Here is a 115,343-nt window from a genome sequence, read left to right on the forward strand (position 1 = left end):
GCTCGCGCAGTTCGGGCGGTAGCACGGCGGTGATCTTGCTCAGCGCCTGGCTGGCTGATTGGCTCAATCGGGTATCGCCATGACCAGCCGCCACCCACCGCGAGCCCAGCACGATGGCCTCGATCTCCTCAGTGGTGAACATCAGCGGCGGCAGCGTGAAGCCGGGATGCAGGATATAGCCCAGGCCCGGCTCGCCACGGATATCGGCTCCCTGCGCTTGTAGCGTGACGATATCGCGATAGAGGGTGCGGATGGAAATGCCCAGCTCCGCCGCGAGGTCCGGCCCCGTGACGGGCTGGGTGCGGTTGCGCAACAATTGCAGCAGATCGAGCAGGCGGGCGGTGCGGGACATGCGCCACGATAGCAGCGCTGGTCAGCAATAGAAAAGGCGGCCGCAGCCGCCCTTTCAATTCATGGCTATAAGTCGGGCTTAGCCGAGGCCAAGCCGGCGCTGCCACCAGCCGCCTTTTTTCTTCTTGTCGGGCTCAGCGGCTTCTTCTGCGGTCTCTGCCTTTGCCGGGCTGGAGGATACGACGACCCCCTCCGGCGGCAGTTCCTTGCGGGCGCGCTTCGGCTTTTCAGCTTCGACAACCGGAGCCGCGGCTTCGACCGCAACGGGGGCAGGCGCCTTAACCGGAGCCGGTGCCTCGGCGACTGGGGCCGTCACCGTTTCGGCGGCAGCAGCATCGCTGGCTTCAGCCTTGGCCTTGCGCGGAGCCCGCTTGCGCTTGGGCTTTTCGTCCTCGGCGGTAACGGCTTCCGTCGCTACGGCCTCGACCGGAGCGGTCTCCGCTGGGGCAGACTCGGCCGTCTCTTCAACCTTCTTGCGGCGCGAACGTTTTGGCTTTTCGGCGACTACCGGCTCAGCGGCGGCTTCGGGCGCATCTGCCACGATGGCGTCCTGGGCCAGCAGCACTTCGGCGACAGTCTCAGCCTGATCGGGGGCAAGACCGGTTTCGCCAGCCGGCGAGGGGGCCCGCTCAGCGCCATCCAGCTCATCGCGACGATTGCGACGGCCACCACGACGACCGCGACGGCGGCGCTTGCGCTCGCCCTCGGCTGCGGCGTCGGCCGCATCATCGGGCCGCGCGGAGTTTTCGTCCTCGTCGCCTTCTTCCTCGGACTCATCGCCCTCGGCTTCGGCCGGCGTGGCCTGGACTGACTGCGGCGGACGCTGCTGGGCCGGACGCGGGCCACCATTGTCATCACCACGTTCGCCACCACGACGGCGGCGGCGACGGCGACGGCGCGACGGCTCGCCGCCCTCTTCATCACCAGTCTCGGGCGTTGAAGTGACGTTGGAAGCAACGGGAGTATCGTCCTGCTCTTCCTCGTCTTCCTCCACATAGTCATCGTCTGCGCTGTCATCGATGACGGCGCTGTCGACGCGGACATGTTCGCTCACACGCTTGACGGTGTGGGAGATGACGCGGTCTTCGCCCTTTTCGATGGCGAACTGGTTGCCGGTCATCTTGCCATCGGCGGTGATGGTGATGGACAGCGTGTATTTGTCTTCGAGCGCAGTCAGGGTGTCGCGCTTGAAGTTGAGGATATAGAGCGCGACTTCCATCGGGATGCGCACGTTGATCGACTGGCCGGCGCGGCGCAGCACATGATCTTCGACATGGCGCATGACCATAAGGGCCAGTGACTCGACGGACCGCACCAGACCCGTGCCATCGCAGATCGGGCACTTGTGGGTCGAGCTTTCCACGACGCCAAAGCGAATGCGCTGGCGGCTCATTTCCATCAGGCCGAAATGCGAAATGCGGCCAACCTGGATGCGGGCGCGATCGTCCTTGAGGGCGTCCTTGAGGCGGCGCTCGACGGCGCGGTTGGAGCGGTTCTCGACCATATCGATGAAATCGATGACGATCAGGCCGGCGAGGTCACGCAGGCGCAACTGGCGCGCCACTTCATCGGACGCTTCCAGATTGGTCTGGAGCGCGGTGTCCTCGATATTGTGCTCCTTGGTGGAGCGGCCCGAGTTCACGTCGATCGACACCAGCGCTTCGGTCGGGTTGATGACGATATAGCCGCCCGAGGGCAGGGTGACCGTCGGCGAGAACATCGAGTCGAGCTGGGTTTCGATGCCGTACTTGGAGAACAGCGGCTGATCATCCTTGTAGAGCTGCACGTTCTTGGCGTGGCTCGGCATGATCATGCGCATGAAGTCCTTGGCTTCCTGGTAGGCGTCGTCGCCCGCCACGAAGACTTCGTCGATCTCCTTGTTGTAGAGATCGCGGATGGTCCGCTTGATCAGCGAGCCTTCCTCATAGACCAGGCACGGCGCCTGGCTCTTGAGGGTGAGCGAACGCACATTTTCCCAGAGGCGCATCAGGTATTCGAAATCGCGCTTCACTTCCGCCTTGGTGCGCGAGGCACCGGCGGTGCGCAGGATCACGCCCATGCCTTGCGGCACTTCCAGATCGCTGGTGATTTCCTTGAGGCGCTTGCGATCGGCCACATTGGTGATCTTGCGCGAAATGCCGCCGCCACGGGCGGTATTGGGCATGAGCACGGAATAGCGACCGGCGAGCGACAGATAAGTGGTCAGAGCCGCGCCCTTGTTGCCGCGCTCTTCCTTGACCACCTGCACCAGCATGACCTGGCGGCGCTTGATCACTTCCTGAATCTTGTAGTGACGGCGGTTCTGGCTCTGGCGGCGCCGCTCGGGAACTTCCTCCAGGGCATCGGCGCCACCAATTGATTCGACGGGCTCTGAATTGGCCGGCGCCTGCTCGATATGGCTGGCCCCTTCCATGTCCTGCGTGTCGGTTTCGGCGTCGGGCTCGGTTACGCCAGTCGGCAGCGAGATGTGCTCGTCTTCATCGTGGTGCTCGTCCTCGGCCTCTTCATCGCGCAGCAGGGCTTCGCGGTCGGCAACCGGGATCTGGTAATAGTCGGGGTGGATTTCGGAAAAGGCGAGGAAACCGTGGCGATTGCCGCCATATTCGACAAAAGCAGCCTGCAGCGACGGCTCTACGCGCGTGACCTTGGCGAGGTAGATATTGCCGCGCAACTGGCGGCGTTGGGCAGACTCGAAATCGAATTCTTCGAGCCGGTTACCCGCTGTGACGACAATCCGAGTCTCTTCCGGGTGGATGGCATCCACCAGCATTCTCTTGGTAGCCATAGAAATTTGCTCCGCGCGCTCGCGCGCCGACAAACGGATTCCGGGAGGCGGAGATCCGTGCAGTGGCGCTGTGCGAGGCGAATGGTTTGAGGGGGATGGCGCGCGAAACCATAACGGTGGGCGCGCCGGTATTAAGGGTCAAGGCCGGAAAATGCAGCGTGGCAAAACGGCAATCGGTATTCTCGATCGCGTCGCGTTTTGTCCGCCTGCGGGCCATATGACCTCTTCCAATTGGGCTGCAATTGCCTCTCACGCAGTGGCAGCCGTCCGGTTCACGAGGAACCGAAATTCTTGTTAGAGACGCAGGATTGCCGCTTCTGAACCGGATGGAGGGTTACTCTTCGACCCCGTCATCCGCCCACTTCCTGCCCCGATAAAGTGGCCTTCGCCGCTTAAATTGGTTTGGCAAGAAGCTTGCGCCTCATCCACTAGCGTGTAGGGGTGTTGCAACAGATTGGCAACAGGAAAGTCAAAATCGACTATCCTGTGCGGTTTCTACTGCCGGCGAATTGCGGGCTCATTAATTCTTGGCGTAACTGCGCCAACGCCGCAGATTCGCCGAATATCGATGCGACTGCGTCGCGTCTTACAGATAGGGATCGCGCGGCCCGTGTTCAACTTTCCTCGATTGACGGCGCTTGCCGTGATGGTGGCGCTGGTTCTGTCCGGCCCCGTCCGGGCCCAGGACGCCACCGTGCCCACGACCCTCCCCACCGTCATGGACGTGCGCGTATCGGCGACGCCCGAGCGGGCGCGGCTGGTGATCGACCTCGGCACCCAGACGCAGTTTTCGCTGACCTCGCTCAGCGGCCCGGACCGGCTGGCCATCGACGTGCGGGCAGGGGCGATCACGCTCACCGCTCCTGAAGGCACGCCATCGGGCACCGGCATCGTTTCGGGCTATGCGGTGCAGCAGATCGGCGCCGATCGGGTGCGCACCACGCTGACGCTGTCGTCGCCGGCGCAGGTGCAGCAGGCCTATGTGCTCGATCCGTTCGAGGACCAGCCCGCGCGGCTGGTGGTGGACATCATCCCGGCCACCCTCGAGCAGTTCGCCACAAATGTGAAGAACGACCTGACGGCGGCCTCCGGCATGGTTGCGCCCAAGGTTGCCGATGCCCCCACGCCCGCAGGCGGCTCGGAACTGCCGATTGCTACCAAGCCCTTGGTGGTCATCGATCCCGGCCATGGCGGCATCGACAGCGGGGCGGAAACCGCATCGGGCATCAAGGAAAAAGCCATCGTACTGGCCTTTGGCCTGCGGTTGCAGCAATTGCTGGTCGCGTCGGGCCGGTTCGATGTGGCGCTGACCCGCGAAGACGATAGCTACCTCAAGCTGGAGGACCGCGTGGCGCTGGCGCGGACGAACAAGGCCGACCTGTTCGTCTCGATTCATGCCGACAGCTTCCAGCAGCCCGAAATTCGCGGCGCCAGCGTCTATGTGCGCGACGAGAACGCCACCGACGTGCTCGACAAGGTGCTGGCCGATGGCGAGAACCGCTCGGACGTGGTCGCCGGCTACACCATGCCGCAAACTGCGCCGGAGGTTGTGGATATCCTGGTCGAGCTGATGCGGCGCGAAATGCGGGTGCAGTCCTATACGGCGGCGCAATCGATCGTGCACCAGTTGGAGCCCAGCGTCGAACTGCGTCGCTTCCCGGTGCGGCAGGCCGATTTCCTGGTGCTGCAGGCGCCGGACGTACCCTCGGTGCTGATCGAGCTGGGCTTTCTGTCCAATGCGCAAGACATGTCCAACCTGCTGGAATCAGGCTGGCAGGACCGCACCGCGGATGCAGTGGCACGCGGGATTTCGCTCTATTTCGACAGCCTCAAGCCGCAAGAGTGATTGTGGCAATAAAGTCACCGGCAGCGCCAAGGGACTTCATCCACGGCGCTGTGATCCACTTTTGCCTCCCGCTCTGCTATGATTCTCGTGATTTCGACACGGTGTTTGCGGCCGCTGCCGAGACGAATTCAGATGCTGCGCCAGCCGCGTGTGGGCACGCGGGAGAGATTGTCTAATGCTTCGTATTGTCGGCTGGCTGTTTGGCTTCGCAACGTTCATGGCCCTGGCCGCCTTGTGCGTCAGCGGCGTTTATCTTGCGACCGTGGCCGCCCAATTGCCCGATTATACCGTGCTCAAGGACTACCAGCCGCCCGTGACGACACGCGTCCACGCCGCCGATGGTACGCTGCTGGCCGAATATGCCCGCGAACGCCGGCTGTTCCAGCCCATTGAAACCGTGCCGCCGCTGCTGATCCACGCTTTCCTTTCTGCCGAGGACAAGGATTTCTACAGCCATGGCGGCATCGCGGTGGATGGCATTATTCGAGCGGTACGTGACAACGTGCTGGCCCGGGTGGACGGCAACGCGGCCGTGCAGGGCGGCGGCTCGACTATTACCCAGCAGGTCGCCAAGAACTTCCTGCTGTCGAGCGAGCAGACCTGGGATCGCAAGATCCAGGAAGCCATTCTGGCCGTCCGCATCGAATCCACGTTCTCCAAGGACAAGATTCTCGAGCTTTACCTGAACGAGATTTTCCTTGGCCTGAACTCCTATGGCGTGGCCGCAGCAGCGCTGAATTACTTCGACAAGGCGCTGTACCAATTGGACCTGGCGGAAGTCGCCTATATCGCCGCGCTACCCAAGGGGCCGAACAATTATCATCCGTTCCGTCGGCCCCAGGCTGCCATCGAGCGCCGCAATTGGGTGATCGATCGCATGGTGGAAAATGGCTATGCGACCGTCGCCGAGGCGGAACAAGCCAAGAGCGAGCCGCTCAATGTGGTGCCGCGTGCGTCCGGCAGTCAGAACTATTCGGCCGAATATTTCACCGAAGAAGTGCGCCGGGAACTGGCCAAGCTTTATGGCGAAGACCAGCTTTATGGCGGGGGCCTGTCGGTGCGTACCACGCTGGAGCCCAAGCTGCAGGAATACGCCCGCCAGGCGTTGCAGGACCAGTTGATCGCCTTCGACCACACCAAAGGCTTCCGCGAGCCGGTGGCCAGCATTGAGATCGGCGACGATTGGGGGCTGGATGTTGCCAAGATCAAGCCGCTGAGCGATGTGCCGGAGTGGCAATTGGCGGTCGTGCTTGAAATGAACGGCAACGAGGCCAAGATTGGCCTGCGCCCAGGCGACGATGTCGACGGCAAGAGCCTGTCGGATCGCACCGTGGGCACGCTGAATGGCGGCGACGTCAAATGGGTCTCCAAGTCGCTGTCGCAAATCCTCAAGGTCGGCGACGTGGTCTATGTCTCGCCGATCGAGGGCAGGGTTGGTAGCTACACGCTCCAGCAAGTGCCCGAGATCGAGGGAGCGCTGGTCGCCATGGACCCGCGCACCGGGCGCGTGTTGGCCATGGTGGGGGGCTTCTCCTTCGCCGAATCCGAGTTCAACCGCGCCACCCAGGCGCTGCGCCAGCCCGGCTCTTCGTTCAAGCCGATCGTCTATTCGGCGGCGCTCGACAATGGCTATACGCCCGCCTCGGTGGTGCTCGACGCACCGGTGGAAATCCGCAATAGCGACGGCAGCATCTGGCGGCCGGAAAACTATGCGCAGCAATTCTACGGTCCGCAGACCCTCCGGCGCGGCATCGAACTAAGCCGTAACGTCATGACCGTGCGGCTGGCCAAGGATATCGGCATGCCGCTGGTGGCCAAATACGCCAAGATGTTCGGCGTCTACGACAGCATGCAGCCGGTGCTCGCCATGGCGCTGGGCGCCGGTGAAACCACTGATATGCGCATGACCGCTGCCTATTCGACGATCGCCAATGGCGGGCGCAAGATCGTGCCGACGCTGATCGATCGCATCCAGGATCGCTATGGCGTGACGGTCTACAAGCACGACCAGCGCGTCTGCACCGGCTGCACCGCTACCAGTTGGGAAGGGCAGGGCGAGCCCACCATCACCGACACGCGCGAGCAGGTGCTCGACCCCATGACCGCCTACCAGATAACCTCGATGATGGAAGGCGTGGTGCAGCGCGGCACCGGCACCGGCGCGAAGTCGCTGAACCGCCCCGTCGCCGGCAAGACCGGCACCACCAATGACTACAAGGACGCCTGGTTCGTTGGCTTCACGCCCGAATTGGCCGTGGGCGTCTATATTGGTTACGACACGCCGCGTTCGATGGGCAGTTCCATCACCGGCGGCACCTATCCGGTGCGGGTGTTCACCGAATTCGTCGGCAACGCCCTCAAGGGCCAGCCAGCCACGCCCTTCAATGTGCCGCCCGGCATGACCGAGGACTGGATCAATTCCGCCTCGGGCGTGCAGGCGGTGGATGGCGACCATGCCGTGCTGGAGGCGTTCAAGCCGGGTACGGGGCCGAACCTGGCGACCTCGGTGATCGGCGTCGACGGCGGTGGCTACCTGGCGTCAACAAGCCCAGACGGCACCTTCCAGGACGGCGCATACTCTGACGGGTCTTACCCCGTGAGCAGTCCCGGCCCCCGCAGCAACAGCTATTCCGTCGGCAACAGCTATCCCGCCAATGGCGGACGTCCGGTGGACGCGGCCGACATGGTCAATGGCCGCGGCGGCTTCTAGGGCATGGCCGAATTCGTTCGCTATCCCGATCCGCGGCTGACGGTCAAGGCGGTCCCTCGCCCGATGGACGCCGCCTTGCGCGCCACGGCCGAGCGCCTGGTCGCAGCCGCCAGCGATGTGCAGGCCTATGGCCTGGCGGCCGCCCATATCGGAGAAATCGAGCCACTGGTGGTCATCAGCGTGGCTGCGGACACGGCACAGCGCGACTATCGGGTGCTGTTCAATCCGGAGATTGTCGGCACTGCCAATGCGGGGCAGGCAGGTCCCGAAGGCTCGGTATCGATGCCCGGCATCGAAGCGCCGATCGAGCGGCCGATCTGGGTGGATGTCGCCTATGACACCGTTGACGGTGGGCGCGTTGTCACGCGGTTCGAAGGCTTTGTGGCCCGCTGTGCGCTGCACGAAATCGAGCAGATGAACGGCATTTTCTTCCTTGGCCGGCTCTCGCGGCTCAAGCGTGATACCGCGATCCGCAAGTTCCAGAAGCTCGGCCGCACCCAGTAGGCACGGCCAAGCCGTGTGCCACTATGGAGCCGGCATGGTCGGCGGCGCAAAGACAAGGAACGGGCTCTTTGGCGCCGTGCCGGGTGGCACATATTCTGGCGCCGGATCGCCCGGTTCGCCGAGCGAGACGATATACTGGTGCAGCGACCGCATTTCGGACTCGTCCAGCGCGTGCACGTTGAACCAGGGCATAGGCGGGCGCGCTTCGAACGTCGTCAAAAATTTCACAAAGTCATCTTCGCTGTATTTGGCAGCGATGATGCGCAAATTGGGGGCAAAAGTGGTGCCCCAAGGCCCTTGGTAGCCCACCGGGTTGCCTTTAAGCGCAGTGGCTGGATCGATTACGCCGCCAGTTTCGCCATAACCGACAGTGTGGCAATCGTGGCAGCCACCGATCACCGCAACCCGGGCCCCCTTGGCAACCGAGACTACACTGTCGTCAGCGAAAGCAAGACTTGCGGTCAGCCCAAGAACAGCAACAACAATAGTGCGTAACATTTCCCTCTCCGTCCTCAACTCGGTGACTTCAAAGTGTCCCGCTGGCGAGGATCTGGCAATACGCATTCCGATCCACCCAAAGGTTGATACCGCCACTCTCCTCGTCTACATGAGGGCCAGCACGAAGGACCTATTGCTATGCGGATGGAAATCGAAAAGACCGTGGCCGAAATCCAGCAGGTGTTGACCCTGCTGAGGAGGCATCTTTGACTGGGATACAGCCCAGCTACGCCTCGACGCGCTGAACGCGCAGACTGAATCACCGGACTTCTGGAACGATGCCGAGAAGGCCCGCGCCGCCATGCGCGAGCGCGACGAACTCGATATGGCCGTCAAGGCTGTGCGCAGCTTCGAGACCGGCATCGACGACAATCTCGAACTGATTGAACTGGGCGAGGCAGACGGCGACGCCGAAATCGTCAAGGCCGCCGAGGACGCGCTGTTTGAACTGCGCGACCAGGCGCGCAGCCAGCAGATCGAAACGCTGCTCTCGGGCGAAGTCGACGCCAATGACTGCTATGTCGAAATCCATTCCGGCGCCGGCGGCACTGAAAGCCAGGACTGGGCCAATATGCTGCTGCGCATGTATACGCGCTGGGCGGAACGGCGGAAGATGAAGGTCGAAGTGCTCGAAATGCATGACGGCGAAGAAGCCGGCATCAAATCGGCCACCATCAAGGTTTCGGGCCACAACGCCTATGGCTGGCTCAAGACCGAAAGCGGCGTGCATCGCCTGGTTCGCATCAGCCCTTACGATTCGGCCGCACGGCGTCACACCAGCTTCTCCAGCTGCTGGGTCTATCCGGTGGTCGACGATTCCATCGACATCGAAATCCGTGATGCCGACCTCAAGGTCGATACCTATCGCGCCTCCGGCGCCGGCGGGCAGCACGTCAACACGACCGACTCCGCCATCCGCATTACCCACGTGCCCTCGGGCATCATCGTGGCGTGCCAGCAGGAGCGCAGCCAGCACAAGAACCGTGCCACGGCCATGGCCATGCTGAAATCGCGCCTCTACGAGGCCGAATTGCAGAAGCGCGAAGAGGCGGCCAATGCCCAGGCGGCCAGCAAGACCGATATCGGCTGGGGTCACCAGATCCGCTCCTACGTGTTGCAGCCCTACCAGATGGTCAAAGACCTGCGCACCGGCATCGAAAGCAGCCAGCCGGCCGCGGTGCTGGACGGCGATGTCGACCAGTTCATGCAGGCGGCGCTCGCCCAGCGCGTTGGCGTGGCGACGGACGTGGTCAGCGAGTAACTGGCCTATGCTGGTTGAGGCTACCGACGACCATTTCGCGGCGCTCATCACGGGCGCCGCGCCACCTGGTTTTCAGGTCCCCGATGGCGGCGTCGAAGCGCTGGCGGTCCTGCACATGTTGCAGGGCCTGGCCCAGAGGGTGCGGCAGGAAATCAGCCCGGCCAGTTGGCTGATCGTTGCCGATGGCGAAATCGTCGGTCTTTGCTCGATCACCAAGGCCTTCCCAACGCCCGGAACTGTAGAGATCGGCTACGGGCTGGCCCAGACGCGTCGCGGGCGTGGGCACGCGGCGGCGGCTGTCGCCGAACTGTTGGATTGGGCGCGATCCGAGAAGCGCATCGCCGCGGTTGCCGCCGACACCGCCGTGGACAACCTGCCGTCGCAGCGTGTTCTTGAGAGAAACGGCTTCATTCGCGTGGGCGGACGGATCGACGCCGAAGACGGGCCACTGATCTGCTGGCGACGAGAGGTCGCTTAACCCAGCAAAGCCGACAGGCGCTTGCCGGCCTTGAGGAAATTGGCCGGATCGATCGCAGCGTCGTTGCGGCGCACTTCGAAGTGCAGGTGCGGGCCCGTCGAGCGGCCGGTGGAGCCGACCTTGGCGATTGGCGTACCGGTGTGGACGACCTGGCCAACTTCGGACAGGAACCCCGACAGGTGCCCATAGCGCGTCACCAGTCCATTGGCGTGAGTGACTTCCACCGCGTTGCCATAGCCGGACATGGTGCCGACAAAGGTCACGGTGCCGTCGGCGGCGGCGGAGACGATCGAGCCGCTGGGGGCAGCGAAATCCAGCCCGGCATGGAAGGCACGGCCGCCGCTGAACGGGTCGGTCCGGTTGCCGAAGCTCGAACTCTGGCGGTACTGGCCGGTCAGGGGCATATGCACCGGGGCCGAGGCAATGCTGTCACGCGCCGCTTTGTAGCGCACCAGCGCGGACATGACCGCATTGGCATCCTCCACCATCGGGGAGTCGGGCTCGCCAGCCTGGGGCGGCAGCAGCGGGCCGCCCACGCCTTCATCGTCATCGGGCAATGCTACGTTGATGCCGATGCCCGACAGTTCGGAGACGATGCCTTGCGTGCGCTGGGTGGCGGCGTCGGCGATGGCGGTCATGGCGGTCTGGGTTTCACCCATCATCCGGTCCAGCGCTTTCGCGGTGGCGTCGATATCGGGATTGCCGCTCGGCGCAACCGGACCGGCATCGGCCAGATCGCCACTCGGCTTCTCGGCGGGCAGTGTGGCCGTATCGATGCCGAGCTCACCGGCCTTGTCGACCAGCACCTGCACCAGTTGGTGCTGTTCGGTCAGCACTTCCTGCTGCTGCGACAGCTCCTGCAATTGCAGGTTGATATCGCCGGTCTGGGCAAAACTGCGCGAATGCAGCCGGTCCACCTCGACCCGCAATTGCGCGACGCGGTCCTCATAGGCCTCGACGACCTGTTCGGTCTGACCGTTGTAGAGCCGCGAAATATCGGGGGCGAGCAGGAATGCCGTTGCCGTCAGCGCATTGCCGGTCAGCAGGACCGCGAACATGCTGTAAAACAGGGCAGGGCGGATGCCGGCGGACTTGGGCGGCTTGGCGGGGGCGGCGCCGCGGGCAAAACTGGGATGATGACGCACGCAACACACTCCGCGAGACCACAACTATGGTCAGCAAAGTATGAGCAAGTGTGGTTAACAAAGCGCCAATCCTAAGCCTTTTTGCCTTTCGTGGCAGGTTTTGGCGCATCCATAGCGTCCAGCGCCTCGAGCATCTTCTGGGCGTGTCCTATGATGCGCGTGGCGCGGATCGTACGGGCAATGCGGCCATCGGCATCGATGATGAACGAGGTGCGGATCAAGCCCATGAATTCGCGACCATAGAGCTTCTTGAGCTGCCAGAGCCCAAAGGCTTCGATGGCCAGACGATCCGGGTCCGCGGCGAGAGGAACGACGAGCCCGTATTTGGCGCGAAACTTGCGATGCGACTCCAGGTCATTGGGCGAAATGCCGACCAGCAGTGCGCCCCGCTGAGCAAACTGCGCACTGAGCGCCGAGAATTCCTGGTTCTCGTTTACGCAACCGCCAGAATCGTCTTCGGGATAGAAATATAGGACCAGTCTATGGCCACGATGACCTGAGAGTGTGAAACTAGTCCCGTCGTCCAATGGGAGGCTGAAATCGGGAGCGAAGTCACCTTCCTGTGCGATACTCATGCAATTGTCCCCTCACAAACAGCACCCGCGTGAAATCGGGGTGTCGGTGCCATATTCCAGCCGGTATCATTGGGCAAGAGACCGCGCTGTGCGGTTGATTCTCGGGTTGCCAGGAGATGCCGGCCATCGCCCGATCTGGAAGCAAGTGAGCGCGTCAACCACTCCCGCAGCAACGCAGACTCCACCTTCTGCGCAGCGCAAGCGGCCGCCAGCGCGCCATGCCGCCAAAATACTGGTCTGGGCGCTTGGCATTCCAGCCACCCTCCTGATCCTGATTTACATAACACTGCTGTTCACCCCCATCAGGCTACCCTTTGGCAGCGATGCCGCGCAAGCCGTCGCCCAATCGGCAATGCCCCCCACCAGCAAGCTTCAACTGGGCGAAATGGCACTGGCCCTGGAAGGTGGCGTTTGGCCGGTGATCCACTTCTCGCCCGTGGTGCTGACCGACACCAAGACCGGCGCCAGGGTGGAAATGGCGGCGCTGGAAATCGGGTTTTCACCGGTGCGCGCGCTGTTCGGCCAGCCCGGCGCCACCGTTACCATCGTCAAGCCACACATTCAGATCGTGCAGGACCTGTTCGGGCCGCGCGTCACCAGTTTCGAGATGGTCGACGATCCCAAGGGCGGGCCGCCGACGGTGCGGGTGATGGAGGGGCAGGACACCTTCCCCTCGGTTGGCATCTCCTCGACCGGCATCGATTTGCGCGGCCAGGGCGGGGAAGCCTCCTCGATGGCCCTGCGCTCGGACAATGACTGGCTGATCTATAACCTCGAGTCCAGCGAGCAGGGCATTAGCGAAATCGTCGCCCAGGCCGCCCAGGGCCGCTTTTCCAAGCTGGTGATCCGTGACGGCACCGTTGACATGAACGATGCGGTCTACGGGCTGTTCCGGCGCTTCGAGAAGATCAATCTCGAAATCGCGCCATCGGTCGACGGGCGCAGCACCGGCGGTACTTTCTCCGCCACGCTGGGCGGCAAGACCATGGCCGGCAGCTTGTCGCGCACCGTGGACGATGCCGGCGGGGCGCGCCTTGAGGCCGATATCACCAATATCGATTTTGCCTCCTTCCTGCCCTTCATCGATGATGCGCAGAGCATGGCGGCCATCCGCGGCGCCGGGGCACTCTCCATCGACGTGACGTTCGCGCCCAAGACCGGCAAGCTGGTGGATGGCGCCTTCAAGGTGGACATGACCGGGCTCGACCTGCGCCTGCAGGACAGCTATTTCCCGATCGCCACCTCGATCATGGACATCTCCTGGTCACCAACTGAGGGGCAGTTCAAGCTGGCCGATGCGGCCCTGCAGATCGGACAGAGCTCGGCCCGTATTTCCGGCATCTTCGCCATGGGGCTTGACCCCAATTTCGGCCCGACCATTGGCATGTCGATTACCATGCACGACGTCGTCATCCATCCCAATGACATGGCCGCACCTGCCAAGCCCTTCGACACGGTAGAGTTTTCCGGCTGGTCGGCGCCGCTGTACGGCGCCCTCGGCATCGACCGCTTGCTGGCCACCAAGGGAGCAGGCCACGTCGAAAGCACCGGCCGCATCGACATGTTGCAGGCTGGGCTGGGCCTCGACATGACCATTGCGGGCGGAGGCGTCAGCGCCGATGACCTCAAGCGCTTGTGGCCTTATCTGATGGGGGGAGAAAGCCGCGACTGGTTCGTCGCCAACGTCAACGATGGCACGGTCAAGGATGCGACCCTGAAGTTCAAGTTTCCGGTTGGCACCATGGCGATGGGCGGCGAGGAAAAGCCGATCCCAAAAGACTCCATGACGATCGACCTGGTCGGCACCGGCGTCATGGTCAAGCCGACGGCTGAAATGGCGCCGATCGCCATCGATGGCGATACCAAGCTGCAGGTGCGCGACAGTGACGTGACCATTTCAGCCGGCGGTGGCGCCGTCGATACCGGGAACGGTATCCTGGCCGTGACCAATCCGGCCCTTGTCATGGACAATTCAGACGCTGCCCAAAGCATCGCTGAGATTTCGGGCGACCTGAGTGGCCCGATCCCCGCGCTGCTGGCTCTGGCGAAAAGCCAACAGGCGGACGCCGTCGCGAACCTTAAGGTGCCGCTCGATCTGGCCTCACTCACCGGCTCGGTTGCGGTCGGGCTGGTCGCCACCGTCAAGCTGCCCAATGCCAAGAGCGGCCGGAAACTGGGCTTTGACTATGTGCTCAATGGCGCGGTGAAGGATTTCGCCAGCAGCCAGCCGATCCAGGACCACAAGATCGGCGATGGGCAACTCTCGTTCAGCGCCTCGCAGGATGGCTATCGCGTCGCGGGGACGGCCAATATCGACGGCATGGCTGCCGATGTGGAAATCGCCGGGACGCCCGCTACGACACCCGTTTTCCGGCTCGGCTCGACTATCGACGCCAAGGACTTGGCGGCAATGGGGTTCGACGCCTCAGAATTCCTGAGCGGAAAACTGCGCTTCGTCGCCGAGCCCAAGGCCGACGGGTCGATCCAGATGGCAATCGACCTCAAGGACGCCGGGCTGACGATCAAGGACATCGGCATTACCAAGGCCGCCGGAGTGGCGGGGAGCCTCGTCGCGACGATCCGGCAGAAGGACAAGCTCACCGAGCTCAGCGACATCGACCTCGCCTTCGGCACGGTGCATCTGGCTGGCGGGCTGAAATTCGATGCCGATAAAGGTTTGCAATCGGCCGAGTTCACTCAGTTCGGCCTCAGTGAAGGCGACAGCGCCCAGCTCAAGCTGGCGCCGGTCGATGGCGGTTATGCAATCAATCTGACTGGCACACAGCTCGACCTCAAGCCGATGCTGAAACGCTTTTTCGGCTTGGGTGAAGGCTCCGGCGGTGTGCAGACGCAGTTCAAGCAGACGCTGGCGCTCAACATCCATCTGGATCGCGCCCTGGGGTACTACGCCACCACGGCCTTCAATCTGGCACTCGACATGACTTTGCACGGCACCGACATGCGCAGGGCCAACATGACCGCACAGTTTGGCGACAACAACGCCGTGTCGGTGACCACTAATCCGGCGCCGGACGGGCGAACGCTCACCGTAGCCTTCAGCGACGCCGGCACTATCCTGCGCCTGCTCGGCGTCTATTCCCAACTGGCCGGTGGTGATGGCAGCCTGGTGCTGACCACCAATACCGAGCAGAAGGCCGAGGTCGGGCAGTTACAGTTACGCAATTTTTCCATTGTCGACGAGGCCAATGTCGCAGAAATCCTCGGCAATCACGCCGACTCCCGCGCTGTCATTGCCAAGCAGAACCGGCTAGATTTTGACGGCGGCGTCGTCACCTTCGTGCGCCGTTCCGACCGCGTCGAAGTCACCGACGCCATCCTCAGCGGCGCGACCGTCGGCGGCACCATGCGCGGCTTCGTCTATACCGATAAACGCCAATACGACCTGACCGGCACCTACGTGCCGCTGTTCGGGCTCAACAGCGCCTTCCAGAAAATTCCCCTGTTCGGCCCCTTGCTCGGCGGGCGGAACGGCGAAGGCCTGTTTGGCGTGACCTTTGCGGTGAAGGGCCCGCTCGACAAACCCGAATTCAAGATCAACCCGCTATCGGCACTGGTGCCGGGCGCGTTCCGCGAGCTGTTCGAGTTCCGGGCCAAGGAACAACCCCGGGTTGAATAGCCGAAGCTGAAAAAGGCGCGGGGATGAATCACCGCGCCTTCTGCATCGGCCAGACTGGTCGAGACTAGGACTAAACCGGCTTGATCAGCGCGTGGCGCTTCTTGCCGATGGAGAGTTTGACCACGCCTTCGGGCAGTAGCGCGTTATCGCCTAGACTGAGCTTGTCGTCGTCGATCAGGGCGTCGTTAACGCGGACGGCGCCGGATTGGACGTGGCGGCGGGCTTCGCCGTTCGATCCTGCCAAGCCTGCCAGCACCAGCGCGGCGAGGATGCCGATGCCATTGCTCAGGTCGGCATGGCTGAGCGTCGCGGTTGGCAGCGACAGGTCCAGCGATCCGGTTTCGAAGGTGGCTGCCGCTGTGGATGCGGCTTGAATGGCAGCGTCTCGGCCATGCACGATTGCCGTGACCTCGGTCGCCAGCACCTTTTTGGCCTCGTTCAACTCCGAGCCACCCAGGGCCGCTAGCCTGGCGATTTCGGACAATGGCAGGCGTGTAAAGACCTTGAGGAACCGCTCCACATCGGCGTCCTCGGTGTTGCGGAAATATTGCCAGAAATCATAGGGGCTGAAGAGATCGCCATTGAGCCAGACGGCGCCGGAGGCTGACTTGCCCATCTTCTCGCCGCTTGATTTGGTCAGCAGCGGCGTGGTCAGCGCGTAGAGCTGCGGGCCACCCATGCGGTGGCTCAGATCGACGCCGTTGATGATATTGCCCCACTGGTCGGAGCCGCCCATCTGCAGCACCGTGCCATAGCGGCGGTTGAGCTCGACGAAGTCGTAGCCCTGCATGATCATGTAGTTGAATTCGAGAAAGCTTAGAGACTGGTCGCGGTCCAGCCGCAGCTTGACCGAGTCGAAGCCCAGCATGCGATTGACCGAGAAGTGCCGGCCCACGTCGCGCAGGAATTCGACATAGTTGAGCTTGAGCAGCCAATCGGCATTGTTGACCATGATGGCCGGGTTGGAGCCGCCATAGTTCAGGATGTTGGCGTAAACCTTCTGGATGGAGTCGATATTGGTCTGGATCTGCTCGACGGTCAGGAGCTTGCGCTGGTCATCGCGGAACGAGGGATCGCCCACCATCGAGGTGCCACCGCCCATCAGGCTGATCGCCTTGTGGCCGGTTTCCTGCAGCCAGTAGAGCATGGTCACGGTGATCAGGTTGCCGATGTGGATCGACGTCGCCGTCGCGTCATAGCCGACATAGCCGGTGATCGGCCCGGCCAGCGCCTTGGCGTCGAGCCCCTCCGGATCGGAAATCTGGTGGATGAAGCCGCGCTCATCGAGCACGCGGAGAAAGTCGGATTTGTACTTGGTCATAGGGTGCGATCCCGTACTGAATTTATCTCCGGTGTCATTCCCGCGCAGGCGGGAATCCATTCTTCCAGACCGAATCTAAGATCGTCGGAATGGTTTCCCGCTTGCGCGGGAATGACGCCGTGGGTTGCTTACGATGATCGCGGTTTGCGCCCTCGAACTAGCGCCCGCCGCCGGCGGCGATCTCTGCCCGGCGGCGGTCGAGATATTCGGCCGAGCGGTCGGTGAGATCGTCGATCTTGCCCTCAAAGAAGTGGTTGGCTCCCTCAACGACTTGCTGCTCGATATTGATGCCCTTTTGCAGCTTGAGCTTGTCGACCAGCTTTTGCACCGCCGATGGCGGGGCCACGCGGTCCTTGTCGCCATGGATGATCAGGCCCGAGGACGGGCAGGGGGCGAGGAAGGAGAAATCGTAGAGGTTTTCAGGCGGCGCGACGGAAATGAAGCCTTCGACTTCCGGCCGGCGCATCAGAAGCTGCATGCCGATCCAGGCACCGAACGAGAAGCCGGCGATCCAGCAGCCGCGGCTTTCGCGGTTGATGGTCTGCAGCCAATCGAGCGCCGAGGCGGCGTCGCTGAGCTCACCGATGCCATGGTCGAACAGCCCCTGGCTGCGTCCAACACCGCGTGAATTGAAGCGCAGCACGGCAAAGCCGCGCTCGGCGAACATGTAAAAGAGGTTGTAAACGATCTGGTTGTTCATCGTCCCGCCGAATTGCGGGTGGGGATGAAGCACGATGGCGATCGGAGCGTTGGGCTCCTTGCCGGGCTGGTAACGGCCTTCCAGACGCCCCTCGGGGCCATTGAAAATCACTTCTGGCATGGGTCTACTTTTCCGGCCATTGCGGCTCTGTTGATATGGCTCGCCGACCCTTTGCGGGAAGCGCTGCGGCTTGACTAAGCGCGCCTCGCTGCCTAATACAGGCATCGAAAAACCAGTTTAGAATTATTCGAAACTCGTGTTTTGGCCGCCATCTGGCGGGGAAGTGCGCCCCTTGTAATGAAAGAGGGCGTCAAATTTCAAGAAGTGTTTGGACTCAAGGGCACAACACCGCCCCAGCCCAGGCATGGAAGCTATGAACGGCGCGCATGCGCCACGGGCCCGTGATGACCAGACCGGCGATCTATCTCGATCATAGTGCCGCGTCTCCGCTGCTGCCGGAGGCCCGCGATGCGCTGGTCGCCGCGCTGGATATGGTGGGCAATCCGGCGTCGGTGCATGGGCACGGCCGGGCGTTGCGCAATGTTATCGAGACCGCGCGCGGGCAAATTGCCAGGCTGGCCGGGGCTGAGCGCAAGCAGGTGGTGTTCACCGGCTCGGCGACTGAGGCGATTACGCAGGCGATTGTCGGCGGGGCCAAGACATTCGGCAGCCATGCTGTAGTGGTCAGCGCCGGTGAGCATACGGCGGTTTTGAAGGCTGCAGAAGCGACGGGACTGCCGGTGCTGGTCGTTGGCCTTTTGGCCGATGGACGGATCGATCTGAACCAGCTTGCTGGATTTCTTGCTGATGCGGACGCGACGAACCAAACGTTTTTGGTGGCCTTGCATTGGGTGAACAATGAAACCGGGGTCGTTCAGCCGATCGAACGGATCAATGCGCTGGTCGGACCGACCCGGCATACTCTGTTCATTGATGCGGCCCAGGCGTTCGGCAAGCTCCCCCTCGAATTTGCCGCCTCGGCACCCGATATGATGGCGGTGGGCGGCCACAAGATTGGCGCGCCGGCAGGTGTCGGTGCGCTGCTGGTCAAGGCGCATGCCGATACGGTTCGGCTGATCCCCGGTGGGGGCCAGGAACAGGGCCGGCGCGGCGGCACGGAAGCGGCGGCCTTGATCGCGGCCTTCGGCGCGGCAGCGGAGAGTTTTGCCGGGCACTATGGCTCGGCGGATGTGAACGCGTTGACAGGCGAGCTCGAAGCCAGCCTTCGGGCGCTGGCGCCGGATGCGGTGATCTTCGGCGAAAATGTCGAGCGGATCGGCAATGTGGTCGATTTTGCGGTACCGGGCGTCAAGAGCACGGTGGCCATGATGGGGCTGGATCTGGACGGGATTTCGGTGTCGTCGGGCTCGGCCTGCTCGTCGGGCAAGGTCGGCGCCAGCCATGTGCTGGCGGCGATGAACGTGCCGAGCGAACTGGCCGAATGCGCGCTGCGCATCAGCCTGGGGTGGAATTCCACCCGCGACGATATTGCCGCGTTTTTGCGTGGCTATGAAACGATCCTCAACCGGCAGCGTGGCCGGCAGGGGAAAGCGGCCTGAGGGCCAAGTATTGACGGCTCGCGGCGCCCTTGAAGCGCCGAGGGGCAATTAGGAGAAGCCAGATGGCTGACTACGACATCCCGACGCTCAAGGAAAACATCGACCGGGAGACCGTCAATTCGGTCCTGGCGCTCGACGTCGACAAGTACAAATACGGCTTCTCGTCCGACATTGAATCCGACATGGCCCCCAAGGGCCTGAGCGAAGACATCGTGCGCTTCATTTCGGCAAAGAAAAATGAGCCCCAGTGGATGCTCGATTGGCGGCTGGAAGCCTATAATCGCTGGCTGACCATGGAAGAGCCGACCTGGGCCAAGGTTCATTACCCGCAGCTCGATTTCCAGGACATGTATTTCTACGCCGCGCCCAAATCGACGCCGGCGCCGACTAGTCTCGATGAAGTCGATCCGGCGCTGCTGGCCATGTACGACAAGCTGGGCATTCCGCTGAAGGAACGCGAAATCCTGGCCGGTGTCGAACGCCCCAATGTGGCGGTCGACGCGGTGATGGATTCGGTTTCGGTCGTGACCACGTTCCGCGAGGAACTGGCCAAGGTCGGCATCATTTTCTGCTCGATCTCCGAAGCCATTCGCGAGCATGGCGAGCTGGTGCAGAAGTACCTGGCATCGGTGGTGCCGGTCTCGGACAACTACTATGCGACGCTCAACAGCGCCGTCTTCACCGATGGCTCGTTCGTCTACATCCCCAAGGGCGTTCGCTGCCCGATGGAACTGTCGACGTATTTCCGCATCAACGAAAAGAAGACCGGCCAGTTCGAGCGTACGCTCATCATCGCCGAGGCAGACAGCTATGTGAGCTATCTGGAAGGCTGCACCGCGCCGATGCGCGACGAGAGCCAGCTGCACGCCGCCGTGGTCGAACTGGTGGCGCTGGAAAATGCCGAGATCAAGTACTCGACGGTGCAGAATTGGTACCCGGGCGACAAGGACGGCAAGGGTGGCATCTACAATTTCGTCACCAAGCGTGGCGACTGCCGTGGCGACAATTCCAAGATTTCCTGGACCCAGGTCGAAACCGGCTCGGCCATCACCTGGAAATATCCCAGCTGCATCCTGCGCGGCGACAACTCGCGCGGTGAGTTCTATTCGATCGCCATCTCGAACGGCTACCAGCAGGTCGATAGCGGCACCAAGATGATCCATCTGGGCAAGAACACGTCCAGCCGCATCATCGCCAAGGGCATCGCCGCCGGCTTCTCGGACAACACCTATCGCGGCCAGGTATCGGCCCATGCCAAGGCCAAGGGGGCGCGCAACTTCACGCAGTGCGACAGCCTACTTATTGGCGACAAGTGCGGGGCCCATACCGTGCCCTATATCGAAAGCCGCAACGCGACCGCGGTGTTCGAGCATGAGGCGACCACGTCCAAGATTTCGGACGACCAGATGTTCTATTGCCAGCAGCGCGGCCTGTCTGACGAGGAAGCGGTGGCGCTGATCGTCAACGGCTTCGTCCGCGACGTGCTGCAGCACCTGCCGATGGAATTCATGGTGGAGACGCAGAAGCTGATCTCGATCAGCCTCGAAGGCAGCGTCGGCTAATGAGCAAGCCTCATGGGCTATCGGCAGGGATACTGAGGACGAGGCGCCAATATTGGTTCGCGTTGTTTCGCCCTGTGCCGATGACGGCCCACGATCGACAATTGCAGGAGCCTCAGTTGCCGGCGATACTCGCCATGCTTCCTCGTTCAGGAGTCGACCTTGCACCGCGGTTCATAGGCTTAACGCGGGTACAAGCCATTCGTCCTGTTGCGCCAATGGGCGTCGTGGTGGCGCTGGCCGCGGTCATCGGTCTTGCGATAGCACTAGCGCTCTTCATCGGTGACGGAATCCAGAATTTGATTGCGGCCGCCGCTGTTCTGGTGGGCGTCGCTATAATGCTTGCGCTCCTGTGCCGCGGTCGGCTTGATCCAAACTACTACGTCGAAGACTACGATGAAGCCCGTGATGCGGAACGCCGCGCAAGTGGCAAGCAGCCGTGGTTGGACTGGGCCCCCAACCAGTCGGGCCTCGGCCGGGTGCAGACGGCTAACTCGAAGGCAAAAGACAATGGCTGACCAGCAGACCCAAGCACCGGTCATCTCGCTTGGCGACCTTACGCTCGATAACTGGGAGCGGGGCACGCTCTACAAGTCGGCGGATGTTTCGTTCGGCAAGCTGCTGGGCCTCAAGGGGCTAGGCATCAGCTATAATGAGGTGCCGGCCGGCAAATCGAGCTGTCCGTTCCACAACCACCACGTCGAGGACGAGTTGTTCGTCATCCTTGAGGGCGAAGCGACTTATCGGTTTGGCGCGCAGTCCTTTGCGGTCAAGGGCGGCGATGTGCTTGGCGCCCCGGCTGGCGGCCAGGATACGGCGCACCAGATCATCAATACCGGCAGCGTGACCCTGCGGTATCTAGGCGTCTCGACGATGGCAGCAACCGAGGTCTGCGAATACCCGGACTCGGGGAAGTTCCTTGTGACCAGCCGCCCGGCGGCCGGACAACCGGCCCAGCATATCTATGATGCCAATGACAAAAAGCTGCGGCAAATGGGTCGCGATGGCATTGGGCACCTCGACTACTGGGATGGCGAACCGGGCGCGTGAGGCGCCCCATCCCCCAAATTCGGCGCTCGGCGCCAACACTTATCGGAGACTATCTATGACCACCCCAATCCTTGAAATCCGCAACCTGCATGCGCGCATCGAAGACCGCGAAATCCTCAAGGGCGTGAACCTGATCATCCCGCCCGGCCAGGTGCATGCCGTGATGGGCCGTAACGGCTCGGGCAAGTCGACGCTGAGCTATGTGCTGGCCGGTAAGGAAGACTATGAGATCACCGAGGGCGAAGTGCTGCTCGACGGGCAAGACCTGCTGGCAATGGAGCCCGACGAGCGCGCTGCCGCCGGCCTGTTCCTGGCGTTCCAGTACCCTATCGAAATCCCCGGCGTCGCCACCATGACCTTCCTCAAGGCGGCGATGAATGCGCAGCGCAAGAAGCGCGGTGAACCAGAAATGCTGACGCCCGACTTCATGCGCGCGGTCAAGCAGGCCGGCGTCGATCTCAACGTCGACAATGACATGCTGAAGCGTCCGCTCAATGTTGGTTTTTCGGGCGGCGAGAAGAAGCGCGCCGAAGTGCTGCAGATGGCGCTGTTGCAGCCGAAAATGTGTATTCTCGACGAGACCGATAGCGGGCTCGACATCGACGCGCTGCAGGTCGTTGCCAAGGGCGTCAACGCGCTGCGTTCGGCTAATCGCTCGATGCTGGTGATCACGCACTATCAGCGCCTGCTGAACCATATCGTGCCCGACGTGGTGCATGTGTTCTCGGATGGTCGGATCGTCGAGAGCGGCGACAAGGACCTGGCATTGCAGCTCGAAGCCAAGGGCTATGCCGACTTCGACAACGCGGCGGCCTGATCCATGAAGCAGACCATGCCCGTCCGCCTGAGCGCGGCAGAAAACACGTTGATCGAACAGCTGACCGGCCTTGGCGCCACGGTGGAAGCCGAGCGCATGACCATGGCCGGCCTGCCGACCCGACGCGTCGAGAGCTATCACTATACCGACCTCAAGATGCTGCTGAAGGCGGTTCCGCCTTTGGCGCAGGCCGCCAATGAAGCCAGCGCCCCGGCGCTGCGCGTGGCTGGCGCACACCAGATCATGATCGCCAATGGACGCGTGCAGGAGAGTGGCACGGCACCGGCTGGCGTCATCATCGGCAAGGCAGACGGCGCGGCGCTGACCAGCCGTGACGATGTGCTGGTGCATCTCAATGGCGCGCTGGCCAAGGAAACGCTGACCCTGACGCTCGACGGCACGGTCGATCCCGTGGTGCAGATCGATCGGCGCACCGAAGGCGCGGCTGCCCATTCGGCCAGTTCGGCGCGAATTTTCGTGGCAGACAATGCCTCGGCGGTCGTGCTGGAGACCTATTCCGGCTCCGACGCGGCCCATGTCGCCAATCACGCGAGCTACGTCACCATCGGCAAGAACGCGGTGCTCACGCATATCACCCTCGATCTGAGCAGCAAGTCCGCGACGCACTTCGCCACCAATGAGTACACGCTCGCCGAAGGCGCCAAGCTGCGCACGCTGACCATCCACGCCGGGGCAGGGCTCGCCCGCTCGCAGGTGTTCGCCCGGTTTGCCGGGGAGGGGGCACATGCCGACTTCACCGGGCTGAACCTGGTGGATAACGGCCAGCATCTCGATATCGCCATAGATATCAACCACGCCGTGCCCAATACGACCAGCCAGGAGCTGTACAAGCAGATCGCGCGTGGCCGCTCCAAGGCGGTGTTCCAGGGGCGCATCATGGTGTCCCGCGACGCGCAGAAGACCGATGCCAAGATGATGATGCAGGGTCTGATGCTGTCGGACGAGGCGGAAATCCTCTCCAAGCCGGAGCTTGAGATTTATGCCGACGACGTGGTCTGCGGCCACGGTTCGACCTGCGGTCAGCTCGACGAAGACTCGATGTTCTACCTGATGAGCCGTGGCATTCCAAAGGCGGAAGCCGAGACCATGCTGGTGCGCGGGTTCCTCGAGGAACTCGTTGACCCGATCGCGGACGAAGCCCTGGCCGAAGCGCTGCATGGCGTGATCGATGGGTGGCTGCTCGGGAAGTGATTTGCGGCCTCTTCACCTCTCCCTTTGGGGGAGAGGTCGGCGCGTAGCGCCGGGTGAGGGGGCCTTGGACGGGTCAGGTGCGAGGGGAAGGCCCCTCACCCGACCGACGACGGTCGACATCTCCCCCAAAGGGAGAGGTGAAGAAGCAGCGGCGCTTGCCGCAGGAACTAACTTATGACCTTCGACCTCGAAAAAGTCCGTGCCGATTTCCCGATCCTGGCCGAGCAGATTCACGGCCATCGGCTGGTCTATCTCGATAGCGGCGCATCGGCGCAGAAGCCGGTGCAGGTGTTGGACCGGATGGATTATGCCTTCCGGCACGAATACGCCAACGTCCACCGCGGCTTGCATACGCTCGCCAACCGGGCGACGGAGGCCTATGAGGGCGGCCGCGAGGCGGTGCGCAAGTTCATCAATGCCGCACGACCCGAAGAGATCATCTTCACCCGCTCGGCGACCGAGGCGATCAACCTGGTTGCGTCGTCGTTTGCCGGTCCGCGCATCGGCGAGGGTGACGAGATCGTCACCACGATCATGGAGCATCACTCCAACATCGTGCCCTGGCACTTCCATCGCGAGCGCAAGGGCGCGGTGATCCGCTGGGTCGATGTGACCGACGACGGCAGCCTGGATATGGCCTCGTTCGAGGCGGCGTTGACCGATCGCACGAAGATCGTCGCGGTGACGCATATGTCCAACGTGCTGGGCACGGTCAATCCGGTCAAGGCTATCATCGAAATCGCGCATGCGCGCGGCATTCCCGTGCTGGTCGATGGATCGCAAGGCGCCGTTCACACCAAGGTGGACGTGCAGGACCTCGGCGCCGATTTCTACATCATGACTGGCCACAAGCTTTATGGGCCGACCGGCATCGGCGTGCTCTATGGCAAATATGACCTGCTGGCGGAAATGCAGCCCTATCAGGGTGGCGGCGAGATGATCGATACGGTGACGCTCGACAGTGTGACCTATAACGAGCCCCCGCACCGCTTCGAGGCTGGCACACCGCCAATCGTGCAGGCGATCGGGCTGGGCGCGGCGCTGAAATACATGGATGAGCTGGGGCGCGAGGCGATTGCCGCCCACGAGGCCGAGGTCGCCGACTATGCTCATGAGCGGCTCAGCCGCATCAATTCGCTGCGCCTGATCGGCACGGCGCCGGGCAAGGGTGGCATTTTTTCGTTCGAAATCAAGGGCGCTCATGCCCATGACGTTTCCACTATTCTCGACCGCTACGGCATTGCCGTGCGGGCGGGGACCCACTGCGCCCAGCCACTGCTCAAACGTTTCGGTGTCACCTCTACCTGCCGCGCCTCCTTCGCCCTATATAACGGCAAGGACGACGTGGACGCGCTGGTGGACGGCATCGAACGCGCCCAGAAATTTTTCGCGTAAGCGAGGACTGAAATGACCGACGAATTCGAGATCGACGAATCCAAGATCGCTCCTGCACCGGCACTCCCGGAGCCGCCGCGAATCGTGCCGAACCATACCGGTTCGCTCCCTGAAGCCGATGTGGAGCGCATCACCAGCGACCTGATCGGCGCGCTCAAGACCGTCTATGACCCGGAAATCCCGGTCGATATCTATGAGCTGGGCCTGATCTACAAGGTCGACCTGGACGACGACCGGAACCTTGTCATCGACATGACGCTGACCGCGCCGGGTTGCCCGGTGGCCGGCGAAATGCCCGGCTGGGTGGAAAACGCCGCCCGCGCCGTCGAAGGTATCCAGGACGTGACGGTCAATATGGTGTTCGATCCCCCCTGGGATGCCAGCCGCATGAGCGAAGAAGCCCAGGTCGCGCTGAACTGGTGGTAATTTCCGTCGCGACGCGCTATATATCGTGAATTGACGATAGACGAGGTTTCCCGATGGCTTTCAAGATCATGTCGCTGACCGATGCCGCTGCCGAACGCATCACCGAGATCATCGAAGATTCGGAAAAGCCCGTGATCGGTCTGCGCGTGGGTATCAAGAATGCCGGTTGCGCGGGCGTGTCCTACACCATGGACTACGTCGCCGAGCCGGTGAAGGGCGACGACCACGTCACCGACAAGGGCGTGGACGTCTGGGTCGATCCCAAGGCGACCATGTACCTGCTCGGCACGGTGATGGATTTCGAGGTCGCCAAGATGAGCTCGACCTTCACCTTCAAGAACCCCAACCAGACCGGCGCCTGCGGCTGCGGCGAGAGCATCACGCTCAAGGCAGCCGATCTCAAGGCGATCGCGGAAGCGCGCGCCACGGCCTGATTGCGTCGGGCATGCATTTGGCCTAACAGGCAGGGGCAATTTCGGCTCCAGCTTTAGAGTAGTCCAATGACCGCATTGCCCGCGGCCCTGACCCTTATTCCGCCCACTCATCCCCTGGTGGGGCGCGTGTCGCCTCCCGGCTCCAAATCCATCACCAATCGCGCGCTGCTGCTGGCGGCGCTGGCGGACGGCACCAGCCGACTGACCGGCGCGCTCAAGAGCAAGGATACCGTGCTGATGGCCGCCGCCTTGCGGCAAATGGGCGTGAGCATCGAGGAGCCGGACGCGACCAGTTTCGTCGTCACCGGGACTGGCAAGCTGACGGCGCCCGACGGGCCGCTATTCTTGGGCAATGCCGGCACGGCGACGCGCTTCCTCACCGCAGCGGTGGCGACGGTGGATGGCACGGTGATCGTCGATGGCGACGCGCATATGCGCCTGCGCCCCATTGCGCCGCTGGTGACCGCATTGCGTTCGCTGGGGATCGATGCAGCGGCCGAAACCGGCTGCCCGCCGATCACCATTCACGGCAAGGGCAGCTTCGGGCGGGGGCGGGTCGAGATCGATAGCGGGCTGTCCAGCCAGTATGTGTCCGCCCTGCTGATGGCGGCACCGATGGGCGAAGGCCCGATAGAGGTGGCACTGACCGGCTCCGATATCGGTGCACGCGGCTATGTCGACCTGACGCTGGCGGCAATGCGAGCTTTCGGCGCCAAGGTGGAGCAGGTCGATGCCGGCACATGGCGAGTGCAGCCCACCGGCTATAGCGCAGCCGACTTCGTCATCGAGCCAGATGCGTCGGCCGCAACCTACCTGTGGGGCGCAGCGGCACTCACGGGCGGCGACATCGACTTGGGCGTGGCTTCCGATGCCTTCACCCAGCCAGACGCGCTGGCGCAGGCCGTGATCGCGCAATTTCCCAATCTGCCCGCAGTGATCGATGGCTCGCAGATGCAGGATGCTGTGCCGACCATCGCGGTGCTGGCGGCGTTCAACACCACGCCGGTGCGGTTCGTGGGGATCGCCAATCTGCGCGTCAAGGAATGCGATCGGATTTCGGCGCTATCGACAGAGCTCAACCGGATTAGGTCGGGTCTGGCGCGGGAGGAGGGGGACGATCTGGTGGTCAACAGCGATCCGACCCTGGCGGGGCAGACCTTGCCGGCGCGGATCGAGACCTATGCCGATCACCGCATCGCCATGAGCTTTGCGCTGGCGGGGCTCAGGATCGGCGGGATCACCATTCTGGACCCAAGCTGCGTCGGCAAGACCTATCCCGATTACTGGGACATGCTGGCGGGTTTGGGCGTGGGTATGGTTGGCGAGTAACGGCGGGACAACTGTCGCTGCATTAAAGCTTCACCCATCCCTCCCACTATCCTTCCCGCGGGCTTGACCCGCGGGCCACTCGCCGCTTGTGCGATGCTGATAGAGGCCCTCGGATCAAGTCCGAGGGGATCGGTGGGGGGAGAGTCCAAGGCAGCCTGGTTTTGCGTGCCAGGGGCAGCAGCCAGGCCTACGCCGCCCGGATCGCCGCCAGGTCGATCTCGCTGACGACGCGGTTGCGGCCGGCGTGTTTGGCGGCGTAGAGGCAGCGGTCGGTGCGTTCGATCAGGGAACTGGCCGTGTCCGAAGGATGGAACACCGCCACGCCGAACGAGGCGGTGATGCGGCCCAGCTTTTCGTTGGTCGAGCGCTTCATCAATTCCTTGGCGGCGATGGCCTTGCGGATGTTCTCCGCCACGATCATCGCGCCTTCAAGGTCCGTCGAGGGGAGGATGGCGACGAATTCCTCACCACCATAGCGCGCCGCCAGGTCCTTGCTCTTGATGTTGGACTTGAGCGTCATCGCCACGAGGCGCAGGACCTGGTCGCCGGTCTGGTGGCCATAGGTGTCGTTGAAATTCTTGAAATAATCGATGTCGAGCAGCAGCAGGCAGAGCGGATTGCCATTGGTGCTGGCATCGGCCATCGCGGCGGCAAGGCCTTCGTCAAAGCTCTTGCGGTTGGCGATTTTGGTCAACGGATCGAGCAGGGATTCGCGCCGGACATCGTCGAGGTCACGCTGCAGCGAGGCGATATCGTCGCGCGAGGCTTCGAGCTGCATTTCCAGCGCACGGTTGGTGTCCTGCATGCGCCGGGTTTCGGCCAGCAGGCGGTCGGCCAGGGTCTTCATGGCCGGACCGGTGATCTCGCGGTCGAGGTCGCCGCTGGCTGCCTGCAGCGAGCCCGAATAGGCGTTGGCCGTGGTCATGGCGGAATCGATAGCGTCATGCACCGCCTCGATGCGCGCGTGCATGCGTTCCGAGACGTGGGAAATGCGGTCGTTGACGTCCGACTTCAGGAATTCGTTGTACAGCGTCTCCGCCAGGTCGAGCGTCGGTGACTGGCCAGCGCGGAAGATCGCATTGATCCGGTCGTTCAACGTCGGATTGACGCCGGTCGCATAGGTATAAAGCAGCTCATAGAACTGCGGATAGGGCGGAATCCCGCTGCGCTTAAGCAGGTCGAAAGCCGAATTGGCATAACCAAGCGCGCGTTTGAATTCCTGTTCCGACACAGCGTCCCCCGCGCCTCAGGCGCTTACAGCAACGGCATTCGCCGCAAGCATCGCATGTTTAAGTACCGCGTCAAAAGTAAGGATGACAACTATAGTTGCCATCCTTTCAACTGACTTAGCCAAAAAGAGCCCGTTTATTCAGCTTTTATGCCGGTGGGTCGCAGCAGGAAGGCCGGGACCGGACCATCGCTACCAAAAGGCGAGCTCGAATCGATACCCGAATCGTCTGACTGGCCAGCGGCCGGCTGTGGCGGACGGGTGCGTGACGGCCGTGCCGGCGGTTTGATCGCCGCAAGCTGACGTGCCGTCAACGGCGCCGGCGCAGGCGTCGCAACGACAGGAGCCTCGGTCGGTGCAGCATCGCGCGGGGCTTCCTGCACTGGGCGGGTCCGTGGCGCACGAGCAGGCCGCTCACGCGGTGCGGCGGGCACGGCGGCTTCGGCGTCCACGGTTGGAGTTGCCGCCTCAGGGCGCGTCCGGGCGCCGCCACGGCGGGACCGGGGAACACGCGGCTTGGCCTCGGTAGCCCCGCCTTCCGCAGGTGCGGAAGCCTTGGGGGCCGAGCCGGTGTCGAGCCAGGCGATGTCGCGCTGGATCAGCTTGACGATGGCATCGAGATGCTTGCCGTCAGCCGGGGCAACCAGCGTATAGGCCGCGCCGGAGCGGCCGGCACGGCCGGTACGACCAATGCGGTGGACATAGTCCTCGGCATGAACCGGCACGTCGAAGTTGAAGACGTGGCTGACCGCGGGGATATCGAGCCCACGCGCCGCCACATCGCTGGCGACAAGCAGGGTGAGGCGGTTGTTCTTGAACGCGTCGAGCGTTTCGGTGCGGCTCTTCTGGTCCATGTCGCCATGCAGGCCACCGGCGGAAAAGCCATGACGCTCGAGCGAGCGGGCCAAGGTGGCCACATCGCGCTTGCGATTGCAGAAAATGATGGCGTTGGTCAGCCCATCGGCGCCGCGGAGCAGATCGCGCAGCGAAGCGCGCTTGTCCTCGGGCTTGGACGAGACCTTGACCAGCTTCTGGTCGATGGTATCGGCGGTCGATGCGGCGCGAGAAACCTGCACATGCACCGGGTCTTTCAGGAATTTCTTGGTCAGCCGCTCGATCTGCGCATCCATGGTGGCGGAGAACAGCATGGTCTGGCGCCGTGGCGGCAGGCGACTGACGATCTTTTCGATGTCGTCGATGAAACCCATGTCCAGCATGCGGTCGGCTTCGTCGATCACAAGGATCTCGACGCCGTTCAGCATGATCTTGCCGCGATCGATCTGGTCGAGCAGGCGGCCCGGCGTGGCGATCAGCACATCGACGCCACGATCGAGCTTCTTGTTCTGGTCTTCAAAGCTCACGCCGCCGATAATCAGCGCCATGGTGAGACGGTGGTTCTTGCCGTACTTCTCGAAGTTCTCGGAAACCTGCGCGGCGAGTTCGCGCGTCGGCTCCAGAATGAGCGTGCGCGGCATGCGGGCGCGGGCGCGGCCATTCTCCAGCAATGTCAGCATGGGCAGGACGAACGATGCCGTCTTGCCGGTGCCCGTCTGGGCAATGCCGATAACGTCCTTCTTCTCAAGGATATGCGGGATGGCCTGCGCCTGAATTTCGGTCGGCTTGGTATATCCCGCGGCGGTCACCGCATCGGTTACTTTGCTCGAAAGGCCAAGTCCGGAAAAATCGTCGGTCAAATTCAGTCGATCCACTCAATGGTGTTACCCGGTGCCTGATCCGCTCGAGACATTCGAAACGGGGCCGGGAGATAGGCGCACGGCAACTGCGGGAGCAGCGGCGGCGTCAGGAAGGCGGACGAAAAGGAAACGCGAGGCGTCCGCTTTCTAACTTTGGCCAACCGGACGGGTGTGCAGAACCTGCAAATCGACGGCAAGGCCCTGAGGCATCTTCAGCCAAGGCGGACATGGTCCAAGACGATCTGGACAACAGTTATGCCGTCAAGCCGGAAAATGCTCCAGCGGCGCGGACCATAGCGCAAAGGCCTTATCTGTCAACGGGGTTGAAGGAATTGAGGCAATTGCGGTTAAAGGGGGAGGCCGTCGCTGCTCCCCTTAACCTCTCCCTTTGGGGGAGAGGTCGACCGTCTTCGGTCGGGTGAGGGGGCCTTACTGGGTGCGATGCGAGGGGACGGCCCCCTCACCCGGCGCTGCGCGCCGACCTCTCCCCCAAGGGAGAGGTGAAGAGTCAGATATCCAGGTCGTGCACGAAGGCGGCGTTTTCCTGGATGAAGTCGAAGCGGGCTTCGGGCTTGGTGCCCATCAGGCGATCGACGCTGTAGGCGGTGCCCTCGGCGTCGCTCTCGATCTTGACCTGGAGCAGGGTGCGCGTCTTGGGCGACATGGTGGTTTCGCGCAGATGGGCAAACGGCATTTCGCCCAGGCCCTTGAAGCGGGTGATGTCGACCTTGCTCTTGCCGGTGAACTCGGTTTCCATCAGCTCGTCCTTGTGCGCGTCGTCGCGCGCATAGAGCGTCTTGGGGCCCTGGCTGATGCGGTAGAGCGGCGGCAGGGCCAGGAACAGATGCCCGCCATCGATCAGCTTGGGCATTTCCTGGAAGAAGAACGTCATCAGCAGCGCGGCGATATGGGCGCCGTCGACATCGGCGTCGGTCATGATGATGATCTTGTCGTAGCGCAGATCGTCCTCGCGATAACGATCGCGTGTGCCGCAGCCCAAGGCCTGGATCAGGTCAGAGATGAGCTGGCTGGCGGCCATCTTTTCTCGGCTGGCGCCGGCGACGTTGAGAATTTTGCCACGCAGCGGCAGCACGGCCTGGCTGGCACGGCTGCGCGCCTGCTTGGCGCTGCCGCCGGCCGAGTCACCCTCGACAATGAACAGTTCCGCGCCCTGGGCCGCCCCTTGGGTGCAATCGGCCAGCTTGCCGGGCAGCCGCAGCTTGCGGGTGGCGCTGGCGCGGTCGATTTCCTTGTCCTTCTTGCGGCGCAAGCGCTCCTCGGCGCGCTCGATCGCCCAATCCATCAGCTTGCCGGCCTGGTTGGGGGAGGCGGCGAGCCAATGATCGAAGGCGTCGCGCAGGGCGGTGTCGACGATGCGGGTGGCCTCGCCGGACGCCAGCTTGTCCTTGGTCTGGCCAACGAATTCGGGCTCGCGCACGAAGACCGACAGCATGGCGCTGCAATGGGCGAACACGTCCTCGGCGGTCAGGATCGCGGCGGCTTTGTTCTTGGTCAGCTCGGCATAGCTCTTGAGACCGCGCAGGACCGCGGTGCGGAGGCCCGTTTCGTGGGTGCCGCCATCCGGGGTAGGGACGGTGTTGCAATAGGAGGAGACGCCGCCGTCGCCCAGGGTCCAGGCGATGGCCCATTCGGTGGCGCCATGGGTGCCGGGCTTGCCGCTTTGGCCGGAGAAGATGTCGTCCACGATGCGGGTTTCGCCCTCGATGCGGGCGGTCATGAAGTCGCGCAGGCCATCGGGGTAGTGGAAGGTGGCGCGCGCAGGGCATTCGTCAGTGGCCAGAGCCTCGTCGCAGGACCATCGCAGTTCGACGCCGCCGAATAGGTACGCCTTGGCGCGCGTCATCCTGAACAGGCGCAGTGCCGAGAATTTGGCCGTGTCGCCGAAGATTTGCGGATCGGGATGGAAGCGTGTCGTGGTGCCGCGGCGGTTGTTCACGCGGCCCATCGGCTGGATGTCGCCGACCGGTTTGCCGCGCGAGAACGCCAGCCGGTAAAGCTGCTGCTCGCGGGCGACTTCGACGATCATGTCGTCGGAGAGGGCGTTGACCACCGAAATGCCGACGCCGTGGAGGCCCCCGGAGGTCTCGTAGGCCTTGGAATCGAACTTGCCGCCGGCATGGAGCACGGTGTGGACGATTTCGAGAGTCGAGCGGCCGGGATATTTCGGATGGTTTTCGACGGGAATACCGCGGCCGTTATCGGTGACGGTGATGTATCCATCTTCGCCAAGATGGACTTCGATGCGGCTGGCATGGCCGGCAATGGCCTCGTCCATGGAATTGTCGATGACTTCGGCGAACAGGTGATGCAGCGCGTTGACGTCGGTGCCACCGATATACATGCCGGGGCGGCGACGAACCGGCTCAAGGCCTTCGAGGACTTCGATATCGGCAGCCGAATAGCTGCCCGTGGTCGGCCCGGTGCGCGGCACTTCGGGCTTGGCCTTGGGGGCAGGCGTGGAGCTCGGGGCGCCGAAAAGGTCGTTGGCTTGCGACATTGATCATCCATGCTGGCGGGCGAATCAGCCCGATTGTCTTTTACCATATTCGCGCAAAACGGCGCCCCCGCCACGCCATCGCCGTCAACCTGAACAGTGGATGAACGGATAATTTCGCTGGGGTTCAACCGGCGCGTGCGATCTTGGCCGGCTGATGCGCACATCGTGCATGCGTGGGGCCACGGGAGTAGCCGAAATGACCATGATGCCAGCCAAGTTCAAGTCCGTCATCCGCGCCGCCATCATCGCCCTCGCTTTGGGCGGCAGCGTCATGGCGACGATTCCCGCGCAGGCGCAGCAGGGGCCGGCCTTCAGTTTGAACCTCAACGTTCCCGGCGGGCAAGGGGCCACGACCTTCGGTGGCGGCAACGGCTTTGGCCCACGTCATCACGATAGCATCGGCCAGCGCTGCATGACCAATCGCGAGATCCGGCGTGGCATCGAGGCCAATGGCTACGAGCGGGTCGAAATCCGGCGCGAGCTGTCGCGCGATCGTGTTGAAGTGGCTGGACAGAACGGCAACTGGCTCTATTCGATGCGCGTTGATAAGTGCAGTGGTGAAGTTGACCGGGTGCAGCGCATCCGCCGGGTGCAAGGCGGCGGGTTTGGCCTGCAGTTCAACTTCGGCAACTGAGCCACCACGGTGCGAGGATACGGACAATGACGAACGACAGGATTCACACCACGGTGCGGGCAATCGCGATCGCCGCGCTGCTGGGGCTGGGCGCGGTGGCGGCGCCGGCCATGGCGCAATCGCCGGGTTTCGGCTTCGGACCCGGTTTCGATGACCGGCCGGGCGATCGCTTCGATCCGCCGCTGCCGATGTGCATGACCGATAATCAGATCAGGCAGACCATCGCTGAATATGGCTACAGCCATATTTCGCTCAATGTGCCCAACGATAAGCGGATTCAGGTGCGCGGCACGCTGGATGGCACGGTTTATCTGATAAAATTCAACTATTGCACCGGCCGCATCGAGGACCGGGACGCGTTGCGCCGCGCCCAGTAATCCAGTTTCCAGACAGATTGGTCCCAAGATGGGGCGCGATCTTTACCAAGCGTTTGCTTCTTGAAAGCACTTTATTAAGTGCGTCTTGGTATAAAAAACGCATACGGCCTGTGTTTGAGTAGCCGTATCCGAGCACCCGACGGAGCAGGTTTGATGTATCAGGCAACTCCGTCGCGCTCATTGTGGACCGACAATTGGCTGCAAGCCGGATTTAGTAGTATTGCGTACCGGCTTGCCCATTTGTCCTTTCACCGTCTGTTTGCGGTGACGCTGGCCTCCATGGTTTTCTACTTCTGCTGAAAGACCGTCCGGAAGTTCTACTCCGGCGGCCATATGCAGCGATTTTCTGCGCTTCCGGTGCTTACGTACACAACGTACGCTGCGCTCCGGTTCTCGAAGACCGCCGCGTCTGACTCGCCAGAGCGAATTTCCAAACGGTCTTGACGTTGATCTTGCTGGCCAGGCCAGTTATGGATTGGCTCATTCCAACACCAGCGCCGAGGGAGGGCCGCATGAGAGTCTGTTTCGCGCATCGTCAGCACGGCCCCATTCCCGCCCTGTGGCTCAAGCTGCAGGGCTGACCGGAACTGGTTCGGACTTCATCCTAGTCTCGTCCTTCTGGTTTGCCCGTCGTGGCGTTGCATAAGCAACGCTGGGGACCATGGCGCTCGATCACGGATCGCGCCGCACCAGAAAGACTTCGATCATGGGCTCGATCAGCCTCCGCAATGCCGGCCTTGTGGCCACCGATACCCTCTTCTCCAATCTGAATATCGTCCTCGCCGATGGCGACCGCGTTGGCCTCGTGGCCGGCAACGGCAATGGCAAGACCACCTTGCTGCGTGCCATGGCCGGGCTGGGCGAACTGACTTCCGGCGAGATCGTGCGCTCGCGCGGATTGCAGGTGGGCTATGTCGAGCAGGACATGCCGGACGACACGTTCGAGCTGACACTGTACCAGGCGATCCTCGCGGCGCTGCCGCCGGCGGACCGGGACAGCGATAGCTGGCGCGTCGACGTGGTGCTCGATGAGTTCGAAACGCCTGATGCCATGCGGCACCGGCTGATCCGCGAACTGAGCGGCGGCTGGCAGCGGATCGGGCTGATCGCTCGCACCTGGGTGCTGCAGCCCGATGCGCTACTGCTCGATGAGCCGACCAATCATCTGGACCTCGGCAAGCTCATCCAGTTGGAAAACTGGATCAATCAGGCGGCCAAGAACATCCCCGTGGTGATCGCCAGCCATGACCGGCAATTCCTCGACGCGACGACCAACCGGACGCTGTTCCTGCGGCCCGGCGAGTCGCATTATTTCGCTCTGCCTTACAGCAAGGCGCGGGTGGCGCTGGACGAAGTCGACGTGGCGGCCGAGGCCAAGCGCGAAAAGGACTTCAAGGAGGTCGGGCGCTTGCGCAAGCAGGCGGCCAAGCTGACCAATATCGGGATCAACTCGGGGAGCGATCTTCTCGTGGTCAAATCCAAGCAGTTGCGCGACCGAGCCGAAAAGCTCGAAAGCAGCGCGCTATCGCTGCACAAGGAGCGCTCGGGCGAAATCAGGCTGAGCAATAGCGGGACCCATGCGCGGGTGCTGGTGGCGATCGAGAATCGCGACGTGACCACGCCGGACGGCACAAAACTGTTCCGCATCGACAAGTTGCACATTTTCCAGGGCGACCGGCTGGTCATCCTGGGGCGCAATGGCACGGGCAAGTCGCAGTTCATGGGACTGATCCATCGCGCCATGCTGGGGCAGGCGGAGGAGGGCATCCGCATCAGCCCGTCGGTGGTGCCCGGCTATGTCGATCAGGGCATGTCGCAATTGCCGGTCAAGGGCTCGCCCATCGAGTTCATCACATCCCGTTTCGACCAGGGCGACCAGCGCAGCCTCAGCCTGCTGGCTGCAGCGGGCTTTCCGCCGGAAAAGCAGGATCGGCCTATCGCGCAGCTTTCATTCGGCCAGCGGGCACGGCTGGGGCTGCTGGCGCTGCGGCTGAGCCAGCCGAACTTCTATCTGCTGGACGAACCGACCAACCACGTCGACATCGCCGGACAGGAAAAGCTGGAGGAGGAAATCCTCGCCCACGAAGCGACCTGTATCCTGGTGTCGCATGATCGCAGCTTCGTGCGGGCGCTGGGAAGCCGGTTTTTCGCGATCGATGGGCGGCGGTTGAAAGAGGTCGACGGGCCGGAGCCGTTCTTCGCGCAAATGGCGGCGGAAGCCAGCTAGAAGCGGCCGGCGCGCAAATGGGCCGAGGTGAAGGTGCCGTAATGCGGGCCGCTGCCCATGTAGATGAGCACCAGCACGATGAGAGCGACGACAAACACGAGATTCCAGTTCATTTGCGCGCGCCATGGTTGGAGGACTGGCGCGCAAAGGCCATGGCGGCGCTGAACTGGTGGTGAATGGACGTGGGCGGTCGGGAGAGATAAGGGTTCAGGCGAACTGCAAGGCGGTCAGCTAAAGAATGGCACCAGAATAACCATTCTGTACAGTCTGTACAAAATGCAAATGCAGGTGTTACTTTGTGCTGGCGAATAACAAATCCGCAGGTATCGCCTAATAAACCTGAAAATACTCATTAAGGATTTCTCCGTATGCTTGGGTGATGACCATGCCTGGCGAGGGGAGCCTGCGTTTTGGAAGCATATCAGCCATTCCTGATGTCCAAACTGGCCCGACGCCAGGACGTTCGCTTTATCGGCGCGATGCCGGGTCGCTATACCTTGTCGGATCGCAAGATCAGCGATCCGTCCGAAGTCGAGGTCTATGCGTGCCGGCTGTGCTCCATCTCCCCGCAAGCGGCCGTGGTTGAAGCGCCGGTGCGGGCCGAGCCGGGAGAGACCGTCGCGGCTTATTTCGATGATTTCGGGATCATCAGGGCGAAGGCGACCCGGCAATTGCCGACCGGCTTCGCCATGGAGCTGCTGCTGGATGATAACGAGCGCGCCAAGCTGGCGGCACAGATCAAATGGCGCAAGCGCCAGGCGGTCAGCCGGGAGCCCGACAAGCGGGAATATCCGCGCATCCAGCCGCAGGAGCCCTGCACCCTGCTCACCCTGCCGGATGGCGGCCATCTGCCGTGCTTCGTCATCGACATTTCCCAATCCGGCGCCGCTGTGTCGGCCGCCGTGCTGCCCGCCCGGGGCACGCCGGTGGCGGTGGGAGGCCTGATTGGGCGCGTGATCCGCCGGCTCGATGTTGGCTTTGCGGTGCAGTTCACCGAAATTCACGAGTTGAAACACCTCGAGCGCTTGCTGGCGCCACCCGCAAAGGCGATGAAAGAGGTCGGGTGACGCTCAACAGTGGGCCGGCCGGCTACATGCGGCAGTCGTCTCCTGTCCCGTCGCGGGGACCGAAAAAAAAGGGCCCCGAAGGGCCCTTTCTCATTCGTTCTATCAACCCTTAGGCCGAGTAGTACATTTCGTATTCGACTGGATGCGGGGTGTGCTCGAACTTGATCACTTCCGTCATCTTCAGCTCGATATAGCTGTCGATCTGGTCGTTTTCGAAGACGCCGCCAGCGGTCAGGAACTCGCGGTCCTTGTCCAAGCTTTCAAGGGCTTCGCGCAGCGAACCGCAAACGGTCGGGATCTGCTTGAGCTCTTCCTTGGGCAGGTCGTACAGATCCTTGTCCATCGGGTCGCCGGGATGGATCTTGTTCTTGATGCCATCGAGGCCGGCCATCAGCATGGCGGCAAAGCCCAAATAGGGGTTTGCCAGCGGATCGGGGAACCGGACCTCGACGCGCTTGGCCTTCGGCGACTGACCGAACGGGATACGGCAGGAGGCCGACCGGTTGCGCGCCGAATAGGCCAGCAGCACGGGAGCCTCGAAGCCGGGAACCAGACGCTTGTAGGAGTTGGTGGTCGGGTTGGTGAAGGCGTTGATGGCCTTGGCATGCTTGATGATGCCGCCGATGTAGTAGAGCGCGTCCATCGACAGGCCGGCATACTGGTCACCCGCGAAGGTGTTCTTGCCGTCTTTCCAGATCGACTGGTGCACGTGCATGCCCGAACCGTTGTCGCCATAGACGGGCTTGGGCATGAAGGTTGCGGTCTTGCCATAGGCATTGGCAACCTGCTGGATCACGTACTTGTAGATCTGCACGCTATCGGCAGCCTTGATCATCGGGCAGTACTTGATGCCCAGTTCGTGCTGGGCCGAGGCCACTTCGTGGTGATGCTTTTCGATCGGCACGCCCATGGCGCCCATGGCTGCCAGCATTTCGCCGCGCATGTCCTGCGCAGTGTCCAGCGGCGGCACGGGGAAGTAGCCCTTCTTGAGAGCGATATGGTGGCCGTTATTGCCGGCTTCGTAGTCGGTGTCGTTGTTAATCGGCAGTTCCGAGCTGTCGACCGAGAAACCGACCTTGTAGGTGGTGTTGGAATAACGGACGTCGTCGAAAATGAAGAATTCGGGCTCAGGTCCGAAATAGACTGCGTCGCCCAGGCCCAATTCCTTGAGGTAGGCTTCGGCCTTCTTGGCCGTGGTGCGCGGATCGCGCGAATAGGGCTGGTAGGTCAACGGCTCGAGAATGTCGCAGTTGATGGCCAGGGTCGAGGCGCCGAAGAATGGGTCCATATAGGCCGATTCCGGATCGGGCATCAGCACCATGTCGGACTCGTTGATGGCCTTCCAGCCGGCGATCGAGGAGCCGTCGAACATGGTGCCTTCTTCGAACAGGTCTTCGTCGACCATGGTCTGATCGAAGGTCACATGCTGCAGCTTGCCGCGCATGTCGGTGAAGCGAAGATCGACATAAAGGATGTTCTCGTCCTTGATGCGCTTGAGGATATCGGCTCCGGTGGTCATTGATTACCCCTGTAGGTTCGGATTCTTGTTGGTATTGCGGCGCGGCGTGTTCGAGGGGAGGACCCTAGAGCGCGTCGTCGCCGAATTCGCCGGTACGGATGCGGATGGCTTGCTCGATCGAATAGACGAAGATCTTGCCGTCGCCAATGCGACCGGTTTGCGCTGCATTGCGGATCGCCTCGATGGCCTTTTCCGCCAGATCATCGGGGCACACGACCTCGACTTTGACCTTGGGCAGGAAGTCCACCACATATTCGGCGCCGCGATAGAGTTCGGTATGGCCCTTTTGACGACCAAAGCCCTTGGCCTCGGTCACGGTGATGCCCTGAAGACCCACTTCCTGCAGTGCCTCTTTGACTTCGTCGAGCTTGAATGGCTTTACGATAGCCTCGATTTTTTTCAATTGAGCCTCCACTTCGCGGGTAAACGCGGTTACCGCCAATCGTATGCACGGGCTGTGCCAGCAGTGAAATAGCCCAAAAAACCCTGCGACTGGAAAGAGTTAACGGGGTATGAGGATCACCGGCACGGGGCTGGACCCGGGACCCGTGATCATATTATGTGCAGTTTGCCCAATTAGTAAGCAGGAGAGCGCGTCATGACGCCAGTAGCAATCGTCGAAGAGCAGTTCGCTGCCTATAATGCGCGCGATCTGGAGCGTTTCATGGCGTGTTTCGCCGATACGGTCCGCGCCGTCCGCCTGCCGGACATGGTGACGACGCTGGATGGCAAAGCGGCCTATGCAGCCTTCTATGCCCGCGAGCGCTTTGTCCATGACGGGCTGCGGGCGGAACTCGTGAACCGCATCGCCTATGGCAACAAGGTCATCGATCACGAATTGATCCATGGACTGGGACCGGACCCTATCGAGACTGCGATCATGTTCGTGATCGAGGACGGGCTGATCGCCATGGCATTCGCTATTCCCGGCAAATAGCAACGCAGCCTTTGACTACAGAGTGTCACAAATGCCTTGCTCACAAAACGTCACAGTTGGAGGGGTGAGTGTCGTTCCGGGTGGGATTAGGCCAGCCCAACATGCCGCGTATTTCAACTCAACATGCACATAGGTCTTGTCGCTCGACCACGATGCCGGGTTCATCAAGCTGGTCCTCCATGTGAACCAGTAGTCCCGAACAGAGTTCATGCTTTCAATAGTGGAATTTGTTTCACGAGCGGCCTCATCCAATTCCTCTATGGTGCGAGGGCAGATTTGCGCGGTCACGTCTCGTGCTTCGCGGACTCCGCGGCCATCGCTAAGCAGAACATCAATTGAGTGCGCTGTTTCGCTCCGAAAATACCGCTCGGAGATCATGTAGGTCACCTCTACAGCGCCAATCGCCAGCAATAGCACAATAGCCAAAACCCCGGCCAGCACGATTGGCTTTCGGACAATATTCATGGACACCGAGGACCGACTGACTGTGGCGTGACGATTGCGAGGAGACCTAGCCCCTTCATCCATTCCACGCAAATCGCCAAGCTAGCCTTTGACTGGCCCATAAACTTAGGCTAGACCCACGCGCAACCCGGCCAGCGGGCATTTGCGGGTGTGGCGGAACTGGTAGACGCACTGGATTTAGGTTCCAGCGCCGCAAGGCGTGGAGGTTCGAGTCCTCTCACCCGCACCAAAAACACCGCCGGCCTCAGGACACGAACAATACGGGATTGAACCGAATGCAGGTTACCGAAACCCTCAACGAGGGCCTGAAGCGTAAATTGAGCGTCACCATTCCCGCCAAGGATTTGGTGACCCGGCTCGATGCCAAGCTCGTCGAACTCAAGGGCCAGGCGTCCATCAAGGGCTTCCGCCCAGGCAAAGTGCCGACCGCGCACCTCAAGAAGGTCTATGGCCGCTCCGCCATGAGCGAAGTGATGCAGGACGCGATCAACGCGACCGTCTCCGAGACGCTGGACAGCCGCTCCGAGCGCGCTGCGGCCCAGCCCAAGGTCGACCTGCCCGAAGACCAGGCCAAGATCAACGACGTGCTGGACGGCAAGGCCGACCTGGCATTCGACGTCGAGTATGAAGTGCTGCCGCCGGTCAAGCTGATGGAACTCAAGGGCGTCAAGCTGACCCGCCCTGTGGTTGACGTCACCGAAGAAGAAATCGACGCCGAAGTGAACCGCGTGTTCGCCCAGAACCGCGGCTATGAAGACAAAGGCGACGAAGGCGTCGTCGAAACCGGCGACCGTCTTGGCCTGTCCTTCGTCGGCAAGGTCGATGGCAAGCCCTTCGATGGCGGTACCTCCGATCACGCGCACCTGACCGTTGGGTCGGGCGAATTCATCCCCGGCTTCGAAGAGCAGCTCGTGGGCATGAAGAAGGGCGAAAGCCGCGAAGTGAAGGTGACCTTCCCCAAGGATTACCAGAGCGAAGAACTGGCCGGCAAAAAGGCCGTGTTCGACGTCACCGTGCTGCATGTCGACGGCCCCAATGCCGGCGAGCTGAACGACGAATTCGCCAAGAAACTGGGCGTCGATGACGTCGCGGCACTGCGCGAAGCCGTCAAGGGCCAGATGGAGCAGGCTTTGGCTTCTATGAGCCGCCAGCACGTCAAGCGCCAGATTCTCGATGCGCTCGACGAGGGCCACAAGTTCGACGTTCCCGGCCAGCTGGTCGAAGCCGAGTTCGAGCAGATCTGGAACCGCGTCAAGCACGAAGTCGAGGCTCATGGCCGAAGCTTCGAGGACGAAGGCACCACCGAGGAAGCCGCCCGCGAACAGTACCGCACCATTGCCGAGCGCCGCGTGCGCCTGGGCCTGGTCGTCGCTGAAATCGGCAACGTCAACAATGTCGACGTGACCGAGGAAGAGCACCAGCAGGCGCTGATCGCCGAAGTGCGCCGCTTCCAGGGCCAGGAACAGCAGGTTTACGACTATTACCGCAAGAACCCCCAGGCCCTGGCCGGCCTGCGCGCGCCCGTGTTCGAGAACAAGGTCGTCGACTTTGTCTCCGAGCTGGCCGAGCAGACCGACAAGAAGATGACCCGCGCCGAACTGGCCAAGCTCATCCAGGCCGACGAAGATGATGTTCCCGAAGAGCACCATCATTAAGCGCTTAGCGGATTGATTTTTGAAAGCCGCCCAGAAATGGGCGGCTTTTTTGTTTGTATAGACACTGCGTTCCGGAGTTTGCCGCCATGACCGACGCTGCCATCGATATCTTGCTGACACCCGTCCAGATGGCCGAGGCCGATCGGCTGACCGTGCAGGCCGGCACCCGCTCGATCAAGCTGATGGAAGCCGCCGGCAAGGCGGTGACCGATGCGATCGTGGAACGCTACTATCAGCGCTCGGTGCTGGTGCTGTGCGGCGCCGGCAATAATGGTGGCGACGGGTTCGTGGTGGCGCGCTTGCTCAAGGACAAGGGCTGGCCGGTGCAACTGCGCCTGTTCGGCGCGCGCGAGGCACTCAAGGGCGATGCGGCGGCCATGGCGGTGCAGTGGACGGGCAGGGCGGAACAGCCAAGCGCGGCCGACCTCAAGGACACCGATCTGGTCATCGACGCCCTGCTCGGGGCGGGCCTCGACCGGGACATCGAGGGCGAACTGGCCGAACTGATTGCGGCGATCAACGCCAGCGGCAAGCCGGTGGTCAGCATTGACGTGCCGAGCGGGGTCGATGGGGCCACCGGTGCCGTGCGCGGGGCGGCTATAAAGGCCGATACCACGGTGACCTTCTTCCGCCAAAAACCGGGGCATCTGCTGCAGCCCGGCCGGGACCTGTGCGGCGAGATGGTGCTGGCGGCCATCGGCATAGCGGATTCAGTGCTTGAACCGATCGGCGCAACAACCTGGCGCAATTCATCAAATCTGTGGCGTGTTCCGGCAGCGGGCAATCAGGGCAACAAGTTCGACCGGGGTCATTGCGTGGTCGTGTCGGGGCCGCCACTGCAGACCGGAGCGGCCCGGTTAGCTGCGCTGGGCGCATTCCGGGCCGGTGCCGGGCTAGTGTCACTGACCGGCAAGATTGACGCCTTGACGGTGCAGGCGGCGCATGTGACGGCCGTGATGCTGAAGCCGGCCGAGGACACGGCGGCGCTGGCGGAACTGCTGAGCGACCAGCGGATCAAGGCCGTGGTGATCGGGCCGGGTGCGGGGATCGGGGAGGAGACGCGGGGCAATGTGCTGGCGGTGCTGGGCTCCAGCGCAGCGGCGGTGCTCGATGCAGATGCCATCACCAGCTTCAAGGACGACGCCGAAAGCCTGTTCGGGGCGATCAAGGCGACTGTGGGCCGGGCGGTGGTGCTGACGCCGCATGAGGGCGAGTTCAAGCGGTTGTTCGGCGACGTGCCGGGCAGCAAGCTGGAGCGGGCACGCAGCGCGGCGGCGTATTCTGGCGCCATCATCATTCTCAAGGGCAGCGATACGGTGATCGCCGCGCCGGACGGACGTGCGGCGATCAACGGCAATGCGCCGGCCTATCTGGGCACGGCCGGGTCGGGCGATGTTTTGGCGGGCATTGTCGCAGGGCTGCTGGCGCAAGGCATGACCGGGTTCGACGCGGCAGCCGCAGGGGTCTGGATCCACGCGGAAGCCGCCAATGATTTTGGCGGTCCGGGCATGATCAGCGAGGACCTGCCGGACCTGGTGCCGGGCGTACTGGCTGAACTGGGTTAGCCACGCCGGGCATCATTCATATGAATGATGCGGCAAGGCACCGACCTCGCTAGCCTTGTCGCACTGACACGTGCAACATCATGAGCGGGGCGATCGGGATGGCTGGCAAGGCAGCGGACGGCAAGGGCGGCAAGCAGGCTCCGACGACCAAATTCGTGCGCTCCGATAGTCCGCCAATGCTGGGCGTGGGGACCGACACGACCGACAAGCGGTCATTGGACGAACACGTGGCAGCCGCCGCCGCCAATATTGCCGAGGCGATTGACCAGGCGAAGAAAGCTGGCGGTTTCCAGACGCGCGACTACGGCATTGCCGGCACGCTGCATGGGCTGTGGATCAAGGATGGCTCGCAGAGCCACTACGAGACCAATTTGATGAACACCAACCAGCTTCATGCGGTAGTGTCCGACTATCACAATCGCGGCTTCCGCCCCATCGACGTGCTGGGCTCCGGGCGGTTCATGGAGCCTTGGTCAGTGGCGTTCGCGCCGCGCCGGGACGTCGGCTATTATTGGCAGGCAGCGGCGAGCGAAGCCGACTTCGTCGCCAAGGACATGGAGCTGTTCCGGGCCGGATTCCGCGTGAATTCGTTTAACATCCGCCAAGGCGCGTTCAACGCCACCTGGGGCTGGACCGGGGCCACGACCGAATTGCAGGTGACGCGCTGGAACATGGATTGGTTCGGGCTGCTATCGTGGGACCAGCATTTCAAATCCGAGGGTCACCGCATCGAGACCGTGGACCGCTATGGAGACGGGGGCATGCTGTATGCAGCAACCTGGCGGCCGGGACAGGGCGAACAGATTCTCGAAGCGCCAGGCGGGTTCAACACCTATTTGGGGCAACCGAACAAGTTCCTGGTTCATAAATACGAGCGGCAGGGCCTCGAAGTTCATGCCATGGGACACAACGGCTACGCCGTCGCCGCCTATCGGCCTAAAACGGGCAATTACCACCAGGAATGGACCTATGACACGGCGTCGGCGTTCAAGGCCTATGACGCCTCATGCCGTCAGGACGGCTACCGCATGAGTTTCCTCAGCCACGCGCCATGGCAGATCGGGTAGACCTCCTTTTTTGTCGCATCGCTTTCGCGAAAAACCGGTTCCCACTTTTTCGTGCGATGCTCTAGGGCCTACCAACTCACCATCAACCGTTCCAACCCATGGAAATGGTACACATTGTTGTACCGTGGCTCCTCCGCCAGACGCAGCTTGGGCAGGCGCTTGAACAGCTCGCCAAACGCTACTTGCAGCTCGATGCGGGCCAGGGGCGCGCCGATGCAGAAGTGGATGCCGGCGCCGAAGCTGACATTGGCGCCGTCGGTGCGGAAGGGATCAAAAGCGTTGGCATTGGCGAAGCGGCTGGGGTCGCGATTGGCGGCGCCGAGCATCAAGCCGATGACGTCACCCTTCTTGAACTGCAGGCCCTCATACTCGATGTCGCCCAGCGCATAGCGCGTGAACATATGCAGCGGCGCGTCGAACCGCAGGCATTCCTCGACGGTGGCGGCAGTCTGCTCTTCGGTGGCCAACAGGCTGGCGGGGTCGAGCCCTGATTGCAGGATCGATTTGACGCCATTGCCGGTGGTGTGGACCGTCGCCTCATGGCCGGCATTGAGCAGCAGGATGGCGGTGGACATGACCTCGTCATCGGACAGCACCGAGCCCTGGTGCTCGGCGGTGATCATATGGGTCAGCAGGTCTTCGCGCGGGGCCTTGCGACGCTCGGCGATGACGCCGCGCAGATATTCCATGAAATCGTAGGAGGCGCGGTTAGCGTCGTGCTCGGTCTCCTCGCTGACGCCGAACATATACATGGCCACCATGCGGTTGGACCAGTTGAGCAATTGCGGCGCCATCTCGGCCGGCAGGCCCAGCATTTCGGCTATGACGATGGCAGGAATCGGGGCGGCGAAAGACTTGATGAGGTCGACGCTGTTCTCGCCCTCGAAGCCATCAATCATTTCATTGGCGAGGCGGACGATGCGCGGGCGCAACTGCTCAACATGGCGCGACACGAATGCACGGTTGACCAGGGTGCGCAGGCGCGTGTGAGCCGGCGGCTCCAGCGTCAGCAGCGAGTATTTTTCGGTCAAATCGAAATGGGCGGTATGGGCCTTGGGCTCGGGCAGGCCAAGTTCCTCGCGCGTGGCGACATGCAGGATTTGGCGGCCAAACCGCTTGTCGCGGAGCAGGGCGCTCACGTCCTTGAAGCCGGCAAAGCACCAATGCCCGTATTCATCCCAATAGAAGGCCGGGTTGCTGGCATGCAACGCATCGTAGAAGGCATAGGGATTCTGGAAGAATGCCGAGTTGCGCGGATCGGCCTGGGCGCGGGCGGTAGCGGTATCGATGGCGTAAGGGCGCGGGGGCGTATCCAGCATCATGGGCTCGTGTTTGACCTTTTGGTCAAAGATACAGTGGGCCGGTTCTGCATGAAAGAGCTGTCAGCAGGCCGACATCAAGGTTTGCTATTGCACTGACGGCAACCGAAACCCCGAATTTAGCGTTTATCGCCGGCAAGCACGGATCTGCCAGGAGGCGCAAATGACTCAACCTCACGACGATAAAATTCGCGAACGCGCCTATGCCCTGTGGGAACGAGCCGGATCGCCCTCGACCCATAGCCAGGATTTCTGGCGCAAGGCGGAACGAGAACTCTCCGAGGAGCGCGGGCTCGACGTTTCCAAGGAGGCGGCCAGCGTCAGCCAGCCGGTGCCACCGGCGGGAACGCTAGCGCGCTGAAGACCTCAAGCGCCGTGTGGGGGATTGACCGGCAGGCCGCGCGGCCCTATCGGCAGGCGAACATGACGCCACTGCACGGAGTTTGACATCGTGAGCGACCTGACCCTGGCTGCGGCCGTCGACAATATCTACACGTCCCTCGCCGCTAACAACGAAGAGCTGGACGCCCATATCGTGGCGCTCAAGGCGGCGCTGGCGCGCGACGGCGTCAAGGAAGCCGTATTCGATCCTGCCAAGCTGGCGCAAAACAATCGCCAGGGCCGCAAGCTCATGCAGTCCTATTTCAAGAAGCGCGGCGTGGCGGTGAGCTTTTCGGCGGCTTAAGCTGCCAGCGTCGAAAAAACGAGAAAAATAGTCGAGCTCCTGCAGCGCGGCTCGTCGCTGTCCTGTGAACCACAGGAGACTCACATGAAATTCCTCTGTCTCGTTTATTTCGCTCCGGGCGCGTTTGATGGCATGACGCCGCAAGAACAGCAGCAACTCGACGACGACACCATCGCCGACGATCAAAGGCTGCGGGCGTCCGGACACCTGCTGATTGCCTCACCACTTGCTGATGCCAGCACAGCCGTGACGATCGACCGCCGCAAGCGCGTGAGCCTTTCGACGGTGGACGGACCATTCGCCGAAACCAAGGAAGTAGTCGGCGGCTTCCTGCTGATCGAAGCCATGGACATGGCGGAAGCCCTGTCCCTGTTCGAGCAAGACCCGATCGCGGCCTATGGAAGACTTGAGATCAGGCCGCTGATGGAGACCCATCGTCACAGCGAGACCGGGCAAGGCCGGCCTGAGTTCAACGCGCTCTAGCCACATACGGGACGCGGCCCGCGCCGCGTTCCCAACTGCCGACTCGTTGCATGACTAAAGCAACCTGTGGTATACATGCATACCACAGGAGTTCTGATGTCCAAGCAAACCGCCGTTCGGCTTCCAGACGAGCTATTTGATCGACTGAACGCGCTGGCTGCCCGCACAGGGCGCACAACGACGTTCTACATTCGAGAGGCCATTGAAGAGCATCTTGAGGAATTGGAAGACCTCTACATGGCCGAAGATGTGCTGACGCGCCGTCAGGCAGGGGACGATAAGACCCTGACACTTGACGAACTGAGCCGCGATCTTGGCCTGGACAATTGAAGTTGATGAGCGTGCCGCGCGCCAACTGAGCAAGCTCGATCGCCCCAATGCCGTGCGCGTACGTAACTTCCTGAGAGATCGCGTGGGCGTCCTCGATGATCCACGCCAGCTTGGAAAAGCCCTGCAAGGCTCTAAACTCGGCAGTCTGTGGCGCTACCGGGTGGGCGATTTCCGCATCATCTGCGATCTGCAGGATACTAAGCTCGTCGTCCTCGTTGTGGGTGTCGGAAATCGACGGGATATTTACCGTTAGGCCAGTCGCTGCGTCCCGTTGTGCACCCGTCTATTGAACCTTGCCCCATTGCCGCCTATCTGTGCCTTTACCGCGCGTTAATGCGGCATGGTCTGTGATCGGCCAGTCGCGCTGATTCGTTTTTTCAAGGCATGGTCCCGGGTATTGGATGTCCGGTTTCCGGTATGGACCCTGTGCAACTGAGATGGCTGGCCCGGGCTCATTCGAGACGGCACAGCAAAGGGGCATCAAGATATGAAAGATCCAATCGATCTTTACATGAATACGCTCGTTCCCATGGTGGTCGAGCAATCCAATCGTGGCGAACGCGCCTTCGATATCTATTCGCGCCTGCTGCGTGAGCGAATCATTTTCGTGACCGGCGTCGTCGAAGACAACATGGCGAGCCTGATCGTGGCTCAGCTGCTGTTCCTCGAGTCGGAAAATCCGAAGAAGGAAATCGCGCTCTATATCAATTCGCCTGGTGGCGTGGTGACGGCTGGCCTGTCGATCTACGACACCATGCAGTTCATCCGCCCGGCCGTCGCCACCATGGTGATGGGGCAGGCGGCCTCGATGGGTTCGCTCCTGCTGACCGCGGGCGAGCATGGCATGCGCACCTCGCTGCCCAATTCGCGCGTCATGGTGCACCAGCCTTCGGGCGGTTATCAGGGTCAAGTCACTGATATCATGATCCATGCCAAGGAAGTCGAAGGCCTCAAGCGCCGGCTGAACCAGATCTACGAAAAGCATACCGGACGCACCTACGAGGAAATCGAAACCGCTCTCGAGCGCGATCGCTTCCTGTCGGCCGAAGAAGCCAAGACCTTTGGCCTCATCGATACCGTGCTCGACAAGCGCGCAGTGCCCGATGCGGTTTGATTGGGTCGCGTTAACGGCGTTTCATATGCGCCGTGAACTGTGACATTGACGGAATTGCACCGAGCCGGATCGACCGCTAAGGTCGGTTCGGCTTAGACTTTCTTTAGGCCTCGAGCGTTAGCGTGTCGGCTAGCGCTTATTTTGGGAGTAATCCTCCCGGGAGTGACAGGATGTCCAAAGAGACAACGAACGGCGAATCCTCAAAGAACACGCTTTATTGCTCGTTCTGCGGGAAATCCCAGCATGAGGTTCGCAAGCTGATCGCCGGCCCGACCGTGTTCATCTGCGATGAATGCGTCGAGCTGTGCATGGACATCATCCGCGAAGAGAACAAGACCTCGATGGTCAAGTCCTCCGATGGCGTGCCGACCCCCGCAGATATCTGCAAGGTGCTCGACGATTACGTTATCGGCCAGTACCGCGCCAAGCGCGTACTCTCCGTGGCCGTGCATAACCACTACAAGCGCCTGCACCATTCGGCCAAGAACCAGGATATCGAACTCTCGAAGTCGAACATCCTGCTGATCGGCCCCACTGGTTCCGGCAAGACCCTGCTGGCTCAGACGCTGGCCCGTATCCTCGACGTGCCGTTCACCATGGCTGATGCCACGACGCTGACTGAAGCCGGCTATGTCGGCGAGGACGTCGAAAACATCATCCTGAAGCTGTTGCAGTCCGCTGACTACAACGTGGAAAAGGCGCAGCGCGGCATCGTCTATATCGACGAGGTCGACAAGATATCCCGCAAGTCCGACAACCCCTCCATCACCCGCGACGTTTCGGGCGAAGGCGTGCAGCAGGCTTTGCTCAAGATCATGGAAGGCACCGTGGCTTCGGTTCCGCCCCAGGGCGGCCGCAAGCATCCGCAGCAGGAATTCCTGCAGGTGGACACGACCAATATCCTGTTCATCTGCGGCGGCGCCTTTGCGGGTCTGGAAAAGATCATCTCGGCGCGCGGCGAAGGTTCGGGCATCGGCTTTTCGGCCACCGTCAAGGACCCGAACGACCGTCGCGTCGGCCAGGTGCTGGCTGATGTCGCTCCCGAAGATCTGGTCCGTTTCGGCCTGATCCCGGAATTCATCGGCCGTCTGCCGGTTCTGGCCACGCTGGAAGACCTCGACATTCCGGCGCTGATCGAAATCCTGTCGGCTCCAAAGAACGCCCTGGTGCGCCAGTACCAGCGCCTGTTCCAGATGGAAGAGGTCGAGCTGACCTTCCACGAGGACGCGCTCAAGGCGATCGCCGAAAAGGCCATCGAACGCAAGACCGGCGCCCGCGGGCTCCGCTCGATCATGGAAGCCATCCTGCTCGACACCATGTACGACCTGCCTTCGCTCGAAGGCGTGGAAGAAGTGGTGATCAGCGAGGAAGTGGTGAAGGGCAAGGACGTGCGTCCGCTCTACATCTATTCCGAGCGCAAGAAGGACGACGCGCCAGCAACGGCGTGAGTTTTTTGAGTGACTTGAATTGAAAGCGCCGGGCCCTTGGGTCCGGCGTTTTTGTTTGTATCGTGCGCCGTTCTACAACGTGTCTTTTTTCATGCCGAACAGCCGAATGCCGTCGCTCAGCCACCAGAAAAAACACGAAAATATCAACAGACCTCCAAGTCCAACGCTAACGGCCTTGGAGCCTAGTGGGAACAGTTCCGCCGTAAAGCACAAAAGATGCCCCGAGACATACATCACGGACATGGCGATGCCTGAGGGGTACAGTCTCAGGTATAATCGATGAAATCCGAGCACCGTCATACTGCTGATTATCCAGACCCAAAACGCCGCATCGTATTGTCGACCGAGTATGTCCTTCTTCAGATGCGGATCCGCGCTGGTCATAACTACCCCTGGCCCAAGCCGATGCGCTGGTTCGCGCTCACAGGGAATTCTTGGTCTTTCTTCTACGCCACGGTGTCAATGCTCTAGTTCTTGAAATGAGCGGATGGCCTTACGCCGCTTGCTGCGGCCTCGGCCCGACATATTTCGACATCGGCCGGATCAACCTCCCGCCCAGAACCTGCTCCCTGGCATGCGCAACCCACCCGCCTGTGCGGCCCATGGCGAAGACGCAGGTGAAGGTTTCGCGGGGGAAGCCCAGCGATTCGAGCAGCAGCGCGGTATAGAACTCGACATTGGTATCGAGGCGGCGGTCGGGCTTTTTGCGCCGGAGGGCGGCGAGGGCGGCACTTTCGACGGCTTCGGCGAGGGCAAGTCGGGCGGGGTCGATAGCGCCGGAGGCGGCGAGGAGTTCGACGGCGCCCTTCAGCGCGTCGGCACGAGGATCGCGGACGCGATAAACGCGGTGGCCAAAGCCCATCAGGCGTTCGTCGCGCGCCAGGGCATCATCGATCCAGAGCGCGGCATTGGCAGGCGTGCCGGCAGCGTCGAGCATGTCGAGGACCGGGCCGGGCGCGCCACCGTGCAGCGGGCCCTTGAGGGCGCTAAGGCCGGCCAGGACCGCGGAGGCAAGACCGGCCTGGGTTGAGGCGACGACGCGGGCGGCGAAGGTCGAGGCGTTGAGGCCGTGATCGGCCACAGTGACAAGATAGCGGTCGAGAGCGGCGGTCTGCTGTAGCGTCGGTGGCTTGCCGAGCATCATGGCGAGGACATCGGCGGCATGGCCGGCGGTGGCGCTGGGCTCGATCGGCGCGAGGCCGGCGCGAAGGCGGATGATGCCGGGGGTGAACACGGCTGGGGCCGCGACCAGTTGCAAGGCCGTCGCCAGATCATCGCCATCGGGCAGGCGGGCCATGAGGGCGCGGATGGCTTCGATCGGCGAGAGCGCGAGCAGGCCGGCATCGACGCTGGCGAGATGCTTGAACACCGCAACGCGCGCGGCGCCGAGCGCCTCGGGCAGGGACGGCATGGCGGGGAAGAAGCCGTCCAGCAGCAGCGCCAGCACGTCCTCGTAGCGGCTGTGGGCCACCAGATCGTCGAGGGATATGCCGCGGATGATCAGGCGGCCGGCATTGCCATCGACATCCGACAGCACCGTCTCGGCGGCGACGACGTCTTCCAATCCACTGTTCATCTTGAGGCTCCTTGGCTTGTGTTGCACTCAAGATCGGCACTGCTATGATTGACGTCAATCTTGACCAATAGGATCAATGTATCGCCATGGACTGGTTGACTGCCCACGAGGCGCTAGCGGTGCTCGGCACGCAGCCGCAGACGCTTTATGCCAATGTCAGCCGGGGGCGGATCAAGGCCAAGCGCGATCCCGATGACAGCCGCAAGAGCCTCTATCGCGGCGATGACGTGCGGCGGCTGGCGCAGCGCGCTGCCGGCCGCCGGAAGCAGGATGCGGTGGCGGCGCAAGCAATGCAGTGGGGCGATCCGGTGCTGCGGACCAGCATCTCGACGGTGGCGCATGGCCGGTTGCTGTATCGGGGGCAGGATGCGTGCGAGCTAGCGGACAGGGCCAGCCTTGAGGATGTCGCGGCATTGCTCTGGCAGACGAAGGGGCAATTGCCTGCGGTAGCGCCGCTTGATGGCGGGCCGGGACTGCGGGCGGCCTTCGTTGCGCTGGCGAGGCGGGCAGCGGAAACAATCCCAACTGTTCGACCGCCTGCCGCACTGGCGCAGGAGGCTGGCTTGATCCTCGCAACCTTGGCGCACGCGCTGACCGGGGACGTGCGGGCTGAGGATATGCTGCATCTGCGGCTGGCGCATTTCTGGGGGCGTCCGGCCGCCTCCGAGGCCATACGCCGTGCGCTGGTGCTGCTGGCGGACCATGAGCTCAATGCATCGACCTTTGCCGCGCGGGTGGCCATGTCGACGGGCGCGTCGCTGTGGGCGGGCGCATTGGCGGGCTTGGCCACCCTCAACGGGCCGCGTCATGGCCTGGCGTCGCGCGAGGTGGCCGCACTGGCGGACGATATCGGGCACGCGCCCGGTTCGGCGGAGGCGGCATTGCGGGATTGGCTGGGGGAGGGCCGGCAGGTGCCTGGCATGGGGCATCGGCTTTATCCGGATGGTGACGTGCGCGCCGAGGCATTGCTGGGGCAGTTCGAGTTGCCCGCCGCGTTTGCCAGGCTGCGGGAAGCGGGCGACTCGATCACCGGGGAGCGGCCTAATGTGGATTTTGCGTTGGCGGCCATGGCGGTGGCGTTTGACCTGCCAGCGGATGCGCCACTGACGCTGTTTGCCATGGCACGGTGTGTGGGGTGGCTGGCCCATGGGCTGGAGCAAGTGCAGAGCGGGCAGGAGATTCGGCCGCGGGCGCGGTATGTGGGAGTGGCGGGTTAGCCTTCCTCATCCTCCGTTGCGAACGCCATCGGGCCTTCGCCGGGCGGGCTCATGACGGAGCGGCCGAAGAGGCTGGCGACGAGGTCGACGAGGAGGAGGGCGCTTTTACCGGCCTCGTCGAGAAAGGGATTGAGCTCGACAATGTCGAGGGAGCCGACCAGACCGCAATCGTGCAGCATTTCCATGGCGAGATGGGCCTCGCGATAGGTCAGGCCGCCGGCCACGGTGGTGCCGACGCCGGGGGCGATGGAGGGGTCCATGGCGTCCACGTCGAGACTAACATGGAGGTGGCCGTTGGCCTTGCGGACGCGCTCGATAATGGCGCGCATGGTGGCGACGGCACCGAGTTCATCGATCTTGCGCATGTCGACGACGTGAACGCCGCGCTGCTCGAGCAGTCGCCGCTCTTCGCGGTCGATGGAGCGGGCGCCGAAGATGGCGACGTTGCGGGGATCGACAGCGCCGCGCCAGTCTCCGGCGAAGGGGCCGTCAAATTCGGGCTCATTGCAGAGCAGGGCCAGCGACATGCCGTGCAGGTTGCCGGTAGGCGAGGTCAGCGGCGTATTGTAATCGCCATGGGCATCGATCCAGAGCACGAAGATGGGTTTGCCAGTAGCGGCGCAGTGGCGCGCGACGCCGGAGACGGTGCCCATGGCGATGGAGTGATCGCCGCCAAGGAAGATCGGGAAGTGGCCCTCGGCCATCAGTTCAACGGCTCGGTCACTGGCGCGCGCGGATAGGTCGAGCACATTGGCCTGTCGCTCCTCGGGCAGGCGCCAACTGGCGGGCTCGGCATCTGGCGCCGGCGAAGGGCGGCGCAGGTCGCCATGGTCGGTGACGCTGTGGCCAAGGTCGAGCAGGGCTCCGGCCAGGCCCGCCACGCGGAGCGCCTCCGGCCCCATCCCTGCACCGCGTACGGAGGCGCCGGCGGCGGTGGCGACGCCGAGCAGCGCTACGCGACGAACGCGGGCATTTTCATTTTGCATCGACTTCACCCATCCACCGAGCCTTCAGAAGGCAATTTATTGTTTGAAATCGACCCCTCGTTCCCAGAGGTCGTTGAGCATGCGCTGTTGAATCCGAAGTGCATCCTTGGACTGACTGGACCCCAGAGTAATTTTTTTGCCACCGGTCACCTCAACATGCAGGTTGTAGAGCCCCGGCCCCTCATCATTCTCAACATAGCTTATGGTTAGAGGCGGAGCTGGCAGGTCAAAGCTAAACGTGTAGCTTTTTGTGTGAAATGGGTACCTCTGATGGATGCTAAGCGCGTCTTCTGAAGTCTCTACGCGCAACCGCGGCCAATAAATCGCCTGAGCAATGAGCGGGAGGCCGACAACTAGGATAATGAGTACAGAAGGTGTGGCATCCACGCTCAGCGAAAAGGCCCCATAAAGCGTGAAGAGTACACCACAAAGCAGTAAGATTGCCCTGAAGCCTAGCCAGTTATTGTGCATCAATAGCCGGTTTTCCGACATGGTTACGTCCTTGTTCCTGTGGCATAGGAAACGCGGTTGATGACATTTGCAATGCGCTCAGGGCAATGGTGCTGCGCGAAGGGGAGTTAACAGTCATAATTCTGCAAAGGTTGACTTGCCGGACCCGCAAGGCGACCTATTTATTAATCAGAATCAGCCCAGCCTAAAAATTAGGGCTGTCTGTAACGGGCGCGCTTTACGATCCTTCCTCCCTGCGTGCCCCGGAAAGGATTAGAGATGTCGGAATTCAATCCCAGCGGCGGCGACGCCAGCCGCGATCGGGTTTACCCAGTGCTCCCGCTGCGCGACATCGTCGTGTTTCCCGGCATGATCGTGCCGCTCTTCGTCGGCCGTGAAAAGTCGGTGAAAGCGCTTGAGGAAGTCATGCGCGACGACAAGCATATTCTCGTTGTGACGCAGAAGAATGCGCAGGACGATGACCCGGCGCCGGACCAGATTTATGCGACCGGCACCATCGCCACCGTTCTGCAATTGCTCAAGCTGCCCGACGGCACCGTCAAGGTGCTGGTGGAAGGGCTGAGCCGCGCCACCATCGATCGCTATCTGCAGACCGTCGATTATTTCGAGGCCGAAGCGACCGTGCTCGAGGAGCCGGCCGACGACGCCACCGAAGTCGAGGCGCTGTCGCGCTCTGCAACGACTGAATTCGAGAGCTATGTGAAGCTCAACAAGAAGATTTCCGCTGAGGTCGTGGCTGCCGTCGGGCAGATCGAGAACCATTCGAAACTGGCCGATACCATTGCCAGCCACCTCGTCATCAAGATCAACGAGAAGGAAGACCTGCTCTCGACCGTTTCGGTCGCGGAGCGCTTCCAGAAGATTCTTGGCCTGATGGAAGGCGAGATCGGCGTGTTGCAGGTGGAAAAGCGCATCCGCAGCCGCGTCAAGCGGCAGATGGAGAAGACCCAGCGCGAGTACTACCTCAACGAGCAGATGAAGGCGATCCAGCGCGAGCTGGGCGACGGCGAAGAAGGCTCCAACGAGATCACGGAGCTGGAAGACCGCATCGCCAAGACCAAGCTGAGCAAGGAAGCTCGCGCCAAGGCCGACGCCGAGATCAAGAAGCTCAAGACCATGAGCCCGATGTCGGCCGAAGCCACTGTCGTGCGCAACTATCTCGATGTGCTACTCGGGCTCCCATGGGGCAAGAAGAGCAAGGTCAAGCGTGACCTGGTCCTGGCCGAGAAGGTTCTGGACGAGGATCACTATGGCCTCGAGAAGGTCAAGGAACGCATCCTGGAATATCTGGCCGTGCAGGGCCGTGTCGGTAAGCTCAAGGGCCCGATCCTGTGCCTCGTCGGCCCTCCGGGTGTCGGTAAGACCTCGCTCGGCAAGTCGATCGCCAAGGCGACCGGGCGTGAGTTCGTGCGCATGGCTCTGGGCGGGGTTCGGGACGAAGCCGAAATCCGCGGCCATCGCCGCACTTACATCGGCTCCATGCCCGGCAAGGTGATCCAGTCGCTCAAGAAGGTGGGTAAATCCAACCCGCTGTTCCTGCTCGATGAAATCGACAAGATGGGCCAGGACTTCCGTGGCGATCCGTCCTCGGCACTGCTTGAAGTGCTCGATCCGGAGCAGAACCACACCTTCGCCGATCACTATCTCGAGGTCGATTATGACCTCAGCGACGTGATGTTCGTCACCACCTCGAACACCCTGAACATCCCCGGCCCATTGATGGACCGCATGGAGATCATCCGCCTGTCCGGTTACACCGAGCAGGAAAAGCACGGGATCGCCAAGCAGCACCTGATTCCGGAGACGCTCAAGGAAAACGGGCTGGCCCATGGCGAGTTCGTGCTGAGCGACGAGATGCTGACCGCCGTGATCCAGCGCTATACCCGTGAAGCGGGCGTGCGTAACCTCAAGCGCGAAATCAGCAAGCTGATGCGCAAGGCCGTGGCCGAGATCGTCAAGACCAAGGTCAAGACGGTCACTATCGATGAAGAGCTGCTGACCAAGTATCTCGGCGCCGATATCTACAAGCACGGCGAAATCGAAGCCGAAGCGCAGGTTGGTCTGGTGACGGGCCTTGCCTGGACGTCGGTGGGCGGCGAGCTGTTGACGATCGAAGGCGTGATGACCCCGGGCAAGGGTCGCATGACCGTGACCGGCAACATCAAGGAAGTGATGAAGGAATCACTGACCGCGGCGACGGCTTACGTGCGCTCGCGCTCGATCGATTTCGGCATCAAGCCACCGATGTTCGACACGCGTGACATCCACGTCCACCTGCCCGAAGGCGCCACCCCCAAGGATGGTCCCTCGGCTGGTATCGGTCTGGCGACTGCCATCGTTTCGGTGATGACCGGTATCGCAGTGCGCAACGATGTCGCCATGACCGGCGAGATCACGCTGCGGGGCAGGGTGCTGCCCATCGGCGGATTGAAGGAAAAGCTGCTGGCCGCGCTGCGCGGCGGCATCAAGACCGTGCTGATCCCCGAGGAAAACGTTCGAGATCTCGCGGAGATCCCGGACATCGTCAAGGACGGTATGGAGATCATCCCGGTCAGCCGGATGGACCAGGTGATCAAGCACGCGCTGGTTCGCCAGCCCGAGCCGATCGAGTGGAACTTCGATGAAAAGGTGGTCACCCCGGCCGTCGTCGATGTCGATGAAGCCACGGCAGGCCTGCCGCACTAAACGGCGACCATTGAGAAAACGGCGTCCTTCGGGGCGCCGTTTTTGTTTGTGCGCTGTCATTGTCGCGAAACCGTTGCATAGCCTTCCTACAAAACGGATGGACCCGCGCCTGACGCGAATATCCATAAATTTTCATGGAAGGATGCCGCATGAACCTCACCCGCACCTCGATGCTTGCCCTCGGCCTGGCTCTGCTGTCCAGCGCTGCCGTCATGGCCCAAGAGGCCGACTTCATGGTTCGCAGCGCTGCCGGCGACGTCACCCAGCCGGGCGGCGCCCGCCGTCTCAGCGGCGATATTACCGAGGCGCTCAAGGCTTCCCTGATCAACACGCCGGCCAAAAACGTCATCCTTTTCATTGGCGATGGCATGGGTGACTCGGAAATCACCGTGGCGCGCAACTACGCCGAAGGCGCTGGCGGCTTTTTCAAAGGCATCGATGCTCTGCCGATCACCGGCCAGTACACCCACTATGCGCTCAACAAGGACACCGGCAAGCCGGACTACGTTACCGACTCGGCCGCGTCCGCGACCGCCTGGTCGACTGGCGTAAAGACCTACAATGGCGCCCTTGGCGTCGACATCAAGGCAGCGCCGCACCAGACGATCCTTGAGCTGGCCAAGGCCAACGGCCTCGCCACCGGCGATGTCTCGACCTCCGAAATCCAGGACGCCACCCCGGCGGCGCTGGTCTCGCACATCACTGGCCGCAAGTGCTACGGCCCGGTCGCCACCACCAAGGATTGTGCCAGCAACGCCCTCGAAAACGGCGGGGCCGGCTCGATCACCGAGCAGTACCTCACCGCCCGTGCCGACCTAGTCCTCGGCGGCGGTTCCAAGAGCTTCGCCGAAGTCGCGGCTGCCAGCGAATACAAGGGCAAGACCTTGATGGAGCAGGCCAAGGCGCTCGGCTTCGTCATCGTCACCAACGCCGACGAGATGAAGGCCCTGACCGAAGCCAACCAGGACAAGCCGGTTATCGGCCTGTTCGCCGAAGGCAACCTGCCGGTCAGCTGGATGGGTCCGAAGGCCACCTATCACGGCAACCTCGATGTGCCGGCATACACCTGCACCCCCAATGCCGACCGTCCGGCGACCCAGCCGTCGCTGGCAGACATGACCACCAAGGCCATCGAATTGCTGAGCGTCAACGAGAAGGGCTTCTTCCTGCAGGTTGAAGGCGCCTCGATCGACAAGCAGGACCATGCTGCCAATCCGTGCGGCCAGATCGGCGAAACCGTCGACCTCGACGCCGCCGTCCAAGTTGGTCTTGCCTTCGCCAAGGAGCATGGCGATACCCTGATCATCGTCACCGCCGACCATGCCCATTCCAGCCAGATCGTCGAAGAAGGCACTGAAGCGCCGGGCCTGACTGCAGCACTGACGACCAAGGACGGCGCAGTGATGGACATCAGCTACGGCAATTCGGAAGGCGACTCGCAGGGCCATACCGGCGCCCAGCTTCGTGTCGCCGCCTTCGGCCCGCATGCCGCCAACGTCACCGGCCTGACCGACCAGACCGACCTGTACTTCACCATGCGCGATGCGCTCGGCCTGAAGTAAAGCCTCGGGCCGCTGGCTAAACGGTTCACAGCAACGAAACGGCGCTCCAGTGGCGCCGTTTTTTACCAAAGCGCCAAAAAGCGCTAGGAAAGCCAAGGATTTGCACGATATGAGGGGTCGCCGGAATGGCCCGGCCCCCATTATAGAAAATCCAGATGCGCACCAAATTGCTCGCCGTCGCCGCCCTCGCCTTGATGACCCTTTCGCTTCCCGCCTATGCCGAGGACGCCGTTCCGGCTGAAGACCAGGTGAGCGATGCGGTGGATATCGCGTTCTGGTGTGGCGCTGCCTTCACCGTAGCCTCGATGTCGGACGATCTGCCTGCCGATCAAAAAGCGGCGTCCGATCATATGGCCGACCTGGCATTCGCCCGCGCCAAGACGGCACTTGATGCCGATGGCATTGAAGCCGGCGAATACGACCGCCTGACCGATTTCTACGTGCAGTCCGCCGTCGCTGCGCTCAGCACCGGCGAAGAAGACATGCGCTATACGTCCGACGAGTGCGTGGCTGAAGCGACCGCCCAATAAGTCGACCCGATAATTTGCGAAACCGGCGCCTCAGGGCGCCGTTTTTGTTTTCTGGGCCGCCAAGCTCTCCCGCATCCCGGCCAGCAAATAGCCCAGGCCACCTTCGAACACGCCTTCGGTATTGATCATACCGCCTGCGATCAGCGGCTTGAGTGCGGTGGAGAGCAGCGGGAAGGGGGCAATCTCCTTCATGGGGTCTTCCTCCTGCCAAAACTCCTCGTCGCCACGCTCCCGCTCACCCTGTTCTTCGAGCACGAAGCCGACGACATATCGGGTGACCGCGATGGCGATATTGAACGCCTCTCCGGGGGAAAATCCCGCGTCGACATAGAGCTGTAGGTGCCGCTCGGCATCGCCGAACTCCCGTGTGGTCGGGTGCGTGCCAGCATTGATGCGGGCTCCGTCGCGTACGGCGAGGAGCGCTTTGCGAAAGCTGCGGGCATTGGCCATCGTGAACTCGTCCCAGGTCTGGCCGGGCGTCGGCAAATGATGGACATGGTAGCGCAGCAGCATTTCCGCATTGAGCGCGTCGAGCAAGGCCGACTTGCTCTTGAAATGCCAATAAAGGGCTGGCTGTTGCACCCCGAGCCGGTCGGCCAGTTTGCGCGTGGTAAACTGGTCGAGTCCCACCTCAGCAAGGACCGCCAGCGCCGCATCCAGAATTTTGTCGCGTTCGATTGCCATGTCCACCTTGACTTATCATCGATAAGGGAATTTATCACCGATAGATTTATTTATCATTGATAGGGAGAGCGGCAGTGAACCGTTCTATCGTCACCATCATACTGATCGTCGTCCTTGACGCCATCGGCATTGGGCTGATTTTTCCCATCCTGCCCTCACTGCTGGAAGAGCTCACCGGCAGCGGCCAGGTTTCACTCACCTATGGAATCATCCTGGCCGCCTATGCCGCGATGCAATTCGTGTTTTCGCCCATTCTCGGCATGCTTTCGGATCGCTACGGCCGCCGGCCGGTGATGATTGTTTCGCTTGCCGGCGCCGCCATCGACTATCTGATTATGGCCTTCGCGCCACATCTGTGGGTCTTGCTGCTTGGCCGCATCATCGCCGGAATCACCAGCGCCAACATGTCCGTCGCCGGCGCCTATATTGCCGATATCACCGACGAGAAAGACCGCGCCCAGCGCTTCAGCTGGATGAGCGCCGCCTTCGGCGTCGGCTTCATCATCGGGCCGGTGATGGGCGGGCTACTGAGCGTTTATTTTCTTCGCGCGCCCTTCCTCGCGGCCGCCGTGCTCAACGCGTTGAACCTCATTCTGGTCCTCACCGTGGTGAAGGAAAGCCGGGTGCCGAGCCGTGAGCCCTTGCAATTCAAGGCCCTCAATCCCCTCGGGCCGCTCAAGTGGGCGTTCAGCTTTCCGGCGCTGGCGCCGCTGATCGCCATGTTTCTGATTTTCGCCATCAACGGCGTTATTCCCGGCACCATCTCGGTGCTCTACGGGAGAGCGCAGTTCCACTTCGATGGTGTCACCATCGGCCTTTGGATGGCTGCATTCGGCATCTGCCACACAGTTGCACAAGCCTTGATCACTGGGCCATTGAGCAAACGATTCGGCGACCGCGGCACGCTGGTGATCGGCGTCGTTGTCGATACGCTGGCCTTCCTCGGCTTCGCCTTCGCCACGCAGGGCTGGATGGCCTTCGCGCTATCGCCGCTATCGGCGATCGGCGGCGTCGGCCTGCCGGCGCTGCAGTCCTTGATGTCGGCCCAGGTCAGCGAAGACCGGCAGGGCGAACTGCAAGGCGTGTTGGCCAGCGCACAAAGCATGACCTCGATCATCGGCCCGCTGATCGGAACCAGCATCTTCGCAATGACCTCGCCGGCGTACCCCGGGGCCGTGTGGTTGGTTGCCGCGGCGCTCTACCTGCTCTCAATACCAGTACTCGCCTGGGTTTTCCGGACGGGTACGCCACAGCCGGCCTGATCTACAAAAGAATAAACCATGAACACCCTTGTAACGCGTTCGTGAGGTAGTTACATCACTGTGCCTGCGGTGCTGGGGAAATCGGCCTGCGTTTGAGCAACGAGGTCGAGATGAATAGGGCCCTGGTCGTTATTCTGGCTGCCGTCACTATTGATGCGATCGGTATCGGGCTGATCTTTCCGATTCTGCCGGCGCTGCTGCGCGACGTCGCCCATACCGGCGAGGTCGCGACGCTGTTCGGCATCATGCTGGCACTCTACTCGGCGATGCAATTCCTGTTCTCGCCGGTGCTCGGGGTGCTCAGCGACCGCTTCGGCCGCCGGCCCGTACTGCTGATTTCACTGGCTGGCGCAGCGATCGACTACCTGATCATGGCCTTTGCACCACATCTGTGGCTGCTGGTGCTGGGCCGTGCCATCGCCGGGCTGAGCAGCGCAAATATGGCCGTCGCCACGGCCTACATCACCGACATTTCCGCCGAGGAGGAGCGCGCCAAGCGCTTTGGCTATTTCCACGCCATGTTCGGTATCGGCTTCATCATTGGACCGGTGCTGGGCGGCCTGCTCGGCGATTACTGGGTGCGCGCGCCATTCATCGCCGCGGCACTGCTGAACGCCGTCAATTTCTCCCTGGCGCTGTTCGTGCTGCCCGAGTCGCGGGCCGGGCAGGCGGGAACGAAATTCGACTGGAAGACGCTCAACCCCTTCATTCCACTGAAGTGGGCGCTGACCTTCAAGGCGCTGATTCCCATGATGGCGATCTTCGTCATCATGAATTTCGTCGGCACCATGTACGGCACCGTCTGGGCGCTGGTCAGCGAGGACAGTTTTGGCTGGACCGGCCTGATGATCGGGCTGTCGCTGGGCGCCTTCGGGTTCTTCCACGCCGGCGCGCAGGCCTTTCTCACCGGACCGGTGGTGGCACGGCTGGGTGAGCGTTGGGCGCTGGTCACAGGGATGGCGTTCGAACTCACCGCCCTGGTCATTCTGGGGCTGACGACGCAGGGCTGGGTGATGTTCGCGGTGGCGCCACTGTTCGCGATGGGCGGCATCGGCATGCCGGCACTCCAATCGCTGACCACCACCCAGGTGGATAGCGACAAGCAGGGCCAGCTGCAGGGCGTGCTAGCGAGCCTCGTGAGTCTTGCCGCCGTGTTCGGCCCGCTATTCTTCAGCTTCGTCTATTTCGCCATCCGCCCGACCTGGCCGGGTCTGATCTGGATCGTGGGGGCTGGGATTTACCTGCTGGCACTGCCGGTGATGCTCGGCATCCGCGGCAGTGTGAAAACGCCGGTCCAAGGTTGAAATGTACGGAAAACCTGCAAAATAGCCCGGAACTCCGGGCAAAACTGCAAAACCGCCCTTGTTCGACCCACAATTCCAGTTCATTAACAGCTTTGCACCGCTTGGTGGACCAAGAAGCCCGGATATCCTTGCGTTTCTCGTCAGAATCGCAAAAAGGTTGCGGCGTTTTGGTTCGCCAGCCATGGCGGGCATTCACTGTGAGGAAACGCTATGAACAAGAACGATCTGGTTGGCGTCGTTGCCGACAAGGCTACGATCACCAAGGCACAGGCAGCCGAAGCTGTGGACGCAGTGTTCGAAGCCATCACGGCTTCGCTCAAGGGCGGCGATGAAGTCCGTCTCGTCGGCTTCGGCACTTTCGCCGTCTCCGCGCGCAAGGCCACCACTGGCCGCAATCCCGCCACCGGCGCGGAAATCCAGATTCCGGCTTCCAACCAGGCAAAGTTCAAGCCCGGTAAGGGCCTGAAGGACGCGATCAACTAATCACCGGCAACGGTTTGATACGATCGATCGGCCCCGAGCGCAGCGCGCCGGGGCCGTTTCCTTGCCACGATATAGCTCGCCGATGCTGTTGGCAGTTGACGGGCAGGGGCTGGCACCCTAATAGGGCGCCACCTGACCCGGCCTTTGGGCCCCAGGGCGATTAGCTCAGTTGGTAGAGCGCCTCGTTTACACCGAGGATGTCGGCGGTTCGAGTCCGTCATCGCCCACCAGCCTTCGCGCCATGCGCCAGGGCTCGGCAGGCCAGCCGGACACTCCGCACCAAATGCCGCCCTTGGCCACATGGGCCCGTCGCGGTCGTTGTGCAGCGCTTATTATTACACATCAGCAGATGATCAGAACCCACGGATTCGCCTTGGTTTTGTTCCCGCGGCTAGCGCGGGCATGGCGCTTCGCCAACGATATCCCCAACCCACGCTGAAATAGTCACCCAATCGTCTTTTGGGCGCTTGACTTACCCCGTGGTGGCCCGTAAACGAACCACACGTTGCGCCGAGGGAAACCTTGGCCGCTGCGGGAGTAGCTCAGTTGGTTAGAGCGCCGGCCTGTCACGCCGGAGGTCGCGGGTTCGAGCCCCGTCTCTCGCGCCACTCTCTTTCTCGGAATTGTCGGGAAATCGAAGAGTGGCGCCGGGCCGAGGCCGACAAAACCGCGTCATCTCATCATTCATGCTTTCAGTCAGCTGCTTCATTTTGACGTGAGCCCACTGATCTTGGGTAACCAAACGGTCCTATAAAGCGAACTGATGAGCAGTCAGCTCTCAAAGAGGATCGCTCCCATGTCCGCACACGCTAAACTCGCTAGCCGTTCGATGCCATCGCCCCGCGCAATCTGGGCTTCCCTTCTGGTCGTGCCATTGCTCGCGCTGGCATTCTGGCAGGTCAGACCCATGGCACAGGAGGCCCCTGTGGTGATTCCCGCGCCGACGCAGGATATCGCCGAAACCGGCCGGTCGGCCACGACGGTGTTTGCCGGCGGCTGCTTCTGGGGCGTGCAGGGGGTGTTCCAGCACGTCAAAGGCGTGACCAAGGCGGTCTCGGGCTATACTGGCGGCGACGCCAGCACGGCATTTTATGAAATGACCGGCTCGGGCGACACCGGCCACGCCGAATCGGTGCAGGTTACCTACGATCCCAGCGTCGTCACTTATGGCGAACTGCTGCAGATCTATTTCTCGGTGGCGCATAACCCCACGCAGTTGAACTACCAGGGCCCGGACCACGGCACGCAGTATCGCTCCACCATCTTCCCGGCGACGGATGCGCAGGCAACGCTGGCCAAGTCCTATATCGCGCAGCTCGACACGGCCAAGGCCTATCCCGAAAAGATCGTGACCACGATCGAAACGGGCAAGACCTTTTACCCCGCCGAGCAATATCATCAGGATTTCCTGACGCTGAACCCAACCTATCCCTACATCGTCATCAACGACCTGCCTAAGGTCGCGGCGCTGAAGGACCTCTTCCCCACCGAGTATAGCGACCAGCCGATTCTGGTCGGCCAGCTCTAAACCGCGTCTTCAGGCCGCCGATCCCGCCCGCATCTGCTCTAGTAGGTGCGGGCGGCGCCGTTTGTGGCCAATCTGCAACGCTTCCGTTGTGCCTTGTTTCGGCCGCCCACGGGACCCATTTGAGTCCATAAGTCCAGTAAAACTGGGATTGTCAGCGGATAGTGCGACGCAGCTGATACGCTGAAATCTAGGAGAATCGGCCATCTGAATGGGCCGGAACTCTGTGGCGAATGCAGCGTTGCGACCGTGAATGGAACAGGGACCCAGGGAGAACGGCATGATGAGCATGTTCAAGACATTGGCGTTGACCGCTCTGTGCTCTGCACTACCGGTCGGCGGCGCCATGGCGGCAGACATGATTACCGTGCCCACTTCGACTCCCGTCGAAATGCCTGTTGCCGAAGGCATGGCCTACGACTGGAGCGGCTTCTATGCCGGCGTCTATGGCGTGGGCCAGTTCAGCGGCGCCGGCGGCGATCAGTTGGGGCTGGGAATCAGCGCAGGCGTCAATGCGCAGTTCGATTTCTACCTGCTCGGCGCCGAAGTGGCCGTGCACGGACTGACCGGCGGCGTCGGCGATACCAGCTACGGACAAATTCTGGGCCGGGCAGGGCTAGTCGTCACCGACGACGTCGTGGTCTATGCCGCCGGCGGCTATGGCATCGACCTTGGCGCGCCCCAGGAGGACGATGTCCTCGTGGGTGGTGGCGTCGAGCTGTCGATCACCGACTCGGTGTCGGTCGACGCCCAATACCTGCATGGTTTCCCCATCAGGGGCGATAATGCCAAGGACCAGTTTACCATCGGCGCCAAATACCACTTTTAGGCGCTGATTCGACCCGGTTGTCCCGCCTCGGCGGGCCCGCCAACGCCTGCAGGGGAATCTCCGGCGTTCGGAAAAACCCCTTATCTTCCGCCGCTTGTGCGACACCTCGTCGCCCTATCGGCGCCGCTATCCGTCGCATTTGTATCAAATTGGGCCATATCGGATGCATTCGCGCAACACCTGCCCCGAAATGGACACTAAATCTTATCCGCACCGCCAAATTTGCCTTGGTGCGGGGTTGTCATAAGGGTGCCCCTGAGGCATCTATCGTCACGACTACGGTTAACTCTATGGAGTGCAAGATATGTTTGTACGTTCTCTCTCTCTCGGTGTCGCTGCTGTGGCACTTCTCTCGTCGGGCGCAATGGCGGCCGATCTGATCATCCCGACCACTCCCCAGCCAATCTATGAGTCGGCTGGCTTCTCTTGGGATGGTCTCTATGCCGGTGTTGAAGCTGGTGGCGTGTTCGCTGACGACGTTGCTGGCGTAAGCAACAGCCGTGGCCTCGTCGGTGCTGTTGTCGGTGTGAACTTCACCGTCGCTGACCCGATCGTTCTCGGCGTCGAGCTGCAGGGCGACTACCTGTTCGAAAACGACAACGTCGGCGATGCCGGCCTCTTCCTGGCCCTCGGCCACGTTGGTGCTGTCGTGACCGACCAGGTCCTCGTTTATGCTGCTGGCGGCTTCGGCGCCATCACCCAGAACGGCGACTCGTCGGGCGTGTACGCTCTGGGCGCTGGCGTTGACTTCGCTGTCACCGACAACGTGTCGATCCGTGGCGAAATCCTCGGCCTCGGCAACTTCGACGACAACAACAACGACTTCTTCGACGCTGCCAAGGCAACCGTCGGCGTGTTCTACCACTTCTAATTGCAGGTGGTCCGGGCGGCACGCCGCCCGGTTCGCAACAGCGTCTTGCAAACCCGATTCGGCGAACCTTCACTGGTTCGCCGTTTTGGCTTTTAAAAGGTCCGGTTTATCCGGGCCTTTTTTTGTTTGGGGAATCGGATGCCTGCGAGCGGGCAGGGCGGGGCCACCGCAGCGCCGACTCATTGTCTCAATGCACAACGTAGAAATCGCGGCGCCCACCTGGCTCATCGGCGTTGCGCCGAAGACGTTCCGGCCATGATCATGGGCGCAGAAGGCCAAGCCAATATCCCGCCGGCAAGGCCGGCTATCCTCTCAAATCCCTCGTTGGCGCGACAGGCACCCACCCAACCGGCACCCCGACGGTTGATTGTTCTGCCGGAGCCGCGCTACGATATATGATTATTTCTCTCATATTTTCTTTTCCTTGAAACGCATTAGCCGAAGGGCTAAGCCCTAGCCATCATCTTCTGTGTCGGTTCGCTCGCCCCAATTGCCTGCGGAACCCGCGCGGGCCCGGTCGCCCGACCGGTCTAGAAAACAGGCTGCCGCATGACTGATTTGCTCAGCGACTATCTGCCGATTGTCCTCTTTATTGGCCTCGCCGCCGTGATAGCGCTGTCGCTATTGGTGGCGCCGTTCATCATCGCGGTGAAGAACCCTGACCCCGAAAAGGTCTCGGCCTTCGAGGCGGGTTTTGACGCCTTTGACGATGCGCGCATGAAGTTCGATGTCCGCTTCTACCTGGTGTCGATTCTCTTCATCATTTTCGATCTGGAAGTTGCATTCCTGTTTCCCTGGGCTGTGGCCTTCCGGGATGTGGGCTGGTTCGGCTTCTGGTCGATGATGATCTTCCTGGGTGTCCTGACAGTCGGCTTTATCTACGAATGGAGCAAAGGGGCGCTGGAATGGGATTGAACGAGACCACTGCGATCGCTCCGCGGCCACGCGGCCTGATCGATCCGCGCACCAACAAGACTGCCGGTGCAGACGACCCGTTCTTCACGGACGTGACCGACGAGCTGGCCGACAAGGGTTTCCTGGTCGCCGCTGCGGACGAGCTCATCACCTGGGCCCGTACCGGCTCGCTGATGTGGATGCAGACGGGCCTGGCCTGCTGCGCCGTCGAAATGATGCAGATGTCGATGCCGCGCTACGATATCGAGCGCTTCGGCACCGCGCCGCGCGCCTCTCCGCGCCAGTCCGACGTGCTGATCGTCGCCGGCACGCTGACCAACAAGATGGCTCCGGCTTTGCGCAAGGTCTATGACCAGATGCCAGAGCCGCGTTACGTCATTTCGATGGGAAGCTGCGCCAATGGCGGCGGCTATTACCACTATTCCTATTCGGTGGTCCGCGGCTGCGACCGCGTGCTGCCGGTGGACATCTATGTGCCCGGCTGCCCGCCGACGGCAGAAGCGCTTTTGTACGGCATCCTGCTGTTGCAGAAGAAGATTCGCCGCACCGGCACCATCGAACGGTAGGACGCCATGGATACGGAAGACGTAACACCAGAGGTCCATCCGCTGCTGGCGCTCGGCAACTATGTGGGCCAGGCGATGGGCGAGGCCGTGCAATCGGTTTCGCTGAGCTTTGGCGAACTGACGCTGACCATCGATCCATCGACCATCGTCGAAGTCGCGACCTTTTTGCGCGATGACCCGGAATGCCGGTTCTTCGCCATCACCGATATCTGCGGCGTAGACTTTCCCGAGCGCGATCAGCGCTTCGAGGTGGTCTATCACTTCATGAGCCCGACCAAGAATCGCCGCATCCGCATCAAGCTGGCGGCCGATGACGTTACGCCGGTGCCGAGCATCGTCAGCGTGTTCCGCGGCGCCGAATGGTTCGAGCGCGAAGCTTACGATCTCTACGGCATGTTGTTTTCGGGCCATCCTGACCTGCGCCGCATCCTGACCGACTACGGCTTTGACGGCCACCCGCTGCGCAAGGACTTCCCGGTCACCGGCTTTGTGGAAGTTCGCTACGACGAAGAGCGCAAGCGCGTCGTCTATGAGCCGGTCAAGCTGATGCAGGAATTCCGCACGTTCGACTATCTGTCACCTTGGGAGGGTACGGACTACGTGCTGCCCGGTGACGAGAAGGCAAAGAACTAATGGCCGAAGCAGAAGTTCGCAATTTCACCATCAACTTTGGCCCCGTGCACCCTTCGGCGCACGGCGTGCTGCGTTTGATCCTAGAACTTGACGGCGAAATCGTCGAGCGCGTCGATCCCCATATCGGCCTGCTGCATCGCGGCACCGAAAAGCTGATCGAGAGCAAGACCTACCTGCAGGCCGTGCCCTATTTCGACCGCCTCGACTATGTCGCGCCGATGAACCAGGAGCACGCTTTTGCCCTGGCCGTCGAGAAGCTGCTGGGCCTGGAGGTGCCGCGCCGCGGCCAGCTGATCCGCGTGCTGTATTCGGAAATCGGGCGCCTGCTGGCGCATCTGATGAACGTCACCACGCAGGCCATGGACGTTGGCGCGCTGACGCCGCCGCTGTGGGGCTTCGAGCAGCGCGAAAAGCTGATGGTGTTCTACGAGCGCGCCTCGGGCAGCCGCATGCATGCCGCCTATATCCGGCCGGGCGGGGTTCATCAGGACCTGCCGCAGGCACTGGTCGATGATATCGACACCTTCTGCACGACCTTTCCCAAGGCGCTGGCCGATATCGACAGCCTGCTCACAAACAACCGCATCTTCAAGCAGCGCAACGTCGATATCGGCGTGGTTGATCTGGAAGATGCGTGGAACTGGGGCTTTTCTGGCGTCATGGTGCGCGGTTCGGGCGCGGCCTGGGACCTGCGCAAGAGCCAGCCCTATGAATGCTATGACGAGATGGAATTCGACATTCCGATCGGCAAGAACGGCGATTGCTACGATCGCTACCTGATCCGCATGGAAGAGATGCGCCAGTCCACGCGCATCATGAAGCAGTGCGTTGACAAGCTGAACGCCCCCGAGGGCAAGGGCCCGGTGTCCTCGCTCGACGGCAAGGTCGTGCCGCCTAGCCGCAGCGAAATGAAGCGCTCGATGGAAGGGCTGATCCATCACTTCAAGCTCTATACCGAGGGCTATAAGGTGCCGGCCGGCGAAGTATACGCCTGCGTCGAGGCGCCCAAGGGCGAGTTCGGCGTCTATCTGGTGTCGGATGGCACCAATAAGCCCTATCGCTGCAAGATTCGCGCGCCGGGCTTCGCCCATCTGCAGGCCATGGATTTCCTGTGCCGCGGCCACATGCTGGCCGACGTGTCGGCAATCCTGGGCTCCCTTGATATCGTGTTCGGAGAGGTTGACCGCTAATGGTTTCGCGTCGCCTTGCAGACGATTCGGTTCAGCCGGCATCGTTCGCCTTTAGCAATGACAACGCCAAATGGGCGGAATGGAAGATCGGGCTGTATCCGGCCGGCCGGCAGCAGTCTGCCGTCATTCCGCTGTTGATGCGCGCCCAGGATCAGGACGGCTGGATCAGCCGCGCCACGATCGAAACGATCGCCGACATGCTCGGCATGGCCTATATCCGCGTGCTCGAAGTGGCGACGTTCTATACGCAGTTCCAACTCAAGCCGGTTGGCACGCGCGCCCATATCCAGGTCTGCGGCACGACGCCGTGCATGCTGCGCGGGGCAGGCGACCTGATCGAGATTTGCCAGCACAAGATCCACCACGACCCGCACACCACCAATGCCGACGGCACGATGAGCTGGGAAGAGGTCGAGTGTCTCGGCGCTTGCGTGAATGCGCCCATGGTGGCGATTTTCCACGACACTTATGAAGACCTGACGGCCGAGACCTTCGAAACGCTGGTCGATGCGTTTGCCGCCGGCAAGGGCGACACCGTCAAGCCGGGTCCGCAGATCGACCGCGTGACCTCGGCAGCCGCCGGTGGCCGCACCACATTGCTGGAAGCGCCGACAGCGACGCGCGAAAAGTTCATTCCGCCAGTACCGCCGGAGGCGCCAGCCGCTCCTGCAGCAGCACCAGCCGCTGCTGCCCCGGCGCCCGCCGCTGCGCAGGCACCAACGACTGCCGCCAAGCCTAAGGACGTGAGCGAAGAATCTGCTCCGGCCCTCAAGGGACCTGCGCCTCAAGGCAAGGTTTCCGAGGCGAAGGCCGAAGGCGAGCGCAAGGCCGCCAATGCGTCGGCCAAGGCCAATGGCGAGCCAAACGCTGCGATGCGTCCTACGGCTACCGGCGCTGAATCGCCGGCTGGCAAGATTGATGGCGGCAAGGCTCCCGGGAAGCCCACCAAGTCGGCTCCGGCCGAGGGCGCAACGCCTGCTGGCACCGCCGAGGCCCCTGCTATCGTCGCCCCGGCCGTCCCGGCCACGCAGGTCAATCCTGTGGCTGAAAAAGGCGGCGATGCGCCGCTGTTCGTAGCGCCGGCTGGCGCGCCGGACGATCTCAAGCTGATCTCGGGCGTCGGCCCGGTGCTGGAAGGCCGCCTCAATAGCCTGGGCATCACCAAGTGGAGCCAGGTTGCCGCTTTCGGCTCGGACGACATCACCAAGGTCGAGGCAAGCCTGAACTTCAAGGGCCGCGTGACCCGCGATAACTGGCTGCAGCAGGCCAATGTTCTCGCCCGTGGCGGTGAAGCTGAATATGTCCGCGTCTTCGGCAAGAAGCCGCGGTAGGAGTGAACGATGCTCGCTGATAAAGACCGCATTTTCACCAATCTGTATGGCCAGGGCGACTGGACCCTTGCGGGCGCGCGTTCGCGCGGCGCCTGGATCGGCACCAAGGAGTTCATCGACTCCGGCCGTGACTGGATCACCAACGAGGTCAAGGCGTCGGGCCTGCGTGGCCGCGGCGGGGCAGGGTTCCCGACCGCGCTCAAGTGGACCTTCATGCCCAAGGTCAATGACGGACGCCCGCATTACCTGCTGGTCAATGCCGACGAGTCCGAGCCCGGCACGTGCAAGGACCGCGACATCCTGCGTCACGATCCGCACCATCTGGTCGAGGGGTGCCTGCTGGCGGCTCGCGCCATGGACGCGCACCTGGCTTTCATTTACGTGCGTGGCGAATTCATCCGCGAGCGCCAGCACTTGGAACGCGCCGTCGAGGAGGCCTATGAGGCCAAGCTGATCGGCAAGGACAATATCCACGGCTGGGACCTGGACATCATCGTCCATCACGGCGCCGGCGCTTACATCTGCGGCGAAGAAACCGCGCTGATGGAGAGCCTTGAAGGCAAGAAGGGCCAGCCCCGCCTCAAGCCGCCATTCCCGGCCGGCATGGGTGTCTATGGCAACCCGACCACCGTCAACAACGTCGAATCAATCGCCGTGGTGCCGGAAATCCTGCGCCGCTCCGGCGCCTGGTTCGCCAACCTCGGTCGCGCCAACAATACCGGCACCAAGCTGATGTGCGTGTCGGGCCACGTAAACACCCCGGCGACGTTCGAAGAGGAAATGGGTATTCCCTTCGAAGAGATGATCGAAAAGCACTGCGGTGGCATTCGCGGCGGCTGGGATAACCTGCTGGCCGTGATCCCCGGTGGCGCTTCGGTGCCCTGTGTGCCCGGCGAGAAGATCCGCGGTGCGCGGATGGACTTCGACGGGCTGCGCGAAGTGGGCTCTTCGCTCGGCACTGCGGCCGTCATCGTGATGGACAAGCAGACCGACATCATCAAGGCGATCTGGCGCCTCTCGGCTTTCTACAAGCACGAGAGCTGCGGCCAATGCACGCCGTGCCGCGAAGGCACCGGCTGGATGATGCGCGTCATGGAACGCATGGTCGAAGGCCGCGCCCAGAAGCGCGAGATCGACATGTTGTTCGAAGTTACTAAGCAGATCGAAGGCCACACCATTTGTGCGCTGGGCGATGCTGCCGCTTGGCCCATCCAGGGCTTGATCCGCAACTTCCGTCCCGTGATCGAAAAGCGTATCGACGAATACACCTGGTCCTCGACCAGCGACGGCGCCGTGCCGTCGATCGCGGCGGAGTGACCATGATGGCCACCAATTCCAAATACGTCATGCTCAAGGACCGGATGGAGCAGCTTGAGCTGCCGCTCATGGGCCTGGGTGTATGGGCGTTTGGAGTTGGCTCTGCTGGCTTTGCCATTGGTGGACCTGTGTTCGGCCTCGTCGGATTTGTGGTTGGCGCAGCTATTGGATTCTATTCTGTGTTCTTCGACTCGCGCCTCGCCACCATTCTCCGCGTTCCAGCGGTAATGATCGCCCTTGGCCTGTGTGTTTTCTTCGCGGGCATGTCTTTTCTTTATGGGGGCCACTGATGGCCAATATCAAAGTCGACGGTACGCTCGTCGAAGTCCCGGACTACTACACGCTGATGCAGGCGGCCGAGGCCGCGGGAGCAGAAATCCCGCGCTTCTGCTATCACGAGCGCCTGTCGGTGGCCGGCAATTGCCGCATGTGCCTGGTCGAGGTCAAAGGTGGCCCGCCTAAGCCGACCGCGTCCTGCGCCATGTCGGTCAAGGATCTGCGGCCCGGCCCGAATGGCGAGCCACCCGAAATGTTCACCAATTCGCCAATGGTCAAAAAGGCCCGCGAAGGCGTGATGGAATTCCTGCTGATCAACCACCCGCTGGATTGCCCGATCTGCGATCAGGGCGGCGAGTGCGATCTGCAAGACCAGGCAATGGCCTATGGCGTGGACAAGAACCGCTTCGCCGAGAACAAGCGCGCCGTCGAGGACAAGTATATTGGCCCGCTGGTCAAGACCTCGATGAACCGCTGCATTCACTGCACGCGTTGCGTGCGCTTCACCACTGAAGTTGCCGGTATCGCCGAGATGGGCCTGCTGGGTCGCGGCGAAGACGCCGAGATCACGACTTACCTCGAAAAGGCGTTGACCAGCGAACTACAGGGCAATGTCATCGACTTGTGCCCGGTGGGCGCGCTGACCTCCAAGCCTTACGCTTTCAACGCCCGCCCGTGGGAACTGAACAAGACCGAGTCCATCGACGTGATGGACGCCGTCGGCTCCAATATCCGCGTCGATAGCCGTGGCAATGAAGTGATGCGCGTCCTGCCGCGCATCAACGAGGCGATCAACGAAGAGTGGATTTCCGACAAGACGCGTTTCATCTGGGATGGCCTCAAGAGCCAACGTCTCGACCGTCCCTATGTGCGCAAGGCCGGCAAGCTCCAGCCCGCAAGCTGGGACGAGGCCCTCGCCGCCGTCGCTGCGCGCATCAAGAAGGCCGGCAACAAGGTCGGCGCCATTGCTGGCGACCTGGCTGCGGTTGAAGAAATGTATGCGCTGAAGGCCCTTCTGGCCTCGATCGGCTCGGGCATGACGGACGTGCGTCCGGCCATGTCGGGGATCGATCCGTCCATGCCGCGCTCAGCCTATCTGTTCAACCCGACTATTGCCGGGATCGAACAGGCTGACGCCATCCTCATCATCGGCGCAAATCCCCGCAAGGAAGCAGCGCTGATCAATGCCCGCATCCGCAAGACCTGGCGCGCCAAGGGCCTGCCGATCGCCGTCATCGGCGAGCGTGCCGACCTGACCTATAGCTATTCCTATCTCGGCGAAGGCTTTGAAACCCTGGCCGAATTGGCCGCCGGCAAGGGCGAATTCGCCGAAGTCCTGGCCAAGGCCAAGAACCCGCTGATCATCGTCGGCGAAGGCGCCGTCTCCCATGCGAAGCTCGGCAAGCAGGCCGGCCGCGACACCATCGCGCTGGCTGCCAAGCTGGCAACCGGCGCAGAAGTCGCCGAAGGCTGGAACGGTTTTGCGCTGTTGCACAATGCGGCAAGCCGCGTCGGTGGCTTGGATATCGGCTTCGTGCCCCATGATGGCGGCGTCTGCTCGGCCGACCAGATCGCGCTGGCCGGCAAGGGCGAACTCGACGTGCTGTTCCTTCTTGGTGCCGACGAATATGACACTGCGGCCATGGGCAAGGCGTTCGTCGTCTATATCGGCAGCCATGGCGACGCCGGCGCACACCGTGCCGACGTCATCTTGCCGGGTGCGACCTATACCGAAAAGTCGGGCACTTATGTGAACACCGAGGGCCGCGTGCAGATGACCAACCGGGCCGTGTTCCCACCCGGTGACGGCAAGGAAGACTGGGCGATCATCCGTGCGCTGTCCGGAACGCTCGGCAAGCCTTTGCCATTCAACTCGCTGACGCAGCTTCGCGCGGCGATCTATGCCGAATTCCCGCATCTGGCGCGGATCGACCAGATCGCGCCCGGCGCCGCTGCTGACATTGCCAAGCTGGCCAAGGCCGGTATCAAGACCAACTCGGCTCCTTATGGCTCGGCCGTTGCCGAGTTTTATCTGAGCAATCCGATCGCGCGCGCTTCGGCCGTCATGGGCGAATGCGCCGCCATGGCTGCCGGTCTGCGGCAAGCGGCGGAGTAGGGGAGCACAATGGACTTCGTACTCTCCGCACTCGACTATCTCCTGGGCATCCCCTTCTTCGGGTGGGGCATGCACATTGGATTTGTCTATAAGGCGCTGGCTTTGCTGGTCGGCCTGCTGATCTTCACCGCGTTCATCCTCCTGGCCGATCGCAAGATCTGGGCGGCTGTGCAAATCCGCCGTGGTCCAAACGTGGTCGGTCCGTTTGGCTTGCTGCAGAGCTTTGCCGATCTGCTCAAGTTCGCGCTGAAAGAGGCCATCATTCCGGCCGGCGCCGACAAGCTGCTGTTCCTGTTTGCGCCGCTGCTGACCGCCACGCTGGCGCTGGCCGGCTGGGCTGTCATCCCCGTCAATGACGGCTGGGCGATGGGCAACCTGAATATCGGCATTCTCTATGTGCTCGGCGTGTCCTCGCTTGGCGTCTATGGCGTCATCATCGGCGGCTGGGCTTCGAATTCGAAATATCCGTTCCTCGGCTCGCTCCGTTCGGCGGCGCAGATGGTATCCTACGAAGTCTCGATCGGCCTCGTCATCATCACCGTGCTGCTCTGCGTTGGCTCGTTGAACCTCAACGATATCGTGCTGGCACAACGCGATATGGGCCTGGCCCATATGATCGGCCTGCCGCAGTTGACCTTCCTCAACTGGTTCTGGTTGCCGCTGTTCCCGATGTTCGTGGTGTTCTACATCTCGGCTTTGGCGGAAACCAACCGGCCGCCCTTCGATCTGGCGGAAGGCGAATCCGAACTCGTCGCCGGCTTCATGACCGAATATTCCTCGACCCCGTATCTGCTGTTCATGCTGGGCGAGTACATTTCGATCCTGCTGATGTGCGCCATGACCACTATCCTGTTCCTGGGTGGCTGGACCAGCCCGATCGACCTACCGCCCTTCACATGGGTGCCGGGCCTGATCTGGTTCTTCCTCAAGGTCAGCCTGGTGTTCTTCATGTTCGCCATGGCCAAGGCTATCGTGCCGCGCTACCGCTATGACCAATTGATGCGTATCGGCTGGAAGCTGTTCCTGCCGCTGTCGCTGGCCTGCGTGGTCGTCCTCGCTTTCATTCTCCAGCTCACCGGCTGGGGCTGGCACGGAGGGATTGCCTGATGCAATTCGTCAACACGCTGTTCCTGCGCGAGTTCGTTTCGACCTTCTTTCTCGCCATGCGCTACTTCTTCGCGCCCAAGCCGACCATCAACTATCCCTTTGAAAAGGGCCACGTATCGCCGCGCTTCCGTGGTGAACACGCGCTGCGCCGTTATCCCAATGGCGAAGAACGTTGCATCGCCTGCAAGCTGTGCGAGGCGATCTGCCCGGCCCAGGCCATCACCATTGAGGCGGGCCCGCGCCAGAACGACGGCACGCGCCGCACGGTGCGCTACGACATCGATATGGTGAAGTGCATCTATTGCGGCTTCTGCCAGGAAGCCTGCCCGGTCGACGCCATCGTCGAGGGCCCCAATTTCGAATTTGCCACCGAAACCCGCGAAGAGCTGTATTTCTCCAAAGAGAAGCTGCTCGAAAACGGCGACCGGTGGGAGCGCGCCATCGCGGCCAATCTCAGCGCCGACGCGCCGTACCGTTGAAAGGAAGAGCATGACCCTTCCACTGTTCTTCTTTTATGTGTTTTCGATCATCGCGATCGCCTCGGCGTTCATGGTGATCTCGGCGCGCAACCCAGTTCACGCCGTGCTGTTCCTGATCTTGGTGTTCGTCAATGCCGCCGGGCTGTTCATGCTGGCCGGTGCCGAATTCCTGGCGCTGATCCTGATCGTCGTCTATGTCGGCGCCGTGGCGGTGCTGTTCCTGTTCGTCGTCATGATGCTCGACGTCGACTTCGCGCAATTGCGCCAGGGCCTACTGCAATATGCCCCGATCGGGGTCGTGGTCGGGCTGGTACTGCTGCTGGAACTGCTGTTGGTCGCCGGTAGCTTCGTGGTGTCGCCCGATGTGGCGAGCACTGCGGTGCTGCCGATCGACGGCACCATCGATAACACGCGGGCGCTGGGGCAGGTGCTCTACACGCGCTACGTGTTCCTGTTCCAGGGCGCTGCAGCGGTGTTGCTGGTCGCCATGATCGGGGCCATCGTGTTGACACTGCGGCACAAGCCAAACGTCAAGCGGCAGGACCCCAATGTTCAGGTCGGTCGCAAGGTTTCCGAAACGCTGCAAGTCGTCAAAGTCAAAAGCGGTCAAGGGTTATAGGGGTCGAACATGGGCGCAGGTATCGGGCTCGGTCACTACCTGACCGTAGCGGCAATTCTGTTCACGCTGGGCGTGTTCGGCATTTTCCTCAATCGCAAGAACGTCATCGTCATCCTGATGTCGGTGGAATTGATCCTTCTCGCGGTCAATCTGAATTTCGTGGCGTTTTCCGCCCAGCTCAACGATCTGCAGGGGCAGGTTTTCGCGCTGTTGATCCTCACCGTGGCTGCCGCCGAGGCCGCCATTGGCCTCGCTATCCTGGTTATTTTCTACCGCAACCGCGGCTCGATCGCGGTTGAAGACGTCAACATGATGAAGGGCTAAGAACCACCGCTATGATCCAGGCGATTGTTTTCCTGCCCCTCATCGGCGCCCTCATTGCGGGGCTGCTCGGGCGCACTATCGGGCATCGGCCCAGCGAATACCTGACCACAGGGCTGCTGATTATTGCAGCCGTGTTGAGCTGGATCGTGTTCCTGCCCATCGCCTTCGGTGGCGGCCTCTCCGGCGCTGAAGTCGCCGAAGGCTCCCACGAAGCGGCCGTGCTCAAGGTCGAAGTCATGCGCTGGATCCAGGTCGGCGACATGGACCTACGCTGGATTTTGCGCGTCGATACGCTGACCGCCATCATGCTGGTCGTGGTCAACACGGTGTCGAGCCTCGTGCACGTCTATTCGATCGGCTACATGGCCGACGATCCGCACCGCTCGCGCTTCTTCGCCTATCTGTCGCTGTTCACCTTCGCCATGCTGATGCTGGTGACGGCCGACAACTTCCTGCAGATGTTCTTCGGCTGGGAAGGCGTGGGGCTCGCGTCCTACCTGCTGATCGGCTTCTGGTACACAAGGCCATCGGCGACGGCCGCAGCGATGAAGGCTTTCATCGTGAACCGCGTCGGCGACTTCGGCTTCGCTTTGGGCATTTTCGGTGCCTTCATGGTGCTGGGCCATATCGACTTCGACGGCGCTTTCCATGCGGTGGCGGCGCTCGATCCGGCGGCGATGCCGGTCATGCACTTCCTGTCATGGGATTTCGATGCCATGACCGTGGTGTGCCTGCTGCTGTTCATGGGCGCCATGGGCAAGTCGGCGCAGTTCCTGCTGCACACCTGGCTGCCGGACGCCATGGAAGGCCCGACCCCGGTGTCGGCGCTGATTCATGCCGCGACCATGGTGACCGCCGGTGTGTTCATGGTGGCGCGGCTGTCGCCGCTGTTCCAGACCTCGCCAACGGCTATGACATTCGTGCTGATCGTCGGCGCCATTACCGCGTTCTTCGCGGCGACCGTCGGCCTGGTGCAGAATGACATCAAGCGCGTCATCGCCTATTCGACCTGCTCGCAGCTCGGCTACATGTTCGTAGCGCTTGGGGCAGGGGCCTATTCGGCCGGTGTGTTCCATCTGTTCACCCACGCCTTCTTCAAGGCGCTGCTGTTCCTGGGGGCCGGCGCGGTGATCCACGCCATGCACCACGAGCAGGACATGCGCAACATGGGCGGCCTGCGCAAGAAGATCCCGATCACCTATTACATGATGGTCATCGGCACGCTGGCGCTGACCGGTGTCGGCATCCCGGGCACGCAGATCGGCTTTGCCGGCTTCTTCTCCAAGGATGCGATCATCGAGTCGGCCTATGCGGTCGGCGGCAATACCGGGGCGTTCGCGTTCTGGTCGCTGGTCATCGGCGCTCTGTTCACCAGCTTCTATTCGTGGCGCCTGATCCACCTGACCTTCCACGGCACGCCGCGCGATGCCCAGCATGGTCATGCCCATGTTGACGCTCACGATGGCGCAAGCCATGACGAGCCGATCGCGGACGATCACGGCCACGACGATCATGGCCATGCTCATGGCTCGGCCTATGACAATGCGCATGAAGCGCCCAATGTCATGCTGGTGCCGCTGTATTTCCTCGCGGCCGGCGCTGTGCTGGCGGGCGTGGTCTTCTACGGCATGTTCTTCCACGAGGTTGACCATATCGAGCACTTCTTCGCCGGCTCTCTGGTCGTCAATGAGACGTTCATGGAAGCCGCTCACGCCGTGCCGCTCTGGGTCAAATGGTCCTCGACCATTGCCATGCTGATCGGCTTCGTGACCGCCTGGTACATGTATATCCGCTCGCCCGAGACACCCAAGCGCCTGGCGGAGACCAATCCTGGCCTCTACCAGTTCCTCTTGAACAAGTGGTACTTCGACGAACTCTACGACTTCATCTTCGTCAAGCCGGCGCTGTGGATCGGACGGGCGTTCTGGAAGGGGTTTGATGACCAGTTGATCGACCAGACGCTCACCGAGGGTCTTGGCCGTCGGGTGCAGAACGTCACCTCCTGGGTCACCAAGCTGCAGTCCGGTTACCTCTACCATTATGCCTTCGCCATGCTGATCGGCATCGCGGCTCTCCTGACCTGGGCCATCGCGGCCGGGGGACTGATCTGATGACCTTCGCCAATACCATCCTGACGATCCTGACCTTCCTGCCCCTACTGGGGGCGGCGATCATCCTGATCACCCCCAAGACCTCGCTGGAGGCCATCCGCTGGACGGCCTTCCTCACCACCGCGGTGACGCTAGTGCTGTCGCTGTGGATGTGGAGCCAGTTCGATACGACCAATCCGGGCTTCCAGTTCGTGGTCAATCGCGCCTGGATCGGCGACACCATCGGCTACCGCCTCGGGGTCGACGGCATTTCGGTGCTGTTCGTGGTGCTTTCGGCGCTGCTGATGCCGTTCGCCATTCTCGCCTCGTGGGAAGTGGACAAGCGCGTCAAGGAATACATGATCGTCTTCCTGATCCTGGAAACCCTGATGATCGGCGTGTTCACCACGCTCGATCTGGCGATGTTCTATGTGTTCTTCGAAGGCACGCTGCTGCCGATGTTCCTGATCATCGGCATCTGGGGCGGTTCTGCCCGCATCCAGGCCAGCTACAAGTTCTTCTTTTATACCTTCACCGGCTCGGTGCTGATGCTGCTGGCCATCATGGCCATGTATTGGGATGCCGGCACCACCGACATCGCCAAGCTGCTGACGCACGACTTCCCGCAGAGCATGCAGCCCTGGCTGTGGTGGGCATTCTTCGCCTCGCTCGCCGTCAAGATGCCGATGTGGCCGTTCCATCGTTGGTTGCCCGAAGCTCACGTGCAAGCGCCGACCGCTGGTTCGGTGATCCTGGCCGCTATCCTATTGAAATTAGGCGGTTATGGCTTCCTGCGCTTCAGCCTGCCGATGTTCCCTGATGCCTCGGCACAGTTCGCCAATGTGATCTTCTTCCTCTCGGTCGCGGCCATCATCATCACCTCGCTGGTGGCGCTGGTGCAGACCGATATGAAGAAGCTGATCGCCTATTCGTCGGTCGCCCATATGGGCTTCGTGACCATGGGCATCTTCGCCGGCAATGCCCTGGGCATCCAGGGCGCCATGTTCCAGATGATCTCGCACGGCATCGTCTCCGGCGCGCTGTTCCTCTGCGTCGGCATCATCTATGACCGCATGCATACCCGCGAGATCGACGCCTATGGCGGTCTGGTCGAGCGCATGCCGCGCTATGCCTTCGCTTTCATGGTGTTCACCATGGCGAACGTCGGCCTGCCGGGCACGTCCGGGTTTGTCGGCGAATTCCTGACCATGATCGGCGTGTTCCAGGTCAACACCTGGGTGGCGTTCGGCGCTGCCTTCGGCGTGATCTTCTCGGCCTGCTATGCGCTGTGGCTCTATCGCCGGATCATCTTCGGCGCCCTGACCAAGGATAGCCTCAAGGCCATCCTCGATCTGAACCTGCGCGAGAAGGTTATTCTCTACCCGCTGATCGTCTTGACCCTGGTGTTCGGCTTCTATCCGGCCCCCATTCTCGACACCACGGCTGCGGCCGTCGATGCGCTGGTTGCCCAATATTCTGCTTCGGTTGGCATTGCTGCGCCTGCCGAAGCTGTCGTAGCCCACTAGGAGGGGACAAGTGGTTTCCGACATTACCGATTTCGCCAGCCTGGCCCCCGCCTATCCCGAGATGGTCGTCGCCATCGGCGCCGTCATCCTGCTGCTGCTCGGCGTCGTGCTGAACAAGGAGCGCTCGAGCCTCGTCGCCATGCTGGCCATCGTGCTGCTGCTCGGCACGGCCGTGCTGGTCATGGCGCGGCCTGTCGACGGCGTCATCTTCAATGGCACCTTCATTGCCGACGGCTTTGCCCGTTACATGAAGGTTCTGGTGCTGGGCGGCTCGGCCTTCTCGCTGATGCTGGCACTGCCCCATGCTGTCGAAAACGGCACCCATAAATGGGAATATTCCATCCTCGTGCTGCTGGCGACGCTGGGCATGATGATGATGGTTTCGGCCAACGACCTGATGAGCCTCTATATCGGGCTCGAACTGCAGTCGCTGGCGCTCTACGTGCTCGCCGCCATCAAGCGCGACGACCCGAAGGCGACCGAAGCCGGCCTCAAGTATTTCGTGCTCGGCGCGCTGTCGTCCGGCATGCTGCTCTATGGCGCATCCTTGATCTATGGCTTTACCGGCCATACCAACCTGCAGGAAATCGTCATTGCCATCGCCAATCAGGGCCGCTCGATCGGGCTGATTTTCGGCGTGGTGTTCCTGCTCGCCGGTGTCGCCTTCAAGATCTCGGCCGTGCCGTTCCACATGTGGACGCCCGACGTTTACGAAGGCGCGCCGACCCCGGTGACGGCTCTGTTCGCCACCGCACCCAAGGTCGCCGCCATGGCGCTGATGGTGCGGCTGGTGATGGATACGTTCCAGCCGATCGCCCATGACTGGCAGCAGATCGTCATCTTCCTGTCGATCGCCTCGATGGTGCTGGCGGCTTTCGCCGCTATCGGCCAGAAGTCGATCAAGCGCCTGATCGCCTATTCGTCGATCGGCCATGTCGGCTTCGCGCTGGTCGGCCTGTCCTCGGGCACCGAGGGCGGCATCGAAGGCGTGGCGATCTATATGGCGATCTACGTTGCCATGACGGTTGGCCTGTTCGCTTGCCTCTTGTCGCTACGCACGGCCGATGGCTATGTGGAGAATATCTCCGACATGGCTGGTGCCGCCCAGAAGCGTCCATTCGTCGCCGCGATCATGGCGGTGATGATGTTCTCGCTGATCGGTATGCCGCCGCTGGCCGGGTTCTTTGCCAAGTGGCACGTGTTCCTGGCTGCTATCGACGCCCAGCTCTATTTGCTGGCGGTGATCGGCGTGCTCGCCTCGGCAGTCAGCGCGTTCTATTATCTGCGCGTGGTCAAGACGATGTATTTCGACGAGCCGGTCCGCGATTTCGTCGCCGTGCCCAATGAACTCAACATCATCATGGCGATCAGCGGGTTCCTCGTGATCACCTATTACTTCACCGTCGGCAGTCCCCTTGCGGGCCTCGCCCATATCGCCGCCGGAAGCCTGCTCTAGGTGAGCAGCTTTTCGCTCGGTTCCAAGGCGCGCGCGGCCGGATATCGGCTGCGCGGCTTTGACACTGTCGGCTCGACCAATACGCAAGCATTGGAAGCCGCAGCCGCTGGCGATGCCGGCGGCATCTGGTTTGTGTCCAAACACCAAACCTCGGGCCGGGGCCGCCGCGGCCGGCAATGGGATTCCCCGATCGGCAATCTCGCCGCCACGCTCTTGATCGTGCCCGATAGCGATCCCACATTGGCGGCAACGCTGGGTTTTGTGGCCGGCGTCTCCCTCAATCGCGCACTCTCAGCCATCCTGCCCAATGGCGTGGTCAAGCTGGGGATCGATGGCGCCGATGGTGTCTCGGACGGCAAACGTGCAAGAATCGCGCTCAAATGGCCCAATGACGTTTTGGCCGATGGCGCCAAGCTTGCGGGAATTCTGCTTGAAGCTCAGAAGCTTCCCGACGGTCGTCACGCGATTGCCATCGGTTTTGGCGTCAACGCGGTTGCGGCGCCGCAGGGTTTGCCGTATCCCGCAACCAGCCTTGTCGAACTGGGCACCACGCGCAGCGCCGAAGATATTTTCGAAGCACTGAGCGATGCCTGGGTCGACACCTTCTCGCTGTGGCGGGACGGCAGTGGCATTGCCGATGTGCTGACGCAATGGCGCGGCGCAGCGGCGGGCATTGGCGCACCGGTCGCGGTCAACCAGAACGGCGCGACCGTGCGCGGGATTTTTGAAACCATCGACGACGCCGGACGACTGATCGTGCGCGCCGATGACGATAGTCGCATCGCTATCACGGCGGGCGATGTACATTTTGGGGCAACGGCCAGCGCCCGAAGCTGACCATAGATGATGGCGTGACGACCGGCGGAACAAGGGGTCCACCGGGGGCGCGCCTGACAAAAGGACTAAAGAACCCATGGCTAAAAACCAAAGGGACGAACTCGTCTTCGTGCCGCTCGGCGGCGTTGGCGAAATCGGCATGAATATGGGCGCTTACGGGTTTGGCCCCGAGCGCTCGCGCAAGTGGATCGTCGTCGATTGCGGCGTTTCGTTCGGCGGGCCTGACCTGCCCGGGATCGAGCTGATCATGGCCAATCCCGAATTCCTGGAAGAACGCGCCGACGATGTGCTGGCGCTGATCCTCACCCACAGCCACGAAGACCATTACGGCGCCGTGCTCGACCTGTGGCCCGGTTTTGAAAAGCCGGTCTATGCCACCCCGTTCACCGCCGCCATGCTGGCGGCGAAGCGGGCAGGGGACGGCATTGTCGAAAACGTGGCCGTCACGATCATGACGCCCGGCAAGCCGTTCACGGTTGGCCCGTTCACCGTGGAGGCGATCAACGTCGCTCACTCGATCCCCGAGAGCAACGCCCTGCTGATCACCACCCCGATCGGCCGCGTGCTGCATACCGGCGACTGGAAGCTCGATCCGACACCGGTCGGCAACAAGCCGACCGACGTGGCGCGCCTACAGGCGATCGGCGCCGATACCAGCCTGCCACTGGCGCTGATCTGCGACAGCACCAATGCGATGAAGGACGGCGAGAGCCCGAGCGAAGCCGAAGTCGCCGCGAACCTGGCCGCCATGATCGCCGAATCGCCCAACCGCGTTGCGGTGACCACCTTCGCGTCGAACGTCGGCCGCGTGATCTCGATAGCCAAGGCCGCCGAAAAAGCTGGCCGCCATGTGGTGATGTCGGGCCGCTCGCTGCACCGCATCACGGGTATTGCCCGCGAACTGGGCATGCTGGAAGGCTGCCCGCCGCTGCTGGACCAGGATGCCTACCGCACCATTCCGCGCAACAAGATCGTGCTGCTCTGCACCGGCAGCCAGGGTGAAGCCCGCGCCGCCATCGCCCGCATCGCGCGTGGCGAGCATCCGGTGATCGACCTGACCGCCGGCGATCGCATGATCTTTTCGTCCTGGGCCATTCCGGGCAATGAGCGAGAAGTCAACGACATCCAGAACATGCTGATCGACAAGGGCGTCGAGGTCATCACGCAGAAGGATGGCCTGGTCCACGTCACCGGCCATCCGCGCCGCGAGGAACTCAAGCGCCTCTATGGCTGGCTGAAGCCCGAAGTGCTGGTGCCGGTGCATGGCGAAGCGATGCACTTGATGGCCCATGCCAAGCTGGGTCGCGAAGAGGGCATCCCCAACGTCATCGACGCTCGCAATGGCGACATGGTCCGCCTGTTCCCCGAGCCGCTGGCCTTCCCGGCCGAAGTGCGCACCGGCGAACTCTATCTCGATGGCCTCGTGCTCTGCACGCCCGACGAAAGCGGCGTCAAAGGCCGGCGTCGCCTGTCATTCGGCGGCCATATCGTGGTCAGCCTCTGTGTCAATGGCAGCGGCCAGGTGGTCTCTGGCCCCGATCTGGTGATCGAGGGCCTGCCGGAAACCGAGGACGAGTCGCTAACCGAGCTGGTGGAAAACACCATTGCGGGCGTGCTCAAGAGCGTGCCGCCCAAGCGCCGCAGCGATACCGAAGTGCTCAACTCGGCCCTGTTCAAGGCCGTGCGCAACGAGGTCAATGCCTATTGGGGCCGCAAGCCGAACGTGTCGGTGTTCGTACACCGGGTCTAGCCTTCACCTCTCCCTTTCGGGGAGAGGTCGGCGCGCAGCGAAGGGTGAGGGGGCCTTCCCCGGCACACCTCACCCAGTAAAGGCCCCCTCACCAGACCCAAGTGGGTCGACCTCTCCCCCAAAGGGAGAGGTGAAGAGATATAGCTGCGACAATTGGTGCACGATGTCGTGGTTCGACAACCGCGTCGCGAGGTCTAGTGTGCCGCAACTTTAACGACCCGTCGGAATCCCCGCCATGCAGATCGGTTCGCTCCTCGCCGTCTATTTCGTCATCTGGTGGCTGTGCTTTATCCTGGTGCTGCCGATTGGATCGCGCAGCCAGGCGGAGGCCGGGGAGATCGTCCGTGGCTCCGACCCCGGTGCGCCCGCCGTGCTGCGCATGTGGCCCAAGGTGCTGGCGACGAGTGTATTGGCGATCGTTGTTACGGCTCTGCTGTTCTGGGGCCTCAGCAATCCGACGCTCAAGGAATATTGGAACTAGCACGGGCATTCTGTCCCGTGGCTTCGGAACACTCTTCTTCCCGCGGACTTGATCCGCGGGCCTCTCGCCGCTTGCGCCGGTTGAGAGTGGCCCGCTGGAAGGGCTATGGGTGTGGATGGTCTTTGCACCCGCCTGAAAATTACCGCGCCCGCTTGCGCGCGACCACTTTCGGCTCGGCGTGGCGCCAGGCCATGTCCAGTACATCGCTGAGATCGGCTTCCGTCGCGGCGGGCAGGTAGATTGTGGTCCAGCCCTGTCGACCCCAGGCATTGTCGAGCGGCTTGAAAATGTCTTCCGCCACAGTGCATTTGAGCTCCTGCTCATCCGGCGTCAGCTTGAGATTGGCGGTCATGCCATCGCCGGCCAGCGTCACGTAAATCCGCGCAACCTTGAATGCCGCGCGGTCGAAATGCGGCGCTTCGGTCGTGCCGGGCAGGGCCAGGGCTAGTCGTCGCAGGTCGGCGGCATTGGCCATTTGGCCTCCAGGGATAATGGTCAAATTGGCAAGTCTGCCGAGGCTGTAGCCATGCGTGCGGCGCGCAGCATCAAGGCCGCGCAATCGACAGTTTCGCACGGACGGAAGACAATGCCCAAGCCAGAACGTGCAATCGATTACACAAACAAAAAAGCAGGGCCCAAAGGCCCTGCTGAATTGAGTTTGTTCGACAATACGCTGGTCTTAGGCACGCTACGAAAGCGGCAGCCAACGCTCCTCCCTTGACGTTGTCGACGTCCGGCGGTTTGGAACCACCTTTGTTTTATTGAGGCAGACCCTAACAACAAGAATCGGCCCTGTCACGCAGATTCTGCATGGCTTGCATGCTTGCCACGGATGGACTTGTAGGATTTCAGTGGGCACTAACAAAAGCCTTGAGTCGCCGTCAGTTTTGGAGTCGTCATGCGTCTGTCCCGCTACTTCCTCCCCGTGCTGCGCGACGTTCCCAAAGAGGCCGAAATCGTCTCGCACCGCCTGATGTTGCGCGCCGGCATGATCCGCCAGCAGGCCTCCGGCCTGTATTCCTGGCTGCCGCTTGGCTACAAAGTGCTGATGAAGGTGCAGAAGATCATCGAGGAGGAGCAGAACCGCTCCGGCGCAATCGAACTGCTCATGCCCACCATCCAGTCGGCCGATCTGTGGCGCGAAAGCGGGCGCTACGATGCCTATGGTAAGGAAATGCTGCGCATCGAGGACCGGCACGAGCGCGAATTTCTCTATGGCCCGACCAATGAGGAGATGATCACCGACATCTTCCGCACTTATGTGAAGTCCTACAAGGACTTGCCGCTGAACCTGTACCACGTGCAGTGGAAGTTCCGTGACGAAGTGCGTCCCCGTTTCGGCACCATGCGCAGCCGCGAATTTTTGATGAAGGACGCCTATTCGTTCGACCTGACCAAGGAAGACGCGGTCAAGGCTTATGAACGCATGTTCGTGGCCTATCTGCGCACCTATTCGCGCATGGGCCTGACGGCGATCCCGATGCGCGCCGATACCGGCCCCATCGGTGGCGATCTCAGCCATGAATGGATCGTGCTGGCCGAGACAGGCGAAAGCGCCGTGTTCTGCGATCGCCGCCTGCTCGACAAGCCCATTCCGCCCCAGGACATCGACTTCCGCGGCGATCTCAAGCCGGTGTTCAACGACTGGACTTCGCTCTATGCCGCGACCGAAGACATGGTCGATATGGCTGAGTTTGAAGCGGCAGTTCCCGAGGAACATCGGGTTTCTGCACGCGGTATCGAAGTCGGCCATATTTTCTACTTCGGGACCAAGTATTCCGAGCCGATGAAGGCGACCGTGACCGGTCCCGACGGCAAGGAAATAGTCGTGCACATGGGCTCTTACGGCGTCGGTCCGACGCGGCTCGTTCCTGCGATCATCGAAGCGTTCCATGACGAGGCGGGCATTGTCTGGCCAGTCAGCGTTGCTCCGTTCGAGGCCGTGCTGATCAACCTCAAGGCAGGCGACGCCGAATGCGACGCGGCTTGCACCAAGCTCTATGAAGAGCTGAATGCGGCCGGCATCGACATGCTTTATGACGACCGCGACCAGGGGGCAGGGGCCAAGTTCACCACCGCGGACCTGATCGGCATTCCCTATCAGCTGATCCTGGGGCCGCGTGGCCTCAAATCAGGTGAAGCCGAAATCAAGCATCGCAAGAGCGGCGAGCGCGAAACCCTGCCGATCGCCGATGCGGTTGCCCGTATCGTCAGCCTGATCGAACCGCAAAGGCGGAATGACATTTGAGCGACGCGACAGCGCCTGTACTCAACAAGGGAACGCGGGCGTTTGCGCGTTTCGAATGGATGATAGCGGGCCGCTATTTGCGCGCCCGTCGCAAGGAGGCGTTCATTTCGGTGATCGCCAGCCTGACAATGGTCGGCCTCGCCATCGGCGTGGCCACACTGATTGTCGTCATGTCGGTAATGAACGGTTTTCGCGCCGAGCTACTGACCAAAATCCTTGGGCTGAACGGCCACTTCACCGCCTTCCCGATCGAGCGCGAGTTCACCGACTACAAGGAAACCATCGCCAATCTGCAAAAGATTCCGGGCGTGGATTTCGCCGTCTACTATGTCGAAGGCCAGGTTCTGGCTTCGGGCAAGGGCAGCTCCACCGGCGTCACCGTGCGCGGCATGGACGAAGAAAATATCAAGAAGCTCAAGCTGCTCTACAATGCCGCCGACCAGGGCGGCTGGGACAATTGGGACACCAGCAAGGGAATCGCCATCGGCTACCGGCTGGCCCAGACGCTGGGTGTATCGCTCGGCGATAGCGTCACCATCATCAATCCCGATGGGGCAATGACGCCGTTCGGCACCACGCCACAGATCCGGTCCTACCCAGTCAATGTGATCTTCGATCTGGGCATGGTCGAGTTCGACAGCTTCTTCATGTACATGCCGCTGGAGCCGGCCCAGAGCTATTTCAAGCTCTATAAGGACGAGCTCAAGCCCGGCCTGAAGCCGCTCGATCCGATGGCGACCGATGCGGAAATCGATGCCGCCTATACCCGCGTTGGCCAGGCCTCGGCCGCTGAAATCTTCATCCACGATGCCGACGACATCACCAATATGCGCGCCAAGCTCCAGGCCGACCCGTCTACGCGGCCGCTGGTGCTGACCGATTGGCAGCAGCGCAACGAGACCTTTTTCTCGGCGTTGCAGGTCGAGCGCGTAGTGATGTTCACTATCCTCTCGATGATTATCCTCGTGGCGGCGTTCAACATCATCTCCAGCCTGATCATGCTGGTGAAGGACAAAAGCTCGGATATCGCCGTGCTGCGCACCATGGGCGCCACGCGCGGCTCGATCATGCGCATCTTCTCCATCACCGGCACCACGATCGGATTTGTGGGAACGCTGATCGGCCTCGGGCTTGGCCTGCTCGTAGCGTCCTATGCCGAGCCGCTGCGGGCCTTCCTGTCCAACACGCTGGGCGTGGCGATCTTCCCGCCCGAAGTGTTCTTCCTCGCGGCCCTGCCGTCCAAGACTGATCCGGTGGAGGTCACAGTCGTGGTCTGCCTTTCGCTGGGCCTGAGCTTCCTCGCGACGCTGTATCCGGCCTGGCGCGCCGCCCAATACGACCCCGTCGAGGCCCTGCGTTATGAGTAAACCGCATCTGGTGCTGACCGACGTGCATCGCCACTACGGGCAAGGGGACAAGATGGTCCGCGTGCTTGAGGCCGCCAACCTGACGGTGGAAAGCGGCGAGATGGTCGCGCTGGTGGCGCCCTCGGGCGCTGGCAAATCGACGCTACTGCATTTGAGCGGGCTGCTGGAAAGCCCGCAGGGCGGCGAGATCGAGATCATCGGCATCAAGACCAGCAAGCTGGGCGATCGCGGACGGACGCAATTGCGCCGCTCGACCGTGGGCTATGTCTACCAGTTCCACCACTTGCTGCCCGAATTCACCGCGTTGGAGAACGTCTCCATTCCGCAATTGATCGCCGGCCAGTCGCAGGCCGCGGCCGACAAGCGCTCGATGGAATTGCTCGACCTGCTCGGTGTTGCACCGCGCGCCAGCCATCGCCCCGCCGAACTTTCAGGTGGCGAACAGCAGCGCATCGCCATTGCCCGCGCCGCCGCCAATCATCCCAAGGTGATTCTGGCCGACGAGCCGACCGGCAATCTGGATCCCGAAACCAGCGACCTGGTGTTCGGGGCCCTCCGTAACCTGATCAAGAACGAGGGCGCGGCGGCGCTGATTGCTACCCACAATCATGATCTGGCGCGGCGCGCCGACCGAATCGTGACGCTTCGCGGTGGGCTTGTGGTGTCGCACAGCCTGTAGCGGCACCGCCGAACGCTACTCGTCCTGCATGCTGGCTTTGCGAGCCTGTTCGGCAATGACCGCCAATCGCCGCCGCGCGGTCTTGAGTTCCGCCGTCAGTTTCTGGTTCTCCGCCTTGAGCTGGCGCATTCGGGCTTCGGCCGCCTCGTGATGCTCGATGCCATATTCGTGGATGCGCTTGACCACGACCTTGCTCGGAACCACCTGCGGATGCTCCAACAATTCCCGCCAGGTAAGATCGAGCGTGCCGACAAGCTTGTGCGCAGCCAATGCAGCCGACGCGCGCTCGCCGGCATGGTCCGATCCCAGCATACCAAGGATACGGGTGAGCTTGGTCAATGTTGTCGGCTTCACCGCGTCCTCCTCATGTGCAAGCGAGGATACATGGTTTTGGACCGAGCCGAAAAGCAGAGCGAATGGCCACATTTCCGTGTGCGCGGCCATCTGAGAAAGGGCGGCACCGCCATCTCCTAACGAATTCCTAACCAAGCGAGGGCAATCCCCGCTGTGCACGCAGTTCTCCGTGGACAGGAACAAATAGCGAACTTATAAGAACGTATCGGAAACACAGGAGACGGAAATGCTGACTTTCTTCAAGGATTTCGCTGCGTTCGTAACTCTCGGTGCCTTCACCGTCGGCTCGCTGACCTGGATGGATGTGCTGACCAGACTCGTGTGACCCTGTGGATTGCGCGTCGATTTGATTTCGCATCGGCGCTGAGGCTGTCACAAGGGGAGCTTCGGTAAAGGACGATCATGAGCGGTCCCGGCTTCATCCATCTGCATGTGCATTCGGCGTATTCCCTGCTCGAGGGAGCGCTGCAGCTCGAAACCATTTTGAAGCTGGCCAAGGACGATCACCAGCCGGCATTGGGCATTGCCGATACTGGCAATCTGTTCGGGGCGCTGGAATTCTCCGAGAAGGCCGCCAAAAAGGGCATCCAGCCGCTGATCGGGGTGGAACTGGCTGTCGATTTCGCCGCCACCGAAGAGCGCACCAATGAGCGCGGCAACCATACCCATTCCGCCAAATCCAGCGTCGTGCTGCTGGCCAGCAGCGAAACCGGCTTCGGCAATCTCTCCCGCCTGGTGTCCAAAGCCTATCTGCTCGGCGACGGCGGTGCGCCGCGCGCGCAGGTCGACTGGCTGGATCGCGAGGGGCTCGACGGCATCATCTGCCTGACCGGCGGGCCGGAGGGCGCGATCGATGCGTGCCTTGCGGCAGGGCAGGATGTTCATGCCTATCAACGGCTGGAGCGGCTGGAACGCCTGTTCGGCGACAGACTCTATATCGAATTGCAGCGCCATGGGCGGGTGCAGGAGGCTTCGGTCGAACCGCGGCTGGTAGATTATGCCTATCGCCGGGGCATCCCGCTGGTGGCCACCAATGAGCCGTTCTTCAAATCCGCCAAGGAATTTGAGGCCCACGATGCGCTGCTGGCGATTGCGGGCGGCACCGTGCTGGCGCAGACCGCGCGGCGCAAGCTGAACGACCAATATTATTTCAAGACTCGCGCCGAAATGGTGGAACTGTTCACCGACCTGCCAGAGGCACTCGATTCGACCATCGAGATCGCCCAGCGCATTGCCTATCGGCCAAAAACTCGCGCGCCGATCCTGCCCAAATTCGCTGCGGCGCCGGACCTGACCGACGACGAGGCCGTCGCTGTGGAAGCCGCCGCTTTGCGCAAGATGGCGGAGGAGGGGCTCGACATGCGCCTCGCCACCGTCGGCACCGCGCCGGGCAAGACCGAGCAGGAATACCGCGACCGGCTGGAATTCGAGCTGGGCATCATCGCGTCGATGAAATTCCCCGGCTACTTCCTCATCGTGGCCGATTTCATCCGGTGGGCCAAAGCGCATGGTATTCCGGTCGGTCCGGGCCGTGGTTCGGGTGCTGGCTCACTGGTGGCCTATGCCACCACCATCACCGACCTGGACCCGCTGGCGTATAACCTGCTGTTTGAGCGCTTCCTCAATCCGGAACGCGTCTCGATGCCGGATTTCGACATCGACTTCTGCCAAGATCGCCGCGAAGAGGTGATCCAGTATGTCCAGACCAAATACGGCACCGAGCAGGTGGCGCAGATCATCACCTTCGGAACGCTACAGGCGCGCGCCGTGCTGCGTGACGTCGGGCGCGTGCTGCAAATGCCCTACGGGCAGGTCGACCGGTTGTGCAAGCTGGTGCCGGCAAATCCGGCCGATCCCTATTCGATCGAGCGCACCATGGCAGAGGTGCCCCAGTTCAAGCAGATGGCCGACGAGGACGAGACGGTTCGCGAACTGGTCGCCATCGCCAGGAATCTCGAGGGCCTGTTCCGCCACGCTTCGACCCACGCCGCCGGCATCATCATCGGCGACCGGCCGCTGCAGGATCTGGCGCCGCTCTATCGCGATCCGCGCTCGGATATGCCGGTGTGCCAATACAACATGAAGTGGAGCGAGGCGGCGGGCCTCGTGAAGTTCGACTTCCTCGGCCTTAAGACGCTGACGACCATCGATTATGCCGTCAAGATGATCAATCAGGACGGCGGCGACTTCCGCATCGAAGATATCCCGATCGACGACAAGCCCACCTACGACCTCTACGCCAAGGGCGACAGCTTTGGCGTCTTCCAGGTCGAGGGCGCTGGCATGCGGCGCGCTTTGGTGGACATGAAGCCGGACCGCTTTGAGGACATCATCGCTATCGTGGCGCTCTATCGCCCCGGCCCGATGGACAATATCCCCCTGTTCTGCGACCGCAAACACGGGCGCGAAGAGGTGGAATATCCCCATCCCGACCTCTCCAAGGTGCTCGACGAGACCTATGGCGTTATCGTCTACCAGGAACAGGTGATGCAGATCGCCCAGCTTCTGTCGGGCTATTCGCTCGGCGAAGCCGATATGCTGCGCCGCGCCATGGGCAAGAAGATCAAGGCGGAGATGGACGCCCAGCGCGAGCGCTTCCGCGACGGCGCCATCAAGCACGGCCTCAAAAAGGGCGAAGCCGACACCATTTTCGACCTGCTGGCCAAGTTCGCCAATTACGGCTTCAACAAGAGCCACGCCGCGACCTATGCCCTGGTCTCCTACCAGACCGCCTATCTCAAGGCGCATTATCCCAACGAATTTCTCGCTGCGTCGATGACGCTGGATATGGGCAATACCGACAAGCTGGCCGAGTTTCGCAGCGAGGCCAAGCGCAACAAGATTGAGCTGGTGGCGCCATGCGTCAACCGCTCCGAGGCGGTGTTTTCGGTCAAGAACAAGGCCATTCATTATGGCCTCTGTGCGGTCAAGGGCGTCGGCCGGCAGGTGGCAGAGCATATCGTGGAAGCGCGGGGCGATACCCCTTTCAAGGACCTGGGTGACTTCGCCCGCCGGGTCGATCCGCGCATTCTCTCCAAGCGCACGCTGGAAACCCTGGCCAATGCCGGTGCCTTCGATGACATCGTGCCGCGCCGCGAAGTGGCCTTTGCCGCTATCGAGGCGGTGATGGGCATGGCCCAGTCGCTGACCACCGAGCGCACGGCCGGACAATGGAATATGTTCGATTCGGGCGAGCCCGAGCCAATCAAGCTTCCCGCGGGCGTTCCCGCCTGGAGCACGACGGAGCGCGCCGACCGCGAACTCTCCGCTATTGGCTTCCACCTCTCGGCGCATCCACTCGATGCTTATGCCGATGTGTTCGAGCGGCTGCGTGTGCAGAAATGGGGCGATTTCGAGCGGGCGGTGAAGGACGGAGCCGGTGCCGGGCGGTTGGCCGGAACGATTTCCGGCCGCCAGGATCGGCGTACTCGAAAAGGTACGCCGATGATGATCCTGACCCTGAGCGATCAGAGCGGCAGCTTCGAAGTCATCGCCTTTTCTGAGCAGATCAACGAGTTCGGCGGCATCCTTAGTCCCGGCAAGTCGGTGATCCTGCAGGTCGGGGCCGATGAGCGGGCGGAAGGCATCAGCCTGCGGCTGCTCTCAGCCGAGCCGATCGAGGGCGTGGCGGAAAAGATAGATCGGCGGCTGACCGTCTTCGCGTCCGACTCCAAGGCCCTCGGCTCGATCAGCGCCCAGCTCAAGCGGGGCGGGGAGGGGTCCGTGAACTTCGTCGTCATCCGCGACGGCGGCGCCCGCGAATATGAGATCGAACTCCCAGGCAGCTACCGGCTGACCGCCGAAGTCGCCGGCGGCATCAAGGCTCTGGAAGGCGTAATGGACGTGCGGTTCCACTGATGTTGGGCCATGTCTCGCTGGGCGTAACGAATCTGGCGCGGGCGATGGCCTTCTATGACGCCGGTCTGGCGGCACTGGGTTATGTCCGGCTGTGGACCGGCGTCAACGGGTTGGGCTATGGCGAGCCGGGCGGCGGCGAAAAGCTCAATCTGTTCGCCAGCCCCAACGCGTCGCCGGCGGGAGAAGGCTTTCATCTCGCCTTCACGGCGCCGGACCCTGCGGCGGTGGACATGTTTCATGCCGTGGCCCTGAGCCATGGCGGTGCAGATGCTGGCCCTCCAGGACCACGTCCACACTATGGTGCCAGCTACTATGCGGCGTTCGTCCGCGATCCGGACGGCCACAAGCTTGAGGCGGTATACCAGTAGTGCCCTCGCTGGAGTATTTCGTCGTCCACGCAAACCATGAAATCCCTGCGCGCTCTTCCTGCAAACGCTCTATGACTTGGAGACGACCAGCGTAATGCTGCCCTTGAGCGGAATTGCCACCGTGGCATTTGCCCTCGGGGTTCGGCCGCCAGCTTGGCCAGGAAACGATAGCGATCATCAACCTTTCGACGCCGGCCATGGCGCTAGGTCCGGGTCGATAAATCCCGCACCGACGCGCCCTGTGTAACGAAGTGGTGAGAGCCGGATTATTTCTTGATCGCACGTGTTGTCCTTGTGTGCGCCGCTGTAGCGGCTGTTACAGGAGGATATTGAAATGCAAATACCCGCATTGCTGTTTGGCGCTGCCCTGGCCTGTCTCGTAACGTCTGGCGGCGCCTTGGCTGCCAGCGTCGCTGGGGGAGCGATCCAGTCAGTTCCTTATAACGGGCACCATGTTTTGACCGATACGCAGGGCCGCACGCTCTATACCTATGATAACGACAAGGGCGGTGTGCCCACCTGCAGCGGGCTCTGCGCTGCGGCCTGGCCCTGGATGAAAGCGGCCCCAGGCGCGGTCGCGTCAGGCGCACTGAGCCCGGTCGCGGCGCGGGGCGGCACCATCTGGGCCTATAACGGGCATCCCTTGTATCGGTATGCAGGGGACCACAAGGCCGGGGACGTAACCGGCGACGGCGCCGAGGGCGTCTGGCACGCGGCAGTGGTCAGGTAGACCAGCTCTCGATTGGCCGCGGCGCTGCACGGCCTTGCCTTTCCCCCTCTCTTCCCCTATATGCGCGTTTGCGTTCGACTGCGTGTCGTCGCGATTTCACACACGAGGCAGGCGATCTGTTCAACCAGATTGCCCTCCGGTGGCAGGCAACTGTCGCAAGGCCCCGTGGAGGCATCAACCGGTAAACAGGAGCAGCCATCATGGCACTGCCCGAATTTTCTATGCGTCAATTGCTTGAAGCTGGCGTTCACTTTGGTCACCAGAAGCACCGCTGGAACCCCAAGATGGAACGCTACATTTTTGGCGTTCGCAACGACATCCACATTCTCGATCTGAGCCAGACCGTGCCGGCCCTGAGCCGCGCCCTGCAGCTGATCTCCGACACCGTTGCCGATGGCGGCCGCGTGCTGTTCGTCGGCACGAAGCGTCAGGCGGCCCCGCTGGTTGCCGAGGCTGCCAAGTCGTCGGCTCAGTACTTCGTCAATTCGCGTTGGCTCGGCGGCACGCTGACCAACTGGCAGACCATTTCGAAGTCGATCTCGCGCCTGCGCGAACTCGAAGCGATGGGTCCCGATGAGCTCGAAGGCCGCACCAAGAAGGAGCGCCTGATGATGAGCCGCGAGCAGGAGCGTCTTGAGCGCGACCTCGGCGGCATCAAGGACATGGGCAACCTGCCGTCCTTGCTGTTCATCATCGACACCAACAAGGAAGCCAATGCGATCAAGGAAGCTCGTCGCCTGGGCATCCCGGTAATCGCTATCGTCGACACCAATTGCGATCCCGACACCGTCGATTTCGCGATCCCCGGTAATGACGACGCCAGCCGCGCGCTGGAGCTTTACGTGTCGCTGGTCTCGCGCGCTGCGATCGATGGCATTGGCCGCTCGTCGAGCGCCATGGGCACCGATCTGGGCGCCTCCGAACGCGCTCCTGTCGAAGAAGCGTTGCCGGAAGCTGCTGTCGAGGCCGCTCCTGCCGCTGTCGAGCCCACACCAACCGTCAACTAAGACGGTTCTAATAGCCCCGTTTTATTGAACCATGCGGCCCCGTTGCGGGGCCGCCGAGAGGTGAACCTATGGAAATCACTGCTGGAATGGTCAAGCAGCTTCGCGACGCCACTGGTGTCGGGATGATGGACTGCAAGAAGGCCCTGGCCGAAACCGCTGGCGACATGGAAGCTGCGGTCGATTGGCTACGCACCCGAGGCCTCGCCAAGGCCGCCAAGAAGGCCGACCGTATCGCCGCTGAAGGCCTTGTTGGCGTTGCCACCAACGGCACCACGGCCGCTGTGGTCGAAGTCAACTCCGAGACCGATTTCGTGGCGCGGAACGAGCAGTTCCAGGCCATCGTCGGCAATGTCGCCAAGCTGGCGCTCGATGCCGACGGCGACGTGGTCAAGCTCGGCGAAATGCCCTTCCCGTCTTCGGGCCATTCGGTTTCGGCCGAAATCACCGAAGCCATCGCCAAGATCGGCGAGAACATGAACCTGCGCCGCACGGCGACCGTTTCGGTCACCGATGGCGTGGTGGAAAGCTATGTCCATTCGTCCGTCAAGCCGGGCCTGGGCAAGATGGGTATCCTCGTCGGTCTGGAATCGACTGGCGACAAGGCGGCTCTGTCGGCTCTCGGTAAGCAGTTGGCCATGCACATCGCAGCGACCAACCCGCTGTCCATCGATCCTGCCGATCTCGACCCGGCTGTTGTCGCCCGCGAGCGCGCCATCATCCTGGAACAGGTCAAGGAATCGGGCAAATCGGCCGAAATCGCCGAGAAGATGGTCGACGGTCGCATGCGCAAGTACTTCGAAGACGTCACGCTGCTGGCCCAGACGTTCGTGATCGACGGCGAGACCAAGGTCGGCGTCGCGATCAAGAATGCCGAAAAGGACGTTGGCGCGCCCATCAAGCTGACCAAGTTCGTGCGCTTTGCGCTCGGCGAGGGCATCGAGAAGGCCGTCACTGATTTCGCCGCCGAAGTGGCCGCCACTTCGGGCGTCAAGCAGAACTAATCATCGAAGGCGGGCCTGCGGGCCCGCCTTTTGCTCTCTGCCGGGGGCGGTGCCCAAAACCGGTATCGATCGAGCACAATGTCTTAACCTGATGGCAATTCGTACTCGCCGGTGCTTCCCACCGGACGGGCATATGCACTAGGGTCTGCCGGGCGCCCCGGATTCGGCGCGCCCATTATCAATTCGAGAAGGATTTGCCAATGGCGCCTGCCTATAAACGCATTTTGCTCAAAGTGTCGGGCGAAGCGCTGTCAGGCGATCAGCAGTTTGGCATCCAACCTGAATTTCTCGATGGCGTCGCCCGCCAGATCGCCGACGTGGCGCGAACCGGGATCGAAATGGCCATTGTCACTGGCGGTGGCAACATTTTCCGCGGCATGGCCGTGGCCGCCAACGGTGGTGACCGGGTCACCGCCGACATGATGGGCACTCTCGGCACCGTCATCAATGCTCTGGCGCTGGCTGGGGCCCTCACCAATGCTGGCGTGAAGGCCAAGGTCTTCAGCGCGACGACCATGCCATCAGTAGCCGATACTTACACCGCGCGCGCTGCCAAAGCGGCACTGGAAGACGGCTATGTCGTCGTCCTGGGCGGCGGCATCGGCAATCCGTTTTTCACCACCGATACGGCTGCCGCCCTGCGGGGCATCGAACTCGAATGCGACGTCGTGCTCAAGGGCACCAATGTCGACGGCGTCTATTCGGCCGATCCCAAGAAAGATCCGACCGCTACGCGCTACGATCAGATCAGTCACGACGACGTCATCAAACAGAATTTGCGGGTCATGGACACGGCAGCCTTCGCTCTTGCCCGCGACAATAATCTGCCGATAATCGTGTACTCGCTGGACGACAAGGAAGGCCTGTCGGGCGTTCTTGCCGGACGTGTCCGCAGCACGCGCATCGGCAAGCCGCTCTAGCCTAGAAGGACGAATATCATGGCCTACAACCTCGCCGACATCAAAACCCGCATGCAGAAATCGATCGCCTCATTGCGCGACGAATTGGTCGGCTTGCGGACCGGACGCGCCAGCGCCAGCCTGCTGGAGCCGGTATCGGTGGAAGCCTATGGTTCGCGCACGCCGCTGAGCCAGCTGGCCACCATCACCGTGCCGGAGCCGCGCATGCTCAGCGTTCAGGTCTGGGATCGCCAGCTCGCCAATGCGGTTGAGAAGGCCATCCGCGATAGCGGCCTGGGCCTCAATCCCATGGGGGAGGGGCAGGTGATCCGTGTGCCGCTGCCCGAACTCAACGAAGAGCGCCGCCGCGATTTGACCAAGGTCGCGCATAACTATGCCGAAGCGGCTCGCGTCGCCATCCGGCACATCCGCCGCGACGGCATGGACGCGCTCAAGAAGGCGGAAAAAGATGGCGATATGAGCCAGGACGATGCGCGTGCACAAACCGACGTGGTGCAGAAGACCACCGATGCGCATGTGGCCGAGGTCGATGCGCTGGTAGCGGCCAAAGAAGCAGAAATCATGCAGGTTTAGGACCTCATGACCTGCTGCGCCGGGAGGGCGTAGATGTCCAGCGACTCCGCCATCACTGCCGAAACCGCGCAACGTCCGCGCCTGCGCATTCCCGCGCATATCGGCATGATCATGGATGGCAATGGCCGCTGGGCCAAAGCCCGTGGCAAGCTGCGCACCGAAGGCCATATTGAGGGCGTCAAGGCGCTGCGCAATCTGGTCGAACTGTGCATCAATTACGGCGTCGCTAACCTGACGGTGTTCAGTTTCTCCTCCGAGAACTGGACCCGCCCGCGCGATGAAATCGCGTTCATTTTCAATTTGCTGCGCCGGTTCGTTGCATCTGATTTGCAAAAGCTGATTCGTAACAATGTGAAGGTGCGCATCATTGGCTCGCGCACCGGTCTTGAGCCGTCGCTGACCCGGCTGATCGACGATGTCGAGGCCAAGACGGCGACCAATACCGGGCTCACCCTGATCGTCGCCTTCAACTATGGCGGCAAGGCCGAAATCACCGATGCGACGCGTCTGATCGCCCGCGAAGTGGCTGCCGGCCGGCTCAATCCCGACGATATCACCGAGGCCACCGTCGAGCGCGCGCTCTACACCCATGGCATTCCCGACCCCGACCTGATCATCCGCACCAGCGGCGAACAGCGGATTTCCAATTTCCTGCTGTGGCAGGCGGCTTATTCTGAATTCGTCTTTGTGGACGAATACTGGCCCGATTTCGACGAGGCCAGCTTCCTGCGGGTGCTCGAAACGTTTTCCCTGCGCGACCGGCGCTATGGTGGCATCGAGGCGAAAACGCCTTGACCAGTCCCGGCGATCCCGCTGCCGACCCCACCCCCAATCGTCGTCCGAACTGGGCCGACCTGGGGCCTCGCATCGGCTCTGCGGCGGTGCTGATTCCGGTCGTGGCCATAACGCTCTATTTTGGTGGCTACCTGTTCGCGCTGGTGGTTGGCGTCGTGTTCGCCGGCGTCTATCGCGAGTGGGAGACCATGGTCACCCGGGCGCCATTGACGCGGGTTGGCATCGCGCTGATCGGTCTCGTAGCGCTGTCCGGCCCACTGTTCCCCTGGCTTGGCCTGGCCGGCTCGGCAGGCGTTATCGGCATTGCCTGCGTTGTTGCGCTCGTCGCGCGCGGGGAGGGGGTGCTTTGGCGCATAGGTGGCCTCGTGCTCACCGGCGCAGTCATCGTCGCGCTGCTCGCCCTGCGCGGCACGACGCTGACGGGCGTTTGGGCCGGCGTTTATCTTGCCACCGTGGTGTGGATGACCGATTCGGCGGCGTTCTTTACCGGCCGCCAGATCGGCGGCGAAAAGCTGGCGCCCGATATCTCGCCCTCCAAGACCTGGTCTGGCGCTTTGGGGGGGCTATCGCTCGGCACTACGGCCGGCCTGATCGTCTGGATCATCGCCACCGATTCGCCGTGGTGGATCGGACTGATCGTATCGGCCATCATCAGCATTTTGGGCCAGTTGGGCGACCTCAGCGAGAGCGCGGCAAAGCGCCACTTCCGCATCAAGGACAGCGGCGATATCATTCCCGGACATGGCGGCCTGATGGATCGGCTCGACAGCCTCACATTCGGCGTGTTGTTCGTGCTGCTCCTCGGCACCCTGCATGCCGGCTTCGGCGCTGTGGCCGAAGGATTGCTGTTCTGGTGATACCGCCTCCTGCGCGGTGATTGCCGCCGATAAGGAAGACCATGTTCGCTTCAGTGCTCGCCTTCGTTCCCTGGCTTTTGTCCTATGTGCTGCCGTTCCTGGTCGTGCTGACAGTGATCGTATTCGTCCACGAAATGGGGCACTACCTGGTGGCGCGCTGGAATGGCATCGCCATCCAGACCTTCTCGATCGGCTTTGGGCCCGAACTGGTCGGCTGGAACGACAAGCGTGGCACCCGCTGGAAAATTTCGGCGATTCCCCTTGGCGGCTATGTGCGCTTCGTCGGCGACATGAATGCCGCCAGCGTGCCGGATCCCGATGCTGTGGAAAACCTCGATCCGGAGCTGGCCCCGCATCTGTTCGCCAACAAGAACGTCTGGCAGCGCATTTCGGTGGTCGTCGCCGGCCCGCTGGCCAACGTGATCCTGACTTTCGTGATCCTCTACGCGCTGCTGCTCGGTTATGGCCGCTATACCATCCCGCCAGTGATCACGGGGGTGACTGCCGGCTCGGTTGCCGAGCAGGCGGGCCTCCAGGCCGGGGACACCGTCATCGCCGTAGACGGCTATGTGGTGCGCGGTTTCGAGGATTTTCAACGCTTTGTCGCCACCAGCCCGGCGCGCCAGGTGAGCCTTGCCATCGAGCGCAACGGCGCCCCTCAAACCCTGACTTTGACGCCCGAAGCGGTCGAAGTGCAGGACCGTTTCGGCAATAATCAACGCATAGGGCGCATCGGCGTCAGCCGCGATGTCGCCGATAACGACGTCACGCTGTATCGGCCCGGCCCGGTCGAGGCCCTGGGCATGACCGTCGAGGAAATCCGCTTCATCGTGCAGCGCACCGGCGCGTTCCTGGGCGACTTTTTTGTCGGCCGTGGCGATGTCGAGCAGCTTGGCGGACCCGTCAAGGTCGCCAAGGTTTCCGGCGAGGTGGCGACCCTGGGCGTGGTGGCGCTGATCAATCTGACCGCGCTGCTCTCGCTAAATATCGGAATTTTCAATCTTTTGCCCGTACCTATGCTCGACGGCGGGCATTTGATGTACTACCTGATCGAAGCTGCGCGGCGTAAGCCGCTGAGTATGAGGATTCAGGAAATGGGATTCCGCCTCGGCTTCGCGCTAGTGCTGGCGTTGACGGTGTTTACGCTGTTCAACGACACATTGTTCGCATACCTCAGGACCCTGAATTAAGCCGCTGTTAACCTTAGTTCGCAAGGTGTTGCACGAATACAAGGCCGCCAATCATTTACTAACCGCTACGAGGCATGCTCCTTGTCTGTGGTTAAAAAAACAGTAAAACAGTTCAATGGAGTTAGCTTGGGGGAGCGCTGTGCATGGCGATTCCCCGGGCAGGTCGCAGAAGGCAATAAAAACGATGATCCACCCTACCAAGCTGATGCGCGGCGTGTTCTTTGCGCTGGCTATCCTGGGCGCTGCGCCACTGGCCGGCACCAGTATTCCAGTCCTCGGCACCGCCATGGCGCAAGCGCAGGAGCAGTTGGTCGGCTCGGTGCTGTTCGACGGCAACAAGCGCTTCTCTGATGCACAACTCCTGACCATGGTGGATGTCTCGGCATCCGGCATCTTCACCCAGGCGCGTCTGGCCTCCGACATCGAAAGCATCCGTCAGGCTTATGACAAGGATGGCTATCGCTCCGTCGGCGTAACCGCCAAGACCGAAACCATTCCCGATGGCCGTGTTCGCGTTACCTTCGTCGTCAACGAAGGCGATCGTGCCGGCATCGCTGCAATCAATTTCACCGGTAACAACGCGATCAATGGCGGCACCCTCAAGGGCACGCTGCTGACCAAGGAAACCGGCTTCCTGAGCTGGCTGTTCAAGGACGACGGTTACGACGAGCAAAAGCTTGCGGTCGATCGTGAACGCGTCCGCCTCTACTACGCTACCCATGGCTATCCTGACGCACAGGTGACCTCGGTCGGCGAGTACGATGCAGCCCGCAATGACTATTTTATCAACTTCACCGTCAACGAAGGCGAGAAGTATGAGTTCGGCAATGTTGGTATCGAAACCAGCATCAGCGGCCTGAACACCAATGTGTTGACCGGCACCGTCAAGACCGGGCAGGGCAGTCGCTATTCGATCACCGACCTGCAGAAGTCCATCGAGGACATGTCCTACGAGGCTACCACGCAGGGTTATTCTTTCGCTGACGTCCGCGCTCGCCTCGATCGTGACGTGACCAATCGCAAGTTCAACGTCACCTATCTGGTTGACGAGGGCCCGCGCGTCTATGTCGAGCGCATCAACATCACCGGCAATACCAAGACCCGTGATTTCGTGGTCCGCCGTGAGCTGGAGTTCGCCGAAGGCGACCCCTTCAATCGTTCGATGGTCGTTCGTGGCCGTACCGCGATCCAGAACCTCGGCTTCTTCTCGGCTGTCGATATCACCACCCAGGCCGGCTCTTCGCCCGATAAGGTCGTGATCAACATCGCTGTGACTGAGCAGTCGACTGGTGACTACGGCGCAACCGCGGGCTACTCGACCTCTGACGGCGTGCTGGGCGAACTGTCGCTGACCGAGCGTAACTTCCTTGGCCGTGGCCAGTATCTGCGTGCCGCCGTTGGCGCTTCGCAGTCCGGCCGCACTTTCGACTTCTCGTTCACCGACCCCCGCTTCATGGGCTTGAAAGTGTCTGCCGGCGTCGATGCGTATCATCGCATCAGCGACGAAGGCGATACGAACTTCTATGGCTCGCAGTCGACCGGTGGTCAGTTGCGCTTCGGCGTCCCGATCACCCGTGACCTGTCGGCAACCGTGTTTGCCGGTGGCGAGCGCAAGGTCATCGTTGACGAAGAAGGTCCGACCTCGACCCTGGTCGTTGATGGCCACGAGTACTACAAGGCATTCGTCGGCTACACGCTGACCTGGAACGGCGTCGACAACGTCAAGAAGCCGACCGAAGGCCTCTATGCGACGTTCACGCAGCAATATATCGGGTGGGATCACAACCTGATCAAAACCGAGGCGAAGGGTCGTTACTTCATTCCGCTGATGGATGACAGTGGCATTGTTGCGAGCATCAAAGGCCAGGCTGGCGTTATCAACGACCTGAGTGGCAATGGTGTAAGCCCGGTCGAAGCCTTCATTCCGGGCGGTTCGCTAATCCGTGGGTTCCAGAGCCGTGGTATTGGCCCGCGTCTGTCGACTGGCGAATATCTCGGCGCCACGATGTATGCTGGCGTTTCCGCCGAAATCCAGTTCCCGCTCCCGGTCCTGCCGGAAAGCTACGGCCTGAGCGGCGCAATCTGGGCGGATGCCGCCTGGGTGGATGGTCTGCCTGACTTCGGTGCCAACACCGTAGAAACGGGCAGCACGGATACGCCATGGCGTACGTCGATCGGTGCCTCGCTCCTCTGGGACTCGCCGTTCGGCCCACTGCGTGGCGATTTCGCCCACGTACTTGGCAAGTCGAGCACGGATCGTACCCAGGTGTTCCAGCTGACCCTGTCGACCTTGCTGTAGACGCCATTGCGTAAGTAGATTTATCGAGCCGCGGGGCGGTAGCGCCGCGGCTCGATTGTTTTTGAGTGACACCATGGTCGATACCCGTTTTCACCGCTTTGCCGGCCCAGCCAAGCTGAGCGCCATTCTGGCCGCGACCGGCTGGAGCGACGCCCTGGTCAGCCTCAACGGTGAGGATTTCGAAATCCACGGCGTCGCCGAACTGGACCTGGCCGCCCCCGGCGACCTGGCGCTAGCCGCCCACCTCAACTACGTCGAAGAGCTGCGCAGCACCTCGGCTGGTCTGGTCATCGTTGCTGCCGGCTTGGCCGATGCAGTGCCGGCCCAGACCCAGACACTGGTGGTGGAACGCCCACACCAACTCTTTGCCGACATTCTCGATTTTCTCTATCCGGACAGCACCCGCTCGGTCATCGCCGCACAACGCAACGACCTGGAGCCGCCGCTGCTGGAGCGCGACGTGGTGCTGGGCTCCAATGTCGTCATTGGCCCGGGCGTCGAGATCGGCCGAGAAACTATTATCGGGCCCAACACCGTCATTGGTGCCGGCGTCACCATCGGCCGCAATTGCATCATTGCCGCCAATACCACGATCGATTGCACCCATATCGGTAACGGCGTGACGATCCATTCCGGCGTGCGCATCGGCACTGAAGGCTTCGGCTGGCTCGACCATGGCCAGACCAACCGCAAAATTCCACAGCTTGGGCGCGTTATTGTCCAGGACCGCGTCGAAATTGGCGCCAACTCGACAATCGACCGCGGGGCCTTGGGCGACACCGTGCTGGGCGAGGGCACCAAGATCGACAATCTGGTTCAGATTGGCCACAACTGTCGCATCGGCCGCAATTGCCTGATCGCGGCGATGAGCGGCTTATCGGGCTCAACCATTATCGGCGATGGTGTGCTGATGGGCGGCGGCACCGGCACCTCCGGCCACCTGACCATCGGTGCCGGCTCGGTGGTCCATGGTCGCGCCGCGGTCACCAAGAACTGGCCGCCCGGCTCCAAGCTTGCCGGGGCTCCGGCGCAGGATATAAGAGACTTCTGGCGCGAAATCGCCGTCATGCGAAAATTATCGAAAGGGGACAAGCGGCAATGACCGATCTATCGACCGCGAGCAAAGAGCTCACAGCGATGAGCATCGCCGAGATCCTCAAAAGCCTGCCCCATCGTTACCCAATGCTGATGATCGACAAGATCATCGAAATCGACGGCGACGAGACCGCCATCGGCATCAAGAACGTGACGTTCAATGAGCCTATCTTCCAGGGTCACTTTCCGGAAAACCCGATCTTTCCCGGCGTATTGATCATCGAAGGCATGGCCCAGACGGCTGGCGCCATCGTCATCGCCCATGATTCGAGCGGCGACCGCAAAAATATCGTGCTCATGCTGGGCGTGGACAAAGCCAAATTCCGCAAGCCGGCAGGCCCTGGCGACAAAATCGAGTTCCACATCGCTAAGATCCAGCGCCGGCGCAATGTCGGCCGCTACAAGGCAGAGGCCATCGTCGATGGTGTCGTCATCGCCGAAGCCGAAATCACGGCGATGATCGTCGGGGTTCCCCTGTGACGTCGGCCACCATTCATCCGACGGCAATCGTCGGATCCGGCGCCAAGCTGGGCTCAGGGGTCAAGATCGGCCCGTTCTGCATCATTGGCGACAATGTCGTGCTGCATGACAATGTGGAACTTGTGTCCCACGTCACCATCGACGGCCATACCGAAATCGGCGCCGGCTCGCGCATTTTCCCCTTCGCTTCGGTTGGGCACGAGCCGCAGGACCGCAAATATGCCGGTGAGGCCTCGCGGCTGGAAATCGGTGAGCGCTGCGTTATCCGCGAGGCCGTGACCATCAATCCCGGCACTGCTGCCGGTGGCGGCATGCTGACCAAGATTGGCAATGACTGCCTGCTGATGGCCAGCGCACACGTGGCGCACGACTGCATCCTCGGCAACAACGTCATCATGGCCAATTACGTCGGTTTGGCCGGCCACGTCCTGGTCGGCGATAACGTCACTTTCGGCGGCATGGCCGTGGTGCATCAGTTCACCCGTGTCGGCCCGCACGCCTTTATCGGCGCACAATCGATGATCGATGGCGACGTGATCCCCTACGGCATGGCGCTGGGCAACCGCGCCTCGCTGGCCGGGCTCAACCTGGTCGGCCTCAAGCGCCGCAAGTTCGACCGCGAGGCCATTCATCGGCTGCGCGCGGCTTACCGGATGATCTTCGCCAGCGAAGGCACGCTGCGTGAGCGGGTGGAGGACGCCGCCGAGCTGTTCAAGAACGACGCGCTGGTACAGGACGTGGTGAAGTTCATTGGCGCCGCATCCGACCGGCCAATCCTCATTCCGCGCAACGGCCACACGCCCGAATAAATGGCCAAGGCGACAGGACGGCTTTCGATTTTCGCGGGCACCGGAACGCTGGCGCCCTATGCGGTCGATGCGGCCCTGGCCGCCGGCTACAAGGTACAGGTGCTGACCTTGGAGCCACGCAATGACGTGACCAAGGTCAAGGTCAAGGTCATCGGAGTCGATGTCGGCAATCCGCTCGCCATCATCTGGTCGCTCAAGGTTTTTCGCACCACCCATATCGTCATGGCCGGCGGTATTCATCTCTCCGACAAGACCCGTGAAGGGCTGATCCGCTTCGCCAACAAGGACGCACCTGCCGCATCGGCCAGTGCCGCTCCGGTCGGCGACGCCACGCTGGCCGCCTTGGGTAGCGTGCTCAAGAAAATGACCGGCGCCGCTCTGGTTGGCATCCACGAAATCGCCCCGGAATTGCTGGCGCCCAAAGGGACGATCGCTGGACCGGAATTGTCCGCCGACGAGATCGGCTTTGCCCAATTCGCACTGCAAACTGCTCGCGCCATCGGCGCGCTCGACATTGGGCAGGCTGCTATCGTCTCCGGCCATCGCGTGCTGGCCGTCGAGGATATCGGCGGCACCGATGCGCTGATTGCCAGGGCCGGCGAGTTGAAACGGCTGGGTCTGGCTGGTGACGGCGCGGCGCGTCTGATTCTCGCCAAGGCCGTTAAACCGCAACAGCCCAGCTTCGCCGACCTGCCCGCAATCGGCCCCCAAACCATCGCCAACTGCGCCGAGGCAGGCATTGCGGCAATCGCCGTCGAAGCGGACAACAGCCTCTTGCTGCAACGTGCCGACCTCGTCGGCGCCGCCAACCATCTCGGCGTCAGTGTTGTCGGACTGAGGCTCACCGATGGCTGACGCGCTCAAGCTGTTCATTCTGGCAGGTGAGCCGTCGGGCGACCGCATCGCGGCCGATCTGGTGACGCGGCTGCGCGCCAAGGTCGCGGTGACTTTGTCCGGCGTCGGTGGCGACGAGCTGATGGGGCAGGGGCTTCGCCCGCTGTTCCCGATGAGCGACCTGGCGGTCATGGGCCTGACCGACGTGCTGCTGCGCCTGCCGCTGCTGCTGTGGCGTATCGAACAGACCGCGCGGGCGATCGTGGCCGGCAATCCCGATATCGTCGTGCTGGTCGATGCCCAGGACTTCTCCAAGCGCCTGGCCAAGCGGGTCAAGGCCCTCGGCTTTGCCCGGCCGATCCTGCTCTATGTCGCCCCCAGCGTCTGGGCCCGCGCGCCACATCGGGCCAAGGCGCTGACGCCGCTATTTGACGAGGTGCTGGCGGTCTTGCCATTTGAGCCTGCGGTGATGGCCCAACTGGAAGGCCCACCGACACACTATGTCGGTCACCCCTCGCTTGCCGAGGGTATCCCTACATCGACAGGTACGGAACGCGGTCTGGTCGCTCTCCTGCCGGGTAGTCGCAGTGGCGAATTGCGCCGCCATCTGCCCCTGCTGGGTCAGGTCGCCGCTCAACTGGCCGACCATCCCGCCATCAGCGGCTTCTTCATTCCCACCTTGCGCTCGCTGGAGGCACGGCTGCGTGCCGAGACGGCCAACTGGCCGGTGCCAGTGACTATTGTCGCCAATCGCGCCGAGCGGCGTGCGCTCTATCAGCAAAGCGTGCTGGCGCTATCGGTGTCGGGGACAGCAACGCTGGAACTGGCGCTGGCCCGCGTCCCCATGGTCGTCGTTTACGTCCTCGACAAGCCACAGGCGCGCGAGTTCGACCGCATCGGTCGCCCGCAAGTGGGCCTGCCCAATATCGTGCTTGGCCGCATCGTCACCGATGAGTTGATCACCACCGGGCCAGAGCCCGAAACGCTCAAGGCCGCCGCGTTACGCCTGCTCGACAATAAAAAAGCCCGCCAGGACCAGATTGCGGCCTTTGGCGAGCTTGCGGATTTGATGGAGCGCGGCACGTCCGACGCGCCCCGTCAGGACCCGGCAGACCGGGTCCTCGGCCACTGGCAGATCAGCGGGCGCTGATCGCCTCGTAGTCGCGAGCCGGCGAGCCATTATAGAGCTGGCGCGGACGACCGATCTTCTTCTGCGGATCGGCAATCATTTCCTTCCACTGCGCGATCCAGCCGACCGTACGGGCGACCGAGAACAGCACGGTGAACATCGAGGTGGGGAAGCCGATGGCCTCAAGGATGATGCCCGAATAGAAATCCACATTTGGGTAAAGCTTGCGATCGATGAAGTACTGATCCTCAAGCGCGATCTTTTCCAGTTCCTGCGCGACCTGCAGGATCGGGTTGTTCTCGACACCGAGAAGGGCCAACACTTCCTTGGCCGTCGCCTGCATCACCGTGGCGCGCGGGTCGAAGTTCTTGTAGACGCGATGACCGAAGCCCATCAGCTTGAAGCCGGAATTCTTGTCCTTGGCGCGGGCGATGAATTCGGGAATACGGTCGACCGTGCCGATTTCCTTGAGCATGTTGAGCGCCGCTTCGTTGGCGCCGCCATGAGCCGGACCCCAAAGGCAGGCCACGCCGGCCGCGATACAGGCAAACGGGTTGGCGTCGGACGAGCCGGCGAGCCGGACCGTCGAGGTCGAGGCGTTCTGCTCGTGATCGGCATGCAGGGTGAAGATCAGGTCCATCGCCTTGGCGATGACCGGGTTCACCTGGTACTGCTCGGCCGGGACCGAGAAGCACATGTGCAGGAAATTGGACGCGTAATCGAGGTCGTTGCGCGGATAGACGAAGGGCTGGCCGACCGAATATTTGTACGCCATGGCGGCGATCGTCGGCATCTTGGCGATCATGCGGATTGAGGCGATCTCGCGCTGCTGCGGGTCGTTGATGTCAGTGGAGTCATGGTAGAACGCCGCCATGGCGCCGACCACGCCGGTCATGACGGCCATCGGATGGGCGTCGCGACGGAAGCCGCGATAGAAGTAGTGCATCTGCTCATGCACCATGGTGTGGTGCGTGACGACCTCCTCGAAGTCCTTCAGCTGTACCTTGCTCGGCAGCTCGCCGTAGAGCAGCAGGTAGCACACTTCGAGGTAATTGCTTTTGGCGGCCAACTGATCGATCGGGTAACCGCGATACAGCAGTTCGCCCTTGTCGCCATCGATATAGGTGATGGAGCTGTCGCAAGCGGCCGTGGAGGTAAATCCGGGGTCGTAGGTGAACATGCCGGTCTTGGCGTAAAGCGATCGGATGTCGATGACATCCGGCCCGACGGACCCGGACAGAACCGGAAATTCGTAGGACTGATCCCCGATGACGAGTTTGGCGACTTTGTCGGTCATTCAGCTCTCCTCGATGGCCCGCAACCCAATAGAAAAGGAGTTTCGTTGAGCTGGGCCGGCAAACATGGCGTAGGCATAGGCTGCTCCTGAAGTATCAGCTTTCGCCCATTCGAAGCAATTGATAGGTAAGCATTCCTTACCCACCCAACTGTCATTATTTCATGTCGATCTGGTCTCCCAGGCGGGCCAGGCTTTCGTCCCGGCCAATCAAGACCATCACCTCGAAAATCCCTGGCGACACAGTGCGTCCGGTCAGCGCCGCGCGCAACGGCTGGGCCAGCTTGCCCAGCTTCAGCCCCTTGGCCTCGGCCAGGGTGCGCATCGCCGCGTCGATCGCTTCCACGCTCCAATCGTTCAACCCAATCAGCAGGTCCCGCACATCGCCGAGCACCGAGCGTGCGTCCGGCGTCAGCAATGCCGAGGCCGCGCTATCGATAGGCAATGGACGTGACGCATAGATGAATTGCGCCAGGTCGATGAGCTCCAAAATGGTCTTGGCGCGCGGCTGCAATTCGGGCAGGGCGGCCAGCACCGTCGCCTTGTTGGCGGTAAGGCCTTCCAGGTCCGCCAGCCGGCCGACTTCCTCGGCCAGGGCGATCATCACGCCATAGAGGTAGTCCGGCGCCGCTTCGCGGATGTAGTGGCCGTTGATGCTCTCAAGCTTGACGAAGTCGAACCGCGCCGCGCCCTTGTTAAGGCCGTCTAGGCTGAACCACTCGATCATCTGCTCGCTGGAGAAGATCTCGTCGTCGTCATGCGACCAGCCCAGCCGAGCCAGGTAATTGCGCAGGGCCTCAGGCAAATAGCCCATCTGGCGATAGGCCTCGACGCCGAGCGCCCCGTGGCGCTTGGAGAGCTTGGCGCCGTCTGGTCCGTGGATCAGCGGAATATGGGCCATCTCGGGGATGTCCCAGCCCATGGCGTTATAAACCACGATCTGCCGGGCAGCATTGGTCAAGTGGTCGTCGCCGCGAATGATGTGAGTGACGCCCATGTCATGGTCGTCCACCACCACGGCGTGCATATAGGTCGGCGTGCCGTCCGAGCGCAGGATGATGAAATCGTCAAGGTTCTCGGCCTTGAACACGACCTCGCCCTGCACGTGATCATGCACCACGATATCGCCGCTGAGCGGGGACTTGATGCGGATCACCGGCGCCACGCCCTCAGGCGCTTCGGACTGATCGCGGTCGCGCCAATAGCCGTTGTAGCGGGGCGGCTTGCCGGCGGCGCGGGCCTCTTCACGCATCTGGTCGAGCTCGGCGGGCGAGCAATAGCACTTGTAGGCATGACCGCGTGCGATCAGCTCATGGGCGATGTCGGCATGGCGCGACGCCCGGCCAAACTGGCTGATGGCATCGCCATCCCAATGCAGGCCAAGCCAGCTTAAGCCGTCCTTGATGGCCTCGACAGCTGCTTCGGTGGAGCGTTCGCGGTCAGTGTCCTCGATGCGCAAAAGCATCTTGCCGCCCATCTTGCGGGCATAGGCCCAACTGAACAGCGCGGTGCGGGCACCGCCGATGTGCAGATAGCCAGTGGGCGAGGGAGCGAAGCGAGTGACGACCTGAGACATTATAGACCGGAACGGTTGGACGAGTTTGCGTGCCGTGTGTAGCATAGGCGGGCATGAGCGCAAGGGCGGGGGGCCAGGCTGGTGCTGAGCGCGGAAACGCTGGAGACCACCGAGCTGCTGGCGCCGCCCAAGCCGCGTGGCCCGCTCGTCGTGCGTCCGGGGCGATTGCCGGCGGCGACCAGTCCGCTCTGGCGCCGGATTGTGGTTTCGGCGCGCGATGCAGTGGTCGAAGCGGTTGAGACGCGACGGCTGTTCGTGCTGCTGCCGTTCTGCGTTATTGGCGGAATGGTGGCTTACAGCCAGGTGGCGTTCGAGCCCAATCCATGGGCTTTGCTGGGCGTGGCGATCCTGCTTGCTGGATTTCTTGTTGTCTCGCTGCCGCATATTACGCGGTTTCGCTTCCTGCTGCTGGTTTCTGCTATCTGGACCGGGGTGTGCATGCTGCCGATCCACGGTTTGGTGTTCGGCACCCCAATGCTGCGATTTCCGGTCTATGGGCAATATCAGGCGACCGTCGACGAAATCCTGTCGCAGACCGAAACGCAGCGCCGCATCGTGGTCTCCAATCTGGTTGCGATCGGCGACAGCAAGCCGGCCGGCGTGACGCGGGCGCGGCTGCTGATTGGGGCCGACCCGCCGTTGGCGCCCGGCGATGTCATCGAGGGCAAATTTCGGCTGGCGCCGATTCCCGGTCCGGTGCTGCCCGGCGCATTCGATAGCCAGTTCCACGGCTATTTCGCCGGCATCGGTGCCTACGGCAATGTCACGAGCGGGCTGGCTCTGGTCGCTAATGGCTCCAGTTTCGATCCGACCCGCGCTATCGAGGGGCTGCGTCGCTCGATAGCCAATCGGATCGGACAGGTTTTGACCGGCTCGTCAGCCGCAATCGGCGACGCCATGGTGATGGGCGACCAAAGCCTTATTTCCAACGAAACGCGCGACGTGATGGCGGCTTCCGGGCTGGCGCATATCTATTCGATTTCCGGCCTGCACCTGTCGCTGGTCGCGGGTGGCGTGTTCTTCCTGCTACGCTGGGTGTTGGCTGCATTGTCCGGATGGACGCAACGCCTGCCAATCAAGAAGATCGCCGCGGTCGGCGGCATCCTTGCGGCATGTTTCTATCTTTTGCTCGCAGGCGGCCTCGCCAACGTTCCGGCGCTCCGCTCGACCCTGATGCTGGGCCTGATCTTCGGGGCGATCCTCGCGGGGCGCCGGGCGCTAACCATGCGCAATGTCGCCATCGCGGCGCTGGCGATCATCCTGATCGATCCGGCTAGCGTGTTCCGCGCCAGCTTCCAACTGTCGTTTGCGGCAGTGGTGGCGCTGATCGGGGTCTACGAATTGCCGCGCAAGCCGCCGGTCGAGGGCAGGGGCTGGATCAGTCGGTCGATCAACCATGTCTGGGTCGCGGCGCTGACCAGCCTGATCGCCGGCACTGCCACGCTCTTGTTCTCGGCCTATCATTTCCAGCAGACCGCGCCGCTCGGCGTGCTCAGCAATGTGCTGGTGCTACCGGTGGTCAGCTTCATCATCATGCCGACTGCCATCGCATCGGTGGTTGCAATGCCTTTTGGGGTCGAACAGCCCTTCCTCATCGCCATGGGCTGGGGCATCGAGCGCATGGTGGATGTGGCGACGCTGGTCGCCAACTGGAGTCAGGGATTGGAATCCAATCCGCTGCTCACGCCGATTGCGTTGTTCATCGGCCTGCTGGCGATGGCGTGGTTTGCCTTCATCAAGAATTATTGGCGCTTCGCAGGACCGATTTTGGCCATTCCCGCCATTTTGGTCTTCGCGCTCGACGTCAGGCCCGACGTGCTGATTGCCGACACTACCCAAGCCGTGGCAGTGCGCGATGGCGGCGGCATGGGCCTGCTCGCCGGCAAGGATGGCACTTTCGCCGTCGACGTCTGGAGCCAGTATTATCAGGAGAACTTCGCGCCGAAACTGGCAGGTGCGCATTGCGACAGCATCGCCTGCGTCTATGCCAATGACCGTTTTTCGATATCGGTCATCAAAAGCGTCGAAGCCTTCGCCGAGGACTGCGAGCGCAACGATCTCGTCATCGCCCGCATTCCTGCGCCCCAATATTGTGGGGCGCAGGTGATCGATGCAAAAACCCTGCGCGACAGCGGCGTGCAGTGGCTGCGCTGGAACGCGGCTGCGGAGCGGTTCGACGTCCGCCCCGCAGTGCCCAATCTCACCCGGCCGTGGCGAGCCGCGCTACGGTGACGCCCGCTCCGGGAATGCTGGCTTCGCCAACCACATAGCCGGCTTCGTCAGCCGCCCTGTTGAGCGTCGCGGCGCCGGCGCCGTAATTGACGTAAATCCGGAACCCGCCACGGACGCGGCAGCGCACGCCAGCGGGCAGGTTCAGCACCGGCAGGTCGGCCTCGGCGATCAGATAATCGACGACGCGCTGCACTAGCGCCTTATTGCCGCTGGCGGTGAGGTAGAACAGCTTGCCCTGCGACACCAGCACGGGCTGGTTGTCCTCGTCCTCGATCACCACTTCGCCGCCGGTTTCGATGCGCTCGCGCCAGTGATGTACCGCGCCGCCGCCCTTGACTGGAGTTTGATGCACTGGATCGGTTGTCGATACGCGGGTAACTCGCAGGTCGAGCATATTGCGCGGCAGGTCCGGCGCCAGAGTGGCCGGAATAGCGAAATCCTGGGTCTTGGAACCACTGCGAGGCCCGATCAGCAATTGGCCTTCGAAGGTCTCGATTGCCGTACGCAGCGCGTCGTTCCAGGCGAACAGCGCCGGAATGGCGACAATGTCGTAGCCGGCGAAGCTGGTCGTATGCGGCGACAGGACATCGATATCGATGCCATGCTTGCGGAATGCCGAGTAGAGCGCCCGCACATGCGCCCCATGCGAGAACCCCTTGGCCTGCGGCTGGATTTCCCAGGCCCATTCGCTCTGATAGTCGTAGACGACCGCAACGCGCGCCTTGCCGACCACCCCGTCAATGCCTGTAGCCTTCAACTCCTGCGCCACCTGCATGGCTTCCCCATGGGCCGGGGCCGGCTCGCTATCGGGCCGCAGCAGACCGGCATGCATCTGCTCCTGAGCGAAGGGAGCCTGCCGCCAGCGGAAATAGGTCACCACCTCGGCGCCATGGGCGAAAGCTTCCCAGGCCCAGAGGCGCGCCATGCCGGGCAGCGGATCGGGATTGTACTGCGCCCAGTTCACCGGGCCGGGCTGCTGCTCCATGATCCACCAACGGCCGTGGCCAACGGTGCGATAGAGATCGTGGTGGAAGGCGGCGTTATCGGGATCGCCCTGACGCATATATTGATGCTTGAGCTCTTCGGGCTCGTCGCTGACCGCCAGATGGCCGAGGGGATAGCTGTCCCAACTCGCAATATCGAGCGTCTTGGCCACATCGTAGTGGTCGAAATCGCTGGTGCGGCTCATGAAATTGTGGATCACCGGCAGGTCTGGCCGCGCCGATTTGAGGATGTCAAACTGCACGGCATTGAACGCTGCGACCTGATCCGACGAATAACGCCGGAAATCCAGCTCATGGGCGGGCGCGGCTTCACACACCAGAAGGTTCGGCAATTCGATCTGGTCGAACCGGTTATATTCCATCGACCAGAACACGTTGCCCCAGGCGGTGTTCAGTGCGTCGATCGTTCCGTAACGCGCTTCCAGCCAGGTGCGGAACCCGGCCAGGGCGGCGGGCGAATAGGAGTATGTCGTGCCATGGCAGCCATACTCGTTGTCGGTTTGCCAGGCGGCAAGCGCAGGGTGTTGTCCCACGGCGTCCGCCAGCAATTGCGTGATCCGCCCGGCCTCTTCGCGATACCCCAGATGGGAGAAGTCATAATGCCGGCGCGAGCCAAAACCCTTGCGGCGCCCCTCGGTATCGACCGCCAGCATATCGGGATGCTTGTCGACCATCCAGCGCGGCGGCGTTGCCGTCGGCGTGCCGAACACGACCTTGAGGCCATGTTTGCCGAGCGCGTCCATGGCCCGGATGATCCAGTCGAACTGCAGATCGCCCGGCGTGGGCTCCAGCTTGGACCAGGCAAATTCGCCAATCCGCACGAAGGTGATGCCGACCTCGGCCATGCGCTTGGCGTCGCTCTCCCACCACGCCTCGTGCCAATGTTCTGGATAGTAGCAAACGCCGAGGGCAGGGGTCATTACGAGGACTCTTAGAGGGTGATGAGGGGTTCAGGCTGTCCGGCAATATCAAGCTCGATGGCAAACACGCCGCCCGCGACGTTTTCGGCCGCGAGCTGTTCGGCGCTGAGGTTTTTGGCTGCGGTAGTCAGGAATAGGGTCTTGAGGCCGGGACCGCCAAAGGCCGGGCAACTCACCTGGCTGGCGGGCACTTCGATGATGCGATCGATCGAACCATCGGGCGCGTGGCGGACCACGCAACTGCCGCCCCATTTGGCGTTCCACAAATAGCCTTCGCTATCGATGACCGCGCCATCGGGATAGCCCCGCCCATCCGACACGTCGGCGAACAGCGACCACTCGCCGATTGGCAGGCCGGTTGCTGGATCAGCGGCGCATTTGAGGATTTGCTTTGTCGGCGTATCGCTCCAATAGGCGATGCGTCCGTCCGGCGAAAAGCACGTCGCGTTCGGAATTCTGGCCTGCGTGCGGATGGTGGTCAGGTTGTCGGCGCGATAGTGATAGACAGCGCCACCCGGCTCGTCCTCTTCCTTGCGCATGGTGCCGATCCAGAAACCACCAGATGGATGCACCCGGCTGTCATTGGTTCGGGTCGAGCTATCGTCGGCTTCGATGGCCACGATCAAGCTGGTTTCGCCGGTGATCAAATCATAGCGCTTGAGCCCGGTTTCCGTGGCAATCGCCAGCGTATCATTGTCGATCACCGCCGCGGCCGCGACGATCTCGTCGAACGACCAGATATTGGCGACCGCGCCATCGGCCTCGGCGGCGAAAAGCTTGCGATTGTTGATGTCGAAAAAGA

The 115,343-nt window shown here is 62.1% G+C and carries 102 protein-coding genes, 3 tRNA genes and 1 pseudogene (2 of these 106 running past the window's edge); 82 read left to right on the top strand and 24 right to left on the bottom strand.

The features are described 5' to 3' along the window. Together ABIB57_RS04725 and ABIB57_RS04730 are read right to left on the bottom strand one after the other, a co-directional pair. On the bottom strand, positions 1-352 hold the 5' portion of the coding sequence (locus ABIB57_RS04725) for a helix-turn-helix transcriptional regulator (protein ID WP_354038852.1). Its footprint begins 338 nt before the window's first position; 352 of the gene's 690 nt are visible here — the first part of the coding sequence; its start codon is at positions 350-352; its stop codon lies beyond the left edge, outside the window. A gap of 78 nt (positions 353-430) precedes the next feature. After that, positions 431-3,136: an Rne/Rng family ribonuclease gene (locus ABIB57_RS04730; RefSeq protein ID WP_354038854.1), complete on the bottom strand. Its 2,706-nt coding sequence runs from the start codon at positions 3,134-3,136 to the stop codon at positions 431-433. Positions 3,137-3,746: 610 nt separating this feature from the next. On the opposite strand from ABIB57_RS04730, the gene ABIB57_RS04735 reads away from it, so the two are divergent. From ABIB57_RS04735 to ABIB57_RS04745, 3 genes and pseudogenes are all read left to right on the top strand, one after another. Then, the gene (locus ABIB57_RS04735; RefSeq protein WP_354038855.1) at positions 3,747-4,982 is read left to right on the top strand and encodes an N-acetylmuramoyl-L-alanine amidase; all 1,236 of its coding nucleotides are present in this window, start codon (positions 3,747-3,749) and stop codon (positions 4,980-4,982) included. 175 nt (positions 4,983-5,157) lie between these two features. Continuing rightward, positions 5,158-7,575, top strand: a pseudogene (locus ABIB57_RS04740) (penicillin-binding protein 1A); the annotation flags it as partial. A 120-nt stretch (positions 7,576-7,695) separates the two neighbouring features. Beyond that, positions 7,696-8,196, top strand: coding sequence for a peptide deformylase (locus tag ABIB57_RS04745; RefSeq protein ID WP_354038856.1), 501 nt, complete (start codon positions 7,696-7,698; stop codon positions 8,194-8,196). 21 nt (positions 8,197-8,217) lie between these two features. Here ABIB57_RS04745 and ABIB57_RS04750 read toward each other — a convergent pair whose 3' ends face one another. Next, complete coding sequence (locus tag ABIB57_RS04750; RefSeq protein ID WP_354038858.1) at positions 8,218-8,760, bottom strand: c-type cytochrome; 543 nt, start codon at positions 8,758-8,760, stop codon at positions 8,218-8,220. Positions 8,761-8,832: 72 nt separating this feature from the next. Here ABIB57_RS04750 and prfB point away from each other — a divergent pair. After that, positions 8,833-9,955 (top strand): peptide chain release factor 2 gene (prfB, locus tag ABIB57_RS04755; RefSeq protein ID WP_354038859.1). Its coding sequence is split into 2 segments (ribosomal slippage): positions 8,833-8,901 and positions 8,903-9,955, totalling 1,122 coding nucleotides; the frame shifts between segments, so codons are not numbered across the junction. Between the two features lie 7 nt (positions 9,956-9,962). Next, positions 9,963-10,433, top strand: coding sequence for a GNAT family N-acetyltransferase (locus ABIB57_RS04760; protein ID WP_354038861.1), 471 nt, complete (start codon positions 9,963-9,965; stop codon positions 10,431-10,433). Here ABIB57_RS04760 and ABIB57_RS04765 read toward each other — a convergent pair. Together ABIB57_RS04765 and ABIB57_RS04770 are read right to left on the bottom strand one after the other, a co-directional pair. Continuing rightward, positions 10,430-11,578 (bottom strand): M23 family metallopeptidase, encoded by a 1,149-nt coding sequence (locus ABIB57_RS04765; RefSeq protein ID WP_354038863.1) that lies wholly within the window; start codon positions 11,576-11,578, stop codon positions 10,430-10,432. The genes ABIB57_RS04760 and ABIB57_RS04765 overlap by 4 nt on opposite strands. A gap of 71 nt (positions 11,579-11,649) precedes the next feature. Continuing rightward, a complete protein-coding gene (locus tag ABIB57_RS04770) occupies positions 11,650-12,153 on the bottom strand; it encodes a peroxiredoxin (RefSeq protein WP_354038865.1) in 504 nt (167 codons plus the stop codon). Positions 12,154-12,298: 145 nt separating this feature from the next. Between ABIB57_RS04770 and ABIB57_RS04775 the strand changes: the two genes are divergently transcribed. Continuing rightward, on the top strand, positions 12,299-15,790 hold the full coding sequence (locus ABIB57_RS04775; protein ID WP_354038866.1) for a hypothetical protein: 3,492 nt from the start codon (positions 12,299-12,301) through the stop codon (positions 15,788-15,790). A 70-nt stretch (positions 15,791-15,860) separates the two neighbouring features. On the opposite strand, the gene tyrS is transcribed toward ABIB57_RS04775, so the two are convergent. Both tyrS and ABIB57_RS04785 read right to left on the bottom strand, forming a co-directional pair. Next, the gene (tyrS, locus tag ABIB57_RS04780; RefSeq protein ID WP_354038867.1) at positions 15,861-17,111 is read right to left on the bottom strand and encodes a tyrosine--tRNA ligase; all 1,251 of its coding nucleotides are present in this window, start codon (positions 17,109-17,111) and stop codon (positions 15,861-15,863) included. Between the two features lie 157 nt (positions 17,112-17,268). Beyond that, entirely contained in the window at positions 17,269-17,931 is a 663-nt protein-coding gene (locus ABIB57_RS04785; RefSeq protein WP_299726325.1) for an alpha/beta hydrolase, read from the bottom strand. A gap of 284 nt (positions 17,932-18,215) precedes the next feature. On the opposite strand from ABIB57_RS04785, the gene ABIB57_RS04790 reads away from it, so the two are divergent. From ABIB57_RS04790 to aroA, 10 genes are all read left to right on the top strand, one after another. Then, positions 18,216-19,370 carry a cysteine desulfurase family protein gene (locus tag ABIB57_RS04790; protein WP_354038869.1) on the top strand — a complete coding sequence of 385 codons (1,155 nt, stop codon included), beginning with the start codon at positions 18,216-18,218 and terminating at the stop codon, positions 19,368-19,370. 62 nt (positions 19,371-19,432) lie between these two features. Beyond that, a complete protein-coding gene (gene sufB / locus ABIB57_RS04795; protein ID WP_502914344.1) occupies positions 19,433-20,932 on the top strand; it encodes a Fe-S cluster assembly protein SufB in 1,500 nt (499 codons plus the stop codon). A 116-nt stretch (positions 20,933-21,048) separates the two neighbouring features. Then, positions 21,049-21,447, top strand: coding sequence for a hypothetical protein (locus ABIB57_RS04800; RefSeq protein ID WP_354038870.1), 399 nt, complete (start codon positions 21,049-21,051; stop codon positions 21,445-21,447). Continuing rightward, positions 21,440-21,979, top strand: a complete 540-nt coding sequence (locus tag ABIB57_RS04805) for a cupin domain-containing protein (protein WP_354038872.1) — start codon at positions 21,440-21,442, stop codon at positions 21,977-21,979. The genes ABIB57_RS04800 and ABIB57_RS04805 overlap by 8 nt, the downstream gene beginning before the upstream one ends. Positions 21,980-22,034: 55 nt before the next feature. Continuing rightward, positions 22,035-22,796 carry a Fe-S cluster assembly ATPase SufC gene (gene sufC, locus ABIB57_RS04810; protein WP_299726334.1) on the top strand — a complete coding sequence of 254 codons (762 nt, stop codon included), beginning with the start codon at positions 22,035-22,037 and terminating at the stop codon, positions 22,794-22,796. Positions 22,797-22,799: 3 nt separating this feature from the next. Continuing rightward, positions 22,800-24,008 (top strand): Fe-S cluster assembly protein SufD, encoded by a 1,209-nt coding sequence (gene sufD / locus ABIB57_RS04815; RefSeq protein ID WP_354038874.1) that lies wholly within the window; start codon positions 22,800-22,802, stop codon positions 24,006-24,008. A gap of 174 nt (positions 24,009-24,182) precedes the next feature. Then, the gene (locus ABIB57_RS04820; RefSeq protein ID WP_354038876.1) at positions 24,183-25,403 is read left to right on the top strand and encodes a cysteine desulfurase; all 1,221 of its coding nucleotides are present in this window, start codon (positions 24,183-24,185) and stop codon (positions 25,401-25,403) included. 81 nt (positions 25,404-25,484) lie between these two features. After that, on the top strand, positions 25,485-25,829 hold the full coding sequence (locus tag ABIB57_RS04825) for an SUF system Fe-S cluster assembly protein (protein ID WP_502914357.1): 345 nt from the start codon (positions 25,485-25,487) through the stop codon (positions 25,827-25,829). A gap of 53 nt (positions 25,830-25,882) precedes the next feature. Next, positions 25,883-26,263 carry a HesB/IscA family protein gene (locus ABIB57_RS04830; RefSeq protein ID WP_354038878.1) on the top strand — a complete coding sequence of 127 codons (381 nt, stop codon included), beginning with the start codon at positions 25,883-25,885 and terminating at the stop codon, positions 26,261-26,263. Positions 26,264-26,329: 66 nt separating this feature from the next. Continuing rightward, entirely contained in the window at positions 26,330-27,592 is a 1,263-nt protein-coding gene (gene aroA, locus ABIB57_RS04835; protein WP_354038880.1) for a 3-phosphoshikimate 1-carboxyvinyltransferase, read from the top strand. Positions 27,593-27,779: 187 nt separating this feature from the next. Here aroA and ABIB57_RS04840 read toward each other — a convergent pair whose 3' ends face one another. The 3 genes from ABIB57_RS04840 to parE all read right to left on the bottom strand — a co-directional run bounded on the left by ABIB57_RS04840 (position 27,780) and on the right by parE (position 33,032). Continuing rightward, on the bottom strand, positions 27,780-28,823 hold the full coding sequence (locus ABIB57_RS04840) for a GGDEF domain-containing protein (protein WP_354038882.1): 1,044 nt from the start codon (positions 28,821-28,823) through the stop codon (positions 27,780-27,782). A gap of 134 nt (positions 28,824-28,957) precedes the next feature. Beyond that, complete coding sequence (locus tag ABIB57_RS04845; RefSeq protein ID WP_354038884.1) at positions 28,958-30,514, bottom strand: DEAD/DEAH box helicase; 1,557 nt, start codon at positions 30,512-30,514, stop codon at positions 28,958-28,960. A 508-nt stretch (positions 30,515-31,022) separates the two neighbouring features. Beyond that, positions 31,023-33,032, bottom strand: a complete 2,010-nt coding sequence (gene parE / locus ABIB57_RS04850) for a DNA topoisomerase IV subunit B (protein ID WP_354038886.1) — start codon at positions 33,030-33,032, stop codon at positions 31,023-31,025. Positions 33,033-33,228: 196 nt separating this feature from the next. On the opposite strand from parE, the gene ABIB57_RS04855 reads away from it, so the two are divergent. The 4 genes from ABIB57_RS04855 to ABIB57_RS04870 all read left to right on the top strand — a co-directional run bounded on the left by ABIB57_RS04855 (position 33,229) and on the right by ABIB57_RS04870 (position 37,337). Continuing rightward, positions 33,229-33,666, top strand: a complete 438-nt coding sequence (locus ABIB57_RS04855) for a hypothetical protein (protein ID WP_354038888.1) — start codon at positions 33,229-33,231, stop codon at positions 33,664-33,666. A 26-nt stretch (positions 33,667-33,692) separates the two neighbouring features. Then, positions 33,693-34,043 carry a hypothetical protein gene (locus ABIB57_RS04860; protein ID WP_354038890.1) on the top strand — a complete coding sequence of 117 codons (351 nt, stop codon included), beginning with the start codon at positions 33,693-33,695 and terminating at the stop codon, positions 34,041-34,043. Between the two features lie 706 nt (positions 34,044-34,749). Next, a complete protein-coding gene (locus ABIB57_RS04865; RefSeq protein WP_354039683.1) occupies positions 34,750-36,270 on the top strand; it encodes an ATP-binding cassette domain-containing protein in 1,521 nt (506 codons plus the stop codon). A 410-nt stretch (positions 36,271-36,680) separates the two neighbouring features. Further along, a complete protein-coding gene (locus ABIB57_RS04870) occupies positions 36,681-37,337 on the top strand; it encodes a PilZ domain-containing protein (RefSeq protein ID WP_354038891.1) in 657 nt (218 codons plus the stop codon). Positions 37,338-37,446: 109 nt separating this feature from the next. Here ABIB57_RS04870 and glnA read toward each other — a convergent pair whose 3' ends face one another. Then, the gene (gene glnA, locus ABIB57_RS04875) at positions 37,447-38,856 is read right to left on the bottom strand and encodes a type I glutamate--ammonia ligase (protein WP_354038892.1); all 1,410 of its coding nucleotides are present in this window, start codon (positions 38,854-38,856) and stop codon (positions 37,447-37,449) included. Positions 38,857-38,920: 64 nt separating this feature from the next. Beyond that, positions 38,921-39,259 (bottom strand): P-II family nitrogen regulator, encoded by a 339-nt coding sequence (locus tag ABIB57_RS04880; protein ID WP_046136017.1) that lies wholly within the window; start codon positions 39,257-39,259, stop codon positions 38,921-38,923. A gap of 195 nt (positions 39,260-39,454) precedes the next feature. Between ABIB57_RS04880 and ABIB57_RS04885 the strand changes: the two genes are divergently transcribed. The 5 genes from ABIB57_RS04885 (at position 39,455) to ABIB57_RS04905 (ending at position 44,545) form a co-directional block, all read left to right on the top strand. Next, a complete protein-coding gene (locus ABIB57_RS04885) occupies positions 39,455-39,793 on the top strand; it encodes a nuclear transport factor 2 family protein (protein WP_354038894.1) in 339 nt (112 codons plus the stop codon). A gap of 609 nt (positions 39,794-40,402) precedes the next feature. Then, positions 40,403-40,487: transfer RNA gene (locus ABIB57_RS04890), tRNA-Leu, on the top strand. A gap of 46 nt (positions 40,488-40,533) precedes the next feature. Next, entirely contained in the window at positions 40,534-41,913 is a 1,380-nt protein-coding gene (gene tig, locus ABIB57_RS04895) for a trigger factor (protein WP_354038896.1), read from the top strand. Positions 41,914-41,999: 86 nt separating this feature from the next. After that, on the top strand, positions 42,000-43,478 hold the full coding sequence (locus ABIB57_RS04900; protein WP_354038897.1) for an NAD(P)H-hydrate epimerase: 1,479 nt from the start codon (positions 42,000-42,002) through the stop codon (positions 43,476-43,478). A gap of 80 nt (positions 43,479-43,558) precedes the next feature. Continuing rightward, positions 43,559-44,545 (top strand): hypothetical protein, encoded by a 987-nt coding sequence (locus tag ABIB57_RS04905; protein ID WP_354038898.1) that lies wholly within the window; start codon positions 43,559-43,561, stop codon positions 44,543-44,545. Positions 44,546-44,613: 68 nt separating this feature from the next. On the opposite strand, the gene ABIB57_RS04910 is transcribed toward ABIB57_RS04905, so the two are convergent. After that, positions 44,614-45,864 (bottom strand): cytochrome P450, encoded by a 1,251-nt coding sequence (locus ABIB57_RS04910; RefSeq protein ID WP_354038899.1) that lies wholly within the window; start codon positions 45,862-45,864, stop codon positions 44,614-44,616. Between the two features lie 163 nt (positions 45,865-46,027). Here ABIB57_RS04910 and ABIB57_RS04915 point away from each other — a divergent pair, with 163 nt between their 5' ends. From ABIB57_RS04915 to clpX, 7 genes are all read left to right on the top strand, one after another. Next, positions 46,028-46,225 carry a DUF2934 domain-containing protein gene (locus ABIB57_RS04915; RefSeq protein ID WP_354038900.1) on the top strand — a complete coding sequence of 66 codons (198 nt, stop codon included), beginning with the start codon at positions 46,028-46,030 and terminating at the stop codon, positions 46,223-46,225. Between the two features lie 90 nt (positions 46,226-46,315). Further along, complete coding sequence (locus tag ABIB57_RS04920; RefSeq protein WP_354038901.1) at positions 46,316-46,549, top strand: hypothetical protein; 234 nt, start codon at positions 46,316-46,318, stop codon at positions 46,547-46,549. Between the two features lie 84 nt (positions 46,550-46,633). Further along, entirely contained in the window at positions 46,634-47,032 is a 399-nt protein-coding gene (locus tag ABIB57_RS04925; RefSeq protein WP_354038903.1) for a YciI family protein, read from the top strand. Between the two features lie 96 nt (positions 47,033-47,128). Beyond that, positions 47,129-47,362: a type II toxin-antitoxin system RelB family antitoxin gene (relB, locus tag ABIB57_RS04930; protein WP_354038904.1), complete on the top strand. Its 234-nt coding sequence runs from the start codon at positions 47,129-47,131 to the stop codon at positions 47,360-47,362. After that, positions 47,346-47,615 (top strand): type II toxin-antitoxin system RelE family toxin, encoded by a 270-nt coding sequence (locus tag ABIB57_RS04935; RefSeq protein WP_354038905.1) that lies wholly within the window; start codon positions 47,346-47,348, stop codon positions 47,613-47,615. Before relB ends, ABIB57_RS04935 begins: the two co-directional genes overlap by 17 nt. 234 nt (positions 47,616-47,849) lie before the next feature. Continuing rightward, a complete protein-coding gene (locus ABIB57_RS04940; RefSeq protein WP_299726400.1) occupies positions 47,850-48,476 on the top strand; it encodes an ATP-dependent Clp protease proteolytic subunit in 627 nt (208 codons plus the stop codon). A 170-nt stretch (positions 48,477-48,646) separates the two neighbouring features. Beyond that, positions 48,647-49,924 (top strand): ATP-dependent Clp protease ATP-binding subunit ClpX, encoded by a 1,278-nt coding sequence (gene clpX, locus ABIB57_RS04945; RefSeq protein ID WP_354038906.1) that lies wholly within the window; start codon positions 48,647-48,649, stop codon positions 49,922-49,924. A 72-nt stretch (positions 49,925-49,996) separates the two neighbouring features. Here clpX and ABIB57_RS04950 read toward each other — a convergent pair whose 3' ends face one another. Further along, on the bottom strand, positions 49,997-50,308 hold the full coding sequence (locus tag ABIB57_RS04950) for a hypothetical protein (RefSeq protein WP_354038907.1): 312 nt from the start codon (positions 50,306-50,308) through the stop codon (positions 49,997-49,999). 109 nt (positions 50,309-50,417) lie between these two features. Next, entirely contained in the window at positions 50,418-51,500 is a 1,083-nt protein-coding gene (locus ABIB57_RS04955; RefSeq protein ID WP_354038909.1) for a citrate synthase/methylcitrate synthase, read from the bottom strand. Positions 51,501-51,586: 86 nt separating this feature from the next. Here ABIB57_RS04955 and ABIB57_RS04960 point away from each other — a divergent pair, with 86 nt between their 5' ends. Further along, positions 51,587-52,717, top strand: a complete 1,131-nt coding sequence (locus tag ABIB57_RS04960; RefSeq protein WP_354038910.1) for a citrate/2-methylcitrate synthase — start codon at positions 51,587-51,589, stop codon at positions 52,715-52,717. Here ABIB57_RS04960 and rocF read toward each other — a convergent pair. Continuing rightward, positions 52,714-53,703: an arginase gene (gene rocF / locus ABIB57_RS04965; RefSeq protein ID WP_354038911.1), complete on the bottom strand. Its 990-nt coding sequence runs from the start codon at positions 53,701-53,703 to the stop codon at positions 52,714-52,716. The two genes, ABIB57_RS04960 and rocF, sit on opposite strands and share 4 nt — an antisense overlap. A gap of 36 nt (positions 53,704-53,739) precedes the next feature. After that, positions 53,740-54,195: a hypothetical protein gene (locus ABIB57_RS04970; protein WP_354038913.1), complete on the bottom strand. Its 456-nt coding sequence runs from the start codon at positions 54,193-54,195 to the stop codon at positions 53,740-53,742. Between the two features lie 237 nt (positions 54,196-54,432). Here ABIB57_RS04970 and lon point away from each other — a divergent pair, with 237 nt between their 5' ends. From lon to ABIB57_RS04985, 3 genes are all read left to right on the top strand, one after another. Then, positions 54,433-56,859, top strand: coding sequence for an endopeptidase La (lon, locus tag ABIB57_RS04975; protein WP_354038915.1), 2,427 nt, complete (start codon positions 54,433-54,435; stop codon positions 56,857-56,859). Positions 56,860-57,008: 149 nt separating this feature from the next. Continuing rightward, complete coding sequence (gene phoA / locus ABIB57_RS04980; RefSeq protein WP_354038916.1) at positions 57,009-58,421, top strand: alkaline phosphatase; 1,413 nt, start codon at positions 57,009-57,011, stop codon at positions 58,419-58,421. A 155-nt stretch (positions 58,422-58,576) separates the two neighbouring features. Continuing rightward, positions 58,577-58,951, top strand: coding sequence for a hypothetical protein (locus ABIB57_RS04985; protein ID WP_354038918.1), 375 nt, complete (start codon positions 58,577-58,579; stop codon positions 58,949-58,951). A gap of 30 nt (positions 58,952-58,981) precedes the next feature. Here ABIB57_RS04985 and ABIB57_RS04990 read toward each other — a convergent pair whose 3' ends face one another. Then, positions 58,982-59,635 (bottom strand): TetR/AcrR family transcriptional regulator C-terminal domain-containing protein, encoded by a 654-nt coding sequence (locus tag ABIB57_RS04990; protein WP_354038919.1) that lies wholly within the window; start codon positions 59,633-59,635, stop codon positions 58,982-58,984. A 74-nt stretch (positions 59,636-59,709) separates the two neighbouring features. Here ABIB57_RS04990 and tet point away from each other — a divergent pair, with 74 nt between their 5' ends. The 26 genes from tet to ABIB57_RS05120 all read left to right on the top strand — a co-directional run bounded on the left by tet (position 59,710) and on the right by ABIB57_RS05120 (position 84,922). Then, positions 59,710-60,897, top strand: coding sequence for a Tet(A)/Tet(B)/Tet(C) family tetracycline efflux MFS transporter (gene tet / locus ABIB57_RS04995; RefSeq protein ID WP_354038920.1), 1,188 nt, complete (start codon positions 59,710-59,712; stop codon positions 60,895-60,897). 110 nt (positions 60,898-61,007) lie between these two features. Further along, positions 61,008-62,201 (top strand): TCR/Tet family MFS transporter, encoded by a 1,194-nt coding sequence (locus tag ABIB57_RS05000; RefSeq protein WP_354038921.1) that lies wholly within the window; start codon positions 61,008-61,010, stop codon positions 62,199-62,201. Between the two features lie 210 nt (positions 62,202-62,411). Next, positions 62,412-62,684 (top strand): HU family DNA-binding protein, encoded by a 273-nt coding sequence (locus ABIB57_RS05005; protein ID WP_299724556.1) that lies wholly within the window; start codon positions 62,412-62,414, stop codon positions 62,682-62,684. A 154-nt stretch (positions 62,685-62,838) separates the two neighbouring features. After that, a tRNA-Val gene (locus ABIB57_RS05010) sits at positions 62,839-62,914 on the top strand. 301 nt (positions 62,915-63,215) lie between these two features. Continuing rightward, positions 63,216-63,292: transfer RNA gene (locus tag ABIB57_RS05015), tRNA-Asp, on the top strand. A gap of 188 nt (positions 63,293-63,480) precedes the next feature. Continuing rightward, a complete protein-coding gene (msrA, locus tag ABIB57_RS05020) occupies positions 63,481-64,212 on the top strand; it encodes a peptide-methionine (S)-S-oxide reductase MsrA (RefSeq protein WP_354038922.1) in 732 nt (243 codons plus the stop codon). 277 nt (positions 64,213-64,489) lie between these two features. Then, positions 64,490-65,038, top strand: coding sequence for an outer membrane protein (locus ABIB57_RS05025; RefSeq protein ID WP_354038923.1), 549 nt, complete (start codon positions 64,490-64,492; stop codon positions 65,036-65,038). A gap of 304 nt (positions 65,039-65,342) precedes the next feature. After that, on the top strand, positions 65,343-65,909 hold the full coding sequence (locus ABIB57_RS05030) for an outer membrane protein (RefSeq protein WP_354038925.1): 567 nt from the start codon (positions 65,343-65,345) through the stop codon (positions 65,907-65,909). Positions 65,910-66,458: 549 nt separating this feature from the next. Beyond that, positions 66,459-66,824 (top strand): NADH-quinone oxidoreductase subunit A, encoded by a 366-nt coding sequence (locus ABIB57_RS05035; RefSeq protein WP_299724563.1) that lies wholly within the window; start codon positions 66,459-66,461, stop codon positions 66,822-66,824. Continuing rightward, the gene (locus ABIB57_RS05040) at positions 66,815-67,390 is read left to right on the top strand and encodes a NuoB/complex I 20 kDa subunit family protein (RefSeq protein ID WP_299724565.1); all 576 of its coding nucleotides are present in this window, start codon (positions 66,815-66,817) and stop codon (positions 67,388-67,390) included. Before ABIB57_RS05035 ends, ABIB57_RS05040 begins: the two co-directional genes overlap by 10 nt. 6 nt (positions 67,391-67,396) lie before the next feature. Further along, entirely contained in the window at positions 67,397-68,023 is a 627-nt protein-coding gene (locus tag ABIB57_RS05045) for an NADH-quinone oxidoreductase subunit C (RefSeq protein WP_354038927.1), read from the top strand. After that, complete coding sequence (locus tag ABIB57_RS05050; protein ID WP_354038929.1) at positions 68,023-69,213, top strand: NADH-quinone oxidoreductase subunit D; 1,191 nt, start codon at positions 68,023-68,025, stop codon at positions 69,211-69,213. The genes ABIB57_RS05045 and ABIB57_RS05050 overlap by 1 nt, the downstream gene beginning before the upstream one ends. Continuing rightward, positions 69,213-70,544, top strand: a complete 1,332-nt coding sequence (nuoE, locus tag ABIB57_RS05055) for an NADH-quinone oxidoreductase subunit NuoE (RefSeq protein ID WP_354038931.1) — start codon at positions 69,213-69,215, stop codon at positions 70,542-70,544. Before ABIB57_RS05050 ends, nuoE begins: the two co-directional genes overlap by 1 nt. A 9-nt stretch (positions 70,545-70,553) precedes the next feature. Then, the gene (gene nuoF, locus ABIB57_RS05060) at positions 70,554-71,861 is read left to right on the top strand and encodes an NADH-quinone oxidoreductase subunit NuoF (RefSeq protein WP_354038933.1); all 1,308 of its coding nucleotides are present in this window, start codon (positions 70,554-70,556) and stop codon (positions 71,859-71,861) included. A 2-nt stretch (positions 71,862-71,863) separates the two neighbouring features. Further along, the gene (locus tag ABIB57_RS05065) at positions 71,864-72,151 is read left to right on the top strand and encodes a hypothetical protein (RefSeq protein ID WP_354038935.1); all 288 of its coding nucleotides are present in this window, start codon (positions 71,864-71,866) and stop codon (positions 72,149-72,151) included. Further along, positions 72,151-74,253 (top strand): NADH-quinone oxidoreductase subunit NuoG, encoded by a 2,103-nt coding sequence (gene nuoG, locus ABIB57_RS05070; RefSeq protein WP_354038937.1) that lies wholly within the window; start codon positions 72,151-72,153, stop codon positions 74,251-74,253. The genes ABIB57_RS05065 and nuoG overlap by 1 nt, the downstream gene beginning before the upstream one ends. Positions 74,254-74,322: 69 nt before the next feature. Then, positions 74,323-75,360 (top strand): NADH-quinone oxidoreductase subunit NuoH, encoded by a 1,038-nt coding sequence (nuoH, locus tag ABIB57_RS05075; RefSeq protein WP_354039685.1) that lies wholly within the window; start codon positions 74,323-74,325, stop codon positions 75,358-75,360. Next, positions 75,360-75,839: an NADH-quinone oxidoreductase subunit NuoI gene (nuoI, locus tag ABIB57_RS05080; protein ID WP_354038938.1), complete on the top strand. Its 480-nt coding sequence runs from the start codon at positions 75,360-75,362 to the stop codon at positions 75,837-75,839. The genes nuoH and nuoI overlap by 1 nt, the downstream gene beginning before the upstream one ends. A gap of 10 nt (positions 75,840-75,849) precedes the next feature. Next, positions 75,850-76,458, top strand: a complete 609-nt coding sequence (locus tag ABIB57_RS05085) for an NADH-quinone oxidoreductase subunit J (RefSeq protein WP_354038940.1) — start codon at positions 75,850-75,852, stop codon at positions 76,456-76,458. 9 nt (positions 76,459-76,467) lie between these two features. Continuing rightward, positions 76,468-76,782 (top strand): NADH-quinone oxidoreductase subunit NuoK, encoded by a 315-nt coding sequence (nuoK, locus tag ABIB57_RS05090; protein WP_354038942.1) that lies wholly within the window; start codon positions 76,468-76,470, stop codon positions 76,780-76,782. A gap of 11 nt (positions 76,783-76,793) precedes the next feature. Beyond that, a complete protein-coding gene (nuoL, locus tag ABIB57_RS05095; RefSeq protein WP_354038943.1) occupies positions 76,794-78,893 on the top strand; it encodes an NADH-quinone oxidoreductase subunit L in 2,100 nt (699 codons plus the stop codon). After that, positions 78,893-80,398 (top strand): NADH-quinone oxidoreductase subunit M, encoded by a 1,506-nt coding sequence (locus ABIB57_RS05100; RefSeq protein ID WP_354038945.1) that lies wholly within the window; start codon positions 78,893-78,895, stop codon positions 80,396-80,398. Before nuoL ends, ABIB57_RS05100 begins: the two co-directional genes overlap by 1 nt. Positions 80,399-80,408: 10 nt before the next feature. Further along, the gene (nuoN, locus tag ABIB57_RS05105; protein WP_354038946.1) at positions 80,409-81,854 is read left to right on the top strand and encodes an NADH-quinone oxidoreductase subunit NuoN; all 1,446 of its coding nucleotides are present in this window, start codon (positions 80,409-80,411) and stop codon (positions 81,852-81,854) included. Continuing rightward, a complete protein-coding gene (locus tag ABIB57_RS05110; RefSeq protein WP_354038947.1) occupies positions 81,855-82,691 on the top strand; it encodes a biotin--[acetyl-CoA-carboxylase] ligase in 837 nt (278 codons plus the stop codon). Positions 82,692-82,767: 76 nt separating this feature from the next. Next, positions 82,768-84,441 (top strand): ribonuclease J, encoded by a 1,674-nt coding sequence (locus ABIB57_RS05115; protein ID WP_354038949.1) that lies wholly within the window; start codon positions 82,768-82,770, stop codon positions 84,439-84,441. A 235-nt stretch (positions 84,442-84,676) separates the two neighbouring features. Then, a complete protein-coding gene (locus ABIB57_RS05120) occupies positions 84,677-84,922 on the top strand; it encodes a DUF1467 family protein (protein ID WP_354038950.1) in 246 nt (81 codons plus the stop codon). A gap of 139 nt (positions 84,923-85,061) precedes the next feature. Here the strand turns inward: ABIB57_RS05120 and ABIB57_RS05125 are convergent, their stop codons facing one another. Then, a complete protein-coding gene (locus tag ABIB57_RS05125; protein WP_354038952.1) occupies positions 85,062-85,397 on the bottom strand; it encodes an MmcQ/YjbR family DNA-binding protein in 336 nt (111 codons plus the stop codon). Positions 85,398-85,820: 423 nt separating this feature from the next. On the opposite strand from ABIB57_RS05125, the gene proS reads away from it, so the two are divergent. The 3 genes from proS to ABIB57_RS05140 are packed head-to-tail and all read left to right on the top strand — an operon-like array spanning position 85,821 to position 89,216. After that, positions 85,821-87,170 (top strand): proline--tRNA ligase, encoded by a 1,350-nt coding sequence (gene proS, locus ABIB57_RS05130; RefSeq protein ID WP_354038954.1) that lies wholly within the window; start codon positions 85,821-85,823, stop codon positions 87,168-87,170. A 59-nt stretch (positions 87,171-87,229) separates the two neighbouring features. Continuing rightward, the gene (locus tag ABIB57_RS05135) at positions 87,230-88,537 is read left to right on the top strand and encodes an FtsX-like permease family protein (RefSeq protein WP_354039687.1); all 1,308 of its coding nucleotides are present in this window, start codon (positions 87,230-87,232) and stop codon (positions 88,535-88,537) included. Further along, on the top strand, positions 88,530-89,216 hold the full coding sequence (locus tag ABIB57_RS05140) for an ABC transporter ATP-binding protein (RefSeq protein ID WP_354038955.1): 687 nt from the start codon (positions 88,530-88,532) through the stop codon (positions 89,214-89,216). The genes ABIB57_RS05135 and ABIB57_RS05140 overlap by 8 nt, the downstream gene beginning before the upstream one ends. 15 nt (positions 89,217-89,231) lie before the next feature. Here ABIB57_RS05140 and ABIB57_RS05145 read toward each other — a convergent pair whose 3' ends face one another. Continuing rightward, positions 89,232-89,570: a hypothetical protein gene (locus tag ABIB57_RS05145; RefSeq protein WP_354038957.1), complete on the bottom strand. Its 339-nt coding sequence runs from the start codon at positions 89,568-89,570 to the stop codon at positions 89,232-89,234. A gap of 402 nt (positions 89,571-89,972) precedes the next feature. On the opposite strand from ABIB57_RS05145, the gene dnaE reads away from it, so the two are divergent. From dnaE to ABIB57_RS05225, 16 genes are all read left to right on the top strand, one after another. Then, entirely contained in the window at positions 89,973-93,428 is a 3,456-nt protein-coding gene (gene dnaE, locus ABIB57_RS05150; RefSeq protein WP_354038959.1) for a DNA polymerase III subunit alpha, read from the top strand. Further along, positions 93,428-93,796 carry a VOC family protein gene (locus ABIB57_RS05155; RefSeq protein ID WP_354038961.1) on the top strand — a complete coding sequence of 123 codons (369 nt, stop codon included), beginning with the start codon at positions 93,428-93,430 and terminating at the stop codon, positions 93,794-93,796. Before dnaE ends, ABIB57_RS05155 begins: the two co-directional genes overlap by 1 nt. Before the next feature lie 334 nt (positions 93,797-94,130). Continuing rightward, complete coding sequence (locus ABIB57_RS05160; protein ID WP_354038963.1) at positions 94,131-94,526, top strand: COG4315 family predicted lipoprotein; 396 nt, start codon at positions 94,131-94,133, stop codon at positions 94,524-94,526. A 200-nt stretch (positions 94,527-94,726) separates the two neighbouring features. Then, a complete protein-coding gene (gene rpsB, locus ABIB57_RS05165) occupies positions 94,727-95,533 on the top strand; it encodes a 30S ribosomal protein S2 (protein WP_354038965.1) in 807 nt (268 codons plus the stop codon). A gap of 68 nt (positions 95,534-95,601) precedes the next feature. Continuing rightward, on the top strand, positions 95,602-96,534 hold the full coding sequence (gene tsf, locus ABIB57_RS05170) for a translation elongation factor Ts (RefSeq protein WP_354038966.1): 933 nt from the start codon (positions 95,602-95,604) through the stop codon (positions 96,532-96,534). A gap of 200 nt (positions 96,535-96,734) precedes the next feature. Further along, positions 96,735-97,454: a UMP kinase gene (gene pyrH, locus ABIB57_RS05175; RefSeq protein ID WP_502914345.1), complete on the top strand. Its 720-nt coding sequence runs from the start codon at positions 96,735-96,737 to the stop codon at positions 97,452-97,454. A gap of 15 nt (positions 97,455-97,469) precedes the next feature. Beyond that, entirely contained in the window at positions 97,470-98,027 is a 558-nt protein-coding gene (gene frr / locus ABIB57_RS05180) for a ribosome recycling factor (protein ID WP_502914358.1), read from the top strand. 33 nt (positions 98,028-98,060) lie between these two features. Next, positions 98,061-98,822: an undecaprenyl pyrophosphate synthase gene (gene uppS, locus ABIB57_RS05185; RefSeq protein ID WP_354038972.1), complete on the top strand. Its 762-nt coding sequence runs from the start codon at positions 98,061-98,063 to the stop codon at positions 98,820-98,822. Next, entirely contained in the window at positions 98,819-99,679 is an 861-nt protein-coding gene (locus tag ABIB57_RS05190; RefSeq protein ID WP_354038974.1) for a phosphatidate cytidylyltransferase, read from the top strand. Before uppS ends, ABIB57_RS05190 begins: the two co-directional genes overlap by 4 nt. A gap of 41 nt (positions 99,680-99,720) precedes the next feature. After that, on the top strand, positions 99,721-100,869 hold the full coding sequence (gene rseP, locus ABIB57_RS05195; RefSeq protein ID WP_354038976.1) for an RIP metalloprotease RseP: 1,149 nt from the start codon (positions 99,721-99,723) through the stop codon (positions 100,867-100,869). A gap of 184 nt (positions 100,870-101,053) precedes the next feature. Next, a complete protein-coding gene (gene bamA / locus ABIB57_RS05200; RefSeq protein ID WP_354038977.1) occupies positions 101,054-103,168 on the top strand; it encodes an outer membrane protein assembly factor BamA in 2,115 nt (704 codons plus the stop codon). 73 nt (positions 103,169-103,241) lie between these two features. Then, positions 103,242-104,270, top strand: a complete 1,029-nt coding sequence (lpxD, locus tag ABIB57_RS05205; protein ID WP_354038978.1) for a UDP-3-O-(3-hydroxymyristoyl)glucosamine N-acyltransferase — start codon at positions 103,242-103,244, stop codon at positions 104,268-104,270. Continuing rightward, a complete protein-coding gene (fabZ, locus tag ABIB57_RS05210; protein ID WP_354038980.1) occupies positions 104,267-104,743 on the top strand; it encodes a 3-hydroxyacyl-ACP dehydratase FabZ in 477 nt (158 codons plus the stop codon). The genes lpxD and fabZ overlap by 4 nt, the downstream gene beginning before the upstream one ends. Further along, the gene (gene lpxA / locus ABIB57_RS05215) at positions 104,740-105,552 is read left to right on the top strand and encodes an acyl-ACP--UDP-N-acetylglucosamine O-acyltransferase (RefSeq protein WP_354038981.1); all 813 of its coding nucleotides are present in this window, start codon (positions 104,740-104,742) and stop codon (positions 105,550-105,552) included. Before fabZ ends, lpxA begins: the two co-directional genes overlap by 4 nt. Beyond that, positions 105,553-106,407 carry a UDP-2,3-diacylglucosamine diphosphatase LpxI domain-containing protein gene (gene lpxI / locus ABIB57_RS05220; RefSeq protein ID WP_354038983.1) on the top strand — a complete coding sequence of 285 codons (855 nt, stop codon included), beginning with the start codon at positions 105,553-105,555 and terminating at the stop codon, positions 106,405-106,407. Beyond that, on the top strand, positions 106,400-107,536 hold the full coding sequence (locus ABIB57_RS05225) for a lipid-A-disaccharide synthase (RefSeq protein ID WP_354038984.1): 1,137 nt from the start codon (positions 106,400-106,402) through the stop codon (positions 107,534-107,536). The genes lpxI and ABIB57_RS05225 overlap by 8 nt, the downstream gene beginning before the upstream one ends. Here the strand turns inward: ABIB57_RS05225 and gltA are convergent. Next, positions 107,523-108,812: a citrate synthase gene (gene gltA, locus ABIB57_RS05230; protein WP_354038985.1), complete on the bottom strand. Its 1,290-nt coding sequence runs from the start codon at positions 108,810-108,812 to the stop codon at positions 107,523-107,525. The genes ABIB57_RS05225 and gltA overlap by 14 nt on opposite strands. A 154-nt stretch (positions 108,813-108,966) precedes the next feature. Beyond that, positions 108,967-110,388, bottom strand: coding sequence for a glutamate--tRNA ligase (gene gltX, locus ABIB57_RS05235; protein ID WP_354039689.1), 1,422 nt, complete (start codon positions 110,386-110,388; stop codon positions 108,967-108,969). A 78-nt stretch (positions 110,389-110,466) separates the two neighbouring features. Here gltX and ABIB57_RS05240 point away from each other — a divergent pair, with 78 nt between their 5' ends. Continuing rightward, entirely contained in the window at positions 110,467-112,617 is a 2,151-nt protein-coding gene (locus ABIB57_RS05240; protein WP_354038986.1) for a ComEC/Rec2 family competence protein, read from the top strand. On the opposite strand, the gene ABIB57_RS05245 is transcribed toward ABIB57_RS05240, so the two are convergent. Together ABIB57_RS05245 and ABIB57_RS05250 are read right to left on the bottom strand one after the other, a co-directional pair. Beyond that, complete coding sequence (locus ABIB57_RS05245; RefSeq protein WP_354038987.1) at positions 112,586-114,541, bottom strand: beta-galactosidase; 1,956 nt, start codon at positions 114,539-114,541, stop codon at positions 112,586-112,588. The genes ABIB57_RS05240 and ABIB57_RS05245 overlap by 32 nt on opposite strands. A gap of 11 nt (positions 114,542-114,552) precedes the next feature. Further along, positions 114,553-115,343 carry the 3' portion of an SMP-30/gluconolactonase/LRE family protein gene (locus tag ABIB57_RS05250; protein ID WP_354038988.1) on the bottom strand. 85 nt of this gene lie beyond the right edge of the window, so the window shows 791 of its 876 coding nt (coding positions 86-876); the start codon falls outside the window, past its right edge; the stop codon is at positions 114,553-114,555.

It is taken from the genome of Devosia sp. UYZn731, from assembly GCF_040546795.1.
Classification (GTDB): domain Bacteria; phylum Pseudomonadota; class Alphaproteobacteria; order Rhizobiales; family Devosiaceae; genus Devosia.

Excerpts from the sequence above, each read along its gene's own strand:
- lpxI (WP_354038983.1), top strand. The coding sequence starts at position 105,553 with ATGGCCAAGGCGACAGGACGGCTTTCGATTTTCGCGGGCACCGGAACG.
- sufB (WP_502914344.1), top strand. The coding sequence starts at position 19,433 with ATGGCTGACTACGACATCCCGACGCTCAAGGAAAACATCGACCGGGAG.
- rseP (WP_354038976.1), top strand. The coding sequence starts at position 99,721 with ATGTTCGCTTCAGTGCTCGCCTTCGTTCCCTGGCTTTTGTCCTATGTG.
- ABIB57_RS04760 (WP_354038861.1), top strand. The coding sequence starts at position 9,963 with ATGCTGGTTGAGGCTACCGACGACCATTTCGCGGCGCTCATCACGGGC.
- ABIB57_RS05155 (WP_354038961.1), top strand. The coding sequence starts at position 93,428 with ATGTTGGGCCATGTCTCGCTGGGCGTAACGAATCTGGCGCGGGCGATG.
- sufC (WP_299726334.1), top strand. The coding sequence starts at position 22,035 with ATGACCACCCCAATCCTTGAAATCCGCAACCTGCATGCGCGCATCGAA.
- rpsB (WP_354038965.1), top strand. The coding sequence starts at position 94,727 with ATGGCACTGCCCGAATTTTCTATGCGTCAATTGCTTGAAGCTGGCGTT.
- ABIB57_RS04955 (WP_354038909.1), bottom strand. The coding sequence starts at position 51,500 with ATGAACAGTGGATTGGAAGACGTCGTCGCCGCCGAGACGGTGCTGTCG.
- ABIB57_RS04770 (WP_354038865.1), bottom strand. The coding sequence starts at position 12,153 with ATGAGTATCGCACAGGAAGGTGACTTCGCTCCCGATTTCAGCCTCCCA.
- ABIB57_RS05065 (WP_354038935.1), top strand. The coding sequence starts at position 71,864 with ATGATGGCCACCAATTCCAAATACGTCATGCTCAAGGACCGGATGGAG.
- aroA (WP_354038880.1), top strand. The coding sequence starts at position 26,330 with ATGACCGCATTGCCCGCGGCCCTGACCCTTATTCCGCCCACTCATCCC.
- ABIB57_RS05005 (WP_299724556.1), top strand. The coding sequence starts at position 62,412 with ATGAACAAGAACGATCTGGTTGGCGTCGTTGCCGACAAGGCTACGATC.
- ABIB57_RS05045 (WP_354038927.1), top strand. The coding sequence starts at position 67,397 with ATGGATACGGAAGACGTAACACCAGAGGTCCATCCGCTGCTGGCGCTC.
- rocF (WP_354038911.1), bottom strand. The coding sequence starts at position 53,703 with ATGCAAAATGAAAATGCCCGCGTTCGTCGCGTAGCGCTGCTCGGCGTC.
- ABIB57_RS04915 (WP_354038900.1), top strand. The coding sequence starts at position 46,028 with ATGACTCAACCTCACGACGATAAAATTCGCGAACGCGCCTATGCCCTG.
- ABIB57_RS04830 (WP_354038878.1), top strand. The coding sequence starts at position 25,883 with ATGGCTTTCAAGATCATGTCGCTGACCGATGCCGCTGCCGAACGCATC.
- phoA (WP_354038916.1), top strand. The coding sequence starts at position 57,009 with ATGAACCTCACCCGCACCTCGATGCTTGCCCTCGGCCTGGCTCTGCTG.
- ABIB57_RS05120 (WP_354038950.1), top strand. The coding sequence starts at position 84,677 with ATGCAGATCGGTTCGCTCCTCGCCGTCTATTTCGTCATCTGGTGGCTG.
- uppS (WP_354038972.1), top strand. The coding sequence starts at position 98,061 with ATGTCCAGCGACTCCGCCATCACTGCCGAAACCGCGCAACGTCCGCGC.
- tig (WP_354038896.1), top strand. The coding sequence starts at position 40,534 with ATGCAGGTTACCGAAACCCTCAACGAGGGCCTGAAGCGTAAATTGAGC.
- ABIB57_RS05225 (WP_354038984.1), top strand. The coding sequence starts at position 106,400 with ATGGCTGACGCGCTCAAGCTGTTCATTCTGGCAGGTGAGCCGTCGGGC.
- ABIB57_RS04925 (WP_354038903.1), top strand. The coding sequence starts at position 46,634 with ATGAAATTCCTCTGTCTCGTTTATTTCGCTCCGGGCGCGTTTGATGGC.
- ABIB57_RS04745 (WP_354038856.1), top strand. The coding sequence starts at position 7,696 with ATGGCCGAATTCGTTCGCTATCCCGATCCGCGGCTGACGGTCAAGGCG.
- nuoF (WP_354038933.1), top strand. The coding sequence starts at position 70,554 with ATGCTCGCTGATAAAGACCGCATTTTCACCAATCTGTATGGCCAGGGC.
- ABIB57_RS05050 (WP_354038929.1), top strand. The coding sequence starts at position 68,023 with ATGGCCGAAGCAGAAGTTCGCAATTTCACCATCAACTTTGGCCCCGTG.
- nuoL (WP_354038943.1), top strand. The coding sequence starts at position 76,794 with ATGATCCAGGCGATTGTTTTCCTGCCCCTCATCGGCGCCCTCATTGCG.
- ABIB57_RS04785 (WP_299726325.1), bottom strand. The coding sequence starts at position 17,931 with ATGCCAGAAGTGATTTTCAATGGCCCCGAGGGGCGTCTGGAAGGCCGT.
- ABIB57_RS05115 (WP_354038949.1), top strand. The coding sequence starts at position 82,768 with ATGGCTAAAAACCAAAGGGACGAACTCGTCTTCGTGCCGCTCGGCGGC.
- ABIB57_RS04950 (WP_354038907.1), bottom strand. The coding sequence starts at position 50,308 with ATGACCAGCGCGGATCCGCATCTGAAGAAGGACATACTCGGTCGACAA.
- proS (WP_354038954.1), top strand. The coding sequence starts at position 85,821 with ATGCGTCTGTCCCGCTACTTCCTCCCCGTGCTGCGCGACGTTCCCAAA.
- ABIB57_RS04990 (WP_354038919.1), bottom strand. The coding sequence starts at position 59,635 with ATGGCAATCGAACGCGACAAAATTCTGGATGCGGCGCTGGCGGTCCTT.
- nuoG (WP_354038937.1), top strand. The coding sequence starts at position 72,151 with ATGGCCAATATCAAAGTCGACGGTACGCTCGTCGAAGTCCCGGACTAC.
- ABIB57_RS04910 (WP_354038899.1), bottom strand. The coding sequence starts at position 45,864 with ATGCTGGATACGCCCCCGCGCCCTTACGCCATCGATACCGCTACCGCC.
- ABIB57_RS05000 (WP_354038921.1), top strand. The coding sequence starts at position 61,008 with ATGAATAGGGCCCTGGTCGTTATTCTGGCTGCCGTCACTATTGATGCG.
- ABIB57_RS04860 (WP_354038890.1), top strand. The coding sequence starts at position 33,693 with ATGACGAACGACAGGATTCACACCACGGTGCGGGCAATCGCGATCGCC.
- ABIB57_RS05035 (WP_299724563.1), top strand. The coding sequence starts at position 66,459 with ATGACTGATTTGCTCAGCGACTATCTGCCGATTGTCCTCTTTATTGGC.
- lon (WP_354038915.1), top strand. The coding sequence starts at position 54,433 with ATGTCGGAATTCAATCCCAGCGGCGGCGACGCCAGCCGCGATCGGGTT.
- relB (WP_354038904.1), top strand. The coding sequence starts at position 47,129 with ATGTCCAAGCAAACCGCCGTTCGGCTTCCAGACGAGCTATTTGATCGA.
- clpX (WP_354038906.1), top strand. The coding sequence starts at position 48,647 with ATGTCCAAAGAGACAACGAACGGCGAATCCTCAAAGAACACGCTTTAT.
- ABIB57_RS05160 (WP_354038963.1), top strand. The coding sequence starts at position 94,131 with ATGCAAATACCCGCATTGCTGTTTGGCGCTGCCCTGGCCTGTCTCGTA.
- ABIB57_RS04985 (WP_354038918.1), top strand. The coding sequence starts at position 58,577 with ATGCGCACCAAATTGCTCGCCGTCGCCGCCCTCGCCTTGATGACCCTT.
- glnA (WP_354038892.1), bottom strand. The coding sequence starts at position 38,856 with ATGACCACCGGAGCCGATATCCTCAAGCGCATCAAGGACGAGAACATC.
- bamA (WP_354038977.1), top strand. The coding sequence starts at position 101,054 with ATGATCCACCCTACCAAGCTGATGCGCGGCGTGTTCTTTGCGCTGGCT.
- nuoE (WP_354038931.1), top strand. The coding sequence starts at position 69,213 with ATGGTTTCGCGTCGCCTTGCAGACGATTCGGTTCAGCCGGCATCGTTC.
- ABIB57_RS04750 (WP_354038858.1), bottom strand. The coding sequence starts at position 8,760 with ATGCGTATTGCCAGATCCTCGCCAGCGGGACACTTTGAAGTCACCGAG.
- pyrH (WP_502914345.1), top strand. The coding sequence starts at position 96,735 with ATGGCGCCTGCCTATAAACGCATTTTGCTCAAAGTGTCGGGCGAAGCG.
- ABIB57_RS05100 (WP_354038945.1), top strand. The coding sequence starts at position 78,893 with ATGACCTTCGCCAATACCATCCTGACGATCCTGACCTTCCTGCCCCTA.
- ABIB57_RS05125 (WP_354038952.1), bottom strand. The coding sequence starts at position 85,397 with ATGGCCAATGCCGCCGACCTGCGACGACTAGCCCTGGCCCTGCCCGGC.
- ABIB57_RS05085 (WP_354038940.1), top strand. The coding sequence starts at position 75,850 with ATGACCCTTCCACTGTTCTTCTTTTATGTGTTTTCGATCATCGCGATC.
- ABIB57_RS05025 (WP_354038923.1), top strand. The coding sequence starts at position 64,490 with ATGATGAGCATGTTCAAGACATTGGCGTTGACCGCTCTGTGCTCTGCA.
- ABIB57_RS04940 (WP_299726400.1), top strand. The coding sequence starts at position 47,850 with ATGAAAGATCCAATCGATCTTTACATGAATACGCTCGTTCCCATGGTG.
- tyrS (WP_354038867.1), bottom strand. The coding sequence starts at position 17,111 with ATGACCAAGTACAAATCCGACTTTCTCCGCGTGCTCGATGAGCGCGGC.
- lpxD (WP_354038978.1), top strand. The coding sequence starts at position 103,242 with ATGGTCGATACCCGTTTTCACCGCTTTGCCGGCCCAGCCAAGCTGAGC.
- nuoH (WP_354039685.1), top strand. The coding sequence starts at position 74,323 with ATGCACATTGGATTTGTCTATAAGGCGCTGGCTTTGCTGGTCGGCCTG.
- nuoK (WP_354038942.1), top strand. The coding sequence starts at position 76,468 with ATGGGCGCAGGTATCGGGCTCGGTCACTACCTGACCGTAGCGGCAATT.
- fabZ (WP_354038980.1), top strand. The coding sequence starts at position 104,267 with ATGACCGATCTATCGACCGCGAGCAAAGAGCTCACAGCGATGAGCATC.
- ABIB57_RS04855 (WP_354038888.1), top strand. The coding sequence starts at position 33,229 with ATGACCATGATGCCAGCCAAGTTCAAGTCCGTCATCCGCGCCGCCATC.
- dnaE (WP_354038959.1), top strand. The coding sequence starts at position 89,973 with ATGAGCGGTCCCGGCTTCATCCATCTGCATGTGCATTCGGCGTATTCC.
- parE (WP_354038886.1), bottom strand. The coding sequence starts at position 33,032 with ATGTCGCAAGCCAACGACCTTTTCGGCGCCCCGAGCTCCACGCCTGCC.
- ABIB57_RS04730 (WP_354038854.1), bottom strand. The coding sequence starts at position 3,136 with ATGGCTACCAAGAGAATGCTGGTGGATGCCATCCACCCGGAAGAGACT.
- nuoI (WP_354038938.1), top strand. The coding sequence starts at position 75,360 with ATGCAATTCGTCAACACGCTGTTCCTGCGCGAGTTCGTTTCGACCTTC.
- ABIB57_RS04865 (WP_354039683.1), top strand. The coding sequence starts at position 34,750 with ATGGGCTCGATCAGCCTCCGCAATGCCGGCCTTGTGGCCACCGATACC.
- ABIB57_RS05140 (WP_354038955.1), top strand. The coding sequence starts at position 88,530 with ATGAGTAAACCGCATCTGGTGCTGACCGACGTGCATCGCCACTACGGG.
- ABIB57_RS04905 (WP_354038898.1), top strand. The coding sequence starts at position 43,559 with ATGAGCGGGGCGATCGGGATGGCTGGCAAGGCAGCGGACGGCAAGGGC.
- ABIB57_RS04790 (WP_354038869.1), top strand. The coding sequence starts at position 18,216 with ATGACCAGACCGGCGATCTATCTCGATCATAGTGCCGCGTCTCCGCTG.
- ABIB57_RS05040 (WP_299724565.1), top strand. The coding sequence starts at position 66,815 with ATGGGATTGAACGAGACCACTGCGATCGCTCCGCGGCCACGCGGCCTG.
- ABIB57_RS04960 (WP_354038910.1), top strand. The coding sequence starts at position 51,587 with ATGGACTGGTTGACTGCCCACGAGGCGCTAGCGGTGCTCGGCACGCAG.
- ABIB57_RS04900 (WP_354038897.1), top strand. The coding sequence starts at position 42,000 with ATGACCGACGCTGCCATCGATATCTTGCTGACACCCGTCCAGATGGCC.
- msrA (WP_354038922.1), top strand. The coding sequence starts at position 63,481 with ATGTCCGCACACGCTAAACTCGCTAGCCGTTCGATGCCATCGCCCCGC.
- sufD (WP_354038874.1), top strand. The coding sequence starts at position 22,800 with ATGAAGCAGACCATGCCCGTCCGCCTGAGCGCGGCAGAAAACACGTTG.
- gltA (WP_354038985.1), bottom strand. The coding sequence starts at position 108,812 with ATGACCGACAAAGTCGCCAAACTCGTCATCGGGGATCAGTCCTACGAA.
- ABIB57_RS05030 (WP_354038925.1), top strand. The coding sequence starts at position 65,343 with ATGTTTGTACGTTCTCTCTCTCTCGGTGTCGCTGCTGTGGCACTTCTC.
- ABIB57_RS05135 (WP_354039687.1), top strand. The coding sequence starts at position 87,230 with ATGATAGCGGGCCGCTATTTGCGCGCCCGTCGCAAGGAGGCGTTCATT.
- ABIB57_RS05245 (WP_354038987.1), bottom strand. The coding sequence starts at position 114,541 with ATGACCCCTGCCCTCGGCGTTTGCTACTATCCAGAACATTGGCACGAG.
- ABIB57_RS04820 (WP_354038876.1), top strand. The coding sequence starts at position 24,183 with ATGACCTTCGACCTCGAAAAAGTCCGTGCCGATTTCCCGATCCTGGCC.
- tsf (WP_354038966.1), top strand. The coding sequence starts at position 95,602 with ATGGAAATCACTGCTGGAATGGTCAAGCAGCTTCGCGACGCCACTGGT.
- ABIB57_RS04970 (WP_354038913.1), bottom strand. The coding sequence starts at position 54,195 with ATGTCGGAAAACCGGCTATTGATGCACAATAACTGGCTAGGCTTCAGG.
- ABIB57_RS04885 (WP_354038894.1), top strand. The coding sequence starts at position 39,455 with ATGACGCCAGTAGCAATCGTCGAAGAGCAGTTCGCTGCCTATAATGCG.
- ABIB57_RS04805 (WP_354038872.1), top strand. The coding sequence starts at position 21,440 with ATGGCTGACCAGCAGACCCAAGCACCGGTCATCTCGCTTGGCGACCTT.